This is a genomic window from Schaalia meyeri, assembly GCF_900105015.1.
GTDB lineage: Bacteria > Actinomycetota > Actinomycetes > Actinomycetales > Actinomycetaceae > Pauljensenia > Pauljensenia meyeri.
Genome location: NZ_FNLK01000014.1, coordinates 1 through 112446 on the forward strand (window position 1 = coordinate 1; position 112446 = coordinate 112446).

A 112446-nucleotide genomic window follows, 5' to 3' on the forward strand; every position below is an offset into this window, starting at 1 on the left:
ACGCCCTGGATCAAATCTCCAAATACACGGGAAGCGACGAGCCCTCACTGACGAAGATGGGCGGGGCCGACTGGGCGAAAGCCAAGGCCCGCGCGAAGAAGGCCGTGGGCGAAGTCGCCAAAGAGCTCATTCGACTGTACGCCGTGCGCCAACAAACCAAGGGGCACGCCTTTGGCCCGGACACGCCCTGGCAACGCGAACTCGAGGACGCCTTCCCCTACGTCGAAACCCCCGACCAGCTGGTCACCATCGACGAGGTCAAAGCCGACATGGAAAAGCCCGTCCCCATGGACCGCCTGCTCACCGGCGACGTCGGATATGGCAAGACGGAAATCGCCGTGCGCGCAGCGTTCAAAGCCATCCAGGATGGCTACCAGGCCGCCGTCCTCGTCCCCACGACCCTGCTCGTCACCCAGCACGCTGAAACATTCGCGGAACGCTACGCCGGATTCCCCGTTCGTATCGGGACCCTCTCTCGCTTTTCGACCCGTCAGGAAACCGAGGAGGTGAAAGCGGGGCTGGCCTCGGGCGAGGTCGACCTCGTCATCGGCACGCACTCCCTGCTGACCGGAACCGTCTCCTTTAAGAAACTCGGCCTGGTCATCATCGATGAGGAACAGCGATTCGGCGTCGAGCACAAGGAAACCCTGAAGGCCCTGCGCACCGACGTGGACGTCCTTTCCATGTCGGCCACCCCGATCCCGCGCACGCTCGAGATGGCCATCTCCGGCATCCGCGAAATGTCCATCCTGCAAACACCGCCCGAGGAACGCCAGCCGGTCCTGACCTTCGTCGGCGCCTACACCGACGCGCAGGTCAGCGCCGCTATCCGGCGCGAGCTGCTGCGCGACGGCCAGGTCTTTTACGTGCACAACCGCGTCGACTCCATCGCCTCAATCGCCGCGGGCATCGGTGAGCTGGTCCCCGAGGCCCGTGTGCGCACCGCCCACGGCAGGATGAATGAGCACCAGCTTGAGGCCGTCATTCAGGACTTTTGGAATCACGAGTTCGACGTCCTCGTGTGCACGACCATCGTCGAAACCGGGCTGGACATCTCCAACGCGAATACGCTCATCGTCGACCGTGCCGATACCTATGGCCTGTCCCAGCTTCACCAGTTGCGCGGGCGCGTCGGGCGAGGCCGCGAGCGAGCCTACGCGTACTTCTTTTACCCTGGCGACAAGGCGCTGACCGAAACCGCACACGAGCGGCTCAAGACCATCGCGGCAAACACCGAACTGGGAGCTGGACTGGCGGTTGCCCAGCGCGACCTGGAGATCCGTGGCGCAGGCAACCTGTTGGGAGGCGCCCAGTCCGGGCACGTTGAGGGTGTTGGCTTCGACCTGTACGTGCGAATGGTCTCCGACGCGGTGGCGGCCTACAGGGGCGAGGCGCCCGCCGAAAAGACCGACGTGCGCATGGACCTCCAGGTTGACGCCCACATCCCCGAGGACTACGTGCAAGGGGAGCGATTGCGTCTGGAGGTCTACGCCAAGATCGCGGCCATCACCACCCTCGAGCAGGAGGCGGATGTGCGGGAGGAACTGATCGATCGCTATGGCCCCATCCCCGCCCAGGTTGACCTGCTCTTTTCCCTCGCCCGGCTGCGCGAGGTCGTGCGCCGCGCCGGGATCACCGAGGTGGTCACCCAGGGGAAGTACCTGCGCGTCTCTCCCGTCCAGCTGCGTGATTCCCAGGTCATGCGCCTCAAGCGACTGCACCCGGGCACCGTCATCAAGGCGGCTCTCCGCCAGGTGCTGGTGCCCCTCCCGCTCACCTCGCGCGTGGGCGGGAGCCCGCTCACCGACGGCCCGCTCCTGGAGTGGGTGGAGACGCTGGTGACGAAGATTCTCGTACCTTTTGGCGAGTAGCGCCTGTGGTGGAATACACTGGAGTCATTGCGTCGCAACACATCTGAGGAAGGAATACTCGTGCGCTACACACGTCAGCTGGTTGCCGCCGTCGTTCTCGCGGCCGCAGCACTGGGCATGGGGGCTTGCTCCGCTCACCCCGGCGCCGCTGTCGTCACCTCCACGGCGTCCTACAGCAACGAAGAGGTCGCCGAGGCGGTCCGGCAGTTGAGTGTCCTGGCGGGCGCACAGTCGCAGATCACCGGCGAACAGATCCGTGCCCAGCTCATCAACGAGCCGATCCTGGAGGCCGCGGGCGCGTCGGTGGGAACCGTCGTCACCGACGAACAGATCGATCAGATCAACGAGCGCGTGGCACAGAGCCAGGGGATCACCCCCCTCACGCTCGGCCCCGCGACGCGCGCGACCGTCAAGTCGATCCTCCTCACTCAGGCGCTGAATCAGCTGGCTAAGTCGGATCCGTCGGTCGTTGAGCGCCTCAACCAGACCATGACCGAGGCCCGTGAGGCTGCCAACGTGCGCGTCAATCCGCGCTTCGCGCAGCCCTCGCAAGGGGGCGCGCAGGCGGCCTCGACCCCCCTGTTCGGCGACGCGGTCGCGGGTAACAAACAGGGCGGCCAGGCCCCGCTGCAGGGAGGAACGACCAGGGGCGGTGCGCACTAACTCGTGTGAGCATTCACTCACAGCTTGCGTGACAGGGACCAATGTCGCTTGTCTCGCCCGTCTCGGGGGGATCATTCACCCCCAATGACGAAACCACTCCCGCATCGGGGGTGACCACACACGGCGGTCCGTATTACCGTTGTACTGACCGCTTCCACGCAACAAATCGATTGGAGAATGACGTGGCAGTTATTGAAGGCATTGGTGCACGCGAGATCCTCGACTCGCGCGGTAACCCGACCGTCGAGGTCGAGGTCGTCCTCGAGGATGGCACCGCTGCGCGCGCGTCCGTCCCCTCCGGCGCGTCCACCGGCGCGTTCGAGGCCGTCGAGCGTCGCGATGGCGACAAGGGGCGCTACCTCGGTAAGGGCGTCCAGGACGCCGTCGACGCCGTCGTCGAGCAGATCGCACCTGAGCTCATCGGTGAGGAAGCCGACGACCAGCGTTACATTGACCAGGCCATGCTGGACCTGGACGGCACCCCCAACAAGGGGAAGCTCGGCGCGAACGCCATCCTCGGCGTGTCGCTGGCCGTCGCGAAGGCCGCTGCGAAGTACGCGGACCTGCCCCTGTACAAGTACCTGGGTGGCCCCAACGCGCACGTCCTGCCCGTCCCCATGATGAACATCCTCAACGGCGGATCCCACGCGGACTCCAACGTTGACATCCAGGAGTTCATGATCGCCCCCATCGGCGCGCCCTCCTTCCGTGAGGCCCTGCGCTGGGGCGCCGAGGTCTACCACACGCTCAAGGGCGTCGTGAAGGAGCGCGGCCTGTCCACCGGCCTGGGTGACGAGGGAGGCTTCGCTCCCAACCTTGACTCCAACGCCGAGGCCCTGGACCTGATCGTCTCCGCCATCGAGAAGGCCGGCCTCAAGCCCGGCGAGGACGTCGCGCTGGCCCTCGACGTTGCCTCCACCGAGTTCTTCAAGGACGGCCTGTACCAGTTCGAGGGCGAAGGCCGCTCGACCGACTACATGGTTGACTACTACGAGAAGCTCATCACGAACTACCCGCTGGTCTCCATTGAGGATCCGCTGTCCGAGGATGAGTGGGACGCCTGGAAGGCTCTGACCTCGAAGATCGGCGGCCGCGTCCAGCTGGTTGGCGACGACCTGTTCGTCACCAACCCCGCCCGCCTGAAGAAGGGCATTGAGCTGGGCGCCGCGAACGCGCTGCTGGTCAAGGTGAACCAGATCGGTTCGCTGACCGAGACCCTCGACGCCGTCGAGGAAGCGCACCGCAACGGCTACCGTTCGATGACCTCACACCGTTCCGGCGAGACCGAGGACACCACGATCGCCGACCTGGCTGTCGCCACGAACTCCGGCCAGATCAAGACCGGTGCCCCTGCTCGCTCCGAGCGCGTCGCCAAGTACAACCAGCTCCTGCGCATCGAGGAGCAGCTGGGCGAGGCCGCCGTGTACGCCGGCCGCTCGGCCTTCCCTCGCTTCGCCAAGTGAGCATCGGCGACTAACGCATCGCTCCGCGCGGATCCGTCAGGGTCCGCGCGGAGTCTTTTCGGCGTGGGGATGAGCCAAACGACCAGACTTAGGGCACGATAGAGGAATGAATGGCCGTCGCTCTTCCTCCCGCCCTTCACCACGTCGCCGTTCCTCTTCGGAGGCGGCGCGTACGACGCGCGAGATCAACGCGGAGAAGTCGCGTCAGCGCAGGGCGGCCGCACAGGCTTCGAAGCGCGCGACGGGGGAGGGCTCCTCGGCGCGAGGCTCGCGTGACGCGACGTCGGCTGATCGGAAGAAACGGGGGGCAAGGCGCGGGGCGCTGCGTGCCGAGAAGCGTGTTGGGGGTGAGAGCGCCTCCGTTTTGTCGATCGGTGGGCTGGACATTTCGACGCGCCTGGTCGTGGTGCTGACAGTTGCCGCCATCCTCGCCGTCATGCTGGTTCCCAGCGTCTACCAGTGGTGGCAGCAGGAACGCGAACTGGCGCAGATCAAAACACAGGTTGCCGAGCAGCAGGAAAAGAACGCTCAGATGCAGCGCCAGCTGGACCTGTGGAATGATCCCGACTACATCTCTACGCAGGCGCGCGAGCGCCTCGGATACGTGCGGCCCGGTGAGACGCAATACACGGTGGTGGATCCGGGGTCGCAATACCAGGACTCCGCGATGGCGTCCGCGGCGACGCCGACTGGACCGGCGCGCCCCTGGGTGCAGCAGCTCGCTATCCTAGTGGGGAAGGCGGATCAGCCGCCCAACTCGACGCCCGTCCCGTCGGCTGAGAACAGTCAGTCGGGCCAAGCGAACACCACCGGCCAAGAAAGCGGAGAATGAGCCTCTCACACATCACCGACGCCAGTGAAGAGGATCTGGAGGTCCTGCGCGCCCAGCTGGGTCGCGTGCCCCGAGGAGTCGTCGGTATTGCCGCGCGCTGCGTGTGCGGTCGGCCAACGGTGGTTGCCACCGCGCCGCGCCTGCCCGACGGTACGCCGTTCCCGACGACGTTTTATTTGACTCACCCGGCCGCCGTCAAGGGCGCGTCGACCCTGGAAGCCGAGCACGTCATGGACAGGTTCAACGAGGAGCTTGCCAACGATGCGGAGCTGCGTGCCGCCTATGAGGGCGCCCACCAGGCCTACATCAAGGCGCGCCTGACGCTGGGCGACGTCCCTGAGATATCCGGGGTGAGCGCGGGGGGAATGCCCGCGCGCGTCAAGTGCCTGCACGCGCTGGTCGGCCACTCGTTGGCCGCCGGAATCGGAGTCAACCCCATCGGTGATCGTGTTCTCGCGATGCTGGACGAGCGTGGCCTGTTCTCGCAGGGTCGCTGCTCCTGCTGAGTGCGCCCACCTGAGCCAGCCCCGGCCTGGTCCGGGACAAAACCCACCAGAAACGAAGCGATGACACGCGTAGCTGCAATTGACTGTGGAACAAATTCGATCCGATTGTTGGTCGCCGACGGCAGCGTCGGCGAGGACGGAGCCGTCCGCCTCAGCGACCTCACCCGCCAGATGCGCATCGTGCGCCTGGGGCAGGGGGTGGACGCGCACGGGTACCTGGATCCCGCGGCGATCGAGCGTACCGTTGAGGCGACCGTCGAATATCAGCGGATGATCGAGGCGCTGGGTGCGACCCACACCCGCTTCGTGGCGACTTCCGCGACACGCGACGCCTCGAATAGCGCCGAGTTCGTGCGCCAGATTCGGGCGGTCATTGGTGTCGAACCCGAGGTGGTGGTCGGGACGGAAGAGGCGTCCCTGTCCTTTAATGGCGCGATTTCTGGGCTGGGCGAGTCCGTTTCCGCCCCCATGCTGGTCGTCGACATAGGGGGTGGATCGACCGAGCTGGTGCTGGGGTCCGCGCGCGTTGAGCAGGCGGTTTCGATCGACATGGGTGCGGTGCGGGTGACAGAGAAGTTCTTTAGCGGCATCGATCCGACCGTCGGTGTTGACGCTGCTAAACAGGAACGCGCTGTCACGTGGATTGATGAGCAGCTGGACGCGGCCGAAAAGTCGGTCGATCTGGCGCGCGTGCGATCCCTCGTGGGGGTCGCCGGAACGGTGACCACGCTGACGGCGCAGGCCCTGGGCTTGGCCTCTTACCAGCCCGAGCTCATTCACGGCGCCCGACTGAGCGCGGCCCAGATCGACGATGCGGTGCGCTTCATGGTCGACCAGCCCACCTCGGTGAAGGCCTCCCTGGGGTTCATGCCGCAGGGACGCGAAGACGTGATCGCCGCGGGCGCACTCATCTGGGGTCGCATCGTGCGGCGCGTGCTGGATCGGGCAGCCAGCGTGGGGCATCCCATCGATCAGGTGGTCACCTCCGAGCACGACATTTTGGACGGTATCGCGCTGGCGATGGTCTCGGACGCAGCTTGAGCTGCGCGCCCGCCTCCCGTAGGCTGGATGTGCGCGGTGCGCCCCCGTGGCCCAATTGGCAGAGGCAACCGACTTAAAATCGGTGTGTTGTGGGTTCGAGTCCCACCGGGGGTACTGATCCACGCTCTCATCAACGAGTCCGGGGACGCGTCCGCTTTCGTTGCGCGCCCCGGGTGGATTGTCCTTTCAGCCGCGCGCATAACACTACGTTTCCTACACGGGGTTGCCTCGTGCGACACTAGAGATAGCACATCACTGATCAAGGAGGAAAAATGGCCAACCCGGTGATGAACTCGATCGTGAAGGACTGGTCGACCCAGTCCACGACTCCCGCCGGCTATCCGACGATGCCCGGGTATCAGCCCGCGTCCCAGCAGGCTCAGAATCCTTACGGTGGTGCGGCAAACCCCTACGGGACAGAGCAGGCAGGATACGCGGGCGCAGATCGCGGACCCGTCTACGGGGTGCCGCAGGGAGCTCCCGCGGGCTATCCCGCACCGGCCGGGTACGACGATTCGATGGCCTCGTACGAGGCGATGATGAACGCCCCCGCCGCCGACTCCGTGGACCGCGGGATCATGACCTACGACGATGTCGTGGTCAAGTCGCTCATCTGCTTCACCCTGCTCCTCGTTGGCGCGACCGTCGGTTGGGCAACCGGCACGATTGCGCTGGGCGCGGCCATGCTCATCATGTTCGCCTCGCTCGTGGTGACCCTGGGCCTCGCCCTCTTTATCCAGTTCTCGAAGAAGGTACGTCCCGGCCTGATCGTCGTCTACTCGCTTCTGGAGGGTTTCGTCCTCGGCGTGGTGTCCTTCGCTTTCGAGTCGTTGTATCCCGGTATCGTCGTGACCGCGGTCATCGCGACCCTCGTCGTCATCGGCGTGACCCTGCTGGCATTCACCATGGGATTCGTGCGAAACTCCCCAACCCTGGCCCGCATCGCAGGCATCGGTTCCCTCGCGTTCTTCATCTACTACGCCGTCACCTTCGCGCTGTCGCTGACCGGTGTGGTTAACATGGTGGCCGTCAACAACACCAAGATCTGGGGTATCCCGTTGGGCGTCATCATCGGCGTGGTCGCGGTGTTCATCGGCGTGGTGTGCCTGGTGCGCGACTTCGATGCTGTCAAGGTCGGCGTCTCCTACGGCGTGCCCGCACGCTTCTCCTGGCTGTGCACGTTCGCGATCATGACCGACGTGATCTGGATCTACCTGGAGATCCTCAAGATCCTGTCCTACTTTATGCGTCGCGACTGACGCTCTGTGTCACCGTTCACTCACACCGCAAAGGAGAGATCCATGGACAACATCACGGTCACCGGCGAATTTGGACGCAAGCCCGCCCTCGCTTTCGATGGCACCCCCTCCGATGAGCTTGTCGTTGAGGTTCTGCGTGCGGGCGACGGTCAGGAGGTTGAGGCCGGCGACACGATCACCTGCCATTACTTGGGCGCTGTGTTCGGGTCAGGCGCCGACTTCGATAACTCCTTTGATCGAGGCGGGGCCCTGTCCTTCCAGATCGGGGTTGGCATGGTCATCCCCGGATGGGACGAGGGCCTGGTGGGCAAGCGCGTGGGCGACCGCGTCCTGCTGTCCATCCCCGCATCGCTGGGCTACGGCGAACGAGGCGTTCCCCAGGCCGGCATTCCCGGCGGTGCGACCCTCGTCTTCGTCACCGACATCCTTGGAGTCTCCTGACACCGGCGGGTGCGACGATGGCTGGGCGCCGCGCGGTTTCCGCGCGGCGCCCAGCCATCTTTCGTCTCATTTGAGCAGCAAAGTCGCACCCAGAACGCGAGAGCGGCCACTGCAACGTCAGGGATCATAGTCGTGGACTGATTTTTCGCCCCACGCGTTAGGGCTGCTACTCGCGCGGCAGCGCCGGGCAGGCAATCCCCGTGCGCGCGTGGCACTCGTAGCCACCCGGGTTCTTGAACAGGTACTGCTGGTGATAGTCCTCGGCGTACCAGAAGCGCGCGGCTGCCTCGGGGTCGGGGGCAGGGGAGATGCCCGTTAGGATCGGCCCGAAACCGCGAGCCGTCAGCGCCTCCTGATAGACGTCGCGCAGGGCGGTGGCGTCGCGCAGCTGGTCGGGCGTGGTCGTCCAGATCTGTGACCTGTACTGGTCGCCGATGTCGTTGCCCTGGCCGCCCGCCTGCGTGGGATCGTGGATTTCGAAGAACAGGCGAACCAGGTTCGCGGCGCTGGTGACGGTCGTGTCGAAGACGACGCGGACCGCCTCGGCGTGCCCCGTGCCGTGGAAACACACCTGCTCGTAGGTCGGGTGGGGCGTATCCCCGCCCATGTATCCCACCGCCGTTGAGACGACGCCCGGGGTGTTCCACATGGCCTTCTCGACACCCCAAAAGCATCCGGCCGCCAGGAAGATGACCTCCTGGCCGGCCCCCGCCTCGTCCATCATCGACGAGCCGAGAACTGCGTGCGTAGAATTGCGGACTCCGACATGTGCCAGCGAAAATATGGATCTCATACCCCTCATTTCACCACCGCATGCGCCCTGTGCGCTCTTCCAGTGCGCGCAGGGCTGAAAACCGTGATCATGCGAGTACTCTTGGGAGGGAAACAAAGGAGGGCCCGTGGCCGACACACACGAACAAACGCGCTGGAAGCTGTCCGACCTCGTGGGGCGGCTCACCGCCGCCCTGCCCGCGAAGAACGCCGAACAGCCGGCAGCGGCGCCCGTCGTCGTGTCCGAGCGCGAGGAACCCCAGGGCGAAGGGGACGTCGCTGCCGCAGTCCCGCGCACCCTCCGGGTTGCCGCCGCGATATCGTGGCGTACCCTCGTCGTCGTCGGATTGGTCGGTATCGTCCTATGGGGGATCGCCAGGCTGACGATCGTCATCATGCCCGTAGCGATCGCGTTGACGGTCGCCGTGCTGCTGGAACCCCTGGTGTCGTGGATGCGTCGCAAGCTGCATTTCCCGCCCTCGCTGGCCGCCGCGGTGGGCCTGCTTCTCCTATTCTTCGTGGTCGCGGGAACGCTGAGCCAGGCAGCCGCAGAGCTGATCCAGCAAGTGCCGCTGCTGGCGATGCAGGCAGCAGATGGCTTCCGCGCGCTGCTCGACGCGATTACCCACAACGAGTTCTTGAAAAACGGGCCGTTCAAGATCGACACCACCGCCCTCAACCACTGGGTCGATCAGCTGCGCACGGAGCTCGTCAACTGGCTCAATACGAATAAGGAAACGCTGGCCACGGGCGCCCTGAACATCACCACATCGGTGGGCACGCTGGCGACCTCGGGCCTGACTATGCTGTTCTGCCTGTTCTTCTTCCTGAAGGAGGGGCGCTCGATCTGGCTGTGGTGCGTGCGCCTGCTTCCGGCGCGCACCCGCGTCCTGGTACACGAGAGCGCGATTCGCGGCTGGGCGACTTTCGGCTCCTACGTGCGCACGCAGATCCAGGTCGCCGCCATTGACGCGATCGGTATCGCTTTGGGTGCGTTCTTCCTGGGTGTTCCACTGGCCATCCCGATTGGCGTCATCACGTTCTTTGCGGCGTTCGTCCCGATTCTGGGCGCCCTGACCTCCGGCGTGATCGCCGTCCTGGTGGCGGCCGTCAACGGGGGCCTGACCAAGGCGATCATCATGCTTGTCATAATCCTGGTCGTCCAGCAGATCGAGTCGAACATCCTGCAGCCGTTCATGATGTCGAACGCGGTGTCCCTGCACCCCGTGGCCGTCATGCTGGTCATCACCGCGGGTTCCGCTATCGCGGGCATCGCGGGCGCGATCTTTTCGGTTCCGATCGCAGCGTTCATCAATGCGACGATCATGTACCTGCACGGGTACGACCCGATGCCCGAGCTGGCCACCGCGCAGGACCGGCCGGGCGGGCCGCCGGGAATCCTCGAACGAGAGATTGCCGCCTCCTACGCGGGCAAACCCGACACCCGGCAGTGCGTTGTGTGCGCGGATGAAACTACGGACGAGCCCGTTGCCTCGGCCTCCGCGGACGATCCCGACAAGCAAGCGGAAGCCGAGTTAGGCGCCTCAGCGGGCGGTTCCTCAGCGGGCGAGGGGAAATCCGCGGCAGAGGTCCCGGCGTCTCCCACGCGGCCTTGAGCGGCTTGCGGATATAGCGTGCGGGTCCCGCCAATTGGCGGGACCCGCACGCGTTGGCGCAGCTTGGTGATCAGCCCTCGAAGGGCGTGGCGTCAAGGATCTCGACGTCGATCATGCGTCCGGTAGGGGCCTCGAAGGAGAGTTTGTCTCCGGCCTTGTGGCCGATGACGGCGGCGCCCAGGGGAGCCTGCGCGGAGAAGACCTGGATACCCAGGTCGCCGCCCGCATCGCGGGAGCCGAGCAGGAACTTCTGCTCGCGACCCGCCACCAGGGCGGTGACGACCATGCCGGGTTCGACGATTCCGTCGTCGGCGGGGGTCTGGCCGACCTCGGCGTGCTCCAGCATCTCCTGGAGGGCCTGGATTCGCGTCTCGTTCATGGACTGTTCGTTACGTGCGGCGTGGTATCCGCCGTTTTCTCGCAGGTCGCCCTCCTGGCGGGCGGCGTCGATCAGACGCGCGATTTCGACGCGCTTGACTTCGACGCGTTCCTTTAGCTCGTTCGCCAGCAGGTCGTACTGCGCCTGCGTCAGCCACTGTGTGTCAGCCATGGTTCCTCCAATGACGTGTCAGTAGTCGAGCGCCGACACACGGGTGCCGGCGCGCATGGTGTTGAGTGTAGCAACATTGCGCGCGGCAACGTCGATAGCGCGGCGCAGGGGTGTCTCAGGCGCCAAGCACCGCCAGGTACACGCCGACGCAGTGGCACGCCCACGCGGCGACGGTGAAGGCGTGGAATATCTCGTGGAAGCCGAACCAGGTGGGGGAGGGGTCGGGTTTCTTGGCGCCGTAAACGAGGGCGCCGAGCGTGTAGAGGATGCCGCCGGCGATGATCAGCCAGACCACGACGGGGCCGCCGCCGGACCACAGCTGCGGCAGGTACCAGATGGCGACCCAGCCGAGCGCGACGTAGATGAGGGTTTTGAGCCAGCGCGGCGCATTGGGCCAAAAGAGGTTGAGAATGATGCCGAAGAGCGCGCCTGCCCACACAACGGAGAGGAGGACGGTGGCGTCTGAGCGGTTCAGCAGGGCGATCGTCAGCGGGGTGTAGGTGCCGGCGATGAGCAGAAAGATGTTGGAGTGGTCCAACCGGTTCCACATGGTTTCCCAGCGCGGGGCCCAGTAGAAGCGGTGGTAGGTGGCGGACACGCTAAAGAGCACGAGGGAACAGGCCAGGTAGACGGCGGATCCCCACTTGGTTGCCACGGTGGGTGCCAGGCACACGAGGACAATGGACGCCGCGAGCGACAGGGGGGTGGCAGCCAGGTGGAGCCACCCGCGCAGCTTAGGTTTGATCTGAACGAGCTGTCCTGTAAACCACTGTTTGGGTTCGAGCGATGCGATCTTCATCCGGTTCTCTCTGTCGATGCTTCCTACGATCCCGTAGGTTACTACGCCGTAGGTTTGAGTGGGCAGCCGATTCTCGCCTTCCGAGAATGCTTCTGTTTCCCTGCGACCGGCGGCGCGATACCCTTAACGGGATAAGCGTACGCCGCGCCGGAAGGCGCGACACCATCAGGAGGGACGTCATGGCCCAGTGGAACATGCTCTACGACATGTACGAGCGTCGCCTCAAAGCGGAGCTATCCGAGGCGTCCGTGCCCGCGCACATCGGCGTCATCCTGGACGGCAATCGACGCTGGGCAAAATCCCTGGGGGCGACGGCCTCGCAGGGGCATCGCGCGGGCGCAGGCAAGATCTCCGAGTTCCTGCAGTGGGCCGACGACGCGGGCGTTTCCATCGTCACTTTGTGGCTCTTGTCCACCGACAATCTCTCGCGCGACGCGGGGGAGTTGGGCGAGCTGCTGCGAATTATCTGCGAGGCCGTGTCTCTCCTGGCTGACCAGGGGCGCTGGAAGCTGGCGGTCGTCGGCGACCTGTCCCTGCTGCCCCAGCGGGTGGCCGACGACCTGCGTTCCTCCGTTGCCGACACGGCGGGCACGGTGGGGATGACGGTCAATATCGCGGTCGGCTACGGGGGCAGGCACGAAATCACCGAGGCCGTTCGCTCCATGATGCGCGAGGCGTTAGCCGAGGGGCGCAGCCTTGCGGAGCTGGCGGATTCCTTCACCGACGCTGACATCGCCGCCCACCTGTACACGAAGGATCAACCCGACCCCGACCTGGTGATCCGCACGTCGGGGGAGCAGCGCCTCTCCGGCTTCATGCTGTGGCAGTCCGTGCACTCCGAATACTACTTCTGCGAGGTGTACTGGCCCGACTTCCGTCGCGTCGACTTCCTGCGCGCCCTGCGCTCCTACGCGCAGCGCGAACGCCGCATGGGCAAGTAACGCCCGCTCACGCGCGCGAGTGCGAGTGCAAACCCGCAAAGGCGTCGGCCTCGTCTGCCCGCCTTGGCGTCAGGACAGCTCGTGCGCCCAGGGCGGGTTCGCGCCCTTGCGCGACACGGTTACGTCCGACGCGGCGCTCGCCCGGTTGATGATGACCCGCAGCCGGTCTTCGCTGAGCGTGCGCAGCTTCTCGCGCGAGTGGGCGCCGCGCAGACCCATGCCCCACAGGGCATCGATCATGCCGCCCATGAACGAGTCGCCCGCGCCAACCGTGTCGACGACCACCACATCCGCGGGGGTCTTCGTGAAACGCAGGCCCGAGGAGGTGACGACCAGGCAACCATGGTTGCCGCGGGTGACGACGATGATCGATGGCCCCAGGGAAAGCCACCGCCGGGTGACCTGGTCGATGTCCGCGCCGCCCGTGAGCCATTCGATGTCCTCGTTAGACACCTTCACGATGTCCGAGAGCGCGACGAAACGCTCAACGGAAGCCAACGCCCGATCGGGGTCGCCCATGATCGACGGGCGCGCGTTCGGGTCGAAGCAGACGAGCGCGTGGTCGCGACCCCGCTTGATCGCATCCAGGACGGCTGAAGCGCCGGGCTCGATAATCGCGGAAATGGACCCGGCCATCAGGATCTGTGCGGTGTCGGGGACATCGATCGGGGGAGTGGGCGCCCACTCCAGGTCGAAGGTGTAGGACGCGGCTCCCGCGGCATCCAGGCGGGCCTGCGCGGTTGACGTGTGCGACGCGCCGCGCGATGCCTCGGTGATCGTCACCCCTGAGTCCGCGAGCTGGAACTCGATGAGCCGTCCGCGCTCATCCGTGCCGATCCACGTCGCCAACGCCACCGGGCGTCCCAGACGCCCCAGCGCCAGGGCCACGTTAGCGGGGGAGCCACCGGGAATCTCATGCGGGAAATCAGGCTGGTCATGAGTAATCACGACGTCAATCAGAGCCTCGCCGATTGCGAGCACGTGGGGTCGGGACAGCAGTGTCATGGCTTTCTCCTCGCCGATCCGTTGGTGACGGTGTCTGTGGACAACACTAGCGCGCGTCAGGGTCCTGCTGCCCGGCCTTTTCCGCCAGACGGGACTGCGCTCCGTCGAGGATCTGTGAGCAGCGCGCCGCCAGGGCTTCGCCGCGCTCCCACAGGATCAGCGTGTCCTCTAACGGGGCCTGACCTCCCTCAAGGGTCTGGACGATTTGCACCAATTCGTCTCGCGCGGCCTCGTATCCCAGGGAATAGGGGTCGGGCAGCTGCTCGTTCTCGGTCATTGTGTTTTTCCTTACGTTGTTTATCCTGTGGGACGAGGCCTGGGCTGGGCTGTGGATCAGGGGCTGCCCGGCGGTGCGGGGGCGGTCGCGCCCACGACCTGGGCGACCATGCGGCCCGACGCGAGGATCCCCTCGATGAGGTCTCCCTTTTTGACCTGTCCCGAGGAGGTGATGAGCGCGCCCGACGGTGTTTTCAGGAGCGAGTATCCCCGATCCAGGGTCGCCTGCGGTGACAGCGCGGTCAGCGTCGCGCGAGAGCGGGTCAGCTCCTGGCGCTCCGATGCGAGTCGGCGTTCGATGGTGGCGCGAAGAGCGCTCACGTGCTGTGCCAACGTGGCGCGGTGCCCGTCGAGGATCGCCTCCGGCCCTCGCAGGACCGGGCGCGACGCCACGAGCGCCAGGTTTGTTCGCTCCATGGACAGGCGGGCGGCGAGGGCCCCGCGCATGCGGCTTTGCGCCTGCGCCAACCCGTCGCGCTCGCGGGCGTGGTCCGGGACGATGCGGCGCGCCGCGTCCGTTGGCGTCGAGGCGCGATAGTCGGCGATGAGGTCCAGGAGGGGTGAGTCTCCTTCGTGACCGATGGCCGACACGATGGGGGTGCGGGCGGCGGCCACGGCGCGCACCAGGCGTTCGTCGGAAAAGGGCAGCAGGTCCTCGACTGCGCCGCCTCCGCGCGCGATGACGATGACGTCCACGCCGTCGATCGCATCCAGCTCACCCAGGGCCGCACCCACTTCCGCCACGCAGTGGTCGCCCTGGACGGCGACCTCGCGGATTTCAAAACGCGCGAGAGGCCAACGCTCCGAGGCGTTGACCACCACGTCCTCCTTCGCCTTGGCGCCTCGACCGCAGATCAGTCCGATTGTGCGGGGCGCGAAGGGCAGGGGTTTCTTGCGCGCGTCCGCGAAAAGGCCCTCGGCCGCCAGGCGGGCGCGCAGCGCTTCGATTTGTGCCAACAGGTCGCCCACGCCCTGCAGGTGAATCTCCGCTGCCTGCAGGTTCAGCCGCCCCGAACGCTCCCAGAAGACGGGCTTGACGCGCGTCACCACGCGCGCGCCCTCCGCCAGGGGAGTGCCTTCCATGATGTTCGCCCACGCCGTCACCGTCATCGACGTATCCGTCTCCAGGTCGCGCAGCGTCAAAAAGTGCATCTTAGCGCCCGGGCGCACCTTGTATTCGACGACCTGGCCCGTAACCCACAGGGGGCTCATACGGTCCACGTACACCTTGATGTTCTCCGTCAGCCTGCGCAGCGGCCACGGGTTATCCCTCGTCGTGTCAGCCGCTTTCGCTGCGGGCGGGCGCGGCGCTAAAGGGCCGCCTGGCGTGGGGGAAGCATGGGGATGGGGCGAAGTCACGGACCCAGCATGCCACACGCTGGGCCAGCCCGCGTCCTCCCAGCACAGGGCGTGGGGAACACGGTCCGGGATTCAAGACGGCCCCGCCCGTGCGGGGAGCGTGATCGGCTGGTTCCCGCGCGCCCACCGCCCTTGGGGATGCGGGTAGTGCCGAATGAGGAACAGGGCTCGCCCCCGCGCACGCCCACCGCCCCGGGCGATAGGGTTGGATGCATGAGCGAAAACGTCGACCTGCGCGCCAGCGCCGAAGCCCCCTTGCCCCAATCACATGGCGAGGGAAACGGGCGCATCCTGCTGGCCGCCCCCCGCGGATACTGCGCCGGGGTGGATCGCGCGGTCGACGTCGTCGAGAAGGCGCTCGAACTGTACGGGGCGCCCGTCTACGTGCGCAAGGAGATCGTCCACAACAAGTTCGTCGTCGAATCGTTAACCAAGCGGGGCGCGATCTTCGTGCAGGAAACCGACGAGGTGCCCGAGGGGGCCCGCGTCGTCTTTTCGGCGCACGGCGTCTCCCCGGCCATTCACGCGTCTGCGGCGACCCGGAACCTGGCGACGATCGACGCGACCTGCCCGCTCGTGACGAAGGTTCACCGCGAGGCAGTGCGATTCGCCAAGGATGACTACGACATTATTCTCGTGGGCCACCAGGGGCACGAGGAGGTTGAGGGCACCTTCGGTGAGGCCCCCGAACACATTCAGGTGGTTGGGGGGCCCGACGAGGTGGATAGCGTCGTCGTGCGCGACCCCTCCCGCGTCGTGTGGATCTCACAGACCACGCTCTCCGTGGACGAAACACGAGAGACCGTGGACCGGCTGCGCCAGCGATTCCCACAGCTGATCGACCCGCCCTCGGACGATATCTGCTACGCCACACAGAACCGCCAGGGGGCCGTTAAGCACATCGCCCCACAGGTGGATGTCATGATCGTCGTTGGCAGCGCGAACTCGTCGAACTCTGTGCGCCTCGTCGAGGTGGCCCTTGAGGCCGGTGCGGGCGCCGCGTATCGCGTCGATAAGGCCGAGGAGTTGGACGCATCCTGGTTCGAGGGCGCCCGCACCGTCGGGCTTACCTCGGGCGCGTCCGTGCCCGAGATCCTCGTGCGCGACGTCATCGAATGGTTGCAGGCGCGTGGATTCCCCGCCGTCGAGGTGGCGCGCACCGAAACGGAGTCCACGACCTTTGCGCTGCCTCGCGACCTGCGTGCCGACCTGAAGAAGGCCGGCATGGCCCCCACGCGCCCCCATGCGCCCCGCGTGGCCGGGCCAAACCACACGAGGTAGGGCAACGCCCGCGGGTCCGCTCCGATAGGATGAGGATGTGTCTCTCACTATCGGTATCGCCGGACTGCCCAACGTCGGCAAGTCCACCCTGTTTAACGCCCTGACCCGCGCGAGTGTGCTCGCCGCGAACTATCCCTTTGCGACCATCGAGCCCAACGTCGGCGTGGTCCCCCTGCCGGACCCGCGCCTGGATAAGCTCGCGGAGATCTTTGGCTCCCAGCGCATCCTCCCGGCCACCGTGTCCTTCGTGGACATCGCCGGCATCGTGCGCGGCGCCTCCGAGGGCGAGGGCTTGGGCAACCAGTTCCTGGCAAATATCCGCGAGGCCGACGCGATCTGTCAGGTCACGCGCGCCTTCAACGACCCCGACGTGGTGCACGTGGACGGCAAGGTGGACCCGGCTTCGGACATCGAGACCATCAAGGCTGAGCTGATCCTGGCCGACATGCAGACCATCGAGAAACAGATCCCGCGCCTGGAGAAGGAGGTGCGCGGTAAGAAAACCGAGCCGGTCGTGCTGGAGACCGCGCGTGCGGCCATGGAGCTGCTGGAGCGCGGCGAGCTGCTGTCCGGCCCCGAGGGCGCCAAGCTGGACCAGGACGCGCTGCGGTCCTTCCAGCTGATGACCTCCAAGCCCTTTATTTTCGTGTTCAACATGGACGCCGCCGAGATGGATGACCAGGAGAAGCAGGACGAGCTGCGCGCCCTGGTGGCCCCCGCCGAGGCGATCTTCCTGGACGCCCAGTTCGAGGCCGAGCTGGTCGAGCTGGACGAGGCGGACGCCCGCGAGATGCTGGCCGAGTCCGGGCAGGCCGAGTCCGGCCTGGACAAGCTGGCGCGAGTCGGCTTTGACACGCTGGGCCTGCAGACCTACCTCACCGCCGGCGAGAAGGAGGCGCGCGCCTGGACGATCCACAAGGGCGACACCGCCCCCAAGGCCGCCGGCGTCATCCACACGGACTTCGAGAAGGGTTTCATCAAGGCCGAGATCGTCTCCTACGACGACCTGGTCTCCCTGGGCTCCATCGCCGAGGCGCGCGCCCACGGCCGGGTCCGCATGGAGGGCAAGGACTACGTCATGCAGGACGGGGACGTGGTGGAGTTCCGGTCGGGGCTCGAGTCCGGGGGGAAGAAGTGAGCGCGGCTGTGGCAGGGCAGCGTAAGGATGATGTGCATCCCATCCTCAACGAGGATGGGAAGTACATCTGCCTCACCGATGGAACGCTCTTGCCCTCTACACCGGAAGAAACCGTCCGGCAGGGGTTCATCGCGGTTTTGATAAACGAGTATGGGTATCCAGCCAACCGCATTCGTCGCGAGGTCCCGATTTACCATGGCAGCAGCGAGATTAGAGACAGAGCGGGCAAGCCAGTTCGAGCAGACATTGTTGTTTACGCAAGTTCCACGGCTGCCGCTCGACGCGACCAAGGCCAGATCAAGTTTGTCGTTGAGTGTAAGAAGCCCGATGCTAAGTCTGGATATGAGCAACTCGTAAGCTACATATTCTCGACCAATGCGCCTGGTGGTGTCTGGACGAACGGTGTTGACGGGGATGAGTCTGACACGAAATTCTATCGAGTTGATAGGGAGCTCGCACAACTCCTTCCCGTTACTGAACTTCCGCGAGTGGATGAAAAATGGGGGTCGATCAATCGACGAAAGAAAACGGACCTTGAGAAGCCTCATGATGTTCGTCGTCTGTTCCGCCTATGTAACAGTAAGCTCTACGGTCGTGGCATGGAGAACTTCGATTACGACATCACCATGGATATGGTGAGGATTCTCCTTGCGAAAATTGAGGATGAGTCAGCTCCTGGTGATTATCCTGCCTTCTATATCTCACAGGATGAGTATGAAAATCCGGAGGGTCGGGAGGCTGCTGCCCAACGCGTCCGTTCTCTTTTCGAGGCTTTTGCTGAGCGACATCGAGAAGTGTTTCCGGAAGGGGAGAGGATTGAGGTCCCCGATTCAGCCATTGTTGAAGCGGTCACGGTTCTCCAACCCTGGTCGCTCGTTGTCGGTTATCAGGATGCAGATGAATGGGATGTCATGGGTGCTGCCTATGAGCAGTACACTCATCAAAACCTGAAGCGTCAACGCGGGCAGTTCTTCACTAACCGTCTAATTGTCTCGGCAATGGTCCAGATGGCTGATCCGCAGGTAGGGGAAAAAGTTCTCGATCCAGCCGGTGGGTCCGGGGGGTTCGTAACTTCGGCTTTTCGGTATATGCGGCAATCGATCCTTGCGACAACTGCTCCGGGTAGTCCGCAGCGTGAACGTCAACTCGATCAGGCGAAGAATGACATTTTTCTATCGGAAATTAGTCCGAGGCTTGTCAAGCTTGCGAAGACTGCGATGCTGTTGAACGGCGACGGACACGCGGGAATGACAAAGGCGAACTCGCTTGGTCCATACGAGAAGTTGGACCCGTGGATTCAGTCGCGCTGCGCTCGGGGTGTCCCGAAGGTGATCCTGTCGAATCCGCCGTTTGCAGGGCAGGGCGAATCGCGTATCGCTGATCCGCAGATTCTCGCGGACTACGAGACTGCTTATCGTACGGTGGTATCTAAGGCGACGGGAGAGCTCGTACAGGAGTTGATGCAGCAGCAAAGTCCTGAACTGCTGTTCTTTGAGCGGTGTCTCGATTGGCTAGCCGAGGGTGGTCGCATGGGTATCGTGTTACCAAAGGCTTTCTTGGATACCGCGCAGGCTCACCGCGCTCGGGAGATGCTCTTCGAACGGGCGTACCTTGACGGCGTCGTCACCTTACATAAGGATTCCTTTCAGCCAGATACAGGGGTGCGTACCTGTATGGTATTTCTTACCAAAAAGACGGAGCGGCAGAGGCAGCTTCCAGAGGGTGATTACGATATCTTCATGGCAGTGTCTCAGAAGGTCGGGCAAACGTCGGAGGGGGAGCCGATCTTTGTGGTAGGCGATGACGGGCGACCTACTGCTGAAATCGACCATGATCTCGACGAGATAGTTCATGACTTCAAAGCGCTGCGGTCTGGCAGTCTAGTTGCTTCACAGTTCCGCTATGCGGTCAAGCGAAGTGATATCGACAACCGGCTTAATATCAACCCGCAGTTTTACTCACCTCATCTGAACGAGTCGATAGCCACGGTGCGTCGATTCGACGAACTTGACGGTTGGTCGGTTACCACTCTTGGTCAGCTCGAAAAGGGGATTGCGGTCTTCAAAGGCCCCCGTCTTAAGACCGAGAATGTGATTGTTTCAGACTTGTCGTCCGGCACTGATGTTGTTGGCTACTTCACGCCCTCTGCCATGCTTCAGGATAAACGAGATTCGGCAAAGTTGATTGATCTTGCGAAGGCGACCAACAAACAGTTGCGCGACTTTGAAATCGTCACTGTTCGCGAGGGGGATTTGCTTCTTACGCGTTCAGGTTCAATCGGTCGACTTGCTTATGTCTCTAGCGTGATGGAGGGGCAGATCGTTTCGGATGATATGATTCGTGTAAGGGTTCCATCCGAGGAGATTCGGGCGTATGTCGCCGCTTTCTTGTTGTCTGAGAACGCGATGGCGCAGATGTTGATGAATGAGTATGGATCGGTTCAACAACACCTCGAACCGGGCCATGTGCGAGATCTTCTTATCCCTGTACCGCGGAACTGGTTGGATGCGGCTAAGTTAATTGCGAGTGGTAAGGAGTTTATAGAATCGAAGGAAGCTTCGGATCGTGCTATGCAGGCGCTCCGTACCCGCGGATTCGATCGGGGCATGACTGAGCTGCTCGGGTGAAAGGGGTGATCGGTCCGCAGTGAACTGCTGGGACCTCGTGGTCCGATTTGCCTGGACTTGTCGCCCTTCCGAACGTCTGTTGAAGACTGCTCTCTCGGGCCGCTCCTCGAGATTTTCGTGTGTCATCTGCGCGAAGAGTGGATATCCTGGTGAGATGAATCGACAGAAGGTATTATTCCTCGAGGAAAGATATACCGTGGGTGTGCAGGAAGGTCGCTCTTTGTTTCGGCAGTTAAGGCACGCGAACGTTTGACGTGTGAAACCCGGGTTACTATTGGCACAGGATTGTGTAAGGAGTATGTGACTGGTGCTAGCATTCGCGAGATTGGGTGTTAGCCCGGGTACTCCATTGCGTGTGTTCGCAGTCTTCTAAATGGTGCGGGGACGGGGTTTTGAGAGCCAGGTAAACACTCAGGGAGGGTGAGTTCTTGACTCTCATGTGTAAGATGCCCTCCGTCGAATTCAGGTTCAACGTCTGATCGTTCTTGAACGCGGCGGCGGCCGGGTCGCGCGAGGGCGTGGCCCGGCTTTCCTGTTGGGAGTGTAGCTCGCGAAGCGGAGTCGCATCACAATGCGAATCAAATGATGGTGCTGGTGATGTTATGCTGGTGGTGGAGGTAAACATGAGAACGACTGTGACACTCGATGATGACCTGCTCGCCCGCGCTGAGGAGCTCACTGGGATCAGAGAGCGCTCCGTTTTGATCAGAGACGCGGTTGAGCTCCTCGTCCGTATCGAGAGCGGCCGTCAGTTAGCTGCGCTCGGCGGTAGTGATCCAGGAGCGGAGGCTGCGCCGCGGAGCCGGGCGCGCGCATGAGAATCCTCGTTGACACGAACGTGTGGATCGACCACCTGCGCACAACCGAGCCAGTCCTGGTCGATCTGCTCGAACGTGATCAGGTGTGCGTGCACCAGAGCGTCATCACTGAGCTGGCATTGGGCAACCTGAAAGACCGGTCGATCTTCCTGAAGGCGTTAGAACGCTTGATGATAGTGCGTAACGTGGATGATCAGGGGGTGCGCTATTTTATCCAGGAGCGGCGGCTGTGGGGTAGGGGGCTGAGTGCTGTCGATGCGGCAATTCTGGCGAGCGTTGTTGTAACCCCTGGCATGTCACTGTGGACACGCGACAAGCGCCTGCGTCAGGCCGCGCGCGACGCGGGTGTGCTCGCGGACCTCGACTAAGGGGCGTGGAGGCCGGGTCGTGAGAAGTCGCGCCCCCTCCTTGCCGCTGGTGTTGGGATGGTGGAAGCTTCGAGCAAGTGCACCCTGGGTGTGTGACTGGTCGCCCGGGTGTAGGGTGTGGCCATGACGACGGATAGCCAGTACTCATGGACCAGCTTTTACATGGAGTTCGCCGACAAACTGCTCGCCTTCAAGGACGACAGGCAGGCGTTGATCGCGGCGCTGCAGAAGGTGTACGAGGACATCGGTATGACGCTGCCGACGCTCGATGCCTCCGGCACGCCGACGGACATCGACCCCTTCACCGTCTTCGGCCTCTTCAACCGAGGCCTCGCCGAGCGCAAACGCCGAGCAATCGCAACGGGCATCGGCACCGCCCTCGGCGTCAACTCGCCCCTGACGGATGACTTCGCCGGCGTCCCGGTTCTCCTCAACATCAACGCGACCTTCTACGACCAGGCCAGCCGCGACGAAGCAGACATAGAGCGACTGTGGAACGTCTTCAGTGCCGCGCTGGCATACGCGGACCAGCCGACCGCCCCCGCCCGCGCGGCCTTCGCATCCGCCTACGACACGGTCCTGCGCCAGCGCCGCGTCGGTTGGAACATCACGATGGGCCTCTTCTGGATCCGCCCCCTCACCTACCTCAACCTGTGCTCGCGCGACCGCTGGTGCCTCGCCCTACCCAACACGATGCCCAGCGACATTCGGGCCACCGTCGAATCCCTCCGAGACGCCCCGCCGGCCGCCGATTACCTGCAGCTGCGCGACCGCGTCCGCTCAGCCATGGACAGCGGCGACTACGAATACAAGACCTTCGCGGACCTTTCCGCGTACGCGTGGCGGGTCTCCGAAGAGGTCAACCAACGGAACAAACGGACAGACAAAGAGAAAGAGACAGCAGTGCAGTCCGCCGCCCTCGGTGACGCGGACGTCCAGACCACGCGCTACTGGCTCTACGCGCCCGGCGAGGGCGCGCGCATGTGGGAGGATTTCTACGAGCGCGGCGTCATGGGCCTGGGCTGGGCCGAGCTGGGCGACTTGAGCGCCTACGCCTCCAAGGAGGACATGCGCCAGCGCCTGCTCGAGATCCGCACCGACAACACGTCCCAGACCAACTCGGCCCGCGCCGTCTGGCAGTTCGCCAACGAGATTAAACCCGGCGACGTTATCTTCGTGAAGAAGGGACGCTCCGAGATCCTCGGGCGCGGCGTCGTCACGGGCGACTACGTTTACGACCCGAACGGCGGGCACTACCCGCACATCCGCGAGGTTCGCTGGACCCACGCGGGACACTGGAGCCTCGACAAGCCCCTCGCCATGAAGACGCTCACCGAGGTCACCGACTACCCGGAGTTCGTGGCCACAGTCGAGGCATTCTTCGAGGACGCCGAGGAGGAGGCCTCAGGCACCGAGGAACCCGCAGTTTCCTACCCCGAGTACACGAAGGAGGACTTCCTCGACGAGGTCTACATGGACGAAGCGCAATACGACGCCCTCGTGGGAGTGCTGCGCGCCAAGAAGAACATTATCTTGCAGGGCGCGCCCGGCGTGGGCAAGACCTACGCCGCCAAGCGCCTCGCCTACTCGATGATGGGCGTCAAGGATGCCTCGCGCGTCATGATGGTCCAGTTCCACCAGAGCTACTCCTATGAGGACTTCATCGAGGGCTACCGGCCCTGCACCACAGGCTTCGAGCTGGTCAGGGGCGCCTTCTACTCGTTTTGCAAGAAGGCGTCCGAGGACGAGGATAACGACTATTTCTTCATCATCGACGAGATCAACCGCGGCAACCTTTCCACGATCTTCGGTGAGCTCTTCATGCTCATCGAAAGCGATAAGCGGGGGAGCAAGCTGCAGCTCCTCTACTCCCGCGAGCTGTTCCACGTGCCCTCCAACGTCTTTCTCGTCGGCATGATGAACACCGCCGACCGGAGCCTCGCGATGCTCGACTACGCGCTGCGGCGCCGCTTCGCCTTCGTTGAGTTGCGCCCGGCCTTCGACTCGGAGAGATTTGCCGAGTACCGCGCCTCGCTGGAGGACCCGCGCTTCGACGTGCTGGTGCGCGCGGTCGCGCGCCTCAACGAGGCCATCGCCGCCGACGATTCCCTCGGCGAGGGCTTTCGCATCGGTCACAGCTACTTCTGCAACATGGACGCCGACGAGTGCGACCACGCGGCGCTCTCCTCGATCGTGGAGTACGAGCTGGTCCCGATGCTCAGGGAATACTGGTTCGACGAGCCCGCCAAGGTCGAGGAGTGGGCGCGGAAGTTGCGCGGGGCGCTGCGGTGATCCGCGTCCGAAACCTCTACCACATGCTCGCCTACGCCTTCTCGGTGCTGACCGAGCAGGGCTACCGCGCCGTGGCCACCGAAGACTTCGACAACGCCGCAGAGCTGTGCGCCGCCATCCTTGAGCGGGGCGTCTCGCTCCAGCTCAAACGAGGCCTCGGGCAAGAGTACGTGGGCCGCACCGAGGCCCGATCCTCCCTGCGCGGGAAAGTAGAGGTCACCGAGTCCGTGAAGTCCCAGGCTCTCTTGCGTCGCCAGATGGTGTGTTCCTACGACGAGTTCTCGGCAGACACGACAATGAACCGCATCATCAAAGCGACGGTCGCCCTGCTCGTGCGCGCGGACATCTCCACGGCCCGCAAGAAGAGCCTGAAGAAGCTGATGATCTTCTTCGCCAACGTGGGTGAGATCGACCTGCACACGGTCGACTGGAACATGCGCTTCGACCGCAACAACCGCACGTACCGCATGCTCATGGCGGTATGCTGGCTCGTCGTCAAGGGACTGCTGCAAACCCAGAGTGATGGACGCGTACGTATGATGGACTTCTTCGACGAGCAGCGCATGTGCCGCTTGTACGAGAAGTTCATTCTCGAATACTACCGCAAGGAACACCCTCGCCTCCGCGCCAGCGCATCCTTCATCGACTGGGCGCTGGACGATGGGGCCTCGGACGGCCTGCCCGCCATGCGCAGCGACGTGACGCTCACGCGGGGCGGCCGGGTGCTGATCATCGATGCAAAGTACTACGAGCGTGCGATGCAACAGAACTTCGACAAGAGGACCGTGCATTCGGGGAACCTGTACCAGATCTTCGCCTACGTGAAGAACAAACAAGCCGAGCTGGAGCGCGCGGGGGAGAGCGCCGAGGTCTCGGGCGTGCTCCTCTACGCCGCCACCGACCAGGAGATTCAACCCGACTTCGCCTACCGCATGAGCGGCAACCGCGTCAGTGCGATGACCCTCGACCTGGACCAGCCCTTCGCGGCGATCCGCGCCCGGCTCGACGCGATTGTCGAGGAGTATCTTCCGGCATGAGGCCGCCGCTCGGCCGGAGGGGCCTTCTACCGCTGATACCGCTGAGAAGAGGCGGGGGAGGCGTGCGCAACTTCTGTCGTGTTAACGCCTGGCGTCAATAACGCGCCTCGTCATATCACGTGGGTACGATTCAATCGTTTGGTGATCGTCAGACTGAGCGGTTGTTTGCAAGGGAGGCCGCGGCCTCCCTTCGACCCGCGCATCGCGCGCGTTGCACTGCGCGCTGTTCACCGTGCGAGTGAGTGAGTTTGCGGGGGCTTGGGCGTCGTACGGCGCGAGCCAGCGAATCTGAACGTCGGATGCCGCCTCTACGCCACCACCATCGCCACAGTGCCTGCGCATATGACGGCCAGGCCGACCAGGTAGCGCCGCGTGAAACGCTCGTGAAACGCCAGCGCCGAAAAACCGACGGTCACCAGGATCGATAGCTTGTCGATGGGAACGACGATGGACGCGGGCCCACCCTTCAGCGCGTGATAGTACACCAGCCACGACGCGCAGGTCGCCGCGCCCGACGCGATGATGAAAGCCAGCTCCCGTGTTGGAATCAATCGCACCTCGGACGTGCGTCCCTGGGCGGCCACGATGCCCCACGCCATCGCCAGCACCACGAGCGTCCGCACGGCCGTCCCCAATGTCGGATCCACTCCGGAAACGCCGACCTTCCCCAGGATGGATGTCAGCGCCGCAAAGAATGCCGAGGCGAGGGCATAGATCAGCCAGCTCCCGCCCTGACGCAGCGCGCGCGGTAGCCCAGACAGGTCGGTCGGCTCGACCATCAGGAGAGTTCCTGCCGTGATTGCGATGATCCCGAGCATGCCCCACGCGCTCACCGCTTCACCCAAGAGGACCAGGGCCAGGAGGATAGTCAGGACCGTCGAGAGCTTGTCGATGGGTGCCACCCGGGAAACGTCGCCCCGGGACAGTGCCGCGAAGTAACACAGCCACGACGCCCCTGTCGCCAGCCCAGACAGGAGGAGGAAGAGCAGCGAGCGCGCGTCGATAGCGAAAACGTCGGTCGCCGAACCGGCCAGAGCAGCCATGCCCCACGCCCCTGCGGCCACGACGACCGTGCGCAGGGCCGTCGCCACTGACGAGGCCGTGGTCGCGACCCCGGCCTTTGCCAGGACGGACGTTACCCCCGCGAAAAGAGCTGATAGACAGGCGAAGAGGATCCACATCCTTCCAGGCTAGATGGGTATCTGGTCCAGGTACATTGCAGTGAGATGAATGTGGGTCACATGCGGCACCGAACGCCAGCGGATGGACGATAGTTATCGCGTATTTGATGTGAGTCGTCCGCTGACGTTGCGGAATGAAGAGAGACGCGATGACAGACAATGCCGAAAGCCCCGACGCTGGGGAAGAGCTGGTTGACGACAGCCGAGATATCGCGCTCGATACGAGCGACGAAACGGAACTGACGGAAACTCCCTCGCAGGGAGTTTCAGAACTCCGCGAGACGATGGCTCAGCAGGACTCTGAGGCTGAAAAGTATGCGATCGAATTCCTCAAGAAAGTTATTCGCATCCGAGGTGTGGAAGCAATCGGTCAGCGGGGCGACCCCAGAAGAAACAGACCCGGGGATCCTTCAGGGGGCTCAACAGGCTATCAAGGGGACGACCAAGGTTGTCTCCGATAGCGCGATGAGCGCTGCCTCTGGGGCCGCGGACAGTATCAAGGGATTCTTCGGCCGCGGCAAATAGCCGCTCGATGGACGATGCCCGCCGATGGACGAGGCGCGGGCCGGGGCGGCACACTGTCGGCGGCGGGCTCGGCCCCAGCCTCGTCACGTGCGGAGGCGGCAAGCGATACCCAGGCCGCGCAGGTAATCCGTTTCCGAGTCTATGAGTGTGGAGAGCTCGCTCCACGGGAGCGCATCGCCTCCGTGCCATGCGATCTCGGCGACCACGAGTAGGCGTGGGAGGAGATGGTAGAACAGGGCGTCTGGCGTGGTGAGGAATTCGCTCCACGCCGCGGCTTGGACGCCGACGAGCCCGCTGCCGGTGAGGGCGCCGGGCAGCTCCTCGAAGATACGCTGCGGGGTGATGATGCCGTCCATCCCCGTGGGTTCGCTCGAGACCGGACCGGATAATCGGTTGAGGTAGAGGAGGTCCGCGTCGCACTGGACCCAGTGCCGTCCGCTCGCGCGCGCCTGTCGCGTTCCGACACCTGCTTCGCGCCACGCCATAATGAGGGCATCTGCGGGCAGGTCCGCGCCCTCAATGTCGACGATCTCGTCCCACCCGCCGACGGTGCGCCCCCGCTCGGCCAAGACGGAGGTGCAGTGGGAGAGGAAGAGTCGCTGAATGTCTGCGCCGCTGGCCACCCCTTGCGGACGCAGTCGCTCGATCAGGGAGGGATCGGCCTCCCACTCGTCCCACCGACACTCGTCTCCGCCCACGTGAATCACGGGCGAATCGAAGAGTTCGCACACGCGCGTTAAGGCCGCCTCTACGAAACGGAAGCTCGACTCTGACGGCCACAGCATGTCGTTGCGCCACTGTCGCGTGCGCGGCAGCTGCCCCGCGAGGCGAGGATTGCCCAACTGGGGGTACGCGTAGATCGCGGCCCCCATGTGCCCGGGGATATCGACCTCGGGGACGATGCGCACGCCACGCTCGCGCGCGTAGGAGGCGAGGCTCCGTATCTCCTGATCGCTGTAGAAACCGTGCGTGGAGGATGGTGGCGCGTCGCGCCACGTGGCGCGCCTGCGGGTGGCATCGACGTTGTCGTACCAGTCGTAGGGCTCGCGCTCGATGGACGCGCCGACCGTGGTGAGCGCAGGATAGCCGGGCACGGGGAAACGCCACCCCGCGTCGTCGGTCAGGTGCCAGTGCAGGGTATTGAGACCGTAGCGCGACATGAGCGTGATGATCGTGCGCATGGTGTCGACGCTCCAGAAGGTGCGCGCGGAGTCGATGAGCAGCCCGCGCCACGCGTGTGCGGGCGCTGCGCTTCGGTCGTGCGGTATGGGCGCCCCGTGCGAAGAAAGGGCTTCGGGATGGGAAGATGAACTGATGATGGCCACGTTGCCTCCGATTCAGCATAGTATTCTGTTACGTAGAGTAACAGAATTTTGTGAGAGGTTGTGATGAAGGGAAATAATCGCCGACGCGTCATCGCCGAGCTCGTGGAGCGTGGTCCCATGCATCGGGCCGAGCTGGCGCGAGCCCTGTCCGTCACCAGGACGACGACCACCAACGTGGTCTCCGATGGGGTCGCCTCGGGTGTGCTCTGCAGTGCGGAGGGGCTAAAGGCCGACGTTGGGATCGGGGAGGCCCCCGGCTGTCTCCTGTCCGTCATCTTCCAAGCCACCTCGACCCTCGTGCTGCTCACGCGAGCCGATCGCACGGTTGTGCACTCCTCCCGACACGACCTTGACCCGGCGACTGCGGGCGAGCGGCGAATGGAGGAAGCGCTGGGGCGCGTCACCGCTGTGCTTAGCGAGCTGCGCGCGAGTGTGTCGGCCGCTTATGTTGCCGTCAATGCGCAGATCGACAGTGCGACGGGCGACGTCATGGCCTCTGCCGCCTCCCGCCTGTGGGGAGGTACGAATCCAAAGGCCTACTTCGAGAGGGCGCTGGGGTGCATCGTCGTCGTCGATAACGAGGTTCGCACCACCGGTTACGCCCAGTACGAGGCGGGGGACAGAAAGGTGCAATCCCAGCTGTATATCCACATCGCCTACGGGCTGGGGTGTGCGCAGATCGTCGACGGGGTCAGCGTGCGCGGGGCTCGCGGAGGCGCAGGCGAAATTGGGCACGTGAGCATCGATCCGCGCGGAAGGCCGTGCGAGTGCGGCTCTCGCGGGTGCCTGATGCAGTATGTTGGCACTCACGTCGTGGACGAGCGTGCGCGCGTCGTGTGGGGGGCGGATGCGAGCACCGCAACCCTGGTGGAGCGCGCCGGGCAAGGGGATCGGGTCGCCGTCGCGATCGTCCAGAGCGTCGCGGACGAGCTGAGCGAAGCCCTCGTGTCGGCCCTGCACCTGCTCAACCCTGAGGAAGTGGTGATTGGTGGTATCGTCGCGGGGTTCGACGCGATCCTGGCGGGGCCGGTCGAGCGGGCCCTCAAGGCCCGCGCTCTGCCCTTGAGCGTTCGCGGTCTGAGCGTGCGGGCCGCTCTCCCCACGGACATTGCCCGCGCCGGCCTGGGAGTGCTGCTATCGATGGAGGATGTGCGCGCCTCGCTCATCAATCGGTGCGAACAAATCTGGAATAAGTGTCACGCAAGTTGACACATGCTTGTGGGTGTGAGACCCTTGTCACCACTACGCAGTGTCGCGTACCCACCCGAGAGGAAAAACTTATGTCTCACTCACTCCTGGCGAAAATGGCAGCGATGGGGCTCGCGGGGGCCTGTGCCCTCACCCTAAGCGGTTGCGGCTCCGGCTCGTCGTCGGCCACCGGACAAAACGTGCGCGTCTGGTTCATGGAGGGATCCATACCGGACGACGCTGTCAAATACCTCCAAGACACCTTCGCCGCCAACAACCCCGGCAACACGCTCACGGTCGAAATCCAACCCTGGGACGGCATCGTCAACAAGCTTCAGACGTCTCTCGCCTCGTCCGCCGAGAGTCCCGACCTGGTGGAGACGGGCAACACCCAGACGGCCCTGTTCGCCTCCGTCGGGGCGTTCGCTCCTCTCGATGATCAATACGAGTCGCTGGGGGGATCGGCGTTGATCCCCAGTTTCGTGGAGGCCGGCACCTGGGAGGGACACAAGTACGCCCTGCCGCTTTATGCAGGCGCCCGCGGCGTCTACTACCGTAAGGATATGCTCCAGAAGGCTGGCATCGACGTGCCGACCACCCTCGATGAGCTTGCGCAGGCGGCCATCGACATCGGACAGGCGAATCCCGACGGCGTCGACGGCTTCTCCGGAATGTACCTGGCGGCGGTCGACATTCACGGCGTCGAATCCCTCATGTTCGCAGGCGGCGGCGACTACGCCAAGCAGGAAGGCGGGCGCTGGAGCTCGCTCATCGATAACGAGGCCTCCGTCGCCTCGCTCACGCGAATCCAGAAGATCTTCAAGGAAGGCACCAACTACGCGCTCGCCGACCAGGCCTCTCAAAAGAGCTTCGAAAAGTTCTTCAACGAGAACAAGGTCGCCTTCATGGTCGGAACCGGAAACATTGGAGAAAAGATCGACAAATCGCTCTGGGACGCTGACGCGGTCGGCGTGATGCCCATTCCGGGTACGACCAGCGGCTCCGTCGGACAGACGTTCGCGGGAGGCTCCTCCGTCTCGATGGCGGCCAAGGCGCACAACCCGGAACTGGCCGCCAAGGCACTCGAGCTCATCTATTCGAAGGACTTCCAAGAGTCGGTCGCCAAGGCCGGATGGACGCCGGGCAACTCCACGTACGCAAGCGCTCAGACGGGAGCTTTCGCGAAGATCGCGCCCACTATCGTCGCCAACTCCAAGCTCACTCCCAACACTCCGCAGTGGGGAACCTCCGCGGGCGACAGCGACCTGCGCGACTTCTTCATGGCGATCGCACAGGGGTCCGACGTGCGTGGGACCGCAAGCGACTTCGCCCAAAAACTCACTGAAGCCTTGAACACCGAGCAACGATGACCACCTCAGTGAAGACGCCTGCGCGCCCGGCGAAAGGATGCCGGGCGCGCAGGCGGGGCATCCCGTATCTGCTGCTGACCCCGGCAACGGCAGTCGTGCTCGTCGTCCTCGGTTACCCGATGCTGCGCCAATTCATCATGTCATTCCAAAAGTTTGGCCTGAAGCAGCAGTTCGGCGCCCCACCGGAGTGGGTGGGCCTGGACAATTACACCAGCATCCTCACCGACAGCTACTTTTGGACCGTGACGGCCAAGTCGTTGCTTTTCTGCCTGTGGACCGCCGGATGGACCATGGCGCTGGCAATCGCCTTCGCCCTCATGATGAAAGCTGCCTCCGCTCCGATTCGCACGCTCATGAACGCGGTTCTGGTCATCGTGTGGGCGATGCCCCTGCTTGCGACTCTGACGGTGTGGCAGTGGCTCGTGAATAAGAACTTCGGGTTGCTGAACTACGTGCTCGCGGTGCTGGGCTTCGAACAGGCTTCACAGACCGCGTGGCTCGCGCAAAGCTACTGGACCTTCTTCCTGATCGCTTCCGCGATCATCGTATGGGCGTCGATGCCGCTGGCCACGATCTCCATCTATGCGGCCATGACGCAGATTGACGGCGCCCTCATCGAAGCCGCACAGATCGACGGAGCCTCCTACTGGCAGCGGCTGCGCTACGTCGTGTTCCCCTCCGTGTCGCCCGTGATCGCTCTGATCGGCGTCCTCCAGGTCATCTGGGACCTGAGGGTGTTCACGCAGATCTATGTGCTTCAACAGTCGGGTTCTATATCGGATGAAACGAATCTGCTCGGCACATACATCTACAAGGTCGGCATCTCGCAAGGAAACTACGGCGTGGCATCCGCGCTGGCAACCATCGTCCTCCTCATCACATTGGTAATCACGTCGCGCTACATTCACATGCTCTTCACGAAGGGAGATCGACTATGAGCGTTATGGGTAGAATCTCGCCAAAACGCGCCGCGTTGACGAGGCGGCGACCCCTGCGCACGCGCATCGGTGTCGCAGTCGTGAACATCGTCCTCCTCCTGTGCGCCTTGCTGTGGTTGCTGCCGGTCTATTGGATGGTGAACTCATCGCTTCAGACGGACCGCAACCTGCTTGCCTCGCCTCCGAAACTGTGGCCCGCGCCGGCCACCTTCGAGCATTTTCACTCGGTGCTCGTTTCCCCCGTCTTTCACCGGGCTCTCGGCATGTCGCTCCTGACCGCGCTCATCACGGTGCTCGCGACGACGACCCTGTCGCTGCTCGCCGCGCTGGCCCTGACACGTTTCCAATTTCGAGGAAAACGGAGCTTCATCGTCGCGGTCCTCGTCGTCCAGATGATCCCCGCCGAAGCGCTGTTCATCTCCCAATACCGAATGCTGGACGCGTGGAGCCTTTTGAACTCGGTGGCGGGCCTGTCGTTGCTGTACGTCGGGGGCGTGCTCCCCTTCGTCACGTGGATGATGAGAGGCTACGTGGAGGCGGTGCCCGAGGAACTCGAACAGGCCGCGATGATCGACGGATGCTCGCGGATGGGGGCGTTTATGCGGGTGACGCTGCCGCTGCTGGCGCCGGGCCTCGTCGCGACCAGCGTGTTTTCCTTCCTCCACTCGTGGAACGAATACACGCTGGCCCTCATCGTGCTGTCGCGCGATAGCGCGGTGACTCTCCCGCTGTGGCTCCAATCGTTCCAACAGGGACTGCGCGGAAGCGACTGGGGAGGGGTGATGGCCGCATCCACGATCATCACGATCCCCGTCCTCATCCTGTTCATGATCGTGCAGAACCGGATGAGCGCCGGCTTAGTGTCCGGAGCGGTCAAAGGGTAGGGACGCGGGGCCGTGAGCGCGAAACACCAGGCGCTTCGCTGGCTGTCTACCGCGCCACGCTTCGCCCCTCCCGTTTCCCTTCGGCGGTTCCAACCTGCCACCATACTCGGGTGAGTGAGACAAAGAACCCAGCCCTGGCTTCGTTAGAGCGCGAGGCGGGACCCATGATCCTGCAGGCCTTTGCGTGGGACATGAAGGCGGACGCAAGCCACTGGCGCTACCTCGCGCACCACGCGCGCGAGATCGCCGATCTGGGCGTCAGCGTCGTCTGGCTGCCGCCCGCCTACAAGGGCAAAATGGGGATCAACGACGTCGGATACGGCGTCTACGACCTGTACGACCTGGGCGAGTTCGACCAGAAGGGTTCCGTTCCCACGAAGTACGGGACGAAGGACGAATACTTGGCGGCCATCAATGCGCTGCACGAGGAGGGGGTGGCAGTTGCCGCCGACATCGTCCTCAACCACCGCATGGGTGCCGACGCCTGTGAGACGGTGCTCGCCACGCCAATCGATCCGAACGATCGGCGCAAGGTCGTGGGGGAACCCGAGACAATCGAGGCGCGTACGCGCTTTACGTTCCCCGGGCGCGCGGGCGCCTACTCGGACTTCACGTGGGACTGGACGTGCTTCCACGGGGTCGACTGGGACGTGGCCACGGAGCGCAAGGGCCTGTGGCTCTTCGAAGGAAAACAGTGGAACGATAACGTCGCAGGCGAGCTGGGCAACTACGACTACTTGATGGGCTCTGACGTGGACGTTACGGCCCCGGCTGTGAGCGCCGAGCTCGACCGGTGGGGTCGGTGGTATGTGGAGACAACTGGCGTGGACGCGTTGCGCTTAGACGCCGTGAAACACATCGGCTCCGACTTCTACGCGCGTTGGATCGCCAACCTGCGCGCGGCCACAGGGCGGACGCTGCCCGCCGTCGGTGAGTATTGGAGCGGGGACGTGAGGGAGCTCGAACGCTATCTTGAGGCCGTGCCCGACATCATGCTCTTCGATGTTCCCCTGCACTTCCGCCTCCACGCCGCCTCCACCTCGGATGGGAACGCCGACCTGTCGCGCCTGTGGGAGGGGACGCTCACCAGTTCGTACCCGGACCGCTCCGTCACCTTCGTCGAGAACCACGACACGCAGCCCGGCCAGTCGCTGGCGTCCACGGTCGCGCCCTGGTTTAAGGCGTCCGCGTACGCGCTGATCCTGCTGGGCGAGGCCGGGGTGCCCTGCGTGTTTTGGGGCGATCTCTTTGGGACTCCCGAGACCGGCGATCTGACGGCGGTGCCTGAGCTGCCCATCCTCATGTCGATCCGTTCGCGCGCGGCCATCGGCGTCCAACATGACGCCTTCGACGACCCCGACGTGGTCGGTTTTGCCCGCGAGGGCAAAGCGGACGTGGACGGATCGGGTTGCGCGGTCATCGTTTCCGACCGCTACGCCGCCGAAAAGAGACTCTACGTGGGGGAGCGCCACGCGGGTCAGGAGTGGGAGTGCATCATCGGCTCGCACCCGTGCGTGCGCGTCGGCGATGACGGTACCCTCACGGGGTTTGTCAAAGACGGTGGGCTGAGCGTCTACGTTCCGTGCGCGGGCGCCTAGGAAACCCCGGCCTCGTGCCCAGGCCGGTGCCCCTCCCGCTCGGCGCGTTACTCCTGCGTGCCGCCCAGCGCGGGAATGCGTTCAATCTGCTCCTTGAAGAAGGCCTCGGCCGCAGAAATGAAACGGTCGATGTTCATCCCGACCTGCGTGTCAGTGAGGCCGTAGCGCGCGGTCACAAACTGTTCGGCGCACACGCGCTGGGTTCCATCGTCCAGCGCCGCAACGTAGACCTTGGGCCACCTGGTGGACGCGTTCCAGTCGTTGCACGCCTGGATCAGGCGCGGGCGCAACTCCATCGACACGTCCTCGCGGATCGCGCCCCACATGCTCAGGTCCGCAGAGTCCTCAACGACAGAGAACATGTAATAGCCCTGGGAGAATCCCGTGCGCAGGCGCTTGTCCTCAACGTCGTACTTGTAATCGTTGCGATCAAAGAAATCGGTGATCGCCTTCATGTCGAGGGGACGCACGACCGTGCGTAGTTCGAGGGCGCGCTTGCATTCGGCGATGATCTGCGGAGCGTCCTCGTTGGTCGGATCCATAGCGAGGCATTGCTCAAGGTAGGTCAGCGCGTTCTCTTCCTCGTCCTGCCAGTACAGGGCGGTACCGATCCGGTAGTACCACAGCGGGTCGGACATGCCTTCCGCCTCAACGCCGCGCAGCAGCTCGACAGCGTGCTTGATGTGCTCCCGGAAGGAATCCATGTAGGGTTGCGCGTAGTTGATGTATGCGCGGGCCAGCAGGCTGGTGAGCTCGTAGTCCAACACGGACGGGGGCTGGCCTTCAATGAGGGCAATGATCTTTTGATGTTCCTTCTCATCGTGCAGGGTATTGATCTGCGCGATGAGCGATGAACGCGAATCCACGGAAGCTCCTTTATAGCAAGGGGACATGCGAGTACCTGGTCACAAGCATATCAGGGGTTGCCAGGAGGCTGAGCGTTGGGTGGGCGTCTCGCTCACCGTGTCGGGCGGCGAGGTGAGCGACATCGTTGCGAAGACGGCCAAGCACGATTGACGGCCTGCGTGCCGCCGGGTGGCCGGGGCGCCCGCACAGGCGTCACCGTTGCCGCAAATACCGTCGGTGCTGGGAAGAGCGCCGGGCTGATGCGGATCTCCCGGATCAGCTTCTAGAGTTCCAGTTCTGCCAGTCGTTCCAGTCATCGTCTTGCGCGTCGATGGCGATGATCGGTACGCGGTCGGACGGCGTCTGTTCGTCGACTTCAGGCGTGGCGGGTGCGGGTTCTTCCCGCTGCTTCCGGCGCCTGCCCCAGCCCCAGCGCTTGCGGCGCTTCGACTCGCCTTCCTGCTCCTGGCGAGCCTCTTCGTTCCACGAGAACTCCGCGTTCCAGTCCTCCTGAACTGACGGTGGCACCGCCGGTGCCTGCGGGGCGGCCGGTGCCTGCGGAGTGGCCATGGGACCAGGCTGTGAGGGAAGCGGTGGCGCCGAGCTCTGGGGGGCCGGCGTGCTCTCGCGCGCCGGCGGAGGCGCGAGCGGGGGAGTGTCCACGAACGCGTGTTCCCGTCGCGGCGGCTCGGGGGCGGGCGTAGCCGAGGCCGGCGTCGACCAGTCAAAGGAACTGGTGCTTCGAATCCGAGGCAATCGAGCGGTGGGCAGCTCCGCTTCGTCGTCAACAGGCATCAACGAGGCCGGGGCGGGCTCGGGTTCGGGCGCAAAGACCGGTTCTGGTTCCGGCGTGGCATCCGGTGTGTACGGGGGTGCGATGGCCGGTTCCGGTTTGGGCGCGAGCGGCGGCGTGATCGCCGGTTCCGGCTCGGGCGCGACGACCGGCTCCGGCTCGGGCGCGGGCGGTGGCGTGATGGCCGGTTCCGGCTCCGGCTTGGGTTCGGGCGCAAAGACCGGCTCCGGCTCGGGCGTGGGGTCCGGTGTGTACGGGGGTGCGATGGCCGGTTCCGGTTTGGGCGCGGGCGGTGGCGTGATGGCCGGTTCCGGCTCCGGCTTGGGTTCGGGCGCAAAGACCGGCTCTGGTTCCGGCGTGGGGTCCGGTGTGTACGGGGGTGCGATGGCCGGTTCCGGTTCGGGTGCGAAGACTGGCTCCGGGTCCGGCGTGGGCGCGACGGGTGCGGGCGGAGGCGCGAGGATCGGCTCTGGTTCGGGAACCGCGACGGATTCCGCAGCGGGCATCGGAATGACGGCTCGCTGAATCCTGGGAAGCAGCAGAGTATCGGTCGCCTCGTCGGGGTTTTCGGCCGCCTCGTCGAGGCTGGCGGGAGGAGGGGGGACGGGCGCTGCAAAATGCGCGGGAGCCTCTTCCGCGCGAGCGGGCGCGTTCGCCTCGGGTTGGGGCACGGCGCGTGCCTGCACCTGTTTGCCCGGCTGTGCGAACGATGCCGCAGAGGAATCCTCAATGGGCGCTCGTTCGGATGCGACGTGGGTCTCGCGATCCCACACGGAAGCGCTCCGGCGGGAACCTTGGCTGCCTTCGATCGACGGTGGGGCGGCAGGAATCGGCGCAACCGGGGTGTTCGCACCCCGCTGTGGCGAGGCCGCGTCCGGGACGCTCGGTTCCTGGGTTGAACCCGCGGAGGAGGGGGGCTGCGGGAACGGCTGCGCGGGACGCTCAGGGAAGACCGCGGGGCGGTGACCGCTGCGTGAATGCCTCCTCTTCGGTGTCATCGGCACCCGCGCGGATGCATCAGCACTGGTCTGTGCGGCGTGAGCGGGGCGTGACTTATCCCCCCGGGCGAAACTTGTGTCGCTTGGGGTTGACTGGGGAGGAGTGGAGGTGCTCGCCTGCGTAGGCTCGGGCGCGGGCACCGACTCGGGCGCAGGTACTCGCTTGGACACAGGCACCCGCTTGGGTTCGGACGCGGGTGGTGTCGCGGGTGCGGGCATCGGCTTGGGTGCCGGCGCGGGTGCCGGTTTGGGTGCAGGTGCCGGCGCCGGCGGGGGAATGGGCGGGGTAGGACGCCGGGAGGAATCGGGATCCACCGATTCCCGACGCGCCTGGACCGGCGGGGGAACGGCGGCCGCGGAAGGCCGGGATGGCGGCGCGAAAGCCACGGGCGCCGTGGAAGCACGAGGCCCCCCGGCCTCGTTGATCCGTGATGCGGAGGGACGCCGGACGTGCGACGGATGCGCGGGGCGCTTCGCTCCCCTCGACGACTCCTCGGATTTCCTCGCGCGCAACACGTAGAAGATGATGACGGCCACGAGCACCAGGACAATGAGACTAACGATCAAAGCGATAAGCAGGCCGATCGAGGGATCCGAGGACGAGGCCGCGGCCGCAGCCTCGGGAGAGGCACCGTTTCCGGGGATGGGAGTGACCCCCCACGGATTCTTCAGGCCGTTCGCGCCGCCCCCCGTCGAGAGGTTGCCGCCAGCGTTAAGCGAACCGTTGACCGTGATCACCTGGGGAACTGGGGTGGTCCAAGTGGACACGGACAGGGACCTGCCCTCGTAGATTGTCGCAGAGGTTGATGCCCCGGAAGTTGACGACTTCACTTCTCCTTCGACGCTCAGGAACACCGACGCCAGGGACAGCGACGAACCAAAAATCTTGCGGTACTCGGATAACGTCTGATCCGTGCGGGCCGTCAACACAAACTCGCCCGAGTCCTGGACCGCGAACTCAGGATCGTCCTGGAGGCGGCTGTACATGAGCTGCATGTGGCAAACGGATGCGTCATCGCGCGTCATGAACTCGACGTGGTGGTCCGTGGAATTGCCCACATAGGGGTTGCAGATGGACTCGCTCATCGTGCGCGAGGGATCCGTGACAGTCAACGTGTCGACGACCTGACCGTCCTTGGTCACAACGTATGCCTCCGACAGGGTCGGTGCGTTGGCAGCGTGAGTGGCCGACGGTAGCGTGAGCGCGATGAACAGTGCCCCGAGCGTGGCGCACAGGGCGCGAGAGAGTCGCATGCAGTCCTCCTGATATGAGTCACTCGATTATCGTCCGTTCGTGGATACAAAGCAACGAGGGGACCTCAATGCGAGATTAACTGACCGGCTGTAAAGGGAAAGGGGGGCGACTGTCAAAAAGAAACGCACCCTCTTGGTAAGGTCAGATGGTATTGTGTCGCGTACTATGACAGGAGTCTACCTGCAGTCAGGATTTCAATGAAGAAGGACGTTGTTGCCAGCTGTCACGAAGGAAGTGTCCCATGAAGTGCCGACACGCCACGCGCGAAGACATCCCCGCGATCACACGAATTGTCACCGAGGGATTTCTGGACTACCCGCTGCACATCATGCTGAAGCCGTACCTCTACCAGCCGGAGCATTACCCGCAGTGCCTGACCGCGATGAATCGCATGCTCGCCCGAGCCTATCAGCGGTCACGGAAAGCCCTCGTCGTCGAGCAAGACGGGCGTGTTATCGCAACGGCCCTCATGCACGACCGCAAGGTGGGCCTGATGCGCAATGTCACGAGCGGGGGGTATGACCTCTTTCGATATGCCTCCCCCCGACTCATCGCCGACTTTGCTGACGTCACCGACCGTGCCGACCAGATTGCCATCGACAACGGGCATTTTGACTGGTACCTCGAGATCCTCTCGGTGGACAAAAGCATGCGCGGCCACGGAGTCGGTCGTTGGCTCGTCTCCAAGGTGCTGCCCGACTTCGTGGCGAAGCGAGGCGGGTATGGGTACGGATTTGTGACGTCAACGGAATCGAATGCTCGTTTCTACATCAACGGCGGCTGCGAGCTCGTTGGACGCGTGGATGTGTCGATGAGGGAACAGACGTGCCCGATTTGGGCCTTTCAGAGGCGGGCGGAGAGGCTGTGACGGGAAGGGGAATCCGGCAGGCTGCGAGGTGGCGTACCGAGCATCCTGAGGGGGCCGCGTTGTGCGCGGTTTGCGCAGGTCGCAGGGCGTGATACACGTCCCGCAGTTCCGCTTGACTTCAAGGGCTTGAGGTCTTTTAGGGTGAAGCCATGGCAGGAACAGGCTCCGGGCGCACGTACTCCATCAAGGAGGTGTCGGCGCTCGTCGGCTTGCCCGCATCCACGTTGCGTTACTACGAGGACGTGAGTGTCATTCCTGCCATCGCGCGCGACCCCTCCAGCGGTCACCGCATCTACATGGAAGAAGACCTCGAACTGCTGACGTGGGTCGCCTGCCTGTCCGCCTCGGGCATGTCCATCGCCGACATGCGCGAATACGTGCGGTCGGGATTGGGCGGAGAACGCGACATTTCCGAGTTCGTCGCCCTGCTGGAGCATCAGGATGAGCGATTGCGGGAAGAAGCGCAGATCATCGAGCTGCGCCGCGAGTTTTTGCGCACGAAGGTCGCCTACTGGCGCGCGGTCAAGCGTGAGGACACGCCGGAAGCCGCGCGTTTGGACGCCGCTGCACGCGCGCTTGCGGAGCGGTTGAAGGCGTGGTCGTTGCGCTAGTTAAAGCCTAGTGGGGCGGGTTTCAAGCCTGCTCCGAACCTCGCCCCGCTAGGGGGCACGGGGCCGCGCACCTGGCTCGGGTGCGCGGCCCTCATTTACGCGCGCTGGGGGAAGGAGGGAAACACGCGCCCCAGGTAAGCCGTGTCGCGTTCGATGAGGGCGGACAGATGTTCCCAGGCAAGCCCCTCATCCTCGTGCCAGGAGATTTCTGCGACAACGAGGAGGCGGGGAAACAGGTCGCACGCACGGTGCAAGGCCGCTTCAACGAAGTTCAGAGAGGAGGCGAGCGGCCAGAGGGGCGTGTTAGCGGCACAAACGTCGCCGTGGGTGACCAGGCGTGGGTTTCCCATGTGCGGGTACGAACGGATGGATGCGCCGGCGTGGGAGGGGACGGAGATCTCCGGGACGATGGCGAAAAACGTTGCGCTGGCGCGTGATGCGAGAGCTTTTGTTCGGTGTCAAAGTGTGTCACAATCGTGTGAACCTAATCATGCTCAATGAGGAGTGATCTATGCTGTCGACCGACACTATTTCCCTCAGTCCCAACCCCCTCGTCCAGGCGCTCGGAAAGCCTGCGAAGGAGTTTACGAAGTCCGACATCATCGGCTATATCGAGGACAACAACATCCCGATGCTGAACCTGCGCTACGTCGGAGGCGACGGGCGTCTCAAGACACTTAACTTTGCGGTCCAATCCAAGGCGCACTTGGACCGCGTCCTCACGCTCGGCGAGCGCGTCGACGGGTCTTCGCTCTTTACTTTTGTCGATGCGACCTCCTCGGACCTGTACGTCGTGCCGCGCTTGTCGACGGCCTTTCTGAACCCATTCACGCCGATCAAGGCGCTCGATATCCTGTGCGGTTTCTATGACGTGGACGGAGTACCCTTGGCCTCGGCGCCCCAGGAGATCTTGCGCAAGGCACAAAACGCCCTGAGGCAGGAAACCGGCTGCGAGCTTCAGGCGCTGGGAGAATTGGAATACTACCTGTTCTCCGACCGGGAGGAGCTCTTCCCCGTCGAACCCCAGCGGGGCTACCACGAGTCCGGCCCCTTCTCGAAGTGGGAGAACGTGCGCACGCAGACCCTGCTTCACCTGGTCACAATGGGATGTGCGGTGAAGTACGCGCATTCGGAGGTGGGCAACTTCGTGGCGGACGGGCGCCAAATGATCCAGCAGGAAATCGAGTTCCTCCCCGTCGATGTGGTTGATGCTGCCGACCAGATGGTGCTGGCCAAGTGGGTGCTGCGCGAGGTTGCGCACGCCCATGGCATTGAGGTGTCATTCGCGCCGAAGATCGCGGTCGGGCAAGCCGGATCCGGCATGCACTTCCACACCCGTCTGGTGAAGGACGGCGTTAACCGGTTCTCGACAGGATCGGGCCTGACCAAGGACGCGCTCAAGGTCATCGGCGGGTATCTTTCGCATGCCGCGTCGCTCACCGCTTTCGGCAATACCGCGCCCACATCCTTCCTGCGCCTGGTTCCCCACCAGGAGGCGCCAACAGCGATCTGTTGGGGCGATCGCAACCGTTCCGTTCTGGTGCGCGTTCCGCTGGGATGGCAAAACATCGATGATTCGATGTTCCGCGACGCAAACCCCGCCGAAACGCAGCTGATCGACCTGCCCAACGATTCCCAGACGATCGAGCTGCGCAGCCCCGACGGATCCGCGGACATCCACCTGCTGCTGGCGGGCATCACGGTCGCCGCGCGCCTTGGGCTGACGGAGCCGGGCATGGCTAAATACGCGCGCCAGCGCAAAGTCGATGGCGATGCCTCGCAGACGCCCGGCCTCGAGCAGCTGCCCGCCTCGTGCTTCGAGGCCGCCGGTCGACTCCTTGCTCAGCGAAAGGACTACGAGGCGCGCGGCGTATTCCCCTGCGGCCTCATAGATTCGTGGGTGTCGCACCTGGTCGACCTGGGCGACGAGCACCTACGGGACGACCTGGCAGAATCCAGGGTCTCAGTCGAGGAACTCGTCACACGCTACTTTCATGTCGGCTGACGAAAAAGCGGTCCCAACCGGCGTGAATGGGCAGCGGTGCGGTTTTCCGCGCGGCGGGCTACGGACGCCCCGGAGGGGAGAATCGATCGGAATCCTGGACGTCCGCTCCGCCTTGGTCAGGCGCTGGCGTCTCGGGGGTACGTGCGGAGCGGCTGAGTCCCCGAGGCGTCGCAGCGTCGCCCGCGAAGGCGCGCCGCTGCGCGGCGCGCTCCGACGCGTCGCGGTCGAATCGCGCGTCGGCGGCCCTGCGGCGCGCCCCCGTCACGAAGCGTACGGCCGCGCCGGCGATGGCGAGCCCGAGCACGGCGGCAGTGAGGCCGATGATCGGGGCCAGCAGGCGCCACGAGGATTCGTGTTCTCCTCTGTTAGTAGTCGCGGACGCGGCCAAGGAGGGCGAAGGCGTCGCGGATGGAGTGCTGGTGCCGGTTGCATCAACCGTGCCCGCCGCGCTCACATCCTCGGTGACGTTCTCCCACGTGACGGTGCTGGCGTCCGTCTTCGTGGACCCCGCGTGCGAGGACACGGACCCGCCGGCGGAGGCCTCCTCAACTTGGGAAGCGTGAGCGACCAGGGTGACGCGCGCGATCGTGGCTGTTGCCTCGGGTGAGGAGTAGCCCTCGAGAAGCCTCGCGGACACCGAGTGGAAGCGGAAGATCCCACCGTCTTCGATCGAAACGACCTCGGCACCGGCGTCCTCGAGCACCCACGTGAAGCGGCAGCCCGCGACCCCGTCGACATCCACCAGCACCGACGACGTCGCCTTGGCTGCGGTCCCCATCGACTGGCACTGCTCGCCAATCAACGGGTGGTCCGTGGACAGGGTCACCTCGTGGGTCGCGTTCACCCCCGGCGTGATCTCATAGACCTCAATGAGACGGATCGGGGTTGGCTCATCCGCCAACGCAACCCCACCGAACGCCGTCAGAGCCAGAGTGGCTGCGGCGCTGCACAATACCCGCGCGAGCCTCATGCGTCCTCATCCTCGGTGCGCAGGCGAGGAACCGACGTGTATTCCGGGCGCGCGCCGACCTTATCCGCGTAAAACGCGCGGATCACGTCCATGTCGGCCCGCACGTCGCCCGTCAGACGGTAAGACGGCCCCCACCCGAAGGTGTGAGTGGCGCTGTCCACGAACCCCAGCTGAATCGGCACATCCGCCTGCATCGCGATGCGGTAGAAACCGGACTTCCAAAAGTCGCGCGGTGACCGAGTGCCCTTCGGGGTGAGGCACAGCGTGAAACTCTGTGACTCCCTGATCCGGGTGGCCACCTGCTCCACGAGCCCGTGCGCGGCGCCGCGCTTCACCGGGATCCCGCCAATCTTTTTGACGAACCACCCCAGGAGCGGGGCCTTCACCACGGAGTCCTTGACCAGGAAGGAGAAGCTACGGCCCTGCTTCCACATGGCGACCGTCATGAACACTCCGTCCCAATTCGACGTGTGCGGGGCGCCGATCACGATGACCTTGTCCGGCAGGGGCTGCGTCGACAACTTCCAGCGGGAGACGCCAAGGTAGGCGGACGCGAGTGCGCGAGTGAGAGCCATGGTGGCCTTTCTGTTCGTAGCTGGAGCCAATCCTACTCGGGTCTCGCTCGCTCAAGCGTTTCCGTCGCTGGGGTCTGTGTCATGCGCGTGCGCGCTATCCGAGATGGTGCGGGAGGAGAGCCTATGAACCTTGGAAGGCTTCGCCCGGCGGGGGCGGCAGGGATGCGCGCCGAGAGGGGGCGTGACTCGACCCTCGGGGATGTCGGCGCCGAGCGCGGCGATGTTTGTCATAGTCCTCAGTTAACGGCATGTGAGGTTGTCCGGCAAATAGACCGGTTGGTTTGATCCATTGTTGTCGTGACGTGGTGGAAGTCGCAGGGTGGGGTCCGCATCGGCCATCCGTAAGCCGATATTCTTGGGAAGCGTGTGTCTGGAATCGGTCAGGTGGCCGAACAACATCGGGCCGTTTGTGCCCCATCACACGCGGTAACAGGTATCCATATTCGAGGAGTCCACATATGTCCATGCGTCCCGACCTGCGAAACGTCGCGATCGTCGCCCACGTCGATCACGGGAAGACCACGCTGGTTGACGCAATGCTCTGGCAGTCCGGAGCTTTCTTAGAGCACGACACGGTGGAAAAGACCGGTGAGCGTGTCATGGACTCCGGCGACCTTGAGCGGGAAAAGGGCATTACCATCCTGGCCAAGAACACGGCCGTCCACTATCGGGGACCCGCCGCCCAGGCCCTGGGACTCACGGACGGCGTGACGGTCAACGTCATTGACACCCCCGGACACGCCGACTTCGGCGGCGAGGTCGAGCGCGGCCTGTCCATGGTCGACGGCGTGGTTCTCATGGTCGACGCCTCCGAAGGGCCCCTGCCCCAGACCCGTTTCGTCCTGCGCAAGGCCCTCCAGGCGCACCTGCCCGTCATTGTCGTGGTCAATAAGGTTGATCGACCCGACTCCCGCATTGAGGAGGTCGTCTCCGAGACCACCGACCTGCTGCTTTCCCTGGGCGAGGACCTCATGAACGAGGGCATCGACATTGACGTGGACTCCCTGATGGACGTGCCCGTCGTCTATGCCTCCGCCAAGGCCGGAAAGTGCTCCCTGGAAAACCCCGGGGACGCTCAGCTGCCGACCGAGGACCTCGAGCCCCTGTTCGAGACCATCCTGAGCCGGATCCCCGGCCCCACTTACGACGACGATGCGCCGCTGCAGGCGCACGTGACCAACCTGGACGCGTCTGCCTTCCTGGGGCGCCTCGCGCTGCTACGCATCCACAACGGAACCCTGAAGAAGGGTGCGGACGTGGGTCTAGCGCGCCACGACGGATCAATCCAACGCGTCCACATCTCGGAGCTTCTGGCCACGGAAGGTCTCGAGCGCGTCTCGACCGACTCGGCGGCTCCCGGCGAGATCGTCGCCGTCGCAGGAATCGAGGACATCATGATCGGCGAATCTTTGGTTGACCTTGAAGACCCGCGTCCGCTGCCGCTCATCACGGTCGACGATCCGGCCATCTCCATGACCATCGGCATCAACACGTCGCCCATGGCCGGTCGCGTCAAGGGCGCGAAGGTCACGGCCCGTCAGGTCAAGGACCGCTTGGACCGCGAGCTCATCGGCAACGTGTCCCTCAAGGTTTTGCCCACTGAGCGCCCCGACGCCTGGGAGGTCCAGGGACGAGGCGAACTCGCCCTGGCGGTCCTCGTCGAGCAGATGCGACGCGAGGGCTTCGAGCTGACCGTCGGAAAACCACAGGTCGTCACCAAGGAGATCGACGGCACCCTGAGCGAACCGATGGAACGCATGACGATCGACATCCCGGAGGAATACCTGGGGGCCGTCACGCAGCTGATGGCAGGCCGCAAGGGCCGCATGGAGACCATGGCCAACCACGGATCCGGCTGGATTCGCCTCCAGTTCGTCGTTCCCGCCCGCGGCCTCATCGGCTTCCGCACGCGCTTCCTGACCGAAACGCGCGGCACGGGCATCGCCTCGTCCATCTCCGAGGGCTACGCCCCCTGGCAGGGTCCCATCGAGCAGCGCCTCACGGGCTCCCTCGTCGCGGACCGCGCCGGGCAGGCCACCCCCTACGCGATGACGAACCTGCAGGAGCGCGGTACCTTTATTGTCGAGCCCTCCTCCGAGGTCTACGAAGGCCAGGTCGTGGGCGAGAACCCGCGCGGCGAGGACATGGACGTAAACATCTGTCGCGAGAAGAAACAGACGAACACGCGATCGGCTACCGCAGACGTGTACGAATCGCTCACCCCCTCGCGCAAGCTCACGCTCGAGGAATCGCTCGAGTTCGCGGCCAACGACGAGTGCGTCGAGGTTACCCCCGAGGCCGTGCGCGTGCGCAAGGTCGTCCTGGATGCTCAGGAGCGCTTCAAGATCGCCGCGCGCGAGCGCCGCGCGAGCCGCTGACGGTCTGGTCGTTCCCCGCTACAGCGTCGGCGGGGGAGGGACGCGCTTGCCCGTCACCATCGTTCGCGCGTCGACACGGACCACGCCGCGCCTGGTCGCAACGCTCACGTGGGTGGGGGCAACCTCAACGGCCTCACCCAGTGCGTCGTGCAGACCGTCGGCCAGGCGATAGCGGATCACGATCCGCTCACCAACCTCGAACTGCATCCACGGCAACACGGGAATTGCGCCAGGGGTACGTGCAGAAATTTCCTCACGCGCCCCCAATGGCTTCTTCGCGTGATTTGGCGGAATAGTGCCGCTGGGAACGTCGTCGTGGATGCCGGGTGACTCGGGACTGCTCATACGTGAATAATAGAATCAACGAGCCTATGGAACTGACTAGGAGGAACGTCTCATGACCTACGTCATCGCGCAGCCGTGCGTGGACGTTAAGGATCGCGCGTGCGTGGACGAGTGCCCCGTCGATTGCATCTACGAGGGCGAGCGCACGCTCTACATCCACCCGGAGGAGTGCGTCGACTGCGGGGCGTGCGAACCCGTCTGCCCCACCGAGGCCATCTTCTACGAGGACGACCTGCCCGATGAATGGTCCGACTACCTGCGCGCGAACGCCGACTTCTTCAACCAGCTGGGCAGCCCGGGCGGCGCCCAGAAGACCGGCGCCCAGGATTATGACGATCCGATGATTACCGCGCTGCCGCCCCAGAATGAGGACTGGAAAGCCGAGAACATGTAAAGGTCAGATAGGGTGGGGGGATGACGTTTCCCCTTCCCCGCGCCCTCGACCTGCCCGAGTTCCCCTGGGATCAGCTGGCCCCCGCCAAAACGCGGGCAGCCGACTACCCCGGGGGGCTCTGTGATTTAAGCGTCGGAACGCCCGTTGACGACACCCCGGCGTTCATCCGCGCCGCCCTCGCCGACGCCGCGAACGCGCACGGCTATCCCACGGTCGCGGGGACCCGGGAGGTGCGCGATGCGATCCTGGCGTGGGGCGCTCGCCGAGGCATGGTCGACGTGGGCCGCTCCGGCGTGACTCCCACGATCGGATCCAAGGAAGCCGTCGCCTGGATCCCCGCGCTGCTCGGTGTGCGGGCGGGGGACGCCGTTTTGGTTCCCGAGGTCGCTTACCCCACCTACGACGTGGGAGCCCGACTGGCGGGCGCCACCCCCATCCCCGTTGACCCGACTCGCCCCGGCTCCTGGCCCGACGCGCCCCTGGTTTACCTGAATTCGCCCGGAAACCCCGACGGTCACGTGATGAACAAGGAACAGCTGCGCGGTGCCGTCGCCTGGGCACGCGCTCGCGGGGCTGTGATCGTCTCGGACGAATGCTACGCGGCCCTGCCGTGGTCCGAGCCGTACGTGAGCGAGGGGGTTCCGTCGCTGCTCGACGCGCACGTCTGTGGTGGGGATCCTTCCGGCCTGCTAGTCCTGTATTCGCTGTCCAAGCAGTCGAATCTCGCCGGCTACCGCGCGGCCCTCATGTACGGCGATCCCGCGCTGGTTCAGGCAATCGTGACGGTGCGCAGGCACTCCGGCCTGATGGTTCCTTCCCCCGTGCAGCACGCCATGGCCCTGACCCTGGCCGACACGGAGCACGTCGCTGCCCAGAGGAGCGTGTACGAGGCTCGGCGTGCCCTGCTGCTGCACGCCCTCGCCTGTGCCGGACTCGAGGTTGACCCGGCCAGCGCGGCGGGCCTGTACCTGTGGGTCGCAGACCCGACGGCAGGGGCAGATTCGTGGGCGCTCGTCAACCGCTTTGCGGAGCTGGGCATTCTCGTCGCTCCCGGCGACTTCTACGGCACCGCCGCCCGCGGCCGTGTTCGCGTGGCGCTCACGGCCACGGACGAGCGCATGAAGGCCGCTGCAAGCCGCATCGCTTCGCGGTGGCGATAGCCAATGTCTTCACCGGCAAACGCCGGGTGCAGCGTGAGGGAGCCCGGCCTCGTCGCGGAGGCGGTCAGTTCGATGCGTGCAGCGCGTCGTTGAGTTCGATGCCCACCACGCCGGCGCGGGCGATGGCCTCAATACGCCCGGTCTGCGAGTTGCGGCGGAATAGGATGTTGGAAGCGCCGGACAGTTCGCGCGCCGCCACCGTGCGTGGCTCGGCCTCGCCGGAGGGGTCGATCAGCGTGACCTTCGCGCCGGCGGTGACGTACAGGCCCGCTTCGACGACGCAGTCATCGCCCAGGGCGATGCCCAGGCCGGAGTTTGCGCCCAGCAGGCATCGCGCGCCCAAGCGCACGCGCTGATTGCCGCCGCCCGACAGGGTGCCCATCGTGGAGGCGCCGCCGCCCACGTCCGATCCGTCGCCGATGACGACGCCCTGCGAGACGCGGCCCTCGACCATGGAGCGGCCCAGCGTTCCAGCGTTGAAATTCACGAAACCGGCGTGCATGACGGTGGTGCCCTCTGAGAGGTAGGCGCCCAGGCGCACGCGCGCGCCGTCGCCGATACGCACACCGGAGGGAAGAACGTAATTCACCATCGGGGGGAACTTGTCGATGCCCAGGACCGTGACGGGACGGCCGTCGCGGGCCAGCAGGCGCATGCGGGTGGCCTCGAAGTTCGTCACGGCGCACGCTCCGGCGTCCGTCCACACGACGTTGGGCAGCACCGCGAAGATGCCGTCCAGGTTGATCGTGTTCGGCTTGACCAGGCGGTGGGAGAGCAGGTGCAGGCGCAGGTACGCGTCCGCGGTCGTTTCCGGAGCCTCCTCCAACTTGATTGCCGTCACCTGGACGGCCGTGCGCACGCGGCGCGCGTCGTCGAGACGCTCCAGCGCGGATAGCGAGGCCGCCAGCTCCTCGTCGGTTCCGGGTTCGCCCAGGTGCGGGGCGGGGTACCAGGTGTCCAGCGTGGTTCCGTCCAGGGTGATCGTTGCGAGGCCGACGCCCCATGCAGTGCTGTTTTCCATGTGTCCTACACTACGGGGCGCAACCCGCTCGATTGGCCGCGAAACTCAGGGGCGCGGCGTATCCCACAGGTCGGGCCAGAAGAGGCCCAGCTCGGTCGCCATCGAACGCAGCAACGGCAGTGAAATGCCGACCACTAAGTGGTAGTCGCCGGTGACGCCCTCAATGAAGGGGCCGCCCAGCCCGTCCACCGTGAAAGAGCCGGCGACCTGCAGGGGCTCTCCTGTGGCCACGTAGGCGTCGATTTCCTGGTCCGAGATGTCGCCGAAATGGACCTGGGTGGACGCGCAGCGGGTGAGTTGGGCCTTAATGGTCCGCGCGCTGGGCTTCGTTCCCGGCGCGGACGAGGCAGGGGAGAGGAGGGCGACCGAGTGGCCGGTCCACAGGGTGGCGGTCATGCGCCGCATAGCTCGAATGCGTTCGCGGGCGACATCGGGGGTGTGCGGCTTTCCCTGCATCTGGCCGTTAATCTCGAGCATGGAATCGCAGCCGATGACCAGGGCGGCTTCGCTATCGGGCAGCGCCGCCTCGGAGCCCGGCGCGCGTAGGGCCTCGCTGACGTTTGCGCACTTGGCCGCGGCCAGTGCCCCAACTTCGTCCCCGGGGGTCGTGTGGCCCCCCGAAAACGCGCGTCCGCCCGGAAGTTTGGCGAGGACGGATTCCTCGTTGACTGTTGACACCTTGACGATGGGGGTGATCCCCGCTGCGACGAGTGTTGCGCGGCGGGCGGGCGAGGCGGAGGCGAGTATGAGGCGCATAGGAACATTGTGGACCATCGGGGCGCAAACGTGCAGGCGGGCTGACAATTGGTGCACAAATCTGGATTATTGCAGGTAAACGCGCAAATCCCTGGTGAAAGGGATATGGGACCACTACAATAAATAGTGTGAGAGGTCGCATTTTCGGTGTGACTTTTGAAAAATGATCCGATAACCGTCTACCCGCTGATGTGGTGTTGAGTCAGCCCAACGAGGAGTGATGTGCGATGGATGAGCCCATGGCGTCGTCCCAGGCGGCTCCTGACGACCTGACCGCAACAAGCTATGTTCCTCAGCTGCTCGGCGGTCACCTGACATATTCCGCCCGGGACATTTCTCAGGCCACGAATACGCCGATCGAGCGCGTCTTCCAGTTCTGGATCGCCCTGGGTTTCCAGGCTCCCGGCGCCGACGATCCTGTCTTTTCTCAGCGTGACCTTGACGTGTTCAATCGGTGGCACGACCTCGTTGAGTCCGGCGATATTGACACCGCGACGTCCCGTTCGCTCCTGCGCGCGAGCTCCCACCTGGCCGACAGGCTGGCCCTGTGGCAGTACGAGGCCCTGGTCGAGGATTCGATGCGCCGATTGATGCTGGACGACACGACCGCCCGCATGTACGTGCTGGACCACATGCGCGAGTACGTCGACGTCTTCCAAGAGATGTTCACCTATTCGTGGCGACGCCAGCTTGAGGCAACCCTGTCACGCTTCGATCGAGAGGTCTCTCAGCGAGGCCACGAGGAGCGGCATGACCGCTTCCCGCTGAATCGATGCCTCGGCTTTGTCGACATGGTTTCCTACACGTCCTCATCGACGATCCTCGGCGACGCGCTGGTCGGGCTTATCGGGCGCTTCGAAGAGGAGAGCCGAACCGCCGTGATCGAGGAGGGCGGGCGCGTCGTAAAGATGATCGGGGACGCCGTGCTGTACATCGCGGATGACCTGTCGACCGGGCTGCGCGTCGTCACCGCACTCATCGAACGCCTGAATGCCGACGACGAGATGCTGCCCGTGCGCGCTTCCTTCGTGCGCGGGGACGTTTTTTCACGCTCGGGCGACGTGTTCGGGCCGACCGTCAACCTCGCGTCTCGCCTCGTGGACATCGCGCCGGTCGGGAAAATCCTCACCGATCCGGCGACCGCCGCCGCTATCGCCGCAGGCAAGGGGGGAGACGGCTACGAACTCGAGGAATTCCCCACCGCGGACTTGCGCGGTTTTGGTCCGGTTTCCCCCTACCTGCTGTCTAGCGTCGTGGACTAGACGCCTCTCACGCCGCCGAACCGGCGCCCGACCGGCCGCAACGGCGGGTCAAGAAAGGTGAAAGTTTTGGTTCGGGATTGCTAAGATGCTCAGGTGACTACAGTTCTCCTCGTTGAAGACGACCCGGCCATCTCTGAGCCCCTCGCCCGCGCACTGGGCAGGGAAGGCTATGACGTGCGCGCGCACGCGAGCGGCGGCGAAGCCCTGGCCGACGTTCGCGGCGTTGACCTGGTTGTTCTGGACCTCGGCCTGCCCGACATGGACGGCCTGGACGTCGCGCGAGAAATTCGCGCCTGCGGAAACCGGGTCCCGATCCTGATCCTCACCGCGCGCACGGATGAGGTCGACATGGTCGTTGGCCTCGATGCGGGCGCGGACGACTACGTGACGAAGCCCTTCCGTCTGGCGGAGCTGCTGGCCCGCGTGCGCGCGCTCCTGCGCCGCCAGGCCTCCGAGCCCTCCGAGGGCGAGCTGCGCGCCCAGGACATCCGCATGGACGTCGCCGCGCACCGCGCGTTCGTCGGCGACGTGGAACTGAGCCTGACGGCCAAGGAATTCGACCTGCTGCGCGTGCTCCTGCGCGAGGCCGGATCCGTCGTCGCGCGAGATGCCCTCATGCGCGAGGTGTGGGGTTCGGATCCGACCAGCTCGACCAAGACTCTCGACATGCACGTGTCCTGGCTGCGGCGCAAGCTCGGCGACGACGCAACCGACCCGCACTACATCACGACCGTGCGCGGGATGGGTTTCCGCTTCGAGAACGCGCGCTGAGCGCGACGCCAAGGGAGGCCCGCCATGCGCGCACGCGCGGTGAGGATGATCGTTAGCGTCGTCGCCGTCGTGTGCATGCTGATGGGCCTTCCAGGCGCGTTTTTTGCCTCCGCGTCCGTCTGGGCGTCCGAGCAGCGCAGCCTGGAGGTCCAGTCGCAGCTGATCCTGCGCAGCATCGAACGCAGACGCGCCGCGGGAGAAAACAACGATGCCGCGACGCTGGCCTCGTTGGTCGCCGATCAGGCGAAGAGCCGAGGCGGTGAGCTGGCCTACCGGATCAAGATCCCGGACGCGAACCTGGTGACCAACGGGAAGAACATCCCGGGGCACACAATGTCGGCGGTCGCCTCCTCGCCCAGCGGCGTCTCCGTGCAGCTGACCTCCTCCGCGTCGGGCGCACTGAGTCGCATCGCGTGGGTGTGTGCGCTGTTCGGGAGCGGCATGGCGATCTCCATGCTGATCGGCTGGCTGATGGCGCGCTCGCTATCGCGCGACCTGTCGGCCCCCCTCATCTACCTGGCGGCGCAGGCCGAGCAGATCGGATCGGGCGGCGTTCGCGCACGCGTGGAGCGTTCGGGTATCGAAGAGATCGACCTGGTCTCAGAGGAACTGGCCCGCACGGGCGAGCGCATGGCCGGGCGCCTGGCCGCCGAACGACAGGCCGCAGCGGACGCCTCCCACCAGCTGCGCACCCCGATCACGGCGCTATCGATGCGGTTGGAGGAGATCGAATTGATCTCCTCGGAGGAAGACGTGCGCGCCGAGGCCCGCACCTGCCTCGAACAGGTCGAACGCATGACGAACGTCGTCACGGAGCTCCTGGACGTCTCCAAGCGAGAGAGCGGGCAGACCGAGGCGATCCACATCCTGGAGGTCTTTAACACGGCCCGCGAAGAGTGGGAGGACCAATTCGAGGCGGCGGGCAGGTCCCTGGTGTTCCTAGACGAAGCCGAGCGCCCGATCCTGGCGGATGCGGGAAAGCTCGGGCAGGTGCTCGCGACCCTCATCGAAAACTCGCTGCGATACGGCGACGGGACGACTCGTGTCTGGGCGCACGCGGGTTCCTCCAAGCGTGGCGTCGTCATCGAAGTGAGCGACGAAGGGGAGGGAATCGAAGAAAGTCTCGCCCCGGACATCTTCGAAAAGGGCGTGTCCGGGCACGGGTCGACGGGTATTGGTCTGGCCCTCGCACACGACCTGGCACAGGCGATGGGGGGACGGCTCGAACTGAAAAACAATAAACCCCCGGTCTTTACGGTCTCCGTGGCCGCCATTCCAGCGTCCCTGGACCCCGATCGCGTCATGCCAGAGGGGCCCCTCATGTCGATGGGACGCAGGTCGCGTCGCTTCTAGCCCAGCGGTGGATTGATCCCCATGGAGCACGCGATCGAGGCCCCCGACCGTCGCCGTCATCGGCGGGCAGCTGATGCATGAGAGCGCGACCGCGCTCGGCATCGACCTGCGGGCAGTGGTGGAGCCGACGGTGGCTCCACCGCAGAGGATCGTCGGCCGGTTGGCGCCTGACGCGCCCGTCGATTCACGCGGTTCCTGCGGGTAGCAGCCGGTAGCGTGCGCGGCGTATCCTGAAGGCATGAGTATTCTCGTTTGTGGTGGCGCCGGCTACATCGGCGCACATGTTGTCCGCCTCCTGCGTCAGCGCGGGGATCGCGTCGTTGTCGTTGATGACCTCTCCAGTGGTAAGGCCTCGCGTATCGGCGACGCCACGCTCGTCCGCCTCGACGTGACCAGCGACGAAGCGCGCTCCGTGCTGTCTACCCTCATGGCGGACGAAGACGTCACGGCCGTCATCCACTTTTCGGCTCGCAAACAGGTCGGTGAATCCGTGCAGCGCCCCGCGTGGTACTACCAGCAGAACGTCGGCGGGATGGCCAACGTGCTCCTGGCGATGGAGGACGCAGGCGTCGACCAGATGATCTTCTCCTCCTCCGCGGCCGTCTACGGAATGCCGGATGTTCCGGTGGTCACCGAGGACATGGGTGGCCATCCCATCAACCCATACGGCGAAACGAAGCTGATCGGCGAATGGATGATGGCGGACTGTGAGCTCGCGTGGGACCTGAAGTGGATCGGTTTGCGCTACTTTAACGTCGCGGGTGCCGGATGGCCCGACCTGGCCGACGACGCCATCATGAACCTGATCCCGATGGTGCTTGACCGCGTTGAGCGTGGCGACAGCGCCAAGATCTTTGGCGCCGACTACGATACCCCGGACGGCACGTGCGTGCGCGACTACATCCACGTCCTGGATCTGGCGGAGGCCCACGTCGCCGCCCTCGACGTGCTGGCCGAAGGACGCCAGCCCGAGCATCACACGTACAACGTGGGCACCGGGCTGGGCACGTCCGTTCGCGAGATCATCGACGGCCTGCGTCGCGTGATGGGATGGGACTTTCCGGTCGAGGTGCTGGACCGCCGCGCCGGGGATCCGCCGAAGCTCATCGGCGACCCCCTCTCCATCGGCGTCGATCTTGGTTGGAAGGCAAACAACGGGGTCGATGAGATCCTCGCCTCCGCGTGGGAAGGCTGGCAGGCGGGGCCGCGCCCCATTACTGTGCCCGGCACCTGAGGGCCATCTTCGCATCTCAAGACGTCCCGGCCCCGTTCCTGATAAGAAGGAAACGGGGCCGGGGCTTTGTCGAGCAGCCGGAGGCGAGCGGATCTCCTAGAGGCCGTCGACCTGGTTCAGGTCGGAGGACACCAGGGTTCCCGATCGGAGCTTGGCAAAGAAATCGTCCGCGGTGGTGTCGCGCAGAAGCACGGCCGAACCGCCCGCGCTGGTCGTGTAGTTGAGCGATTCGATGGGCGGTACCCCCATCAGCTGGTGGGAGGAGGCGCTGCGCAGGGCCATCACCAGGGCGGCGACGGTGAACACGGAGGAGTCCTCGTCGACCGTGAAAGACTTCGATCCCGCGCGCTCCACGCGCAGGGTCTTCGCCGGATTAACTAGGGTCGAGGGGGACACGGCGGCAGAAATGACCTTGGAAATCACCTGGCGCTGGCGCTTCGTGCGGCCGATATCCCCCTCGGGATCCTGGTAACGCATGCGCGAGAACTGCAGCGCGGTCTTCCCATCCACGCTGTGGCAGCCAGCCGTCCAGGTGAGCCCCGAATACGCGTCGTCGGCGTCGTTGTCGTAGCAGAGCGTGACGCCGCCGACCGCGTCCACCATGCCGGGGACCGCGGCCATGCCGATCTGAACGAAATGATCGACGGTCAGGCCCGTCAGCTTCTCCACCGTTTCCACCAGCAGCTGCGGGCCGCCGTACGCGTAGGAGGCGTTGATCTTGTCCCAGCCCACCCCCGGAATCTGCGCGTAGGTGTCCCGGGGGATCGACAGAGCGACGGCCTGGCCGTTCGGGGCGACATTCACCAGCATGATCGAGTCGGCGCGCTCGGATTCGTCGAAGCCGTCCTGGACGGCCCCGTCCGCGCGCGAGTCGGACCCGGCCAACAGGTACGTGGTTCCCGGCGTGTTGGTGCCGCCGGACAGAGCGCTGACGCGCCCCATGTTCGTGTTCGCGTCCCACAGCAGGAAAGCGCCCCACGCGAGGAGAAGAACCAGGAGGAAACACAGGGTCTTGAGGATCGGGTGACGGCGCTTGCGGCGTGGCGTCGCGGCGGGAACGGGGGGTGCCGCAGGGGGGAGGGGGGAGACGGGCGCCGATTGAGGAGGGCGCGCTTGTGCCTGGTTCTGTCCGCTCCCCGACGGTGTGTAGGACGGGGGAATCGAGGCCGAAGATGGCCGGAACGAAGGGGGCGCCTGCTCGGGAGTCGAACGGCGCGGCCCTCGCGGCGTGGGCCTCCTCTTTGGCTGATCCAGCGTGCGCGGCATCAGCGGGTGGGAAGCGTCGGCCTCCTCCTCGTTGATCCTCCACATGCGAGGCGCCAGGGCCTCCGGCGGGGGAGCGGGCGCGCCCCCGCGCACCTCTTCACCGACGACGTGAACGTCATCAGATCCGGGGCGGCGCCGCGCGGGGTCGGGCCTGAACGAGGGAGGAGTGCTCATTTGTCCTTCGGCGGGCAAGAAGCTACGGTCTGTTGGGCCGCGGCCTCGTTGGCGGCGTTATTGTCGACGGACACGGACTGCTCGGTGTTGTCCGTGCTCCCCTCGCCGCTGCCCGGCGTGGAGGGATTCGTGTCCTGGCCGGAGGAGTCACCCGAACTCTGGGCAGAGTCCGCGTTCGGGTCGGGCACCACCAGCTGGGCGCCGTTCCCGTCGGTGTAGGTGGTACCCACAGGAAGGGCCTGGTCGTTTTTCAGCGCGTTCCACACGTTGCGAGCCATCGGCTCGGACGCGATGCGGCGGTTCGGGTCCCAGGAGGGTTCCTTGACCGGCATGGTGACGAACTGGATGTTCGCGCGGTTGACCTTCGACAAGACGTTGACGAGCAGGGTAGCGTCGGAGCTGGCGTCACCCAGGTTGGAGGACACCTTGACTGCCTTGATCGCGGCCTGCAGGAAACTAATGAGTGCGCCCGGATCGGTGACGTAGTTCTTGGACTGCAGCTCGCGCACCATCGCAGAAATCAGCTGCTGCTGGCGGCCGATGCGGGAGATATCGGAGCCGTCCCCCTGGCCCTTGCGCGAACGCATATAGGCCAGCGAGTTGGTTCCGTCGAGCTTGTAACAGCCAGCATCGACGTACAGCTGCGCTTCCTCGTCCTCAACGCGGTGAGGGATGTTGAACCAGATGCCGCCCAGCGCATCGATCATGTCGATAAAGCCAGCGAAGTTGACGACCATGAATGCGTCGACCGTCATGCCGGACATGTTTTCGACGGTCGACTTAACGCAGGCGATACCGGGAACGATGTCTTCTTCCGAGTTGCCGCCGTCGGCGCCATAGAACATGGCGTTGTTGAACATCTCGTTACTCAGGGGGGCGCTGCTGGAGCCGTCGCGGTGCTTACACGCGGGGATGTCAACCAGGGTATCGCGCGGGATGGAAACAATCTGCACGCGCGAGCGGTCGGCGCTGATGTGGATGACCATCGTCGAATCGTTGCGCACGCCCGGGACGTCGTCCTGGTCGCCGGCACCCACGTCGCCGCTGGCCCCGCTGCGGGAGTCCGTGCCGACCACAAGGATGTTGACGGCCCGCCCATCGAAGGAATCGGGGGTCGCCTTGTTCTGCTCGTCGGTCGTGTAGGCGTTGATGTCGACAACGCGTTCGGCGAACTGCGAGCTGAGCTTGGCGTAGACGAAGCCAGCCGTGGAGACGACGAAGAGCACGCCGGTCATCAAGATGGCAAGCGCGCTGCGCACGAGGCCGAAGCGTCCGTAGTTGATGGCCGAGTGCTGGATCGGCCGCAGATTCACGTTACTCATTACTTGTAACCATATCGTTATCGGACGTATTTGTCGGGGAAGCGGGGCCGGAAGCGGCGCGTTCCACTTCTGGCGGATGGGGGGCAGAGGAGTCAGAAGGGGCGGGCAAAGCCCCGGGATCCTCGGGCGGAAGCACGTGCGCGAGGGCCAGCGCGCGGGCGAGCGACGCCATGCGTGCCTCCGCGCGCGCCTCGCGCCGATAGGCCGTCACCATCTGAGCGATCGAAGCGACAACCAGACCGTAGACGATCAGGTTCACGCCCCGTTCGACACCTATCGCGTGGGCGAGCGTGTTCGCCAGCGACGGCACGAGGATGGCGACGGTGGCGCCCGCAACCAACACGCCGATGCCAAGTCGGCGCAGGGCCAGCGAGGCCGCTGACGACACCGGGCGGACGAGCCACCAAATGATCGCGGCCAGGGCGATGAGAAGGAGGATACGAATGATTGGGTAGGTACTCATTGCCCCCCCAGCGCCAGGTCCACGACGATGTTGATCGAGTTCAGCAGGGGCTGTCCCTTGGAGCGCGAATAGTCCGTGTAGGAGATGGTGACGGGATGCTCGCAGCCGGTAAGGCCGCTCGCGGCCAACTGCGAGACGATCTGGGACGCGTGTGCCATCCGCGTGTGTGTCAGGTGAACGTGGGCAAGCGCGTCGGAGCGAATCACCCGCAGGCCGTTGTGCGTGTCGGTGAGCGCCATGCCCGTGCGTGCTCGGGCCGCGGCCGCTCCGAAGCGCAGCAGGGTTCGCCTCAGCCTCCCCGGGCGAGCGTGTCCACCCGCCAGGAAACGGGAACCGAGCACGAAGGCCAGGTCCTCGTCGCGCGCGCGGTCGACCATCGTCGCGGCGTCGGCGGGATCATGCTGACCGTCGGCATCGAAGGTGACGACGTATTGGGCGCCGCGCGCGAGGGCGGCGTCAAAGCCCGTCTGTAAGGCGGCGCCCTGGCCCAGGTTCAGCGGGTGCGAGGCCACGAAGGCGCCGACCCGTCTGGCGAGGATCGCGGTGTCGTCGGTCGAGGCGTCATCCACGACGAGAACATGAGAGAAAAGAGCGCGCACGCCCGCAACGACGCCCCCGATGACGGGCGCCTCGTTGAACGCGGGGATAACAACCCACGTGTCTGAGCGCTGCTGCATTCGTCCAGTGTCGCACATTGGGGTGTCGGCGCGCCTATAGTGTGGGTATCTGGCGGGCATCCCGTCCGCCGGGGGCGCGCCTGAGCTCACACGAAACCCGAGGGAGATACTGTGATCGATCCCAATGCCGATGTCGCGGCCAGCGCGCGGATCGCGGCCAGCGCGCGCGTGTGGCACCTGGCCCAGATTCGCGAAGACGCCGAGGTCGGGGAAGAAACGATCGTTGGCCGCGGCGCCTACATCGGCGAGGGGGTACGAGTCGGCGCGCGCTGCAAGATCCAAAATTACGCGCTCATCTACGAACCCGCGTCTCTCGCGGAGGGAGTGTTTGTCGGCCCGGCCGCCGTTTTCACGAACGATCACTGCCCCCGTGCAATCAATCCGGACGGCGGCCTCAAGGGCACCCAGGATTGGAACAAAGTCGGGGTCATCGTCGAGCGGGGAGCATCGATCGGTGCGCGCGCCGTGTGCGTCGCCCCGGTGCGCGTCGGAGCGTGGGCGTCCATCGGTGCCGGAGCCGTCGTCACTCGCGACGTGGCCCCCTACGCTCTGGTCGTGGGGGTTCCCGCGCGTCGCGTCGGATGGGTCGGCGAGGCCGGCGTGCCCCTCGTCCGCGACACCGCCGAAAGCGCCGGAGAATCGCTCGATGAGGCCCTAGAAGAGGCCTGGGTATGCCCGGCTACCGGCGCGCGCTACGTCGAGCGTGGGGGAAGGCTCACGGCTGAGGCCCCCCGGGCCTGGTCGCCGACGCACGCCCGGCCAGACGAAACCCGCGGGGAGGAACGGTGAAGCACCCCTTTATCCCGTCCGCCCGTCCCCTCATCGGGGAGGAGGAGATCAACGCGGTCGCGGACGTCATGCGCACGGGCATGATCGCCCAGGGGCCCCAGGTCGGGGCCTTCGAGGAGGAGTTCGCGCGCCAGCTGGTGCCCGGAACGCAGGCGGTCGCGGTGAACTCCGGTACGTCTGCCCTGCACCTGGGGCTTCTGGCCGCCGGGATCGGGCCGGGCGACGAGGTCATCGTTCCATCCTTCACCTTCGCGGCCACCGCTAACTCCGTTGCCATCACGGGGGCCACACCGGTCTTCGCGGACATCGACCCGCTCACCTTTACTCTATCGCCCGCCTCAGCGTCCCAAGCGATCACCCCCCGCACCCGCGCCATCATGCCCGTCCACCTCTATGGCCACCCCGCGTCAATGGATGCGCTCCAGGCCATCGCCGACGAACGAGGATTGGCGATCTTCGAGGACGCCGCCCAGGCTCACGGCGCGACCCTGCACGGCCGCCCGGTCGGCTCCTTCGGTGCCTTCGCGGCCTTCTCCTTCTATCCGACCAAGAACATGACCAGCGGCGAGGGCGGTATGGTCACCAGCTTCGACCCGGAGCTGATCTGGTGGGTACGCCTCGTGCGCAACCAGGGCATGGAGAAGCGCTACGCAAACGAGATCATCGGGCTCAATAACCGCATGACGGACATTCACGCCGCCATCGGCCGCGTCCAATTGACCAAGGTCGGCGGTTGGACGGCCCAGCGCCAGGCCAACGCCGCCTACCTGAGCGCCCACCTGCGAGGCGTCGTCACCCCGCACGTGGCCCCGGGCGCCACCCACGTCTACCACCAGTACACGATCCGAGTGGAAGAGGACCGCGACGGATTCGCACGCGCCCTGGGCGAAGAACACGGTATTGGCTCGGGCGTCTACTACCCGATCCCGAACCACGAGCTGCCCTCTCTGGCGTGCTTCGCCCCCGCAACCGATCTTCCAGCCACGCGCGCCGCCGCCGCCCAGGTCCTCTCCCTGCCCGTCTATCCGTCGCTCACGCGAAGCAACCTGGACCGCATCGTTGAGGCAGTGAACGCGCTCGCGGAAGCCGGTGCCTGAAATGGGGAACATTCGTCTGGGGATCCTGGGGATCGGATCAATGGGACGCCACCACGTGCGCAACGCGCGCGCCACTGCGGGTATCGACCTGGTGGCCGTGGCAGACCCGGGTGGCGACCGCTTCGCGGTGGCGGGAGATCTGCCCGTCCTGGGGGGCGTCCGAGAGCTCATTGAGGCCGGGATCGACGCCGCGATCATCGCCGCCCCGACCGCCCACCACGAGCAGGCCGCGCTGGCCCTGGCAGAGGCCGGGGTGCACACCCTCGTCGAAAAGCCCCTCGCAGCGAGCGTGGAGGCGGGCACGCGCATCCGTGACGCCTTCGCGGCGGCGGGCCTGGTGGGTGCCGTCGGCTACGTGGAGCGCTGTAACCCGGCGCTGATCGATATGCGTGCCAGGATCGCTTCCGGTCAGCTGGGCCAGATCGAACAGATCGCGACCCGCAGGCAGTCGCCCTTTCCCGCGCGTATCAGCGACGTGGGCGTCGTCAAAGACCTGGCCACGCACGACGTCGATCTCGCCGCCTGGGTGGCGGGCGCCCCCTACCAGAGCATTTACGCGCGCACGTCGGCGCGATCGGGTCGCCCCCACGAGGACATGATGGTCGCCTCGGGCGTGCTTGCCGGGGGGATCCTCGTCAATCACCTGGTCAACTGGCTGAGCCCCTACAAGGACCGCACGACGATCGTGACGGGCGAGAGGGGCGCCCTCGTGGCGGACACGGCGATGGGGGACCTGACCTTCTATGAGAACGGACACGCGCCCCTGCAGTGGGATGCGATCGCCGCCTTCCGGGGCGTCAGCGAGGGGCAGGTCGTGCGCTACGCCCTGACCAAACGCGAGCCCCTCGCGCTTGAGCACGAGCGTTTCCGCGACGCGATCCGCGATGGCGGCGCTGAGCACGTGACCATGGACGAGGCCGTGGATAACCTGCGCGTTGTCGAGGCGATCCTGGCCTCCGCCAGCTGCGGGCGGGCCATCGATCTGTGAGGAAGTGGCGCGGCTAGGGCGTCACCTCATCGTAGACGGCGCGCAGCTGGTCGATGGAGGCGCGCAGCGAGCGGTGTTCCTGGACCCACTCCCGGCACGCCCGCCCGTGGTCCGCGCGCTCTGAGTCGGACCACGCCAACGCCCGCTCCAGCGCGCGCGCGAGCGCATCCGGCGTGCGCGCCTGCGTGAGCGTCGATGCGCCCGGCGCGACCATTTCCGGCGTCCCGCCCGTGGCATAGGCGATCACGGGAACCCCGCACGCCTGAGCTTCGAGCAGCACCAAACCGGCCGCTTCCTCCCGGCCCTGCGTCGGTTTTGTCGGCAGCGCGAGCACGCGGGAAAGCCGCATCCAGCCGCGCACGCCGTTTCGGTCGAGCGGCCCGGTGAGTGTCACGTGCTCAGGGGCGGTTGCGCGCAGGCCCGAGGCGAGCGGCCCGTCACCCACGAGAACCAGCGCGTGGGGGTGGGTAGCGTGCAGCCTGGTTGATGCCTCCACCAGGTCGGTGACCCCCTTGAGGGTGCTGAGCGCCCCAACGAAAAGAACCACGGGCACCTCCCCGGTGGGGGAATGCTGGGGGCCTTGAGGCATCGGCGTCCACCAGGAGGTGTCCACCCCCTGATAGTGCACGCTCAGGCGCTCCCCGCTCGCCCCCGCGCCCAGCGCGACGTCCGCCAGGTACCGCGAGACCGCGAGGAGACGGTTCGCGCCGCGGAAGGCGGCGGCGCGGTTGTATGCGTTCCACGCGGCGCCCGGGGGCCGCCCGAGCCGGCGGTAGGCGTCTCCTCCGTGCAGCGTGACCACCAGGGGCGCGCCCGTGTCGCGTGCCGCGCCCAGAGCGGGCAGGGACCACGTGGCCTGGTGCTGGTGAATGACGTCGGGCTTCCACGCCCCGACCGCCCGGCGCATCGCGCCCATGCCCCGCGCCTGTGAGACGACGCGCGACGGGAGGGCGCCGCGCAGCGCCCCCGGTGCCGACTCGTGGACGGGGACCGCAACGGTCGGGTCCTGGACGCGGGCCGCCAGCGTGAAGGCCTGCCACGTGAGCTCCGGCATCGCACCCGCGTGCGTGAGAGCGAAGTAGGTCGGGGGAACCAGCAGAGTTCCCTTTGTCAGGGCGACCCTCACGGGAGCCGCCCGAGGCTCAGGCGCAACAGCGTGAACGGGTGAGCGGGCATGAACCCATCCTAGGGGCTTAGCCGGGCGGGCAGGTGATTAAATGAGGGCATGACGAACGCTCCTTGTGCCCCCGACGCGCGCCCCGGCGTCCTGCGACAGGTGCTCACGCTTCTTGGCGGGACTCTCCTCGCGCAGCTCATCGCGTTCGTCGCGCAGGTCGGCGTCGCCCGCCTCTACACTGACGCCGACCTGGGTTACCTGGGTATCTTCACCTCGGCGGCAACCCTGGGGGCAGCTGTGGCCGGGGCACGCTTCGATCTGAGCGTCGTCCTGCCCGCACCGGGAGACGAGGCTACCGCCCGTTCCCTGACCCGATTGGCCTCCCGGTGTCTTCTGGTGGCCTCCGGGCTTGCCACGCTCGTGGCCGCGCTCGCCCGACCGTGGGTGGAGGCGCGCTACGGGGCGGCGCTCGCGGGATGGATGCTGGCCGTGGGGGCCTCCATCCTGTTCCTGGCGCAGGGGCAGGTGTGCTCCTACTGGCTGACCCGCCACCGGCGTTTTCGCGTGATCGCCAGCTCCTCCGTGGTGCGTTCCGTCGCGATTGCGGCACTGCAGCTGCTGTGCGGGTTCCTGGCCTCCGGGGGGCTGGGCGCCGCCATCGGCGCGACTGTGGCGGGGCAGTGCATCGCCGTGGCCTACCTGTCGTGGCGCGCCCGGGACGCGCGCCGCCACCCGGGCGATCCGACGCTCGCTCGGGTGGCCGCGCGCTACCGGAAGATGGCCCTCGTGGGAGTCCCGAACGTCGTCGTCGACGCCGTGCGTACCAGCGTCATCCCGCTGCTGATCGCCGGTTACTCGGTGGCGTCCCTGGGGCAATTTAACCTGGCGTGGATCGCCCTGCAGGCTCCCGTCGCCCTGATCGCCGGGGCGCTGTCCCAGGTGTACTTGCCGCGCCTGTCCGACACGAGCGCCGGCCAGATGACTCCGCTCGTGCGCAGGGTCGGCGGGGTCGCCCTGGCCTGTTCGATCCCCGTGTTCGCGCTGCTCGCGTGGGCGAGTCCCGCGCTGTTCCCACTCGTCTTTGGGCCACGGTGGGAGGCGGCAGGCTACTTCGCGCGCGCCCTGGCGCCGTGGCTCGCGCTGACCGTCGCGACCTCCCCGCTGTCCAACGTTTTCGTGGCCACCTACCACCAGCGCCGCATGTTGGCCTTCGCGTGCGTGTACTGCGCCGCGCCCCTCACGTGGCTCGCCGTGAGCCCATACGGCATCGAGGCCACGGTCGCCGTCATGGGCATCGGCATGGCCGTGCTGCTGGCGGGGATGGTCGTCATGGCTTACCTGACTGCCCGGGAATACGACCGTGGGGCGGCGGGTGACGATGCGGGGCAACGATCTTGCGCACAGCGAGGGTAAAACCCGCGTGAAACGGTCCGTTTAGCGGCGCTCGCCCCCTCCCCGCTTGGCCGCGAGAGCCCCTTCGTAGGCCTCGCGCAGGCGGGTGGCGCCCTCTTCCCACGCGGGGATGCGCGGTGCAGCGAAGGCCTCGATATCCGCACGAGTGATGCGCTCCAGCGCCGTGGCCAGGTCGCGCGCCGGGTCCTTGAGCACCCAGCGCGCCGCCTGGTCCCCCAGGTAACGGCGCGCCTCGGCCAGGGGAGAACACAGGACCGGGATGCCCGCCGCGAAGGCCTCCATCATCTTGTTGGGCGTGGACATGCGGTGCGAGAGGCACCCCGATTCGATGAGACACAGCGCCACGTCGGCGCCGCGCGTCAGAGCCAGGACCCGATCCGGCTCCACGGGCGGCATGTAGTGGATATTCGGGTGTGCCGCTGCCGACCTCTTTACCTCGTCGGCGAAGGCCCCCGAGCCGACGAATACGACGTGCGCCCCCGCAGCGTGTTCGAAGGCGCGCAGGATCGCGTCGATGTTGCGCCCGGGCGCGAGATAACCGGAATGCAGGTACAGCAGCGACCCTTGCGGGATACCCAGCTGGGTGCGCAGGTCAATAACCCCATCCACGCCCGTCGGCGCATTTGTGACGACGACGGGATCCACGCCCGGATAGGCGTCGTGGTACCACCGGGCGATCGATTCGTTGACCACGGACACCACGTCCGCGCGCGCGATGTAACGACGCTCAATCACCCGTTGCAGGCGCTGGCGAAGCCCCGTTGACCCCACCGTCTCGGTCTCCAACTCGTGCGCGTTGTACACCAGCACCGCGCCGGTGCGCCGCGCCAGCGCGTGGGCCAGGGGAAGGAGGAAGAGGTTCTGCGCCGAAACGGCGGCCACGTCCTCGCGCGCGAACCGCCGATACACGCGCGCCCCCCACGCGCCCACGACCCGCACGCCGCCCAGGGGCGCCCCCACCGACGCACCCCGAATCCGCTCCAGGGACACGGAAGGGGTCACGGCCTGGTTCGTGGGGAGCGCGCCGCGGTCAATGCCGACGATGCGCGTGTGGGAAAAAAGGGGGGACAAAGAGTGCGCGATCTTCACGAGCCGCCCGGGGGATGCCAGGTCCGACGGATACAGCAGGAGGTTGAGAGCGCGTTCCACACCCCCATTGTAGGTGGCGTGGGGCACTACACTGGGAGAGGAAGAACGAGGCCGGAGACGGAAAAGGGGAGGCGCATGCGCATCGCGGTCGTCGGGTTGGGCAAGATCGGTTTGCCGCTGGCGGTGCACTACGCGCGCGGGGGGCACGCGGTCGTCGGCGTGGATGTCAACCCGCGGACGGTGGCCCTGGTCAACCGCGGGGAGCCGCCCTTTCCGGGCGAGGCCCACCTGGCCGACTACCTGCCTGCCCTCACAGCATCCGCCTCCCTGCGCGCCACGACGGACTACGCCGATGCGATCCCGGGAGCCGACGCCGTCATCGTGGTCGTCCCCCTCGTCGTGGATTCCCAGAGCCGTCCCGATTTCGCCAGCATGGACGCGGCCACCCGCTCCATCGCCGCCCACCTGACACCCGGCACGCTCGTCTCCTACGAGACGACCCTGCCCGTTGGGACCACGCGCGGGCGCTACAAGCCGCTCATCGAGCGGCATTCCGGCCTGGTGGAGGGGCGCGACTTCGACGTGGTGTTCTCCCCCGAGCGGGTCCTCACGGGCCGCGTGTTCGCCGACCTGGCCCGCTATCCGAAGCTGGTGGGCGGCCTGAGCGAGGCGGGCGAGGAACGGGGCGTTCGCTTCTACCGGTCAGTCCTTTCCTTTCATGAACGCGACGACCTGCCGCGGCCCAACGGCGTGTGGCCCATGGGAGGGGCCGAAGCCGCCGAAATGGCCAAGCTCGCCGAAACCACCTATCGAGACGTCAACATCGGTTTGGCGAACCAGTTTGCCCGGTACGCGGATCGAATCGGCATCGACGTCGCGCGCGTCATCGAGGCCTGCAACTCCCAGCCCTACTCCCACATCCACCGGCCAGGCATCGCGGTCGGCGGCCACTGCATCCCCGTCTATCCGCGCCTGTACCTGGCCGGAGACCCCGACGCGACCATCGTGTCCACCGCCAGGGCAGCGAACGCGGCCATGCCCGCTTACGCGGTCCACCGGGCGGCCTCGATGCTGGGATCCCTGGAGGGCCTGCGCGTCGCCGTTCTGGGGGCCGCCTACCGTGGTGGTGTCAAGGAAACGGCCTTCTCCGGTGTCGTCGGGGTCGTTGACGCCCTGCGAGCGGCGGGCGCCCGACCGCTGGTTCACGATCCCCTCTACGCGGACGCGGAACTCGTCGCCTTCGGGTGGGAGCCCTACCACCTGGGTGAACAGGTTGACGTCGCCATCGTCCAAGCCGACCACGCCGCCTACGCGGCCCTACGCCCCGGCGATCTGCCCGGCGTGCGCCTCCTCGTCGACGGCCGCGCCATCACGGATCCGCTCTTGTGGGTCGGGACCCCACGCATCACCATCGGCGGGGGAGGGGCGGCGCAATGCTAGTCACCCTCGCGACCCGCACTTTTACGCCCGAGCCGACGGCCGCCGCACTGCGCCTCGGGGCGCTCGCCCGAGCACTCGCCGCCGGAGGCGACCGGGTCCGGGTCCTCACCGCGCGCCTTGCCCCCGGTGTCGCTCGCGACACCGCTCGCGGCGAGGGGGGCGCTGCCGCGAGCGGCATCCTCGGCCCGGTCGAGGTGCGGCGCGCCCCGGTCCTGCGGGACCGGACGGGTGCCGTGCGCGGATACGTGTCCTACCTGTCCTTCGACCTGCCTCTCGTGGCGCGCCTGCTTGCGGGGCCCCGGCCGGGCGTGGTCGTCTGTGAGCCGCCCCCGACGACGGGGGCGGCCGTGCGTGTGGCGTGTGCGCTGCGCCGCGTGCCCTACGTGTATTACTGCGCGGATATCGTCTCGGACGCCGCCACGCTCGCCGGCGTCCCGGGCGTCGTCGTGCGCGCGGTGGCCGGCCTCGAATCCTTTGCGCTGAAGGGAGCGGGTCGCGTCATCGCCGTGTCGGAGGGGGTCGCCCGCCGCGCCCGTGCCCTCGGGGCGACCCGCGTGGAGGTCGTGCCCAACGGCGTGGCTGTCCCGGAGGAGATCGCGGGCGGGTCTCCCGACTCTTTCCCGCGTTGCACGGGACCCGTCTTCGTGTACGCGGGCACCGTCGCCCAATGGTTGGCGCCCGAAATCTTCGTCGATGCTTTTGAACGTGCGCGTGGCCGGCTGGGGGACGCACGATTGGTGTTCGTCGGGCAGGGCAGCGGCTGGGAGGCCCTCGCCCGACGCGCTCGCGGGGTCGGCGGCGTGGAACTCATCCCCGCGGTGAGCGCCGCCGAGGCCGACCGGTGGATGGCTCGCGCCACCGCGACTCTGGCATCGCTGCGTCCCGGTGGCTACGACTACGCCTATCCCACGAAGATTCTCGCGTCGCTGGCACAGGGGACGCCGGTGATCTATGCGGGTCCGGGGCAAGCTGCCCGTGACGTCGAAGAGGGGGGCCTGGGCGTGGCGTGTGGGTTTGACGCCGACGAGATCGCCGAGGCCATGGCCGTCTTCGCCGCGGAGGAGGTCGCGTGGGCGGGGGCACAGGGGGTGCGTGCCTGGGTGCGTGGGCGTCGCTCCATCGAGGCGTCATCGACCGCGGCGGCTGCGGTGGTGCGTTCGGCCATCTAAGGGTGTGCGCGGTTCGTTCCCCATCGGGCGTTGCGCACGGGCGTGATACGCGGGCCGGGCCCTCTCGGATGCGACGATGCGATCGACCCTGGTCGCATCGGTTCGCAGATGTAACTATTTTCATGTTTACAGTTACAAAATAAGCACATAAAATCACGTTTGTCCCATTAACAACTTGAAGGATGACTATGCGCTCCCCGTGGAGGACACTTGTAGCCGGGCTGACCCTGGCACTCGGCGCCACTGTCGCCGCCATTGTTCCATCGGCCCACGCGGCCGGCATCACCATCGCCATCGACCCCGGACACGGAGGTTCCGACCCCGGCGCAATCGCGAACGGCCTGAAAGAAAAGGACCTGACCCTGGCGACCTCCCTGGCTCTCAAGGAGGAACTCGAGAGCTACGACGGCGTGCGCGTCGTCCTGACCCGCACGACGGATACCAGGCCGTCTGAAAACACGAGCGCCGACCTATCTGCGCGCGTGCAGATGGCCGCCAGGGCCAATGCCGACGCGCTCGTGTCGATTCACTTCAACTCCGGCCCGCCCGCGGCCAGGGGCGCGGAGACCTGGTATCCGAACGCCTCCTCCTACAACTACTCCGCCCACACGCAGGGGCGGGCACTATCCAGCGCCATTCAGAGGCAACTGACGGGCCTGGGTCTGGCTGACCGCGGAATCAAGACGCGCGACAACCCGTACTACGACTACCCGGACGGCTCCACGGGCGACTACTACGCGATCAGCCGCCAGGCCCGCGAGAAAGGGATCCCCGGCATCATCGTCGAGCACGCGTTCCTCACCTCCTCCTCGGACGCGGCGCTCCTGCGCGATCCCGCCTTCGTGCGTTCCCTCGGCGTCGCAGACGCGACGGGCATCGCCCAAACCTACGGCCTGAGCAAGGGCAGGTGGGAAAAGTCCGGCGACAGCTGGCGTTTCCTCAGTAACGGCGTAGCCAAGACCGGCTGGTTCTCGGTGGGTGGACGCTGGTACTGGGCTGGCTCCGACGGGCGCACGATCCGCGGCTGGGCGACATTGGGCGGGCGCAGCTACTTCTTCGACGACAGCACCGCGATGGTGACGGGCTGGATGCGAGAAGATGGCAAGTGGTACTACCTGCGCTCGGGTGGCGACATGGCGACCGGATGGGTGAATCTGGGCGGTACCTGGTACTACCTGGACTCCAACGGCGTGATGGCCACCGGATGGCTCAACGACAAGGAACACTGGTACTGGCTGGGCGCATCCGGCGGCGCGGCCACGGGCTGGACGAAGGTTAACGGCTCGTGGTACCTGTTCGAAGACGATGCCCGCATGCTCACCGGCTGGCAGCTGACCGAGGACGACAACCAGTGGTACTACATGCACCCGAATGGGATCATGGCCACCGGATGGCTTAAGGACAAGGAACACTGGTACTGGCTGGACACGGACACGGGCGCGATGAAGAAGGGGTGGGTCAAGGTCGGCGGCACCTGGTACCACATGCAGCCCTCCGGCGCGATGAGCACCGGATGGCTGCTGGATGGGGCTACCTGGTACTGGCTGGACCCGAACTCGGGCGCGATGGCGACCGGCACCGTGACCGTCGAGGGACGCGCGTCGAACTTCTCGCCCTCGGGCGCCTGGCTGGGCTACGCGGCCGCCGGGTCCGACGCGTCGGCCCGCAGCGGACCCGGGCTGAATGCCGCGGGTCAGCGCCTCATTATGAGCGCGCCCACGGCCGCGCGCTCCGAGGTGATTGACGCCATGGTGAGCGCGTGGGAGGGCGCGGGTTACCCATACCCGAGCGCCCTGTCCTCCGGCGGTGCGGCATCGATCCGGGACTTCGCGGGTATCGTCTACGATGAGGCCGTGGCCGAGGGCGTGTCCCCCGAGCTCGTGTTCGTCCAGGCCATGAAGGAAACAGGCTGGCTGCGCTTCGGCGGCGACGTGAGTATCGACCAGTTCAACTTCTCCGGCATCGGGGCGGTCGGCGGCGGCGCGCAGGGGGCGAGCTTCCCGGACGTGCGCACGGGCATCCGCGCCCAGGTTCAGCACCTGCGCGCCTACGCGGACCCGACCGTGACCCCGTCGTCGCTCGCAAACCCGGTGGTGGACCCGCGCTTTTCCTACGTGCGTAAGGGCGTGGCCCCCGTGGTCGAGCACCTGGGTATCCAGGAAAATCCCGCCCGCGCCGGCTGGGCCGCTGCGCGAGGGTACGGGAACGATCTGGTGTCGATGATGAAGGCGTACTTCTAGGAGCTCGCTATTCTTCGACGAGGCCGGGGCTGGCCGTGCGGTTGTGCGGTCGGCCTCGGCCTTCTGGGCTTTGAGTGCGAGAGGGCTATGGTCAGGAGCTCAGTCGCGCAGCGAGTTGACGTAATCCTCGATGAGCCGCGAAGAATCGGAGGGGGTGAAGCCGATGGCCTCGATCTTCCTCAGGTCTAAGACGGAGGACAGGGGGCGGGGAGCGGCGTCGCGGCCCGCGAAGTACTCCTTAGTGGTCACGGGCGTCACATCGCCCGAGTCGCGGCCACACAGTTCGAAGACGCGCGCAGCGATTTGCGCCCAGCTCATCACCGGGCCCTCACCCGACAGGTTGTACGTACCGAAGGGCGCGTCGTGCGTAAGCAGATGAATGATGCCCGCCGCAAGATCCGACGTGAACGTGAGGCGCCCCACCTGATCCGACACTACCGACGGAGACACCCCCTGATCCGCCAGGGACGCCATGGTCTTGATGAAGTTCTTGCCGTCGCCCACGACCCAGGACGTGCGCACGATGTAGTGCTTCGGGGTCGACGCGACGGCCGCATCGCCGCCGGCCTTCGACTGGCCGTAGGCACCCAGGGGAGAGGGAGCCTCGTCCTCGACGTGCACCTTTTCGGTCCCATCGAAAACGTACTCCGTGGAAATATGCACCATCGTCACTCCGTGCGCGGTCGCCTCGCGTGCCAAGATCGCAGGCCCGGTCGAGTTGGCCTGCCATGTCGCGCGACGCCCCTCAAGCCTCTCCGCTCCGTCCACGTTCGTCCACGCCGCGGCGTTAATGACCACGTCGATGTCCTCCCACGGCAGGGCGGCGACCTGCTCGGCGTCCGAAATGGACACCTCGGGCAAATCCACGCCCACCGCCATAAAACCGGCGTCCGGCAGTGCGCGCATCAGCTCGCGGCCCAGTTGGCCGTTCGCGCCCGTCACCAGCGCGCGGCGACCCGCAGGAGCTGGGGCGGGGAAGGGCGTCACGTCAGCGAGGCGAGGGTGGGCCTTATCCTTGTCCGACAGGATCGCCCGCTCCAGCGGAATCGGCCAATCCACGGCCACGGTCTCGTCCGCCACGTTCAAGAAAGTGTAGAGCGCGTCCGGCGACCAGTGATCATTGACCAGGTACGTGTAGGCCGTGTTCGGCTCTAGCGTCTGATACGCGTTACCCACGCCCTTGGGGACGAACACCGCGACGCCCGGATCGATGACGGTCGTGTAGACGGTGCCGAACGAGGGGCCCTCGCGCAGATCCACCCACGCGCCGAAGACGCGGCCCGTCGCAACCGACACGAACTTATCCCACGGCTCCGCGTGAATGCCGCGCGTCACCCCGGCCTCGTCGTTGAAGGAAATGTTGTTTTGCACGGGGTGGAAGTCCGGCAGGCCCAGCGCGACCATTTTTTCGCGCTGCCAATTCTCCTTAAACCAGCCTCGATTATCGCCGTGAACACTCAGATCGATGCGCAAAAAGCCGGGGATCGGCGTGGTCGTGATCCCCAGGGGCTTAGCGGTGGGCGCCATGGTTCTTCCTTTACGTGCGGTGTTCTCGCGCGAACGCGACATTCCCTATAAATGTTAGCCGATCTGTACACCAGCGGCGGCGCGCTTCGTCCCATCCGCGCACGGGAGCATCAAGTTGTGGAAAAATACCGTGGTGTAGGGATAATTGTCAGCGATGCGCGACCCGCACGAGGTCGCGCCGGGAAGCGGAGGCATCATGAAAGGCATCATCCTGGCGGGCGGGTCAGGCACCCGACTCAACCCGATCACCCTGGGGACATCGAAGCAGCTGGTCCCCGTCTACGACAAGCCGATGATTTACTACCCCCTGTCGACCCTCATGCTGGCCGGCATTTCCGAGGTACTCGTCATCACTACGCCGCACGACGCGCCCTCCTTCCATCGCCTGCTCGGCGACGGAAGCCAACTGGGCGTCAGCATCTCCTACGCCGTCCAGCACGAGCCCAACGGCCTGGCCCAGGCCTTCGTGCTCGGCGCCGACCACGTCGGCAACGATGGCGCGGCCCTGGTCCTGGGCGACAACATTTTCTATGGCCCCGGCATGGGCACCCAGCTGCGTCGCCACGTCGACCCCGACGGCGGCGCCGTCTTCGCCTACCACGTCTCCAACCCGCGCGAGTACGGCGTCGTCGAGTTCGACGAGGAGTTCAACGCGCTGTCGATTGAGGAAAAGCCGGAGCATCCCAAGTCGAACTACGCCGTGCCCGGCCTGTATTTCTACGACAACGACGTGGTGGATATCGCCCGCAACCTCAGGCCCAGCGCGCGCGGTGAATACGAGATCACCGACGTGAATCGTGCCTACCTGGAGGCGGGCAAGCTCAAGGTCGAGGTCCTACCGCGAGGCACCGCCTGGCTGGACACCGGCACTTTCGATTCCTTGGCCGACGCCACCTCCTTTGTGCGCACGGTCGAGGCTCGCCAGGGCATGAAGATCGGCGCCCCCGAAGAGGTCGCGTGGCGCATGGGTTTCATCGACGACGAGGGCCTGCGCCAGCGAGCGGAGCCCCTGGTTAAGTCCGGTTACGGATCCTATCTGCTCGAGCTCCTTGAGCGAGAGGGCCGCTGAGTGAGGCGTCCCAGCAATGATTCGCGCCTGCTGATCGTCATCCCCGCGTGGAACGAGGAGGCGGTACTCGGAGACGTCCTCGAAGTGGTCAAGGTCGAGAAGCCTTCCTTCGCGGACATCCTCGTGGTATCCGACGGGTCAACGGACGCGACCGCCTCCATTGCGCGCGCCGCTAGCGTGGCCGTCCTCGACCTGCCGCTCAACCTGGGGGTCGGCGGCGCCATGCGTGCCGGTTTCCAGTACGCGCGGCGCGAGGGCTACGAGTATGCGTGTCAGCTCGACGCGGACGGACAGCACGATCCGAGGGAAATTGAGACCCTCATCAAGGTGGCGTCGCGCGAGCACGCGGATGTTGTCATCGGTTCGCGCTTCGCGGGAAAGGGCAACTATGAGGCGCGCGGGCCGCGCAAGTGGGCGATGAACCTGTTTTCGTTCATCCTCTCGCGCGTGTGTCACACGCGCCTGACCGACACCACCAGCGGTTTCAAGCTCTACGGCCCCAGGGCTTTGTCCCTCTTTGCGTGCAACTATCCGGCGGAGTACCTGGGCGACACGATCGGCGCGCTCGTCATCGCGGCGCGCTCGCGCCTGGTCGTTCGCGAAGTCGGCGTGCAGATGCATCCGCGCGCGGGCGGAGAGCCCTCTCACAACCCGATCAAGTCGGCGCTCTTCCTGGTGCGGGCGACCCTCGCCCTCGCGGTGTCCCTGTCGCGCCCCGGCGAGCAGATCGTTTCGGATACGGAGGTGGGAGCATGAGTCCCTCCTACGTGCTCGGGCTGGTTTTCGCGCTGGTCATCCTGGTGACGGTGTTCGTGAAGATGCGCAATTCGGGTCTCAAGGAGCGCTACGGCCTGTGGTGGTACGTCATCGCGTTCTTCACGCTGATACTGTCTGTCTTTCCCAGCATCTTGCGGTGGACGGCACTGCGCACGGGGGTCGTCGTCCCGTTGAACCTCGGCTTCTTCGTCGCCGGCGTCGTCCTCCTGCTTTTGTCCCTGCGCTTCTCCGTCGACCTGTCGCGCTCGGATGAGGATCGTCGGCGCCTGACCGAAGAGGCCGCGATCCTGCGCCTCCAAGTCGAGGAGTTGCAGCGGCGCGTCGATTCTCTTGAAGCGCGTGGCCACGCAGCACAGCAGGGGGACACCGACACCCGCTGAGGGACAAGGCGCATTCCGGCCGCGCCCGCTCCACGCACGGGGCCACGGCTCGTCGGGCATTGAAGCCGACGGACACCGGATCCGTGCGGAGGCCCCGCGGGCCGAATCGCGGCGTGCCGCCCTGCGTGAGCTACTGGATGAGCGTTCCGTCCGGCCCGAGCCGCAGGCGTTCGGTCGGTGCGGCCGGGTCTGCCTCGCCTCGGGCCAGCTTGCGGGACAGGGCCGACGCGGGGTGCGATACGGGGGGAGGCGTGTCGCTGACCTGCTTAGCCCCGTGAGGCGTGAGCCGAGCGGCGTCATCTGTACGCACGGGCGCGCTGCGGGAGGAGGCCTCGTTGGCGGCGGCGCGAGACCCCATGGATGAGGCGTGGGAGGGAAGCAGGGGCTCCCCGTCCAAGTCTGCGGCAAGGTCGGCGATCATGGAGTGAGCCTCGTCGATGATGGAGGAGTCTTCGGCGTGAATCCCGTGGACCAGCCAGCGGACCAGCGCGATTTCGCTCATGAGCTGGGCGCGCGTGAAGATGTGCAGGTCGGTGGCGCGGCGCTCGTGCCCGTAGGCCTCGCGAAAACGTTCGAGGAACCGGTCGGACGCGGTGGCCTGGATCCAGGAGAGGTCCAGGGCGGGGTCGCCCACGTGCGCGCTGGTCCACCCGCCAATCGCCAGGACGGAGCCGCGCCGCACGGACAAACAGCGCTCCTGGACGTCGCCGTGGATGGGCGCGGAGGGGAAACGCCACAGGGATACGTCTTCGAGGGCCGCTTCCCACCGGCTCCACACGGAGACGGGGATGGTGACTTCGCGGGCGGCTTCGTCGAGGAGGGCCAGGGTGCGGTCGCGACACTCAATGGCTGTGTACGTGGGCAACCCGATCGAGGAAAACACGGTTTCGGGGAGGTTGTGTAGGGCCGCGAGGGCACGCCCGAGTGAGGCGGGCAGGAGCGGGTCGGTGTCAAGGTCCGCGGGGGTCGGTTCGCGGCCACCCGGGTCCCGGTGAACATAGACGAAACCGCCCCCGGGGAGCCGGGCCTGTCCGGCCAGCCGGGGCACGTCGAAGGGAATGTAATCGTGGTCGTACGCCGCGCCGAGGCGTTCGAGAATGCCCGAAGTGATCTCCAGTGCGGGCCCTGAGACCTCCTCGTGGGGGCAGGTGACGATCCAGCGGTTTCCGGCGGCGTCCTCGATGCCGGTCACGGAGGAGAGCTCGTCGCTGTAGGAGGGTGGGCGCAGCGCGGTGACGCGCATGCCGGGCATGGCGGAGGTGGCCAGTGCGGCCAGTTCGAGGGGGCTCTTCGCGGTGCTCATTTCTTTAACGTATCGCGGGATGGTCGCGGGCGTGGGGCCCCGCGCGGGCGTCGGTCCGATTGCGTGTTTGTCGGGTTTGCTACTTGCCGAAAAGCCTGTTACTTTCAACACAGCGGATTGGTCTGCAGCGAGGAGGCGCAGCGATGGAAGCCGTGACGCGCGCGTTGGCCGCGCAGGTTCGTGAGGGATTGGCCATGGGTGGCATCGACGCCACGCGCAACCCCAGGTCCGTGCGCGCCCTGATCGAGCGCGCCATCGACCAGCACGCCTCCGACTTGCTTCCCTCCGCGCGCGAGCGTGTGGAAGCGGACCTGATGGACGACATCTGCGGCCTCGGACCCTTGCAGGTCCTCATGGACGATCCCGGGGTCGAGGAAATCTGGATCAATTCCGCCTCGCGCGTGTTCGTGGCGCGCTCGGGGATCGCGGAGCTAACCAGCCTGATATTAACGGACGAGGACGTTCGCGCCCTGGTGGAACGGATGTTGCATCATTCGGGTCGCAGGCTTGACCTGTCCAGCCCGTTTGTGGACGCGATGCTCGCCGGGGGAGAACGCCTGCACGTGGTGATTCCGCCGGTGACCGGCTCGTCGTGGAGCGTCAACATCCGCAAGCACATCCAGCGGGCGCGTACCCTTGAGGACCTCGTGGCAGCCGACATGATTGCCCCGCCGATGAGGGACTTCTTGGCGGCTGCCGTGTGCTGCGGGCTGTCCGTGCTGGTGTCGGGCGGCACGCAGGCGGGTAAGACGACGCTGCTGCGCGCGCTCGCGGGGGAGCTCCCGCGCTCTCGGCGCGTCATCTCGTGCGAGGAGGTTTTCGAGCTGGGACTGGCGAACTGGGATCACGTCGCCATGCAGACCAGGCCTGCGGGGGCCGAGGGAACGGGCGAAGTGACCCTGCGGGATCTGGTGCGCGAATCCTTGCGCATGAGGCCCGAGTATCTGATCGTCGGAGAGGTGCGCGGGCCCGAGGCGCTGGATCTGCTGGTCGCCCTGAACGCGGGCGTGCCGGGCATGGCGACAGTGCACGCGAACTCGGCGCGCGAAGCCCTGGACAAGCTTTCCATTCTGCCCCTCCTGGCCGGTGAGAACGTGACGACAGGGTTCGTTACGCCCACGCTGGCCTCTTCGATTGACCTCGTGTGTCACGTCGAACGAGGCGCGGGCGGGCACCGCTACCTGAGCGAGATCCTTGCCGTGCCGGGGCGCGTCGAAGGAAACCGGATCGAGACGGCCACGCTGTTCACCTTCGACGGGGAGCGCTGCGAGCGCGCCTCGGGGGGCCTGGATATGCACGAGCGCTTCGAGGCGGCGGGCTTCGATCTGGCTTCCCTGCTGGAATGGGGTGCGTTGTGATTGCCATCGTGTGCGGCCTGGTGTGTGGCCTCGGACTCGTGTTGGCCGCCTCCCCTTGGTTCACGCCCGCCCCCGTGCGCGCGCCCTGGGGGCCGTGGAGGCGCCTGACCGAAGACGTCGGACGCGCGCGGGTCCCCGGGCTGACCGCCGTACGCCTGGTCATCCTCAGCCTGGCCGCCGGGCTGGCGTCCGCCGCGTCGGCGCTCGCGGTGACGGGGGCGTGGCCGGTCGCACTGATCGTCTCGCTCGGCGTGGCGTTCCTGCCGTACGCGTGGGTCGTGTCCCGGGTGGGCGCGCACGCCAAGACCGTGCGCGCCGCCTGGCCCGAGGTCATCGACGCGATGGTGTCGGGAGTGCGAGCGGGCACGTCGCTGCCGCAGGTTCTGTGCGACCTGGCCGATGAGGGGCCCGTGCCCCTTCGCTTCGCCTTCGAGGCGTTTTCGCGTGACTACAGTGCAAACGGGCGTTTCGCCTCGGCGCTGGATCGGATGAAGGAAGAAATAGCGGACCCCGTTGCGGACCGCATCGTTGAGGCCTTGCGCATAGCCCGCTCCGTCGGCGGCGCTGACCTGACCAGACTCCTCCAGGATCTGGCCTTGCTCCTGCGCGAAGACGCGCGAGTGCGCGGCGAGCTGGAAGCCAGGCAATCGTGGACCGTGGGGGCTGCGCGCCTCGGGCTTGCGGCTCCGTGGGTGGTGCTCCTGCTGCTCTCGGGCGGAGGGGGCAGCGCGGCCGTGTGGAACTCTCCGGGAGGAATCGCTGTTTTGTGTAGCGGCGCGGGCATCTGCGTGATCGCCTACCTGACGATGAAGGCGCTCAGCAGGCTCAGCGTGGACCCGAGAAACCTCGGAGGCAAGCGATGAACCCCTGGACCGTTCGAGCGCTCGACACCCTCGTTGCTGTCCTCGCCGCCTCCGGCCTCGTGTGCATCCTGGCGGCATGGCTGTCCCATCGCCCGTCTTTCGTGGCGCGGGTCGCGCAGGGCAGGGTGACCGAGACGCCACCGTCCGTCCTGACGGCGTGGGTTCGTCGCGCCGCTGCCACAACCCTGGAATCGCTGGGGTCGACCAGCGAGTCGGTGGCGCGCAGGCTGACCCTGGCCGGTCTCCCCGCGGAGGTGTCGGTTTTTCGGCTGCGTCAGGCGCTCGCGGGCATCGCCGGATTGATCCTGTCGTGTTTCGCCCTCACGCTGCGACCGGCGTCCTCGTTTCGTTCCTCCATCCTGCCCCTGTGCGCGTGCGCCATTATCGGTTCCCTGCTCGGCGTCACCGCGGCGGACCGTGCCCTGTCGCTGCGGTCGCGCAGCCGACAGAGGGCGATCGAGGCGGCCGTCCCGGATTGCGCGGAGCTGCTGGCGCTCGCGGTCGCGGCGGGTGAGTCGATTCCCGCGGCCATCGAGCGGGTCGCCGGGTGTGCGGGAGGCCCGCTCGGCACCGAGCTGGCCCTCACTGCGGGGCATATCCGTAACGGAACGCCGTCGGTGCGTGCGCTGGCCGAGCTGGTCCAGCGCACGGATTCTCCTGCCCTGACCCGGCTGGGGCGCACGCTGACGACCGCTATCGAGCGGGGGTCGCCCCTGGCTTCCGTTCTGCACGACCAGGCTCGCGATCAGCGTGAGCGCTCCCTTGCCGCGCTCATGGAGGAGGGCGGGCGGCGCGAGATCGCGATGTTGCTCCCGGTCGTGTTTCTGATCCTTCCTGTCACGGTCATGTTCGCGCTCTATCCGGGTCTCATCGCCTTGGATTTCACCCCCTAAAGAAAGGAAGTCAACATGAAGAAGCTGCTGTTGAGGGGTCGTTTGGCACTGAGTGAACGCGGCGACGTACCCGGGTGGGTGCTGATCACGCTCATGACGGCTGCCCTCGTTGTTCTCATCTGGGGCGTGGCCTCGGAGCGCCTGGTGGAGATCTTCAATCGTGCGATGGATTCCATTTCGAGGATCTGATCGGGGCTTCGAGCGCGGCTCGGAGGTGGTGTCTACCGTTCTCGTCCAGGGCCTCGCGGTCGTTGTGATCCTTTTGCTCGCTCAGGTGGCCTTCGCCTCGTACGTACGCACGATGAGCGTGAGTGCCGCGTCGGAGGGCGCACGCCGGGGCGGCCTGCTCGGGGGAAACGAGGAAGAGGCGAGGGCGCGCACGGGGGAGCTCCTCGACTCCCTCGTGGGCGCTGCCAGGGATCGGCAGATCGACGTTGGACGCGAAAGCGAGGGTGGAGTCGACATTCTCGTCGTGACGGTGCGCACGCGCCTGCCGCTCGTGGGCGGCTTGGGCCCCAGGTGGCTGACCGTGAGGGGCCGCAGCCTCGTGGAGGGACCGTGAGCGAGCGCGGGGACGCGACCGTGGAGTTTTTGGGGATGCTGGTTGTGTTGGTGATCCCGCTGCTGTACGTCGTTTTGGCGGTCGGCGCCGTCAGTGCCGGTGCGATGGCGGTGGACGCCGGTGCGCGCGAGGCGGCTCGTATTTTGGCGGAGGACCGAACGCGCGAGGACGATGCGCGGCGTGCTGTTTCCCTGATTGTTGAAGACTTCGGGGTGGATGCCGACGCGGAAGTGTTTGCCGCGTGCGCGGAATGCGACGGCGAGAAGGGGGTGGTCGATGTGCGCGTTTTCGTGCGCGTGCCACTGCCTTTCTTGCCCGAGTGGTTCGGCCGTGTTGGTGTGGGTGTCTCCTCAAGCGCCCGGGCGCCCGTCCGGGAGGTGGTTCCCGGTGGGTGAGGAAGGGCGTGTCGGCCTCCTCGTGGCTGCCGGGTGCGCGTTCGTGTGCCTGCTCATGTGCACGACGATAGTGCTCACGGAGATAGCGATGCAGGACCGGCGGTTGGTGTCGTGCGCCGACGCCTTGGCCGGTGCCGGGGCGGGCGGCGCGTCTGCCTCACCCCTTTATTCGGGCGGGAGAGTGGGGGTTGACGAGACCGTCGCGCGTTCGCGGGTTGACTTAGCGCACGAGGAGTTGTCCGCCTCGATCTGCCGGGTGGGCGACGGGGTTTCCGTCGCGTGGGTGAGCGTGGATAGTTCCGAGGTGGAGGTGGCTGTGCGGGCTCATCCGCGCGTGTCGCTGCTTCCGCCCGTGCTTCGCGGGGCGGTGATTCCCGAGCTGGCGAGGACGTCGAGCGCGCGCGTTCGTGGGGCGTCACAGGCCCCCTAAAGGTGTGCTGTGCGACGGTCACATTGTGGGATGAGGCGAGATCTCACAGTAAACAATCCGTAAACTTCGGGTCATGAGTAGCTTTGATACATCTCGACTTTCTCCTGCACTGTCCTCGGTATTCGAGTCCGTCCAGCGACGCGACCCCTCCCAGCCAGAGTTTCACCAGGCTGTCTACGAGGTCCTCTTAACGATTGCTCCCCTCGTGCAGCGCCACCCCGAGTACGCCGACCTGGCGATCATCGACCGCGTCGTCGAACCCGAGCGCCAGATCCTCTTTAGCGTCCCCTGGGCCGACGATCTCGGTGCCGTCCACGTCAACCGCGGCTATCGTGTCGAGTACAACTCCGCCCTGGGCCCCTACAAGGGTGGCCTGCGCTTCCACCCCTCGGTGAACCTGTCGATCATCAAGTTCCTAGGTTTCGAGCAGATCTTTAAGAATGCACTGACCGGCCTGCCCATGGGCGGCGGCAAAGGGGGCTCGGATTTTGATCCCAAGGGCAAGTCTGACGCCGAGGTGATGCGTTTTTGCCAGTCCTTCATGATCGAGCTGTCCCGCCACATCGGCCCTGACACGGACGTTCCCGCGGGGGACATCGGCGTGGGTGGCCGCGAGATCGGCTACCTGTTCGGCCAATATAAGCGCTTGAAGAACCGTTTCGATGCCGGCGTGCTCACGGGCAAGGGACTGACCTGGGGCGGATCCTTCGTGCGCACCGAGGCCACCGGCTACGGCTTGGTGTACTTCGCCGCCGAGATGCTGGCCACGAAGGGCACGAGCTTCGATGGCAAGCGCGTCGTCGTCTCGGGCTCGGGTAACGTCGCGACCTATGCAACTGAGAAGGCCCAGCAGCTGGGCGCCACGGTCGTGGCCGTCTCCGACTCGTCGGGTTATGTCCTGGACGAGGCCGGAATCGACGTTGCGCTGCTCAAGGACGTCAAGGAGGTGCGCCGCGGGCGCGTGTCCGACTATGCGGCCGAGCGCCCCGGTGCGATCTTCGTCCCCGGTGCCGCGGTCTGGGACGTCCCCTGTGACGTCGCCCTGCCGTGCGCCACCCAGAACGAGCTCCCCCTGTCTGGCGCACAGTCGCTCATCAAGAACGGCGTGCAGCTGGTCGCCGAGGGCGCGAACATGCCCACGACCCCCGAGGCGATCGAGGCGCTGCAGGGGGCGGGCGTGGCCTACGCCCCCGGCAAGGCCTCCAACGCCGGCGGCGTGGCCACCTCCGGCCTGGAGATGCAGCAGAACTCCGGGCGCACCCAGTGGCCTTTTGCCGAAACCGACGCGAAGCTTCACCAGATCATGGTCGGCATTCACGCCCACACCGTCGCCACGGCCGAGGAATACGGCGTGCCCGGCGACTATGTGGCGGGAGCAAACCTGGCCGGTTTCCAAAAGGTGGCCGACGCGATGGTTGCGATGGGCCTCATCTGAGTGCCCTGCCCGTGGGGCAGCGGCGGCCTGCCTCCCCGGGGAACCGTCCTCTGGGTGATGGTGGGGGAGTAAGGGCCGCCACCCGCGCGGCTCACGGCCCTCGTCGGCCCGCTGATCGGTTACCCTGGGTGTGTGGCCATTGAATTTTCTGAAGAGATCCCGTCCCTGCGCACCACGATGGAGAACATCATCGCGGTCGTCCAGCCGGACAAGCTGCGTGAGCAGATCGCCGAGCTGAACGAAAAGGCCGCTGCACCCGACCTGTGGGACGACCCCAGCGCCGCCCAAAAGGTCACCAGCGCCCTGAGCCACTGCCAGAGCGAGCTGGATCGCGTCACGCAGATGAGCGAGCGCATTGACGACCTTGAGGCCATGGTGGAGATGGCCGCCGAGGATCCCGACGAGGGGGTCGACATCCTGGCCGAGGCCGAGGCCGACCTGGCAAGCCTCCGCGAGGACCTGGGCAACCTGGAGATCCGGACGCTCCTGGACGGCGAGTACGATGAGCGCAACGCGGTCATCACGATCCGAAGCGGTGCCGGCGGTGTGGATGCCGCGGACTTTGCGGAAATCCTCCTGCGCATGTACCTGCGTTGGGCGGAACGACACGGGTATGCGACGAAGGTGATGGACACATCGTACGCGGAGGAGGCGGGCTTAAAGTCAGCGACCTTCGAGGTCCAGGCCCCCTACGCCTACGGCACGCTGTCGGTCGAGGCTGGTACGCACCGCCTCGTGCGCATCAGCCCCTTCGATAACCAGGGACGTCGCCAGACGTCGTTTGCGGCCGTTGAGGTCATTCCTCTGATCGAGACCACTGATCACATTGAGATTCCCGAGTCTGAACTGAAAGTGGATGTGTTCCGTTCCTCGGGCCCCGGTGGGCAGTCCGTGAATACGACGGATTCCGCGGTGCGTATGACCCACATTCCCACGGGTATCGTCGTGTCCATGCAGGATGAGAAGTCGCAGATCCAAAACCGCGCGGCCGCCCTGCGGGTCTTGCAGTCGCGCCTGCTCATCCTGCGCCACGAGGAAGAGGAAGCGAAGAAGAAGGAACTCGCCGGCGACGTCAAGGCGTCGTGGGGTGACCAGATGCGGTCCTACGTGCTCCAGCCCTATCAGATGGTCAAGGATCTGCGCACCGAGTTCGAGTCCGGCAACCCGCAGTCCGTGTTTGACGGGGACATTGACGGCTTCATTAACGCAGGCATCCGTTGGCGCAAGAACGAGCAGAACACCGCTGGGGACTGAGTGCGTCCGCTGGCGGGTTGAGTGCCACACCGTGGGTTTTCCGCGTGTCGCACCCGGGGCGTGACATGATTGTTACCTAAGCTATACGGGACTGTTGACCCCGATCGGATGGTCCCATGATTCGTTTTGATGATGTCACCATGGTGTACACGCCAGGTGCCCAGCCCGCGCTGGACCACGTCTCGCTGGAGGTGGAACGCGAGGAGTTTGTGTTCCTCGTTGGCAAGTCGGGTTCCGGCAAGTCCACGTTCCTGCAGCTCGTCATGCGCGAAATGAAGGCGACCAGCGGCAAGGTGTGGGTGCTCGGCAAGGACGTGTCCAAGCTGTCCACGTGGGCGGTCCCGAAGCTGCGCCGCCAGATCGGTACGGTGTTCCAGGACTTCCGCCTGCTGCCCTCCAAGACCGTGTACGAGAACGTGGCCCTGGCGATGCAGGTCATCGGGAAGCCCCGCCACGCGATCGAAACGGCCGTCCCCGACGCCCTGGAACTGGTGGGCCTGTCCGGCAAGGAATCGCGGTTGCCCCACGAGTTGTCCGGCGGCGAGGAACAGCGCGTCGCGATCGCGCGCGCCATGGTGAATCGTCCCGAGCTCCTCCTCGCGGACGAGCCGACGGGCAACCTGGACCCCGAAACTTCTCTGGGCATCATGCGTCTCTTGGATCGAATCAACCGCACGGGGACCACGGTAGTGATGGCCACCCACGACGCCGACATTGTTAACCAGATGCGCAAGCGCGTCATCGAACTCGAGGCCGGCGACGTTGTGCGCGATCAGTTCCGCGGCGTCTACGGGGCCGGGAGGTAGAGGCAGTGAAACTTCGTTTTATTCTCTCCGAGGTCGGCAAGGGCTTGTCGCGTAACCGCGCGATGAGCGTGGCCGTCATTCTCGTGACCTTCGTATCCCTGTTGTTCGTCGGTATCGCCGGACTGACGCAGATGCAGGTGTCCAAGATGAAGTCGGAGTGGTACGACAAGATCGAGGTCACGATCTATATGTGCGCGAGCAACGACGCGGCGGCGAACTGTAACGCGACCGAGGCGACCGACGCGCAGATCGACGCCGTGCGCAAGAAGCTGGCTTCCTCGGAGATGACGCCCTACGTCGCGCACGTGTACGAGGAGACGAAGGAAGAGGCGTACGAGAACTTCCAACGCCTCAACGGCAATAATGCCCTGACCCAGTGGACCACGCCGGACATGCTCCAGTTCGCGTTCCGCATCAAGCTGGTTAACCCGGAGCAGTACTCGGTGGTCAAGGAAGAGTTCTCCGGGACCGCGGGTGTGTCGGAGGTGCGCGATCAGCGCGAGGTCGTTGAGCCTTTGTTCCGCGTGCTCGGCGCGGCGCGCACGGCCGCTCTCGGCTTGGGCGCGATCATGGTTGTCGCGGCGATCCTGCTGATCTCGACGACGATTCGCCTGAGCGCAATGAGCCGCGAACAGGAGACACAGATCATGCGCTACGTGGGCGCGTCGAACCTGTTCATTCAGGCGCCCTTCATGATTGAGGGAGCGCTGGCCGCGCTGGTCGGCGCGGTGTTCGCGATTGGCACCCTGTTCGCGGGAGTGCACGTCGTCGTCCAGGGGTGGATGGCTCCCTCCTTCAGGTGGACGAACTTTATCGGCTTGGGTGAGGTGGCGATTATGACGCCGATCCTGGTCCTGGCCGCGGTGGCGTTGGCGGTTATCGCCTCGGCGTTCTCTCTGGCGAAGTACACGAAGGCGTGATTCGAATGTTCCATTCACTGCTACCTCCCGCACGTCGCGCGCTGCGCGTTAGCGCGATGGCCCTGGCGGTCGCGTCCTTTGTGGCGATGAGCCAGGCCCTGCCCGCCCGCGCGAGTGAGGAGCGCGATGCCGCCGCGAACGCAGCAGCCGAGGCGCAGGCCACGGTGAACGCTCTCCAGTCCCAGCTGGAGGGTATTGATGCGTCCCTGGCTCAGGCTTTCATTGACCTGCAGGCCCTGAACGGGCAGATTCCGGTGGCACAGGCCGCCTACGACGCGGCAACCTCGACCTTCGATGCGAAGGCGCGCGAGCACGCAACGCTGCTCGGCGAGCTGAACGCCGCTCAGGGCGAGCAGGACCGGATTGATCAGTCTTTGACGCGGGCGAACACGCAGGCCACCGACGCGCAGCGTGCGATTGCCGACCTGGTGCGCCGAAAGTACCGCGAGGGCAACGTGGATCCGGTCGCCGTTGCGCTCACCGCCGGTGGGACGCAGTCGATTACGGATCGCGCGGCCGCAGCCGATATGGCGCTGCGCACGGAGAGCCAGACCATGACGGCTGCGCTGGACGTGTCCTCGTCGCGGCGCACGCAGGCCACGCGCCAGAATGCGATCACGGACCGCATCGCGGAGCTGGAGGCAAAGGCCGCGCAGGCGGAAGCGGACGCACAGGCCGCTAAGGACGAGGCAGACGCGAAGCTGTCTGAACTGAACTCCCTGAAGGAGCAGGCTACGGCCAAGCAAGCCGAGTGGGACGCTCAGAAGAGCCAGGTGGAGGCGTCACTGAGCCAGGCGGAAGCTGATTACCAGGCGCGCAGCTCTGAGCTGGCCGCCATTGATGCGGCGAACAGGGCATCCGGCGCGTCCTACGCGTCGTCCTCGGGCTTCCGTAATCCCCTGGACATCCCGATCGTCGTGACCAGCCCGTTCGGCATGCGCTACCACCCGGTCTTGGGCGTCATGAAAGGGCATTCGGGAACGGACATGGCCGCGGGCTGTGGAACGGTCATCCGCGCGGTCGCGTCAGGCTATGTCAATGCCGTGTCCTCGGACGTGTCGGCTGGTAACTACGTGGACGTCAACCACGGTATCGTGGGCGGCAACTCGGTCATCACGGAGTACCTGCACATGCAGGCCCAGTACGTGTCCTCCGGGCAGTACGTGAACGCGGGCGACGCGCTGGGTGAGGTCGGCTCCACGGGGTATGCGACGGGCTGCCACCTGCATTTTGGTGTTCGTCAGAACGGAAGCTACGTTGACCCCATGGGTTACTTGTAATCCGCGTTAGGATTAACCCTCGTAGCGTTGTCGCTGCGGAGGTCTTTCCTTGTAGCTGCGCGAGAGTCGTCGTCGGAGGGAGGCATGCATGCCGAAGGAATGGAAGAAGCCTAAGCCCACGGAGGGGCAGCGTGCGAAGGCCGCATCTGACGCAAAGAAGACGATCGCCCGCAACAAGAAGGCCCGTCACGACTACGCCATCGAGGATACCTGGGAGGCCGGGCTGGCCCTCATGGGAACCGAGGTGAAGGCCCTGCGGATGGGGCGTGCCTCGCTGGTGGACGCGTGGGTGGAGATCAACGGGGGAGAGGCGTGGCTGTACGGCGCGAATATCCCCCTGTATTCGCAGGGGTCGTGGACGAATCACGCCCCGACTCGCAAGCGTAAGCTCCTGCTGCACCGCGCCGAAATTGATCGCATGGCTGACCGCGTGGCCGCGAAGGGGTACACGATCGTACCGCTTGAGCTGTATTTCATCGGTGGGCGCGTGAAGGTCGAGGTGGCCCTGGCCAAGGGCAAACAGGAGTGGGATAAGCGCCAGGCGCTGCGCGAGAAGCAGGACCAGCGTGAGGCTGAGCGCGCGATGCGCCGCTATGTCAAGCAGGCCCGCGGGTAAGAGAAAGAAGGCGATTGCGTGCGGGGTTGCGCGTGCGTTTCCGTGGTCTCCTTCGTGCGGTCGAGGCACTCCCTCCTTCTCCTTCACCCTTGACGGGCGCGACGTGCGGGCATATACTGATGTGTCCGACGGCCTGCGGCTTTGCGGGGCGTCGGGAGTTGAAAACTCAAGAGGGGATGATCGGTTTCGACAGTGGTCGTCGATCGAAGTGAAGCGAGCCGAGGATGTGCGCTCAACTCGTTAACGATGCGTGCAAACCAATAGGTGCCGAACAGAATCGCACCGACTACGTTCTCGCTGCCTGATATCGCAGCCTGAACCTTTAGTCCGTCAGCCCGGGAGCTGCTTCCGGCCCGGTGTCTGGCGTCGTCTAGGGAGCCACTGGGTGCCGCCCATGTTGGTGGGGCGGCTCCGACACTTAATCAACTGAGCCTATCCGGCAGTGAGTCTACGCGGATGCCGGGGGCCGAGAAATAAAACCGTAGACTGCGCTCGGAGAAGAATTCGGGGCCGGCTATTGGACGGGGGTTCGATTCCCCCCATCTCCACCCTACACCCCGGAATCTCGTTGAGATTCCGGGGTTTTCATTGTCATTTAGCAGGTTTTACCCCCTCGTGCGCACAGCGCGCACGTATCAGGAAATATCAGGATGTACCACCCTGAGTGGCGCAGGTGTGGCGCAGACAGTGGAAAAAGATGCTGCGCCACTCGACGTGGAGGAGTGCTCATGAACACCCGCCGATCGTTCGGCTCAATCCGCAAAAACCGCGCAGGCAGGTATGAGGCCCGCTACACCGGACCCGACGGCGGCAAATACACTGCCGGCGACAGCTTCACCCGTAAGGGCGACGCCAGCTCCTTCCTGGCCCGCGTCGAGGCTGAGATCAGCACCGGACGCTGGATCAGCCCCAAGTATGCCCGCGAGCGCGCCGAGGCGCGAATGCTCTCGCTCGACGCTGTGCTGTGGCCGTCCGCTGATCAGGTTTTCGAAGATAATTCCAACCAGACCGATCAGGGCGCCGACGACGACATTATCGAGTTGGACCCACGGCACCGCCGCGCTCACCTTCACTCACTTTCGTAGCTAACGCGTTAGCGGCGACACATATGAAAGGGTCGACACCATCAAGGAAACGGTGACGGAACTGGACTTGGGGGTGCTCGTCTAGGTTGACTGCCAAGCGACAGACACGTGACCTGAACAGGCAAAGACATCCAGGGTCTCAGCCAGCTCATCCACGCGGCGAGTGAATATCCCCGCCGGGTGGTAAGTCAGCCATCACCGTGATCATGGCCGCCTCGGAGCAATCACGGCGCTGGCCAAACCTCTGAGGGAAGTAGCAGCCAGAGTACAGCTTGGAGAAAGCAACACAGATCGCGCCATCCCCGCTATCCAACGCCCAATGCTGGAACCCGTTACGCATGAGTCATGCGATCAGGGGAGTGCTATCCCACTCAGCCTCCCCCACATGCTGCCCCAGCATCAGCCAACAACAACACGGTCATTGCGCTGTGTGGCAGCGAACGCATCAAATCCGGGGACGCCTCAACCATAGCCTCGTCCGGCAAACCAGCAGGAGCGATCAACTTGAGGCGAGGTCGTCGTAGTGCCTCCAAGCGCTTCGAGTCGCAAGCAAAGAGCATTCCCGAAGACTCGCAGAGACCATACCCACATTCGCAAGGCCGACCAATACGCGCTCACGCCACCACGCGGAACACTACTCCAACCCTGCGGGGCTCGTGATTGGCGCGGGTGAAACCGCCGCCGCCCCTGCTGCCCGTAAAACCGCGTTTTCAGCTGGTTCTGGTCTCGCTGGGGAGGTCTTGGTTTCATGTCCTCCCCGGTGAGATGGTGCCGGGGTGATGTGGGTTTCAGGTTTGCTCTGCAGTTGGTGGGTGGATACTCGTGGTGTAACCCTTTGTCGCCCCTGCGCCGACACCTCGGAGCGTTGGCCTCACGTGACAACGTGCGGGCGCAGGTCGAGGATTGTTTCGTGATGAGTTGTTGGTGATGTCCGTGACGGGTGGGCGCGGAATTGCTGTTGCCATTATATACCCCCGGGGGTATTATCGGGAGTGTTGCAGCAGACACCACTTCATTCAGAGACAGAAAGTGAGCGACATATGCGAGTAGTAGTCGTCGGAGGCGTCGCGGGCGGCATGAGCGCGGCGGCGCGCCTGCGTCGCCGTGACGAGACTGCGCAGATCATCGTCCTGGAACGGGGCAGCTACGTTTCGTTCGCAAACTGTGGCCTTCCGTACTACGTCAGCGGTGAGATCGCCGATCCCGCCAAGCTGCTCCTGCACACTCCGCAATCCCTGAAGGCAGCCCTCAACCTGGATGTGCGGATCAACTCCGAGGTCACCGGGATCGACTCCGGCGAACACTGCGTCAAGGTCGCCAGCACAGACACCGGCGAAACCTACACGCTCTCCTACGATCATCTGATCCTTTCCCCCGGGGCATTCGCCAACCGTCCCCCGATCGAGGGTCTGGACTCCCCGCGCGTACGTACCCTCCGCACGGTCGATGACGCGCTCGCGCTTCGACAGGCTCCGGGCGCTCGCGCTGTCGTCTTGGGTGCCGGTTTCGTTGGCGTCGAAGCCGCCGAGGCGCTCGCGTGCCGTGGTCTTGAGACGCACCTCGTCGAGTTCGCTGACCACGTCTTACCGCCGCTTGAGGTCGAGATGGCAACGCTGGTAACGGAGGAGCTCCGTAACCTCGGCATTCAGGTCCACGCCGGCGTCGCCGCCCGGACCATTGCGCGCGGCGAGGAATGCGATTCCGTGACACTTTCCGACGGTACCGTGCTGCACGCCGACGTCATCGTCCTATCGACGGGCGTGCGCCCAGATACGGCGTTCGTCGAGGCTGCAGGTATCGAAACCAGCCGCGGCTATATCCTCATCGATCGCCAGGGGCACACCAGCGCTGACAACATCTACGCCATCGGAGACGGAACTATCGGCCCAGATGAGGAACGCCCAGTCACGCTGGCGGGCCCAGCGAACCGTGGCGGCCGCCTAATCGCAGACGCGATAGCCGACCGAGAACACGGCACCGATACTGCCCGTCGCATTCCGAAGCCGCAGGGCACGGCGATTGTTCGGGTCGGCACGCGGACTGCTGCCATGACCGGTGCTAACCGCGCGACCCTGGATGCGGCGGGCATCGAATACTTCACGGTGCACACGCACGCGAACCAGCACGCGGGCTATTTCCCGGGCGCGCAGCCGGTACACATTCTCATGCACGTGGGCGTCGATGGCGAGATTCTTGGCGCGCAAGCTGTGGGCGTTGACGGCGTGGACCGGCGTATTGACGTCATCGCGACCGCGATGCGAGCTCGCCTGAAAGCCGCGGACCTGATTGATCTGGATCTGGCGTACTCACCACCATACGGCCAAGCCAAAGACCCGGTGAACCAGACCGGTATGGTTGCCCACAACGTGTTGACCGGGGAGCTGGCACTGACCAGCCCGAGCGAGCTAACCGAGGATACGCCGGTACTGGACGTACGCTCGGCAGCCGAATATGCGGCCGGCCACATGAGAAAATCGTTGAACATTCCACATACTGAGCTGCGCGACCGCCTCGACGAGGTGCGAGCCTGGGTCGACGAAGAAGTTGGTGACCGGCCATTCGTCGTCATGTGCGCTGCCGGCGTGCGTTCATGGATTGGCTACCGCATTGTGCGTGCGGCAGGCTTCAACGTAACCATGCTGTCGGGGGGCATCCAGTCGCTGCGAGCATGGCTCGGTGACCGTTCGGGCGCCGTGCTGGTCAAGGGGTAGGACAGCGCATGGCAACGCACGCACAGATCGTGAATCGTCTCAAACGTGCTCGCGGGCAACTCGATGGCCTCATCGCACAACTAGAGAGCGGGGATGCGAACTGCCGGGATGTGCTGACTCAGTTCGCAGCAGTTAATTCCGCGGTGCGCCGTGCCAGCTACCTCGCGGTCGCGACGGTCATGTCGCAGTGCGCACTCGAGATCGCCGACTCAGAAGACGAAGGCGCCCGCGCGGCTGCGAAGCCGGAGCCGATTGTGAAAACGGACAAGATAACGATCAAAGAACTCGAGCAACTGTTCCTCAGCCTGGCCTGAGGCCAACACGAATCCGCTTCGAAAACAGATTCTTCCAACAACACGCAACGAATCCACAGCGGATCCGAGGCGCAACATCATAAGGAGAAAACAATGTGTCGACCAACTGTCTGCGAGGTGTGTGGCAAGACCACGTGGAAAGGATGCGGTCAGCATATCGACAAGGTGAAGGCGACAGTTCCCGCAGACCAGTGGTGCAACGGACAACACACCGACGAGGAACGCTCCGCTGTCCGCGGGAAACGCGGCCTGTTCGGATGCTTCTTCCGCTGAGCGGCCGACCCGCCTCCGCGCGGTGGGTGACCTGAAACCCAGTGGGAAGCAGGTGCTTGACGCAGTCGTAGACGAGTGGGACATCCCTGTGGCTGCGGGCCATGGGATATCCGGGGTGAATCTCATCAAGTTCGCACCTGACGGGTCCGACACCGCCGTCAGGCGGTGTCGGACAGAGTCGCGGCGATCGCCTTAGCTAGGCCGGTGCGCGTGTCAGTGACACTCACGAGATCATTGCGCTACGCCGCGAGGCGGGAACCCACTCATCGCTCTTGTTGGGTGGGGGTGCCACAGTGCCAGGCCCTATTCTTCTCTGCAAGACGGACGTATCATTGAGTCATGAGGTGGGCGACAAGATCAACGTGGGCTCGCATCGGCGTGCTGTTCAGCATCTACCTGCTGATTCCGGCACTCTGGTCTGGCTTCTCGAGCGGCTCGGAAGTAACTGAGGTCGTGAAAGGCCTCGCGTTCCTGATCCTGCTCGTCATCTTGCCGCTGGTTGCTATTGGAATAGGTGCCTGGGATGGCGTGAAGGAAGGCTTCAGCCTCCTGTGGGTGCTTGCGCCATTCCTGTGTTTTCTGGCGCCGATGTTTCTGTTCTTCAACGAAAGCGCCCTCATCTATGGGGCGGCCTACAGCGTCCTCGGTGTCGCAGCTCATGCCCTCGGCGCGTTTGTCTATTCGCGTCGCCGTGGGCGGGTGTGATGGTCGTAGGTCGCTGCGGATAGGAAACGGCCTCGTGGATAGGTTATGGGCATCTGGATAGCTTATTTTCCTATCCACGTGGCTATAACCTATCCGCAAGAAGACAACCTATCCGCGAGTAGCGCTCGTGGGTGTCGTTGACCGCGTTCTCGTACCCAGCTCGGCGAGGGGGTGGGGCGCGTGCGCTTCCTCGATAGCCGCCACGGGTGGTCGCGGCTCCATCTGGCTGTGGCGGGGACTTGACGCAGCTCATGGCCTCGCCTGTCAAACCGTTGCTCCCCAATATGTTCCCGGAGAAATGGGTAGCATTGATGCGAACGGAGGTACCGACATGGCCTTTGATTTCAAAAAGGAATATAAGGAACTCTATGCGCCCAAGAAGGGGCCGAGCATCGTCGAGGTGCCGCGCATGACGTACGTGGCTGTGCGCGGCAGCGGCGACCCCAACGAGCAGGGTGGGGCCTACCAGCGGGCGATCGCCACCCTGTACGGGGTCTCCTACGCGATCAAGATGAGCAAGAAAGGGGCGCGCGAGATCGACGGCTACTTCGACTTTGTCGTGCCGCCGCTCGAAGGGTTTTGGTGGCAGGACAATGTCAGGGGAGTCGACTACGCCCACAAGGAGACCTTCAACTGGATCTCGGTCATCCGCCTCCCCGACTTCGTGACCCGCGAGGACTTCTGCTGGGCCGTAGAGGAAGCGACCAAGAAAAAGAAGATGGACTTTTCCGCAGCCGAGTATCTGACGATCGACGAGGGGCTGTGCGTGCAATGCATGCACGTCGGAAGCTACGACGATGAACCCGCCACTGTCGAGGCCATGCACGCCTACGTGGAAGAGAACGGATACGCGCTCGACCTGACGGATGATCGCCTGCATCATGAAATCTACCTGGGGGATGCTCGCAAGGTTGCCCCCGAGAAACTCAGGACGGTCATTCGTCACCCGGTGAAGCGGGTGAATGCCACCCTCTGAGGGCGGTTGGGCGGTCGCCCCTCTCGCGGGTGAGTCTTTCCGGGCCTTATCGGCGGCGGTGAACCTGCTGGCTTGGAAACCATTTCCCGGGTACTGTTGGCCTGTTGACCCCTACATGAAGGAGCAGAAGATGCTAGTTGTCACGACCCCAACTGTCGAAGGCATGCCGATTAAGCAGTACATCGGGATGGTGTCGGGCGAGACTTTCGCCGGCGTCAACATGTTCAAGGACTTTGGTGCTGGCCTGTCCAACATGTTCGGCGGGCGTGCCTCCCAGTACGAGGAGGAAATCGGAAACGCGTCCGCGACCGCCGTCAACGAGATGTGCACCCGCGCCCAAGCCATGGGAGCGAACGCCGTCGTCGGGGTGAAGGTCGACTACTTCACGGCCGGAACCAACAACGGCATGCTCGCCGCAATCGCGACCGGTACGGCGGTCATTCTCTGATTGGCCGTTGTTGGCGATAGCCCGAAACTTCGCGGTGGATTGGTTAGTTGTGTGGGTGGGCCCGCGTCCCTGGAGTTTTCTGGGGGCGCGGGTTTTTGTGTGTGGGTGATGGTGGGTGGGGTTTGGTTTGGTTGATCCTGTGGGTGTGGGTGTGGGTGTGGGTGTGGGTGTGGGTGTGTGGTGTGTTGGTTAAAGTCTCAGTGTTTTTTCAGGCTGTATTGTCGTTGTGGCAAGGTTGGTTTTTTATGGTTGGTGTTGTCACAAGGGAATACGGCACGGGCCGCTGGGGTCCGGGGTATGCCGACGAGATATTTTTGAGGAGCCTTCTGGGAGTACTTGCACTGTGTTGATGGGATATGCTGTGGGGCCGACCGAGAGGTCGGCCCCACAGCATATCTGCGCTTTGTTCCAGTCGTGGAAGGAAGGATCGTTGGAGATGGGAAGCGCGCCTCTGCGCTGCACCGCTCGAAGCAGACGAATGCGCCGGTCGCGGCCTGTTTCACGGTCGCGATGAGCTGAACGATTGGGAAGTTTGGGTGACGTGTGGCACATAATGTGGGATTTTGAGATCAAAATGGGTGGCATTTTCGTGAAATCCGCGAAATTTGGCACTAAAGTCGGCGAAATGGCCGGAGATTTCGTAGTGTGTGTTTCGAGGCCACGACAGTGGTAACCAAGAACGAACAGGAATGAGGTTTCTCAATGTCCGTGAACCGTACCGAGCTTGTCGCTCAGATTGCCGAACGCGCCGACCTGACCAAGGCGAAGGCCGACGAGGCCCTGGCTGCCTTCCAGGCCGTCCTCGTTGAGTCCCTGGCTAAGGGCGAGGCCGTCAAGGTGACCGGCCTGCTCTCGGTCGAGCGTGTCGAGCGCGCTGCTCGCACCGGCCGCAACCCCCGCACCGGCGAAGAGATCAAGATTCCCGCCGGCTATGGCGTTAAGCTTTCCGCTGGCTCCACGCTGAAGAAGGCCGTCTCCAAGTGAGACGCTGACCCAGGCGAATCGCTGTGGGGCACGACCACGTGGTCGTGCCCCACTCGCTTTGTCACCTTGTCTGTCCGTCCCGACACGGAGCCCGCACGGTGGCGTCCCCCCGGCCCGAAAACTTCGGGCCGGGGGGACGCGATTTGGAGTTCGCCATGAACGACTGTGTTATACACCCACCTCTTCTCTCTTGCGGAGTTGCAGCAGCGGATGGTGGCAGGCCACACGGTGAGTCTCGTCCGACAGGGTGGGCTGAACCTTGCATTCTTCCCCGGCGAAGGGACAACGCGGGCGGAAGCGACATCCCTCGGGTGGGTTGATGGCGCTGGGGGGCTCCCCGGTGAGCTTGATGGCACTCTCGTCGTGGACGAATTCGGGATCTGGCACGGGGATGGAGTCGATGAGCGCCTTCGTGTACGGGTGCTTCGGTTTCTCGACGACCTCCTTCGCGGGTCCTTCCTCGACGATGCGCCCCAGGTACATGACGCCGATCCGGTCGGCCATGTATTGGACGACGGCCAGGTCGTGACTGATGAACAGATAGGACAGGCCCAGTTCCTCCTGCAGATCCTTCATCAGGTTGAGAACCTGCGCTTGGACGGAAACGTCCAGGGCCGAGACGGGCTCGTCCGCGACGATGAGATCGGGCGCCAGGGTAAGCGAGCGAGCGAAGCCGATGCGCTGGAGTTGTCCGCCCGAGAATTCGTGCGGGTAGCGGTCCAGGATCTCTTCGGTGAGGCCCACCTGCTCGAGGATTTCCATGATGCGCTCGGCGATCTGCCTCGCGTTGCCGGTCTTTTGGATGCTCATTGGTTCGGCCAGGATCTGGTCGATGCGCATGCGCGGATCCATGGCGGCGTAGGAGTCCTGGAACATCATCTGGACATCCTGGTGAATCTTGACGGCGTCGCGGCCCTTGAGCGTGGCCAGGTCGCGCCCGTCCAGCTCGATCGCGCCCCCCGACGGCGGTTCCAGGCCGGCGATGAGGCGCCCCACGGTGGACTTCCCGCAGCCGGACTCGCCAACCAGGCCGTAGGTCTCTCCCTTCTTGACCGCAATCGAGACGCGGTCGACAGCGGAGACGACGCCCTTGTTGCGCTTGAAGAAGCCCGATCCGGCCGACTCGTACTCGCGGGAAGCCTCTTTCACGTTCAACAGGGTGTCGTGCGAGATGGGCGCTGACGACGAGGCCGTCGCCTCACGCGCGTCCGCCCCGCCCTCGTTCGAACTGCGGTCGGTGGCGAGCTTAGCCTGAAGGACCGCGGGGGACTCGTCGTCTTCTCGGACGGGGTGGAAACACGCGTAGGTGTGGCACTCGTCGCCGCCCAGAGCCGGGTAGCCCGCGCGACACTGATCGTTTGCCCACAGGCAGCGCGCGGCGAAGCGACAGCCGGTAGGCAGGTTTGTCAGCGATGGGGGCGCGCCGGGGATCGAGAAGAGCTTCGTTCCTGCGGCGAGTGCCCGCTCGGGCAGGGCCGCCATGAGGGAACTCGTGTAGCGGTGCCGCGGCTCGGTGAAGAGTGTTTTCGTGGGGGCTGTCTCGACGATGCGCCCCGCGTACATGACGGAAACACGGTCGGTGTGACCGGCGACGACACCCAGGTCGTGGGTGATGAGGATGACCCCCATCTTGTACTCGTCGCGCAGCTCGTCAATGAGGTCGAGGATCTGCATCTGCGTCGTCACGTCGAGGGCCGTGGTCGGCTCATCAGCGATGAGGATGCGAGGCTGGCACACGAGCGCCATGGCGATCATGACGCGCTGGCGCATGCCGCCCGAGAGCTGGTGCGGGTAGTTGTTGATGACGACCTCGGGGCGGGGCATGCCGACCCGCTTGAGGATCTCGACGGAGCGTTCGAGTGCCTCTTTCTTGGCCATCTTTTCGTGCACGCGCAGCGGCTCACACACCTGAAGCCCAATCTTCATGGTCGGGTTCAGGCTCGTGAGTGGGTCCTGGAAGATCATGCCGACCTTCGTGCCGCGCAGCTTGCGAACATCCTTGAGGGGAAGCGCGGTGAGGTCCTGTTCGTCCAGGATGATGGAACCGGAGGAAACCTTGCCGCCCTGGGGCAGCAGCCCCATGAGGGACAGCGCGGTCATGGTCTTGCCGGATCCTGACTCGCCGACGATCCCGAGTGTTTCTCCGGCGTTCACGTGCAGGTCGACGCCGGACAGAGCCCGCACCACGCCGGAACGGATCTCGATGTCGGTGTGGAGGTCCTTGATTTGAAGGAGTGGAGTATTCATGGTTCTAGCTCACCTCTTGCGCAGTCGAACTTCGAAGGCGTCACGCAGGCCGTCGCCGATGAAGTTGAACGACAAGACCAGAAGGATGATGAGGACGCCTGGCGGGTAGAGCAGCCACCAGTTGCCCGAATACACGTGTGACTGGCTGTTGGAGAGCATTGCTCCCCAGTCGGTGGCGGGGGGCTGTGCGCCCAGGCCGAGGAACGACAGGTAAGCGACGTAGAGAACGGCGTCGGCGACCTGGAAAGTCGCGTTGACGATGACGGTTCCGATCGTGTTACGCACGATGTGCGTGCGGATGGCGCGCGGCATCGACCCTCCCATGCCGCGCATTGCGATGACGTATTCACGCGTGCGCAGGGACAGCGCTTCGCCTCGGATCAGGCGGGACGTGCCCAGCCAGGACAGGGCCGACATGATGATGATGAGGACGGGAACCGTCGGGGGAATCATCGTGGCGATCAGCATGAAGAGGAAGAGGACAGGCACGGACATGAGCGCGTCGACGATGCGCATCATGATCGCGTCGACCCACCCTCCGACGAAGCCCGCGATGGCACCGTACAGGGTGCCGATAGTGGTCGCGAAGATGCCGGCGAACAGACCGACAATGATCGAGGTCTGGCCGCCCTTCATGAGGCGTCCCAGCTGGTCGTAGCCGACCATATCGGTGCCGAGTGGGTGTTCGGAGGAGGGGGCCAACGCTGAGTTCGCCAGATCGGTGTGAATCTGGTCGGTCACATAGAACATGGGGCCGATGAACGAGAAAGCCATCAAAATGAGGATCAGGCCCACGCCGAAGACGGCGAGCCGGTTTTCCATGAATACCTGCAGGCCCTGCAGCTTGGTGGACTTGCGGGCGGTGCGCGCCTGTGCGGGCACGGCGGGGGTCGCGGCTAATGTGGTCATTTGGATCGTCCTGCCAGTCGGATTCGCGGATCGGCGACGGCGTAGAGCAGGTCGGCCAGGAGTGCGCCGACGACGGTCGCGAAGGAGATGATGAGGGCGACGCCCAGAAGGATCGGGTAGTCGCGCCTGCCGGTTGCCTGGAAGTACAGGTAGCCCATGCCGTTGAAGTTAAAGAGCGTTTCGATGACGAGGGCTCCAGAGAACATGGCGGGTATGTACAGGCCGATCATGGTGATCACGGGGAACATGGCGTTGCGCAGCGTGTGGACGAAAACCACGCGGAACTCCGACAGACCCTTCGCACGGGCGGTGCGCACGTACTGTTCGTTGAGGTTATCCACCATCGAGGAACGCACGTAGCGTGCGTAGGCGGCGATCGTGGCGATCGAGAGGGCACATACGGGCAGGATCAGGTGGTCCCACTGCTCCCACATGACGGAGAGGTCTTCGCCCTGCGGGGCGTCGTTGGGCAGGATTGGCCACACCTGAGAGAACAGGACGATCAGGAGCAGGCCCGCGAAGAAGATGGGCGTTGAATAGGCCAGGAGACACGCAATTGTTACGACGTAGTCGGGTGCTTTGTTTCTCTTGACTGCCTGCCACACGCCCAGGGGGATGGCGATGATGAGAGCCAGGATGGTGGACAGCAGTGAGAGGAAGATGGTGCGCGGCAGGCGTGCGGCCAGCAGGTCATTGACGGACTGGTTGTGCTGGTAGGAGTATCCGAAGTCGCCGTGCGCAATTTTGTTGAGATAGTTGACGTACTGCTCGGGTATGGGCCGGTCGTAGCCGTTTTCGTGATCGAAAGCCGCGAGCTGTTCTTTCGTCGCGTCCTTGCCCAGCGCGGCTCGGGCTGCACCGCCCGGCTGAGACTGGAGCAGGATGAAGGTGATGATAGTGACCAGGAAAACAACGATGACTGCCTGGCCGAGGCGTTTGAGGATGAATTGAATCATTGCGAACTCCACAGTTAGGGGGCAGGCGCCCGCATGTGCGGGTGCGGGCGCCTGCCCCGTGAGGCGCTAGAGCAGGGTTACTTGCCTTCGCCGGTCTGCCACGACCAGTCTTCGGGCCAGGTGCCGCCGGTCGCGTCAACGTCGCCCACGTCGAGCGCCTTCTTCACTGCGGTGATCTGGTAGTACGGGTTTGGCATCCACAAAACGGGGAGATCCTCTGCGAGGTAGTCGTTGTACGACTTCAGCGCGTCGGGTGCGGAGGAGCGGGTGGACTCTTCGATGAGCTTGTCGGCCTCGGGGTTGGAGTACTGGCCGAGGTTGACGGGGGCGTCACTGGCGAAGAGTCGCTCGCCGGAGGCATAGATCGGGAAGCCCCACGAGGTCTGGGATCCGAAGAAGGACAGGTCCCACGTGCAGGGAGTTTCGTCGTCGCATGCCTGGGAGGCGCCCACGGAGTCGGGGACCTCGTTCATGTCGATCTTGATGCCGACCTTGCCGAACTGGGAGATGATCTCCTCGAACATCTGGTGCGTAGAGACGAAGCCCGACTGGGAGATGAGCTTGAAGGTCAGTCCGTCGCCGGCCTCAATGCCCTCACCGCACTGGTCGGGCCCGGTGCCCGGGTTCTGGCAGGTGGAGGTGCCGTCGGGAACGATCTTCCAACCGTGGTCCTCGAGGAGCTTCTTGGCGGCGTCCGGGTTGAAAGGGTAGACGCAGCCGTCAAGGGTGCCGACCTTCTCGGGTTCCATGGGGACGGGACCACACGTGGGGGAGGCTGTGCCGGACCAGATCTTCTCGGAGAGGGTCTTTTGATCGATCAGCTGCTGCATCGCCTGGCGGATGTACTTCTGGTTGGTGAACTTGGCTCCGGGTGCCTTGGGGTAGAAGTTCATGGCCAGGTAGGTGATGGAGTTACCGGGCCAGAGGAAGACGTTGTAGCCCTTACCCTCGACCATCTTGCGCTGGTTGTACTGGGCGGCGGGGATGTATCCGAAGTCGATGCTGCCCGAGCGAACAGAGTTAAACTCCGCGTCGTCACCGGTGAATGCCTTGTAGATCAACTTGTCGATCTTGGGTTTGTCCTCGCCCCAGTAGTTTTCGTTGGGGACCAACTCCAGGCCCTGGTCGGGCGTGAAGGAAGAGACCTTCCAGGGGCCGTTCACGGTCTGCCACAGGGGGTTGGTGGCGTAGGTCGAGAGGTTTTTGGCCTCGCTCTGCAGATAGGAGAAGACCTTCTGTGCGCCCTCAGGGGTGCGATCCAGGTCGGAGACCTCCTCGTCGGCGCTGGACTTGTCCCAGGCGTGCTGGGGCAGGAGCGCGACCTTGTTGATCTGGTTGTCGATGAACCAGGCGGGGGCAAACTTGTCGTCGGTCGTGATGGAGAAGGTGCGCGCGTCCTTGATGTTCAGTGATGCGCCGTCGGGGAAGAATCCCTTCTTGTAAGAGGCCCACTCGTCCTTGTTGTTGGTAACGAGGTTCCACCAGAACTCCACGTCGCGGGTGGAGACGGGCGTGCCGTCGCTCCACTTGGCGTCTTCGCGCAGGGTGATGGTGAAGGTCTTGCCGTCCTCGGACACCTCGGGCACGGTGCCCAGGGACTTGGGGAGGTGGATCTTGTAGGGGGTTTCGGATGTGGACTTGTAGGCGAAGAGGGGGCGGTACATCGCTTGGATGAAGTTACCGTTCTCGCCCTGGGTGTAGCCCTTTGCTGAGATCGGGAAGATCCAGTTCGGGATGCGCGAGGCCATGGTGACCTCGTTCTTTCCGGTCTCTGAGGTGGCGGCACGGTTGTTGCCGCCGCAGGCGGACAGGCCCAGAGTGGCGGCCATTGCGAGAGCCGCTCCAGTGGCGATCCACCGCATTTTTCTGAGGTTCATGACTGCTCCAAATCAACGTTGATCGGGGACTCTGACGGGATCGGATCCTGCCAGACGGCATATATCATATGACAGTTTGATGTCCAATGTTGCCGGAATGGTAAAAATCGTGAATGTTACGAAAAAATAACAATGATTTTTGGTGAAAGAAGTGCCATACTTTCTTCGGTGATGCATAATTGGTGCTGTTCTCAACGGCGAGCGCCGTGTTACGTTGCGGTTACCACATGCCTACTCAACAGGAGGTGTCATGGCCACGCATGACGTTGACGAGACTGTCCTGACCCTGATCGGGTCCGGGCAGGCTGACACGCGCCCCGCAATCGTCAAGCAGACTGGCCTCGCACCGTCAACAGTTTCGGCCGCAGTGTCTCGCCTCGTCGAGGCGGGGGTGATCACGGAAGCGGACCAGTCCGTATCGACGGGCGGCAGGCGGGCGCGCCGCCTCGTCACCTCCGATGGGATCGGCGCCCTCGCGCTGGTCGAGCTGGGAGCCCATCACGGATTGGTAGCCCTGACGGATCCGACGCGCGGGATAGGGGAGGCGACCAGCCTCCTTATCGATATCGCGAGTGGCCCCAAAGCTGTGCTGAGCGTCGTCATGAGGGAAATCGCGCGCCAGGAGAAAGCCGCCGGCGTGCGGGTCGGTGGCCTCGTCCTGGCGGTGCCGGGCCCCGTTGACGAGGAGGGTTCCCGCGTTATCCGCCCGTCCCGAATGCCCGGGTGGGATGGGATTAACGTTGCCGAGGCCGTGACCCGGCAATGCGGGCTGGCCGCCCTCATCGAGAACGACGCGCGCGCCGGCGCCATCGGCGAATCCATCTATCGGCGTCGCCTGCAAGGTGTTGCCCCCATTGACACCCTCATCTACATCAAGGCGGGGTCCGCCATCGGCGGCGCCTACCTGGTTGATGGAGTCCCCCTCGTCGGGCAGGGCGGCCTCGCGGGCGACGTCTCCCACATCCCCGTCGACGCGGCAGCGGGACGCCCCTGCAAGTGCGGTAACGTCGGCTGCCTGGAAACCGTCGCTTCCGCCGACTCTATCCGCGCGGACCTGGCCGCTGTCGGCCTCGTCTACGAAAACAACGCCCAGCTGCTGGCGGCCGCGCGTGACGGCATCCCCGAGGTTGCAACGGCCATCCGCCAGGCCGGCACCCTCCTGGGTCACAGCCTGGCCCATCTCGTGTCCTTCCTGGCACCCCAGGGCGTCATCGTCGGGGGAGCGCTCTCCGCCGTCGACGCCTTCAGTGCGGGCGTGCGCGCCGCGCTTCACCAATCCTGCCTACCCCCGATCATGGAACACCTCGTGATCGAGTCATCCCGCTCAGGGCGCGAAGCCGCGCTCTGGGGACTGTCGACACTCACCCCCCAGAAGATCTCAAAGGAGAATCGCTCATGACCAAGCCCCGCATTGCGGTCGCTGGAATCCACATTGAATCCTCGACCTTCACACCCTATATCTCGACCGCTAACGACTTCATCGTCACGCGCGGCGCTCAGCTCATGGAGCGCTTTTACTGGCGGGACGAGGACTGGGCTCGCCAGATCGAGTGGATCCCCGTCCTGCACGCCCGCGCCCTGCCCGGCGGGGTCGTTGAGCGCGGCGCATACGAGTCCTGGAAGGCTGAGATCCTTCAGGGACTGGCGGCGGCGGGCCCCCTCGACGGGTTCTTCTTCGACATTCACGGCGCCATGAGCGTTCAGGGCATGGACGATGCCGAAGGCGATCTCATCAGCGCCATTCGCGGCGTCATCGGCCCCGACCCCATGGTGAGCGCCTCCATGGACCTGCACGGCAATGTCTCCCAGGATCTCTTCGACGGCTGCGACCTGCTCACCTGCTACCGCCTGGCCCCCCACGAGGACGAGCTGGAATCGCGCCGCCGAGCCGCCTACAACCTGGGCAAGCGCCTGCTGGAGGGGGCCCCCAAGCCCGTCAAGGCCCTCGTGCACGTGCCCGTCCTGCTGCCCGGGGAGAAGACCTCCACCCGCATCGAGCCCGCCAAGTCTCTGTACAAGATGATCGACCCTATCGAAGCAATGGACGGCATCGTCGACGCCGCCATCTGGATCGGCTTCGCCTGGGCGGACCAGCCTCGCTGCAAGGGGGCGGTCGTCGTCACCGGCGACGACGCCGTCCTCGTGAAAGAACAAGCAGAGCGCATCGGCGGCTACTTCTGGGACGTGCGCGAGCGCTTCGAGTTCGTCGCCCCGGTCGCCACCATGGAGGAGTGCCTGGCGGCCGCCGAGGCCGGGCCCAAGCCCTTCTTCATCTCCGACTCCGGCGATAATCCGGGCGCGGGGGGAGCCGACGACGTGACCGTCGCGCTCGCGGCCCTCCTGGCGTGGAAGCCCGTGCGGGAGGAGACCCTGGACGTGGTCTACGCCTCGATCATCGACCCCGACGCGGCAGCGACCGCCTGGCGGGCCGGAGTCGGGGCGCAGATCGAGACCCAGGTGGGAGGCCACATCGACACCCGCGACCCCGGCCCCATCCGCGTCCACGCCACCGTCGAGGCGCTCGCCGACGACCCCATAGGCGGGCGAACGGCCCTGCTGCGCACCGGCGGCCTGCGCCTCATCGTCACGACGAACCGCAACCAGTACACGATGTTCAGCCAGTTCGAGCTGCTGGGCGTTGACATCGCCGCGGCGGACGTCGTGGTCGTCAAGATCGGCTACCTGGAGCCCGACCTGTACAACACGCAGAAGGGCTGGCTCATGGCCCTGACCCCCGGCGGCGTCGACCAGGATCTGATTCGGCTGGGGCATGACCAGATCGACCGCCCGATGTATCCCTTCGACCCGGACATGGCCGACCCCGAACTGCGAGCGCAGGTCGTGGTGCCATGAGCGCCATCAAGGACTCGCCCGGCCCGGTGTTTGCCGGCATCGACATCGGAGGCACGTCCATCAAGTGGATGATCGTGGACGAGGCCGGCTCCATCCTCACCGACGGGAACGAACCCACGAATCGGCAATCCGTTGCCGCCCAGGTCGGTGCCATCGGCCAGCGTCTGGCCCACAGCCACCCGGGACTGGTCGGGTGCGGCCTGATTTGCCCCGGCCTCGTGGACGAGGGGAGCGGAACCATCGTGTACGCCGCAAACCTCGAGCTTCAGGGAGTCCAGCTGGCGCGCGCGGTTGAGGAAGCCACGGGCGTGCCCGCCGCCCTCATGCACGATGGGCGTGCCGCCGGCCTGGCCGAGGGCCTTCTCGGAGCCGGCCGCGGTGCCTCCTCCTTCCTCATGATGCCGATCGGCACGGGCATATCCGTGGCGCTTATGCTCGGCGATAACCTGTGGAGTGGGGCGACCTTCAGCGCCGGCGAGGTCGGGCACGCTCCCGTGTTCCCCGGCGGGGAATCCTGCCGTTGCGGATCCCGCGGCTGCCTGGAGGTCTACGCATCGGCCAAGGGGATCGCGCGTCGCTACGCGCAGGCGACCGGCAACGATATCGGCGCGAAGGCCGTAGAAGACGGGATCGGTTCCGATCCGGTGGCGACTGAGGTATGGGGGACCGCCGTGCGCGCGCTGGCGCTCTCCCTCACGCACATGACGCTGACCGTTGACGTTGAACGCATCATCATCGGCGGCGGACTGTCTCACGCAGGCGAGCACCTGCTGGCGCCCCTACGTCGAGAATTCGCGTCGATGCTGACCTTCCGCGATGCCCCCCAGATCGTCCGTGCCTCCCTGGGGGGATCCGGTGGGCGCTGGGGTGCGGCGATCCTGGCCGCCCAGGTGGGTGGGTCGACCTGCTACGAGGGGTGGCAGCCGTGACGGTCGTGGAGATATGCGTTGAGGATGCCACGGGCACGCACCGGGCCCGCGATGGAGGGGCCGACCGCATCGAGATCTGCCAGGACCTGTCCTGCGGGGGGCTGACCCCCGCGTTCGATGAGGTTGCCGCCGCCCTAGAGGTGGCTCCCACCGGTGGCGTTCAGGTGCTGGTTCGCCCGCGTCCCGGCGACTTCGTGCACACGCGCCAGGAGGTGGACAAGGTCGCCTCCGACATCGCCCGGCTCGCCGAGGCGGGCAGGGGAGCCTCGGTTCCCCTGGGTTTCGTCATCGGAGTCCTGGCCCCCGGAGGGGTGGTCAACGAGGACGCCTCGATGCGCCTGCGCGACGCCGCCGGAGACGCCCCGCTGACCTTCCACCGCGCCTTCGATCAGGTCGAGGATCAGGATCGCGGCCTCGACGTCCTGATGGAGTTAGGGTATGACCGCGTCCTGACGACGGGCGGAGATCCTGCCATCGCCCGGCCCCGGTCCCTGGCGCGCCTGGTGGCCCGGGGCGGAGACGACATCATCATCCTGGCGTCGGGTGGGCTTCGAGCCCACAATGTCGCCGAAGTCGTGGCCGCCTCAGGTGCGCGTGAGGTCCACATGCGAGCGCCCGGAGACTGCGGCACCGATCAGGGTGAGGTCGAGCGCATTATCGCTGCGCTGCACCGACGGAGCGGCGGAGAGCAAGAGAAAACGCTGCGCTGATTCGTCTGACAAATCAGCGCCTATGGTGTAAGGTTAACCACATGAGAATTGGAATTTTCAACGACGAAGATCAGATCGCGTCGCTGGCGGCGGACCGCATCGTTCAGGTGTACCGCGCCAAGCCGAACTTCGTGCTCGGCCTGGCCACCGGGTCGTCGCCTCTCAAGCTCTACGCTGAGCTCGTGCGCCGCTACCAGGCCGGTCAGATCTCCTTTGCACAGGTCCGCTCCTACAACCTCGACGAGTACGTGGGATTGCCCCGCGACCACTACGAGGGCTACGCGAACTTCATCCACCGCAACCTCGTCGACCTCGTCGACATGCCCGAGGGGGCGGCCCACGGCCCCGACGGCTGGTGCGATGACCTCGAGGCCGGCGCGGCCGCCTATGATGCGGCCATCAAGGCCGACGGCGGCATCGACATCCAGGTCCTCGGAATCGGCAGTGACGGCCACATCGGCTTTAACGAACCGGGTGGGACGCTCGCGTCGCGGACCCACGTGGGCGTCCTGACCGAGCAGACGCGTCGCGACAACGCCCGCTTTTTCGACGGCGACATGGGCGCGGTGCCCACCCACTGCGTCACCCAGGGCCTGGGGACCATCATGGATTCGCGTGCCCATGTCTTCATCGCCACCGGCGAGGGCAAGGCCGACGCCGTCAAGGCTATGATCGAGGGGGGCGTCACCCAGCGCTGGCCCGCCTCCATCCTGCAGCACCACCCGGACGTGACGGTTCTCCTTGACGAGGCCGCCGCCTCCAAGCTTGAGCTCGCCGACTTCTACAAGGAAGTGTGGGCCAAAGAGCACTTGTGAGATAGGTTCCCGCATCACCTGGCCCAGCCTCCTTTGACAGGCCGAGGCCAGGTGATGCGCGTTTTTGCTCCCGGCGCACGGACACCACCCCCTTAGCGATGGCGCCGGGACGTACAATGAGCCCATGCGTAATGCCCTCGACGAACCCACCGGCCCCGCCGCGCCCTCCGGCCCTTCCACCGCGTCCTCGACCGGCCTGCTCGAGCGGGCCGAGACCCGAGAAGAACGCACCGGAGGCGACGGTGATCGATTTGCCCACTTCGTGCGCAAGGACAAGGCCAATTCCTCGATGGTGACGGGACAGCCAGTTGTCGCGCTGTGCGGCAAGGTGTGGATTCCCACCCGCGACGCATCCCAGTATCCGGTGTGCCCCACCTGCAGGGAACTGCGCGACTCAATGGGCAAGAACGGGCGCAACTGGCCCTTCTCCGACGGAGGAAAGGGTTCCGACAAGTGAGCGAGATGACCCGGCGCGCACCCGTTGGTCGGCTGCGCGCCTGGCAGGGCGCTGCCCTGGACCGCTACATGAACGCTTCGCCGCGCGACTTCCTGGCGGTCGCGACGCCGGGCGCCGGGAAAACTACGTTTGCGCTCACCCTCGCGACGGAGATGCTCGCCCGCGGTATCGTCGACAAGCTCACCGTCGTGTGCCCCACGGAGCACCTCAAGGGACAGTGGGCCTTCAACGCCGCACGTTTCGGCATTCACATCGACCCCGATTTTACGAACTCCCAGGGCGCGGCCGGCTCCCACTTCGACGGAGTCGCTATCACCTACGCGCAGGTCGGCTCCAACCCGGCCCTCCACGCGGCGCGCACCCGCGCCTACCGCACCCTCGTGATCCTCGATGAGATTCATCATGCCGGCGACTCCCTCTCGTGGGGCGACGGGATTCGTGAGGCCTTTACCGACGCCACACGCCGACTGGCCCTGACCGGAACGCCCTTCCGCTCCGACACCTCGCCGATCCCCTTCGTCACCTACGAGGAGGACTCCGAGGGCATCCGCCGCTCGCGCGCCGACTACACCTACGGCTATAGTGACGCCCTCCGGGATGGCGTCGTGCGCCCCGTCCTGTTCATGTCCTACTCGGGGCAGATGGCCTGGCGCACGAACGCCGGCGACGAGGTCAGCGCGCGCCTGGGTGAACCTCTCACGAAAGACATGATGAAGCAGGCCTGGCGCACCGCGCTGGACCCACAGGGAGAGTGGATTCCCGCGGTCCTGCGCGCGGCGGACTTGCGCCTGGAGGAGGTGCGCCGCGCCGTTCCCGACGCGGGAGGACTGGTCATCGCGTCCAACCAGGAACAGGCGCGCGCCTACGCGCGCCACCTGCGCCTCATCACCGGCCGGGCCCCAACGACCGTCCTGTCCGATGATGCGGACGCCTCCGACCGAATCTCAGAGTTCTCCGACTCGACCGACAAGTGGATGGTCGCTGTGCGCATGGTGTCCGAGGGCGTCGACGTTCCCCGGCTCGCGGTCGGCGTGTACGCCACGAATGCATCGACGCCGCTGTTCTTTGCCCAGGCCATCGGGCGCTTTGTGCGCGCCCGCAAGCGCGGTGAGACCGCCACGGTCTTTATCCCTTCCGTCATCCCCCTGCTCACCCTGGCCGGCGACATGGAGGTCGAACGCGACCATGCGCTGGATCGCCCCAAGCGAGAGGAACCCAGCGAGCAAGACGTGTGGAATCCCGAGGAAGCGATGGTCGCGGCCGCAAACCGCGAAGAGAAGGCCTCCGCGGACCTGCTGTCGCAGTTCGAAGTCCTGGGGGCCGACGCCGAGTTCGACGGCGTCCTCTTCGACGGAGCCGCGTGGGGGGCAGGAGCCGAGGTCGGCTCGCAGGAGGAACAGGAGTACCTGGGGATCCCGGGCCTCCTTGACGCCGACCAGGTGACGACGCTGCTGCGCGCACGCCAGGCCGACCAGGTCGCCGCGCAACGGAGGAGCCGCAGCGCCCAGAAGATGCGCGAGGACAATGCGGGAATCCCCGCTCACAAGCTGCGGGCAGCCAAGCGCAAGGAGCTCCAGCACCTGGTCTCCACGTGGTCGCGCCGCTCAGGAGAAACCCACGCGACCATCCACTCGCGCCTGCGCTCACGCTGCGGCGGGCCCGAGGTCGCTCAGGCAACGACCGAGCAGATCGAGGCGCGCATCGCCCTGCTGCGCGAGTGGTTCGTCGGTCGGCACTGAACCGACGCGCGCGGCGCCCGGTCGCGCCCCACGCACAGCGAACCCCGGCCCGCTCGATACTCCGGGACCAGGAAGGCCACCGGGATGGGCGAGGCTGGGGCATCCTCACGTCGCGTCGGGCTCAGGCGATCTGTTCGTAACGGGTGGGGATCGCAACGTCGCCCTCGGAGAGACGCCACCCCTGGTAGGGCAACTCGTTGCGGGCGCGCAGGTGGCGCTCCTGGGCGCGGGCCAGGGCTTCCCCGCTCCAGGCCGCGGAATCGATTACGCCGCCGCGCACGAGCGGGACCTGCAGGGGGCGGGCACCGCGCTCGGCCAGCAGCGCCTGACCCTCCTCAATGGAGGTTCCAACGAGCAGGAGCTCCTCGGTGGCGTAGCCGTCCTCGCCCATGACGCGTCCGGCAACCTTGCGGCCACCGACCGTGGACTTCGACTCCGACTTCTTGGCGACGGGCACGATCGCCCCGGAAGCGTCCTCGCGCTGAACGACCTTGTAGACCAGCGCGGCCGTCGGCACGCCCGAGCCCGTCACCAGCTTGGTGCCCACACCGTAGGAATCGACGGGTGCCGCCCCCAGGGCAGCGATCGCGTACTCGTCCAGGTCTGAGGTCACGGTGATCTTCGTGGAGGTCGCGCCCATCGCGTCGAGCTGGCCGCGTACCTTGAACGCCTGGGCGACGAGGTCACCGGAATCCAGGCGAACCGCGCCCAACTCGCCGCCAGCAGCGCGCGCGGCCTCGACGGCGTTGATGACGCCCTGAGCGATGTCGTAGGTGTCGACCAGGAGCGTTGTGCCTGCTCCCAACAAGGTCACCTGAGAATCGAAAGCGTCCCGCTCGCAGTCGTGCAGGAGCGTGAACGCGTGGGCGGCCGTGCCGATTACGCGGATCCCGTAGCGCTTTGCGGCCTCCAGGTCGGAGGTGCCCTGGAAGCCGCCGATGACGGCGGCGCGCGCGGCGGACACCGCCGCCCGCTCGTGAGCCCGGCGCGCCCCCATATCCATGCAGGGACGGCCGTGAGCGGCGATCGTCATACGCGATGCCGCCGAGGCAACAGCACAGTCGTGGTTGAGGATCGACAGCAGGAGCGTCTCCAGCAGCGTGCAGTCAGCGAAGCTGCCCTCAACGGTCAGCAGCGGGGAACCAGGGAAATAGCACTCGCCCTCTGCGTAACCCCAGATGTCCCCCGTGAAACGCCACGAAGCCAGGAAGGCAGCGGCTTTTGCAGAAATGATCCCCCGGTCGGTCAACCAGCCGATCTGTTCGGCGTCGAACTGGAAACGTTCCAGCGCCTCGAGGATTCTGCCCGTTCCCGCCACGACACCGAAGCGGCGGGTGGCGGGCAGGCGTCGCCCGAACAGCTCGAAGGTGCAGCTGCGATGCGCAGTACCGTCCTTCAGGGCGGCGTCGAGCATCGTGAGTTCGTACATGTCGGTCAGCAATGATGTGGATAAAGATGCAGGCATACTGTGAGCCTACCGTGAGAAGCGTGTCACCGGGGTACGAATTGGCTTCCATGGACGCGCAATTCAACCTAGGGTTGGCGTATGGCAACGACCCTGCAACCAGCACCCCGCGCGCACGAAGCGACCACCGCCGTGCCGCGCTGGCGCGCTGTCGTGTGGGACGATCCCGTCAATCTCATGAGCTACGTGAGCGCCGTCTTTCGCGAGTACTTCGGATACTCGGCCGCGCGCGCGAACGAACTCATGATGAGGGTTCACACCCGCGGGCGCGCCACCGTTTCCACGGGCGTGCGCGAACGCATCGAGGCCGACGTCATGGCGATGCACTCCTACGGGCTGCGCGCCACCATCGAAGAAGACGGGGACTGAACGCATGGAGGGCTTCGCTCCTCGGGACGGCGGGTACGCCTCGTCGATGAGCAGCGGCGAGGCGCTCCTCCTGCGCCAGCTGGCCAGCGAGGTCCTGGTGGTTCTCGACGACCCGGGAGAGTTTGCCGCGACATCGTCCATGGTCAATGCGCTCACGGAGACCGAACAGCGCAGGGAAGCGCCGCGCGAGCGCAGCCTCGGGATGCTGCTGCCGCCCATGAGCCTGGACAGCGATGACGCCGCACGCATGCGCGCGCTGACGGAGGATTCGCTGCGCACCGACAAGTCGGTTCGCTTAAGGTCCATTATCAGCGATCTTGACCACATCGCTCACGGGGACGAGGACACGCTGGTCGTCAGCCCCGAGGCCGTGTGGTCGTGGCTCGGCGCACTGAACGATATCCGCTTGGGTTTGGCCGGCGAACTGGAGCTATCCGACCAGGCGGATGCGCAACGTATCGAAGCACTGGCCTTGAGCGAGCCGACGGGGGAACGCTCGCAGGTCGTCGCCGCGATCTACATGCTCGTCACATGGTGGCAAGACTCACTCCTACAAGCTGTGAATAATTCTCACTAAGGCATAAGGTCGAACCATGAACAACGCCCCGATTGGCATCTTCGACTCGGGTCTGGGTGGGCTCACGGTCGCGCGCGCGGTCATCGATAAGCTGCCCGATGAAGAGATCATCTACCTAGGGGATACCGAGCACACGCCCTACGGTCCGCGTGCGATCGCGCAGGTGCGCTCGCTAACCCTGTCCGCGCTGGACGAGTTGGCCTCGCGCGGAGTGAAGGCCCTCGTAATTGCCTGCAATACAGCCACGGCCGCGGCGCTCGCGGATGCCCGTGAACGATACTGGATCGATGCCGGCATCCCCGTCATTGAAGTCATCACGCCGGCCGCGCGCCAGAGCGTGATCGCGACCCGTAACCGTCGCGTCGGCGTGATCGGCACGAAGGCGACGATCCAGTCCGAGGCCTACCTGCGTGCCCTCGCCGCCGTCCCGGGGCTGACGGTCTGCCAGCAGGCGTGCCCGGCGTTCGTGGACTTCGTCGAGGCGGGCATGACAACGGGGGACGAGATCGAAGCAATCGCACGGGAATACCTGGGTTCGCTGAAGGAAGCGGGGGTCGACACGCTGATTCTGGGGTGTACCCACTATCCGCTGTTGACCGGTGTGATCAGTCGCGTCATGGGCGAGGGGGTCGCGCTCGTGACCTCGTCGGAGGCGACAGCCAACGTGACGTATAACGAACTGGTGGATCGGGGCCTCTTACACGACCCGTGGTCCGTGGGTAGCGGGCCGGAGCATCAATTCCTGGCCACGGGCGCATCAGACGCGTTCTCGCTCTTGGCCCGCCGCTTCCTGGGGCCCGAGGTGGGCTCGGTGGCGCGCGTGAACACCGGCGGGGGTATCGCGTGAAGCTGACTGTTATTGGCGCGACCGGCTCGATGTCGGGTCCGGATTCGCCCGCTTCGTCCTACCTGGTCCAGGCCCGTGGCGTGGACGCCGCAACGGGGGAGGAGCGAACGTTCTCGCTTGTGTGCGACTTGGGACCCGGTGCTTTTGGTGCGCTGTGGACGCGCGTGTGTCCGCTGGAGCTGGATGCGCTGGCACTGTCGCACTGTCATGCGGACCATATGGGCGACATCATTTCCCTGCAGGTGTACCGCAAGTGGGGCCCGGGTGCATCCAGCGCGCCGCTGCCGCTGCTGGGTCCCGGCGAGACGCTGCATCGGGTCCGGCAGATGGCGGGGGGCCCTCCGGGCGAAGCATACGAGTCTGAGTTTAGCTTCACGCGGCTTCAGCTCGGCTGCGCCTACGAGGTGGGGCCGCTAACGATACGCCCGTTTCGCGCGCTGCATCCCGTCGAGGCCTTTGGTTTTCGCATGGAGGGGCCGTCGGAGGAGGACCCCAAGCGTCGCGTGAGCCTCTTCTACACGGGCGACACGGATCGGTGCGACTCGATTATCGAGGGCGCGCGCGGCGTCGATCTGCTGCTCAGCGAGGTCGGTTTTACCTCCGACGATTCTGAACCCGATATGCACATGGATGGTTTCCGGGCGGGGGAAGTCGCGACTCTGGCTGGCGCCAAGCGTATGATCGCCACCCACATCCAGCCGTGGAACTCTAGCGAGCGGGTCGCCGCTGAGATTCGGCAGACGTGGGACGGTCCCCTTCAGTTTGCGGCAGCGGGCTTGCAGGTCTCGCTCTGAGAGCGTCCCTGGGCACGGAGCCGTGGCTTTTTATCGCGTCTTAGTCGGCCTGGGTGGAGTAGGCGTTGTGTCGCTGCCACTCGACTAGGTAGGTGCTCACGCGGGCTGGTCCGCCCGCTTCGGACCAGCCGTGATTCTTATGCCGCAGCAGGATCTTGCGGGTGCCAAGGGATGGCAGCGGGGTGACGCGCATGCCGACCGTGTGTGCGCCGGCGAGCGCCATGGCGGGCAGGATCGTCGATCCGGTGCGGGCGCGCACGAGGGATCGGGCGGCCTCGTACGTGGTGTACAGGTGAGGTGCCCATTTCGTGGCGGGGAATGCCTTGGTGATACGGCGCATGACGTGGTCGCCGCTGCTTCCGGGACTGACGCGCAGCCAGGTCAGGTCCGCGAGATCCTGGGTGGAGCCGATGGGAGGGGCGGAGTCGGGGGTGACCAGGACCCACGGTTCGTCGATGAAAGGAGCGTCCGTGTAGCCGTGCGGCGCGAGGCCGGGGTTTTCGTCCCGCTCGATGACGAGAATGTCGAAGCGGCCGGTGCGCAGGGAAGCCATGCCGGGTGTTTCTTCTGTCTCCTCGATGCGCAGGTCGATCCCGGGCAGGGCTTCGGCCAGATCTGGTAGCGCGGGGATCAGGGTGGAGCGGCAGATCGTGAGAAATGCTCCCAGTGTGACGGTGCCGGTCACCTGCCCGGTGAGGGGACGGAGGGCTTTGAGAGCCTCGGCGATATCAGCGTTGATGCGTTCGCCGGCGTCGGCGACGATCGCCCCTGCGGGGGTGAGAATCGCGCCGGACGTGGTGCGCTCCACCAGCTTGAGCCCGACCTCCTCCTCTAGCTTTTGGATCTGCTGGGAGACCGCCGAGGGGGAGACCATGAGGATATCGGCGGCGGCAACGATGCCTCCTTCTCGCGCGACGGACAGGAGGAACGGCAGGCGGCGGGGGTCGATGTCCATGAAAGCTCCTCGATTAAGTGAACCTGTAGGGTAACTATAGAACTATTCAATTGTGCTTGATCAGCGGAAGGTGCATCATACATGTCATGACCATCTTCCCTTCCGCAATCACTTTCCTCGGATGGACTGGCGCGGCCGCCTCCATCATCGCCTACTATCTGGTTTCCTCCAAGCGTTTCGCTCCGGACTCGCTGCGCTACCACTGCCTCAACGTCGCGAGTTGCGCGTTCCTGGCGGTTGCCTGCGCGTTCAGCGGGGCGTGGCCCTCCTGCCTGACGAACGCAATCTTCATCAGCGTTGGGTGCGTCATGATTTGGCGCGTGCGCCTCCGCCTGGCGCGCCGCATCATGCAGGTTGTCCGCTTCTGTGATGTGCGCCGTTTCCTTCCTGGCCGCGTGCGTCCGGTTCGGACTCGCTGACTCTCCCATCGATTCAGGGGGTGCCGGTTTTATCCCCTTTACCCATCAGCCAGCTAAATTAAGGTAATCGGCAGCGAATGGTCAAAGGTTTATCAAGATATGCCAAGGGAAAGTCTGTAAGTGCGGCTTCAGTGAAAAATAAGCCAACATCGATGGAAATGTGGGCGAAAAACACTCATCATAGAGGTACGATGCGTTGACAGATCCATCGCACGTACTCAAAGAGGAGCACACCATGTCCCGTTTCGTCGCATCAATACTTCGCCGCCTCACCCATCAGCGTAGGAAGCGCCAACAGCGTAACCTCCTGCAGTTCTCGATGAACCGTCCCATCATCGGCAACCTCGTCGCCCGCTGATGGCGCGCCTGCGGGCGCAAAAGAGTGCCGGACACCTTTTGGTGCCCGGCACAACTTTTCCTCTGATCCGCGGGTGGGGTCAGCTTCGCAGATACTCCACGATGCGGGGCATGAGCGCGCCAAAAGCGATGCCGCGATGGCTGATCGCGTTCTTTTCCTCCGCGCTCATCTGCGCGATCGTCACCCGGTAGCCGTCGGGGATAAAGATGGGGTCGTACCCGAAACCGCCCTGGCCGCGAGGAGAACGCGCGAGCGTCCCGCGGACCTCGCCGCGTTGGATGAACTCGCGACCGTCGGGGGTCACCAGGACTGCCGCGGAGACGAAGGCCGCGCCGCGGTGCCGGTCGGGAACATCGCTGAGCTGGTTGAGGAGCAGATTCAGGTTGGCCTCATCATCGCCGTGACGACCGGACCAGCGCGCGGAGAAAACGCCAGGTGCGCCGCCCAACACGTCCACCGCAATGCCGGAATCGTCGGCGATCGCGGCCGTTCCGGTGGCCCGTGCCAGGGCGCGGGCCTTGATGAGCGAGTTTTCTTCGAAGGTCACCCCATCCTCGACGGGAGAGGGGACGGAAAAATCGCTCATGCGCGCGACGCAACCGGGCGTGAAACCGTGCCACGCTGGGGCCAGGATCGCCTCGAGCTCGGACAGTTTATGTTCGTTGGAAGTCGCGAAGACCAGCCGCGCGTTCACGGGGTCACCTCAACTCGTTCCATGAGGGGAGCAGCAAGAGAGAGCTTCTGTGCGCGCGCCAGGACAGCGTTGCCCGCCGTGGCCAGATCCAGCAGATCGCCCAGCTCCTCGCGGCTGAAGGGGGCGTGCTCGGCGGTCCCCTGCACCTCGATGAAGCGTCCGTCGCCGGTCTGGACGACGTTCATGTCGGTGTGCGCGCGCACGTCCTCGACGTAGGGCAGGTCCAGCATGGGAGTGCCATCAATAACACCCACGGAGACCGCGGAGACGGAGTCGGTGAGGACCTTGGCCGAGGAAGAGAGGATCGTCC

The 112446-nt window shown here is 65.3% G+C and carries 111 protein-coding genes, 1 tRNA gene and 1 other RNA gene (1 of these 113 only partly in view); 81 read left to right on the top strand and 32 right to left on the bottom strand.

Annotated features, from left to right (window positions below):
- The 9 genes from mfd to BLT68_RS07410 form a co-directional block, all read left to right on the top strand.
- A partial coding sequence (gene mfd / locus BLT68_RS07370) for a transcription-repair coupling factor (RefSeq protein WP_074633485.1) occupies positions 1-1871 on the top strand: 1871 nt, incomplete at its 5' end.
- A 60-nt stretch (positions 1872-1931) separates the two neighbouring features.
- Positions 1932-2534 carry a hypothetical protein gene (locus BLT68_RS07375; RefSeq protein ID WP_173546179.1) on the top strand — a complete coding sequence of 201 codons (603 nt, stop codon included), beginning with the start codon at positions 1932-1934 and terminating at the stop codon, positions 2532-2534.
- A 182-nt stretch (positions 2535-2716) separates the two neighbouring features.
- On the top strand, positions 2717-3997 hold the full coding sequence (gene eno, locus BLT68_RS07380) for a phosphopyruvate hydratase (RefSeq protein ID WP_165603245.1): 1281 nt from the start codon (positions 2717-2719) through the stop codon (positions 3995-3997).
- 106 nt (positions 3998-4103) lie between these two features.
- A complete protein-coding gene (locus BLT68_RS07385; protein WP_050694408.1) occupies positions 4104-4829 on the top strand; it encodes an FtsB family cell division protein in 726 nt (241 codons plus the stop codon).
- Complete coding sequence (locus tag BLT68_RS07390) at positions 4826-5335, top strand: DUF501 domain-containing protein (protein ID WP_074633486.1); 510 nt, start codon at positions 4826-4828, stop codon at positions 5333-5335. The genes BLT68_RS07385 and BLT68_RS07390 overlap by 4 nt, the downstream gene beginning before the upstream one ends.
- Before the next feature lie 60 nt (positions 5336-5395).
- On the top strand, positions 5396-6376 hold the full coding sequence (locus BLT68_RS07395) for a Ppx/GppA phosphatase family protein (RefSeq protein WP_070778286.1): 981 nt from the start codon (positions 5396-5398) through the stop codon (positions 6374-6376).
- Positions 6377-6416: 40 nt separating this feature from the next.
- Positions 6417-6490: transfer RNA gene (locus BLT68_RS07400), tRNA-Leu, on the top strand.
- Positions 6491-6648: 158 nt separating this feature from the next.
- Complete coding sequence (locus BLT68_RS07405; RefSeq protein WP_070778285.1) at positions 6649-7635, top strand: Bax inhibitor-1/YccA family protein; 987 nt, start codon at positions 6649-6651, stop codon at positions 7633-7635.
- A 42-nt stretch (positions 7636-7677) separates the two neighbouring features.
- The gene (locus BLT68_RS07410) at positions 7678-8076 is read left to right on the top strand and encodes an FKBP-type peptidyl-prolyl cis-trans isomerase (RefSeq protein ID WP_050694412.1); all 399 of its coding nucleotides are present in this window, start codon (positions 7678-7680) and stop codon (positions 8074-8076) included.
- Positions 8077-8242: 166 nt separating this feature from the next.
- On the opposite strand, the gene msrA is transcribed toward BLT68_RS07410, so the two are convergent.
- Complete coding sequence (gene msrA / locus BLT68_RS07415) at positions 8243-8869, bottom strand: peptide-methionine (S)-S-oxide reductase MsrA (RefSeq protein ID WP_074633488.1); 627 nt, start codon at positions 8867-8869, stop codon at positions 8243-8245.
- A gap of 106 nt (positions 8870-8975) precedes the next feature.
- Between msrA and BLT68_RS07420 the strand changes: the two genes are divergently transcribed.
- On the top strand, positions 8976-10463 hold the full coding sequence (locus tag BLT68_RS07420; protein WP_074633489.1) for an AI-2E family transporter: 1488 nt from the start codon (positions 8976-8978) through the stop codon (positions 10461-10463).
- Positions 10464-10533: 70 nt separating this feature from the next.
- Here BLT68_RS07420 and greA read toward each other — a convergent pair whose 3' ends face one another.
- Both greA and trhA read right to left on the bottom strand, forming a co-directional pair.
- Complete coding sequence (greA, locus tag BLT68_RS07425; protein WP_074633491.1) at positions 10534-11013, bottom strand: transcription elongation factor GreA; 480 nt, start codon at positions 11011-11013, stop codon at positions 10534-10536.
- A gap of 115 nt (positions 11014-11128) precedes the next feature.
- Positions 11129-11812 (bottom strand): PAQR family membrane homeostasis protein TrhA, encoded by a 684-nt coding sequence (gene trhA / locus BLT68_RS07430; protein WP_074633492.1) that lies wholly within the window; start codon positions 11810-11812, stop codon positions 11129-11131.
- Between the two features lie 179 nt (positions 11813-11991).
- Here trhA and BLT68_RS07435 point away from each other — a divergent pair, with 179 nt between their 5' ends.
- The gene (locus BLT68_RS07435) at positions 11992-12753 is read left to right on the top strand and encodes an isoprenyl transferase (RefSeq protein ID WP_050694417.1); all 762 of its coding nucleotides are present in this window, start codon (positions 11992-11994) and stop codon (positions 12751-12753) included.
- A 69-nt stretch (positions 12754-12822) separates the two neighbouring features.
- Here the strand turns inward: BLT68_RS07435 and BLT68_RS07440 are convergent, their stop codons facing one another.
- Genes BLT68_RS07440 through xseA form a run of 3 tightly spaced genes read right to left on the bottom strand, consistent with a single transcriptional unit; the run spans position 12823 to position 15393 of the window.
- A complete protein-coding gene (locus tag BLT68_RS07440) occupies positions 12823-13758 on the bottom strand; it encodes a carbohydrate kinase family protein (protein ID WP_074633494.1) in 936 nt (311 codons plus the stop codon).
- A gap of 46 nt (positions 13759-13804) precedes the next feature.
- The gene (locus BLT68_RS07445; protein ID WP_074633496.1) at positions 13805-14035 is read right to left on the bottom strand and encodes an exodeoxyribonuclease VII small subunit; all 231 of its coding nucleotides are present in this window, start codon (positions 14033-14035) and stop codon (positions 13805-13807) included.
- A gap of 56 nt (positions 14036-14091) precedes the next feature.
- Entirely contained in the window at positions 14092-15393 is a 1302-nt protein-coding gene (gene xseA, locus BLT68_RS07450; protein WP_074633497.1) for an exodeoxyribonuclease VII large subunit, read from the bottom strand.
- A 213-nt stretch (positions 15394-15606) separates the two neighbouring features.
- Between xseA and BLT68_RS07455 the strand changes: the two genes are divergently transcribed.
- The 7 genes from BLT68_RS07455 (at position 15607) to mcrC (ending at position 24954) form a co-directional block, all read left to right on the top strand.
- Entirely contained in the window at positions 15607-16674 is a 1068-nt protein-coding gene (locus BLT68_RS07455) for a 4-hydroxy-3-methylbut-2-enyl diphosphate reductase (RefSeq protein WP_050694420.1), read from the top strand.
- Between the two features lie 37 nt (positions 16675-16711).
- Positions 16712-17812: a redox-regulated ATPase YchF gene (gene ychF / locus BLT68_RS07460; protein WP_074633499.1), complete on the top strand. Its 1101-nt coding sequence runs from the start codon at positions 16712-16714 to the stop codon at positions 17810-17812.
- 8 nt (positions 17813-17820) lie between these two features.
- A complete protein-coding gene (locus BLT68_RS07465; protein WP_165603246.1) occupies positions 17821-20439 on the top strand; it encodes an N-6 DNA methylase in 2619 nt (872 codons plus the stop codon).
- Between the two features lie 623 nt (positions 20440-21062).
- The gene (locus BLT68_RS07470) at positions 21063-21257 is read left to right on the top strand and encodes a type II toxin-antitoxin system VapB family antitoxin (protein ID WP_050695718.1); all 195 of its coding nucleotides are present in this window, start codon (positions 21063-21065) and stop codon (positions 21255-21257) included.
- Positions 21254-21625, top strand: coding sequence for a type II toxin-antitoxin system VapC family toxin (locus BLT68_RS07475; protein ID WP_050694425.1), 372 nt, complete (start codon positions 21254-21256; stop codon positions 21623-21625). The genes BLT68_RS07470 and BLT68_RS07475 overlap by 4 nt, the downstream gene beginning before the upstream one ends.
- 123 nt (positions 21626-21748) lie before the next feature.
- Positions 21749-23917, top strand: a complete 2169-nt coding sequence (locus BLT68_RS07480) for an AAA family ATPase (RefSeq protein ID WP_074633502.1) — start codon at positions 21749-21751, stop codon at positions 23915-23917.
- Positions 23914-24954, top strand: a complete 1041-nt coding sequence (gene mcrC / locus BLT68_RS07485) for a 5-methylcytosine-specific restriction endonuclease system specificity protein McrC (protein WP_074633601.1) — start codon at positions 23914-23916, stop codon at positions 24952-24954. The genes BLT68_RS07480 and mcrC overlap by 4 nt, the downstream gene beginning before the upstream one ends.
- Before the next feature lie 308 nt (positions 24955-25262).
- On the opposite strand, the gene BLT68_RS07490 is transcribed toward mcrC, so the two are convergent.
- Positions 25263-26135, bottom strand: a complete 873-nt coding sequence (locus BLT68_RS07490; protein WP_074633504.1) for an EamA family transporter — start codon at positions 26133-26135, stop codon at positions 25263-25265.
- 149 nt (positions 26136-26284) lie between these two features.
- Between BLT68_RS07490 and BLT68_RS07495 the strand changes: the two genes are divergently transcribed.
- Positions 26285-26596, top strand: a complete 312-nt coding sequence (locus BLT68_RS07495) for a hypothetical protein (protein ID WP_070778934.1) — start codon at positions 26285-26287, stop codon at positions 26594-26596.
- Positions 26597-26743: 147 nt separating this feature from the next.
- Here the strand turns inward: BLT68_RS07495 and BLT68_RS07500 are convergent, their stop codons facing one another.
- The gene (locus BLT68_RS07500; RefSeq protein WP_232618702.1) at positions 26744-27985 is read right to left on the bottom strand and encodes a family 20 glycosylhydrolase; all 1242 of its coding nucleotides are present in this window, start codon (positions 27983-27985) and stop codon (positions 26744-26746) included.
- 63 nt (positions 27986-28048) lie between these two features.
- Here BLT68_RS07500 and BLT68_RS07505 point away from each other — a divergent pair, with 63 nt between their 5' ends.
- The 5 genes from BLT68_RS07505 (at position 28049) to BLT68_RS07525 (ending at position 33963) form a co-directional block, all read left to right on the top strand.
- A complete protein-coding gene (locus tag BLT68_RS07505) occupies positions 28049-29194 on the top strand; it encodes an ROK family protein (RefSeq protein WP_074633506.1) in 1146 nt (381 codons plus the stop codon).
- A 71-nt stretch (positions 29195-29265) separates the two neighbouring features.
- The gene (locus BLT68_RS07510) at positions 29266-30543 is read left to right on the top strand and encodes an extracellular solute-binding protein (protein ID WP_232618701.1); all 1278 of its coding nucleotides are present in this window, start codon (positions 29266-29268) and stop codon (positions 30541-30543) included.
- Positions 30540-31481: a carbohydrate ABC transporter permease gene (locus BLT68_RS07515; protein WP_074633507.1), complete on the top strand. Its 942-nt coding sequence runs from the start codon at positions 30540-30542 to the stop codon at positions 31479-31481. Before BLT68_RS07510 ends, BLT68_RS07515 begins: the two co-directional genes overlap by 4 nt.
- Positions 31478-32365 (top strand): carbohydrate ABC transporter permease, encoded by an 888-nt coding sequence (locus tag BLT68_RS07520; protein WP_165603247.1) that lies wholly within the window; start codon positions 31478-31480, stop codon positions 32363-32365. Before BLT68_RS07515 ends, BLT68_RS07520 begins: the two co-directional genes overlap by 4 nt.
- A gap of 110 nt (positions 32366-32475) precedes the next feature.
- Positions 32476-33963, top strand: a complete 1488-nt coding sequence (locus tag BLT68_RS07525) for an alpha-amylase (protein WP_408641280.1) — start codon at positions 32476-32478, stop codon at positions 33961-33963.
- Positions 33964-34010: 47 nt separating this feature from the next.
- On the opposite strand, the gene BLT68_RS07530 is transcribed toward BLT68_RS07525, so the two are convergent.
- Both BLT68_RS07530 and BLT68_RS09440 read right to left on the bottom strand, forming a co-directional pair.
- On the bottom strand, positions 34011-34829 hold the full coding sequence (locus BLT68_RS07530) for a YbjN domain-containing protein (RefSeq protein WP_074633512.1): 819 nt from the start codon (positions 34827-34829) through the stop codon (positions 34011-34013).
- Positions 34830-35085: 256 nt separating this feature from the next.
- Positions 35086-35337: a hypothetical protein gene (locus tag BLT68_RS09440; RefSeq protein ID WP_070778924.1), complete on the bottom strand. Its 252-nt coding sequence runs from the start codon at positions 35335-35337 to the stop codon at positions 35086-35088.
- A 40-nt stretch (positions 35338-35377) separates the two neighbouring features.
- Here BLT68_RS09440 and BLT68_RS09445 point away from each other — a divergent pair, with 40 nt between their 5' ends.
- The 4 genes from BLT68_RS09445 (at position 35378) to BLT68_RS07545 (ending at position 39334) form a co-directional block, all read left to right on the top strand.
- Positions 35378-36127 carry a hypothetical protein gene (locus tag BLT68_RS09445; RefSeq protein WP_131800096.1) on the top strand — a complete coding sequence of 250 codons (750 nt, stop codon included), beginning with the start codon at positions 35378-35380 and terminating at the stop codon, positions 36125-36127.
- A gap of 582 nt (positions 36128-36709) precedes the next feature.
- A complete protein-coding gene (locus BLT68_RS09450; RefSeq protein ID WP_131800097.1) occupies positions 36710-37120 on the top strand; it encodes a hypothetical protein in 411 nt (136 codons plus the stop codon).
- A 976-nt stretch (positions 37121-38096) separates the two neighbouring features.
- Positions 38097-38723 carry a GNAT family N-acetyltransferase gene (locus BLT68_RS07540; protein ID WP_050694434.1) on the top strand — a complete coding sequence of 209 codons (627 nt, stop codon included), beginning with the start codon at positions 38097-38099 and terminating at the stop codon, positions 38721-38723.
- A 149-nt stretch (positions 38724-38872) separates the two neighbouring features.
- The gene (locus tag BLT68_RS07545; protein WP_050694435.1) at positions 38873-39334 is read left to right on the top strand and encodes a MerR family transcriptional regulator; all 462 of its coding nucleotides are present in this window, start codon (positions 38873-38875) and stop codon (positions 39332-39334) included.
- Between the two features lie 95 nt (positions 39335-39429).
- Here the strand turns inward: BLT68_RS07545 and BLT68_RS09320 are convergent, their stop codons facing one another.
- Positions 39430-39684 (bottom strand): hypothetical protein, encoded by a 255-nt coding sequence (locus BLT68_RS09320; RefSeq protein WP_074633515.1) that lies wholly within the window; start codon positions 39682-39684, stop codon positions 39430-39432.
- Positions 39685-39845: 161 nt separating this feature from the next.
- On the opposite strand from BLT68_RS09320, the gene BLT68_RS07555 reads away from it, so the two are divergent.
- The gene (locus tag BLT68_RS07555; protein WP_074633516.1) at positions 39846-41339 is read left to right on the top strand and encodes a glutamine synthetase family protein; all 1494 of its coding nucleotides are present in this window, start codon (positions 39846-39848) and stop codon (positions 41337-41339) included.
- A gap of 58 nt (positions 41340-41397) precedes the next feature.
- Here the strand turns inward: BLT68_RS07555 and BLT68_RS07560 are convergent, their stop codons facing one another.
- On the bottom strand, positions 41398-42309 hold the full coding sequence (locus BLT68_RS07560; protein ID WP_074633518.1) for a hypothetical protein: 912 nt from the start codon (positions 42307-42309) through the stop codon (positions 41398-41400).
- Positions 42306-42884, bottom strand: coding sequence for a 1-acyl-sn-glycerol-3-phosphate acyltransferase (locus tag BLT68_RS07565; protein WP_070778912.1), 579 nt, complete (start codon positions 42882-42884; stop codon positions 42306-42308). Before BLT68_RS07565 ends, BLT68_RS07560 begins: the two co-directional genes overlap by 4 nt.
- A 458-nt stretch (positions 42885-43342) precedes the next feature.
- Here BLT68_RS07565 and typA point away from each other — a divergent pair, with 458 nt between their 5' ends.
- On the top strand, positions 43343-45262 hold the full coding sequence (typA, locus tag BLT68_RS07570; RefSeq protein WP_050694440.1) for a translational GTPase TypA: 1920 nt from the start codon (positions 43343-43345) through the stop codon (positions 45260-45262).
- A gap of 18 nt (positions 45263-45280) precedes the next feature.
- Here typA and BLT68_RS07575 read toward each other — a convergent pair whose 3' ends face one another.
- Complete coding sequence (locus BLT68_RS07575) at positions 45281-45607, bottom strand: putative acetyltransferase (RefSeq protein WP_074633519.1); 327 nt, start codon at positions 45605-45607, stop codon at positions 45281-45283.
- Between the two features lie 52 nt (positions 45608-45659).
- On the opposite strand from BLT68_RS07575, the gene fdxA reads away from it, so the two are divergent.
- Positions 45660-46001, top strand: a complete 342-nt coding sequence (gene fdxA, locus BLT68_RS07580) for a ferredoxin (RefSeq protein WP_050694442.1) — start codon at positions 45660-45662, stop codon at positions 45999-46001.
- A gap of 20 nt (positions 46002-46021) precedes the next feature.
- On the top strand, positions 46022-47161 hold the full coding sequence (gene dapC, locus BLT68_RS07585) for a succinyldiaminopimelate transaminase (RefSeq protein ID WP_074633521.1): 1140 nt from the start codon (positions 46022-46024) through the stop codon (positions 47159-47161).
- 64 nt (positions 47162-47225) lie between these two features.
- Here dapC and dapD read toward each other — a convergent pair whose 3' ends face one another.
- Both dapD and BLT68_RS07595 read right to left on the bottom strand, forming a co-directional pair.
- Positions 47226-48182, bottom strand: a complete 957-nt coding sequence (gene dapD / locus BLT68_RS07590; protein WP_074633523.1) for a 2,3,4,5-tetrahydropyridine-2,6-dicarboxylate N-succinyltransferase — start codon at positions 48180-48182, stop codon at positions 47226-47228.
- A gap of 45 nt (positions 48183-48227) precedes the next feature.
- Positions 48228-48938 (bottom strand): Maf family protein, encoded by a 711-nt coding sequence (locus BLT68_RS07595; RefSeq protein WP_050694445.1) that lies wholly within the window; start codon positions 48936-48938, stop codon positions 48228-48230.
- 227 nt (positions 48939-49165) lie between these two features.
- Between BLT68_RS07595 and BLT68_RS07600 the strand changes: the two genes are divergently transcribed.
- The 4 genes from BLT68_RS07600 to galE all read left to right on the top strand — a co-directional run bounded on the left by BLT68_RS07600 (position 49166) and on the right by galE (position 53558).
- Positions 49166-50200, top strand: coding sequence for an adenylate/guanylate cyclase domain-containing protein (locus tag BLT68_RS07600; RefSeq protein WP_050694446.1), 1035 nt, complete (start codon positions 49166-49168; stop codon positions 50198-50200).
- A gap of 93 nt (positions 50201-50293) precedes the next feature.
- Complete coding sequence (locus BLT68_RS07605) at positions 50294-50971, top strand: response regulator transcription factor (RefSeq protein ID WP_050694447.1); 678 nt, start codon at positions 50294-50296, stop codon at positions 50969-50971.
- 24 nt (positions 50972-50995) lie between these two features.
- The gene (locus BLT68_RS07610) at positions 50996-52324 is read left to right on the top strand and encodes a sensor histidine kinase (protein ID WP_050694448.1); all 1329 of its coding nucleotides are present in this window, start codon (positions 50996-50998) and stop codon (positions 52322-52324) included.
- 238 nt (positions 52325-52562) lie between these two features.
- On the top strand, positions 52563-53558 hold the full coding sequence (gene galE / locus BLT68_RS07615) for a UDP-glucose 4-epimerase GalE (protein WP_050694449.1): 996 nt from the start codon (positions 52563-52565) through the stop codon (positions 53556-53558).
- A 96-nt stretch (positions 53559-53654) separates the two neighbouring features.
- Here galE and BLT68_RS07620 read toward each other — a convergent pair whose 3' ends face one another.
- Genes BLT68_RS07620 through BLT68_RS07635 form a run of 4 tightly spaced genes read right to left on the bottom strand, consistent with a single transcriptional unit; the run spans position 53655 to position 57460 of the window.
- Positions 53655-54998, bottom strand: coding sequence for an LCP family protein (locus BLT68_RS07620; protein WP_050694450.1), 1344 nt, complete (start codon positions 54996-54998; stop codon positions 53655-53657).
- Positions 54995-56320, bottom strand: a complete 1326-nt coding sequence (locus tag BLT68_RS07625; RefSeq protein ID WP_070778898.1) for an LCP family protein — start codon at positions 56318-56320, stop codon at positions 54995-54997. The genes BLT68_RS07620 and BLT68_RS07625 overlap by 4 nt, the downstream gene beginning before the upstream one ends.
- The gene (locus BLT68_RS07630) at positions 56313-56783 is read right to left on the bottom strand and encodes a DUF2304 domain-containing protein (protein WP_074633524.1); all 471 of its coding nucleotides are present in this window, start codon (positions 56781-56783) and stop codon (positions 56313-56315) included. The genes BLT68_RS07625 and BLT68_RS07630 overlap by 8 nt, the downstream gene beginning before the upstream one ends.
- Positions 56780-57460, bottom strand: coding sequence for a glycosyltransferase family 2 protein (locus BLT68_RS07635; RefSeq protein WP_050694453.1), 681 nt, complete (start codon positions 57458-57460; stop codon positions 56780-56782). Before BLT68_RS07635 ends, BLT68_RS07630 begins: the two co-directional genes overlap by 4 nt.
- A gap of 111 nt (positions 57461-57571) precedes the next feature.
- Here BLT68_RS07635 and BLT68_RS07640 point away from each other — a divergent pair, with 111 nt between their 5' ends.
- The 3 genes from BLT68_RS07640 to BLT68_RS07650 are packed head-to-tail and all read left to right on the top strand — an operon-like array spanning position 57572 to position 60334.
- Complete coding sequence (locus tag BLT68_RS07640) at positions 57572-58249, top strand: acyltransferase (RefSeq protein ID WP_074633528.1); 678 nt, start codon at positions 57572-57574, stop codon at positions 58247-58249.
- A complete protein-coding gene (locus BLT68_RS07645; protein ID WP_074633530.1) occupies positions 58246-59346 on the top strand; it encodes a DegT/DnrJ/EryC1/StrS family aminotransferase in 1101 nt (366 codons plus the stop codon). Before BLT68_RS07640 ends, BLT68_RS07645 begins: the two co-directional genes overlap by 4 nt.
- A 1-nt stretch (position 59347) precedes the next feature.
- The gene (locus tag BLT68_RS07650) at positions 59348-60334 is read left to right on the top strand and encodes a Gfo/Idh/MocA family protein (protein ID WP_070778889.1); all 987 of its coding nucleotides are present in this window, start codon (positions 59348-59350) and stop codon (positions 60332-60334) included.
- 13 nt (positions 60335-60347) lie between these two features.
- On the opposite strand, the gene BLT68_RS07655 is transcribed toward BLT68_RS07650, so the two are convergent.
- Positions 60348-61460 (bottom strand): glycosyltransferase, encoded by a 1113-nt coding sequence (locus BLT68_RS07655; protein ID WP_074633531.1) that lies wholly within the window; start codon positions 61458-61460, stop codon positions 60348-60350.
- 99 nt (positions 61461-61559) lie between these two features.
- Between BLT68_RS07655 and BLT68_RS07660 the strand changes: the two genes are divergently transcribed.
- A complete protein-coding gene (locus tag BLT68_RS07660; protein WP_074633533.1) occupies positions 61560-62864 on the top strand; it encodes a lipopolysaccharide biosynthesis protein in 1305 nt (434 codons plus the stop codon).
- A gap of 21 nt (positions 62865-62885) precedes the next feature.
- Here the strand turns inward: BLT68_RS07660 and BLT68_RS07665 are convergent, their stop codons facing one another.
- The gene (locus tag BLT68_RS07665) at positions 62886-64013 is read right to left on the bottom strand and encodes a glycosyltransferase (protein ID WP_165603248.1); all 1128 of its coding nucleotides are present in this window, start codon (positions 64011-64013) and stop codon (positions 62886-62888) included.
- A 75-nt stretch (positions 64014-64088) separates the two neighbouring features.
- Here BLT68_RS07665 and BLT68_RS07670 point away from each other — a divergent pair, with 75 nt between their 5' ends.
- The 3 genes from BLT68_RS07670 (at position 64089) to BLT68_RS07680 (ending at position 68802) form a co-directional block, all read left to right on the top strand.
- Positions 64089-65393 (top strand): nucleotide sugar dehydrogenase, encoded by a 1305-nt coding sequence (locus BLT68_RS07670; protein ID WP_074633536.1) that lies wholly within the window; start codon positions 64089-64091, stop codon positions 65391-65393.
- Positions 65387-66562, top strand: coding sequence for a glycosyltransferase (locus BLT68_RS07675; RefSeq protein ID WP_074633538.1), 1176 nt, complete (start codon positions 65387-65389; stop codon positions 66560-66562). The genes BLT68_RS07670 and BLT68_RS07675 overlap by 7 nt, the downstream gene beginning before the upstream one ends.
- 188 nt (positions 66563-66750) lie before the next feature.
- Positions 66751-68802, top strand: a complete 2052-nt coding sequence (locus tag BLT68_RS07680) for an N-acetylmuramoyl-L-alanine amidase (protein ID WP_074633539.1) — start codon at positions 66751-66753, stop codon at positions 68800-68802.
- A 99-nt stretch (positions 68803-68901) separates the two neighbouring features.
- On the opposite strand, the gene BLT68_RS07685 is transcribed toward BLT68_RS07680, so the two are convergent.
- Positions 68902-70329 carry a sugar nucleotide-binding protein gene (locus BLT68_RS07685; RefSeq protein WP_074633541.1) on the bottom strand — a complete coding sequence of 476 codons (1428 nt, stop codon included), beginning with the start codon at positions 70327-70329 and terminating at the stop codon, positions 68902-68904.
- A gap of 196 nt (positions 70330-70525) precedes the next feature.
- Here BLT68_RS07685 and rfbA point away from each other — a divergent pair, with 196 nt between their 5' ends.
- Genes rfbA through BLT68_RS07700 form a run of 3 tightly spaced genes read left to right on the top strand, consistent with a single transcriptional unit; the run spans position 70526 to position 72555 of the window.
- The gene (gene rfbA / locus BLT68_RS07690; protein ID WP_050695723.1) at positions 70526-71398 is read left to right on the top strand and encodes a glucose-1-phosphate thymidylyltransferase RfbA; all 873 of its coding nucleotides are present in this window, start codon (positions 70526-70528) and stop codon (positions 71396-71398) included.
- Complete coding sequence (locus BLT68_RS07695; protein WP_070778883.1) at positions 71399-72154, top strand: glycosyltransferase family 2 protein; 756 nt, start codon at positions 71399-71401, stop codon at positions 72152-72154. It begins immediately after the preceding gene.
- Positions 72151-72555, top strand: a complete 405-nt coding sequence (locus BLT68_RS07700) for a DUF2304 domain-containing protein (protein WP_050694464.1) — start codon at positions 72151-72153, stop codon at positions 72553-72555. Before BLT68_RS07695 ends, BLT68_RS07700 begins: the two co-directional genes overlap by 4 nt.
- Positions 72556-72685: 130 nt before the next feature.
- Here the strand turns inward: BLT68_RS07700 and BLT68_RS07705 are convergent, their stop codons facing one another.
- Positions 72686-73858 carry a phosphotransferase gene (locus BLT68_RS07705; protein ID WP_070778881.1) on the bottom strand — a complete coding sequence of 391 codons (1173 nt, stop codon included), beginning with the start codon at positions 73856-73858 and terminating at the stop codon, positions 72686-72688.
- Between the two features lie 143 nt (positions 73859-74001).
- On the opposite strand from BLT68_RS07705, the gene BLT68_RS07710 reads away from it, so the two are divergent.
- The 22 genes from BLT68_RS07710 to BLT68_RS07810 all read left to right on the top strand — a co-directional run bounded on the left by BLT68_RS07710 (position 74002) and on the right by BLT68_RS07810 (position 92166).
- Positions 74002-75216, top strand: coding sequence for a TadA family conjugal transfer-associated ATPase (locus BLT68_RS07710; protein ID WP_074633542.1), 1215 nt, complete (start codon positions 74002-74004; stop codon positions 75214-75216).
- Positions 75213-76079, top strand: coding sequence for a type II secretion system F family protein (locus BLT68_RS07715; protein ID WP_408641279.1), 867 nt, complete (start codon positions 75213-75215; stop codon positions 76077-76079). The genes BLT68_RS07710 and BLT68_RS07715 overlap by 4 nt, the downstream gene beginning before the upstream one ends.
- Entirely contained in the window at positions 76076-76972 is an 897-nt protein-coding gene (locus BLT68_RS07720; protein ID WP_074633544.1) for a type II secretion system F family protein, read from the top strand. The genes BLT68_RS07715 and BLT68_RS07720 overlap by 4 nt, the downstream gene beginning before the upstream one ends.
- Before the next feature lie 15 nt (positions 76973-76987).
- Positions 76988-77161 (top strand): hypothetical protein, encoded by a 174-nt coding sequence (locus BLT68_RS09255; RefSeq protein WP_165603249.1) that lies wholly within the window; start codon positions 76988-76990, stop codon positions 77159-77161.
- A 25-nt stretch (positions 77162-77186) separates the two neighbouring features.
- Positions 77187-77534 carry an ABC transporter gene (locus BLT68_RS07725; protein WP_198482613.1) on the top strand — a complete coding sequence of 116 codons (348 nt, stop codon included), beginning with the start codon at positions 77187-77189 and terminating at the stop codon, positions 77532-77534.
- The gene (locus tag BLT68_RS07730) at positions 77531-77929 is read left to right on the top strand and encodes a hypothetical protein (protein ID WP_050694469.1); all 399 of its coding nucleotides are present in this window, start codon (positions 77531-77533) and stop codon (positions 77927-77929) included. Before BLT68_RS07725 ends, BLT68_RS07730 begins: the two co-directional genes overlap by 4 nt.
- Positions 77922-78359: a hypothetical protein gene (locus BLT68_RS07735; RefSeq protein WP_074633547.1), complete on the top strand. Its 438-nt coding sequence runs from the start codon at positions 77922-77924 to the stop codon at positions 78357-78359. Before BLT68_RS07730 ends, BLT68_RS07735 begins: the two co-directional genes overlap by 8 nt.
- Positions 78360-78432: 73 nt before the next feature.
- Positions 78433-79794, top strand: coding sequence for an NADP-specific glutamate dehydrogenase (gdhA, locus tag BLT68_RS07740; protein WP_074633549.1), 1362 nt, complete (start codon positions 78433-78435; stop codon positions 79792-79794).
- Positions 79795-79926: 132 nt separating this feature from the next.
- Positions 79927-81048: a peptide chain release factor 2 gene (prfB, locus tag BLT68_RS07745; RefSeq protein WP_074633550.1), complete on the top strand. Its 1122-nt coding sequence runs from the start codon at positions 79927-79929 to the stop codon at positions 81046-81048.
- Between the two features lie 116 nt (positions 81049-81164).
- Positions 81165-81854, top strand: a complete 690-nt coding sequence (ftsE, locus tag BLT68_RS07750) for a cell division ATP-binding protein FtsE (RefSeq protein WP_050694473.1) — start codon at positions 81165-81167, stop codon at positions 81852-81854.
- Between the two features lie 5 nt (positions 81855-81859).
- A complete protein-coding gene (gene ftsX, locus BLT68_RS07755) occupies positions 81860-82774 on the top strand; it encodes a permease-like cell division protein FtsX (protein ID WP_050694474.1) in 915 nt (304 codons plus the stop codon).
- 5 nt (positions 82775-82779) lie between these two features.
- On the top strand, positions 82780-84054 hold the full coding sequence (locus BLT68_RS07760; RefSeq protein ID WP_074633552.1) for a peptidoglycan DD-metalloendopeptidase family protein: 1275 nt from the start codon (positions 82780-82782) through the stop codon (positions 84052-84054).
- An 88-nt stretch (positions 84055-84142) separates the two neighbouring features.
- Positions 84143-84670, top strand: coding sequence for an SsrA-binding protein SmpB (gene smpB, locus BLT68_RS07765; protein WP_050694476.1), 528 nt, complete (start codon positions 84143-84145; stop codon positions 84668-84670).
- A gap of 172 nt (positions 84671-84842) precedes the next feature.
- Positions 84843-85221: a transfer-messenger RNA gene (gene ssrA, locus BLT68_RS07770) on the top strand.
- Between the two features lie 177 nt (positions 85222-85398).
- Positions 85399-85755 carry a hypothetical protein gene (locus tag BLT68_RS07775; protein ID WP_050694477.1) on the top strand — a complete coding sequence of 119 codons (357 nt, stop codon included), beginning with the start codon at positions 85399-85401 and terminating at the stop codon, positions 85753-85755.
- Positions 85756-86795: 1040 nt separating this feature from the next.
- Positions 86796-88466: an FAD-dependent oxidoreductase gene (locus BLT68_RS07780; protein ID WP_050694478.1), complete on the top strand. Its 1671-nt coding sequence runs from the start codon at positions 86796-86798 to the stop codon at positions 88464-88466.
- Between the two features lie 8 nt (positions 88467-88474).
- Positions 88475-88780 (top strand): metal-sensitive transcriptional regulator, encoded by a 306-nt coding sequence (locus BLT68_RS07785; protein ID WP_050694479.1) that lies wholly within the window; start codon positions 88475-88477, stop codon positions 88778-88780.
- A gap of 93 nt (positions 88781-88873) precedes the next feature.
- Positions 88874-89053: a hypothetical protein gene (locus tag BLT68_RS07790; protein ID WP_050694480.1), complete on the top strand. Its 180-nt coding sequence runs from the start codon at positions 88874-88876 to the stop codon at positions 89051-89053.
- A gap of 339 nt (positions 89054-89392) precedes the next feature.
- Positions 89393-89758: a hypothetical protein gene (locus BLT68_RS07795; RefSeq protein WP_050694481.1), complete on the top strand. Its 366-nt coding sequence runs from the start codon at positions 89393-89395 to the stop codon at positions 89756-89758.
- Between the two features lie 331 nt (positions 89759-90089).
- Complete coding sequence (locus tag BLT68_RS07800; protein WP_050694482.1) at positions 90090-90734, top strand: GyrI-like domain-containing protein; 645 nt, start codon at positions 90090-90092, stop codon at positions 90732-90734.
- 130 nt (positions 90735-90864) lie between these two features.
- Entirely contained in the window at positions 90865-91182 is a 318-nt protein-coding gene (locus BLT68_RS07805; RefSeq protein ID WP_050694483.1) for a heavy metal-binding domain-containing protein, read from the top strand.
- A gap of 702 nt (positions 91183-91884) precedes the next feature.
- Entirely contained in the window at positions 91885-92166 is a 282-nt protein-coding gene (locus BLT68_RS07810; RefSeq protein WP_003790058.1) for an HU family DNA-binding protein, read from the top strand.
- Positions 92167-92334: 168 nt separating this feature from the next.
- On the opposite strand, the gene BLT68_RS07815 is transcribed toward BLT68_RS07810, so the two are convergent.
- The 4 genes from BLT68_RS07815 to BLT68_RS07830 form a co-directional block, all read right to left on the bottom strand.
- Complete coding sequence (locus BLT68_RS07815; protein ID WP_074633553.1) at positions 92335-94413, bottom strand: ABC transporter ATP-binding protein; 2079 nt, start codon at positions 94411-94413, stop codon at positions 92335-92337.
- A gap of 9 nt (positions 94414-94422) precedes the next feature.
- Positions 94423-95322: an ABC transporter permease gene (locus BLT68_RS07820; RefSeq protein WP_050694486.1), complete on the bottom strand. Its 900-nt coding sequence runs from the start codon at positions 95320-95322 to the stop codon at positions 94423-94425.
- Positions 95319-96278, bottom strand: coding sequence for an ABC transporter permease (locus BLT68_RS07825; RefSeq protein WP_050694487.1), 960 nt, complete (start codon positions 96276-96278; stop codon positions 95319-95321). Before BLT68_RS07825 ends, BLT68_RS07820 begins: the two co-directional genes overlap by 4 nt.
- Before the next feature lie 77 nt (positions 96279-96355).
- Entirely contained in the window at positions 96356-98155 is a 1800-nt protein-coding gene (locus BLT68_RS07830) for a peptide ABC transporter substrate-binding protein (RefSeq protein ID WP_050694488.1), read from the bottom strand.
- Positions 98156-98405: 250 nt separating this feature from the next.
- On the opposite strand from BLT68_RS07830, the gene BLT68_RS07835 reads away from it, so the two are divergent.
- The 7 genes from BLT68_RS07835 (at position 98406) to BLT68_RS07865 (ending at position 105658) form a co-directional block, all read left to right on the top strand.
- Positions 98406-99554, top strand: coding sequence for an ROK family transcriptional regulator (locus tag BLT68_RS07835; RefSeq protein ID WP_050694489.1), 1149 nt, complete (start codon positions 98406-98408; stop codon positions 99552-99554).
- Positions 99551-101008 (top strand): M81 family metallopeptidase, encoded by a 1458-nt coding sequence (locus BLT68_RS07840; RefSeq protein ID WP_074633555.1) that lies wholly within the window; start codon positions 99551-99553, stop codon positions 101006-101008. The genes BLT68_RS07835 and BLT68_RS07840 overlap by 4 nt, the downstream gene beginning before the upstream one ends.
- Complete coding sequence (locus tag BLT68_RS07845) at positions 101005-101937, top strand: ROK family protein (RefSeq protein WP_050694491.1); 933 nt, start codon at positions 101005-101007, stop codon at positions 101935-101937. The genes BLT68_RS07840 and BLT68_RS07845 overlap by 4 nt, the downstream gene beginning before the upstream one ends.
- Complete coding sequence (locus BLT68_RS07850) at positions 101934-102647, top strand: copper homeostasis protein CutC (RefSeq protein ID WP_074633605.1); 714 nt, start codon at positions 101934-101936, stop codon at positions 102645-102647. Before BLT68_RS07845 ends, BLT68_RS07850 begins: the two co-directional genes overlap by 4 nt.
- A gap of 41 nt (positions 102648-102688) precedes the next feature.
- Positions 102689-103462: a glucosamine-6-phosphate deaminase gene (nagB, locus tag BLT68_RS07855; protein WP_050694493.1), complete on the top strand. Its 774-nt coding sequence runs from the start codon at positions 102689-102691 to the stop codon at positions 103460-103462.
- Between the two features lie 124 nt (positions 103463-103586).
- Entirely contained in the window at positions 103587-103919 is a 333-nt protein-coding gene (locus tag BLT68_RS07860) for a DUF3039 domain-containing protein (protein WP_050694494.1), read from the top strand.
- Complete coding sequence (locus BLT68_RS07865) at positions 103916-105658, top strand: DEAD/DEAH box helicase (protein WP_050694495.1); 1743 nt, start codon at positions 103916-103918, stop codon at positions 105656-105658. Before BLT68_RS07860 ends, BLT68_RS07865 begins: the two co-directional genes overlap by 4 nt.
- A 121-nt stretch (positions 105659-105779) precedes the next feature.
- Here BLT68_RS07865 and BLT68_RS07870 read toward each other — a convergent pair whose 3' ends face one another.
- Positions 105780-107123: a nicotinate phosphoribosyltransferase gene (locus BLT68_RS07870; protein WP_070778864.1), complete on the bottom strand. Its 1344-nt coding sequence runs from the start codon at positions 107121-107123 to the stop codon at positions 105780-105782.
- 81 nt (positions 107124-107204) lie between these two features.
- On the opposite strand from BLT68_RS07870, the gene clpS reads away from it, so the two are divergent.
- The 4 genes from clpS to BLT68_RS07890 are packed head-to-tail and all read left to right on the top strand — an operon-like array spanning position 107205 to position 109710.
- Positions 107205-107492 carry an ATP-dependent Clp protease adapter ClpS gene (gene clpS, locus BLT68_RS07875; protein ID WP_070778862.1) on the top strand — a complete coding sequence of 96 codons (288 nt, stop codon included), beginning with the start codon at positions 107205-107207 and terminating at the stop codon, positions 107490-107492.
- A 4-nt stretch (positions 107493-107496) separates the two neighbouring features.
- Complete coding sequence (locus BLT68_RS07880; RefSeq protein WP_050694498.1) at positions 107497-108069, top strand: DUF2017 family protein; 573 nt, start codon at positions 107497-107499, stop codon at positions 108067-108069.
- A gap of 16 nt (positions 108070-108085) precedes the next feature.
- Positions 108086-108916 carry a glutamate racemase gene (murI, locus tag BLT68_RS07885; protein ID WP_070778860.1) on the top strand — a complete coding sequence of 277 codons (831 nt, stop codon included), beginning with the start codon at positions 108086-108088 and terminating at the stop codon, positions 108914-108916.
- Positions 108913-109710, top strand: a complete 798-nt coding sequence (locus BLT68_RS07890; RefSeq protein ID WP_070778858.1) for an MBL fold metallo-hydrolase — start codon at positions 108913-108915, stop codon at positions 109708-109710. Before murI ends, BLT68_RS07890 begins: the two co-directional genes overlap by 4 nt.
- A 40-nt stretch (positions 109711-109750) precedes the next feature.
- Here BLT68_RS07890 and BLT68_RS07895 read toward each other — a convergent pair whose 3' ends face one another.
- Positions 109751-110665 carry a LysR family transcriptional regulator gene (locus tag BLT68_RS07895; RefSeq protein ID WP_050694501.1) on the bottom strand — a complete coding sequence of 305 codons (915 nt, stop codon included), beginning with the start codon at positions 110663-110665 and terminating at the stop codon, positions 109751-109753.
- An 86-nt stretch (positions 110666-110751) separates the two neighbouring features.
- Here BLT68_RS07895 and BLT68_RS07900 point away from each other — a divergent pair, with 86 nt between their 5' ends.
- Entirely contained in the window at positions 110752-111084 is a 333-nt protein-coding gene (locus tag BLT68_RS07900; protein ID WP_074633556.1) for a CBU_0592 family membrane protein, read from the top strand.
- A gap of 235 nt (positions 111085-111319) precedes the next feature.
- Positions 111320-111442: a hypothetical protein gene (locus BLT68_RS09485; RefSeq protein ID WP_278246142.1), complete on the top strand. Its 123-nt coding sequence runs from the start codon at positions 111320-111322 to the stop codon at positions 111440-111442.
- Positions 111443-111521: 79 nt separating this feature from the next.
- Here the strand turns inward: BLT68_RS09485 and rdgB are convergent, their stop codons facing one another.
- Positions 111522-112136 carry an RdgB/HAM1 family non-canonical purine NTP pyrophosphatase gene (rdgB, locus tag BLT68_RS07905; RefSeq protein WP_070778856.1) on the bottom strand — a complete coding sequence of 205 codons (615 nt, stop codon included), beginning with the start codon at positions 112134-112136 and terminating at the stop codon, positions 111522-111524.
- A protein-coding gene (gene rph, locus BLT68_RS07910) for a ribonuclease PH (RefSeq protein ID WP_070778854.1) crosses the window boundary here: on the bottom strand, positions 112133-112446 show its 3' portion. The gene runs 454 nt beyond the window's last position; 314 of the gene's 768 nt are visible here — the last part of the coding sequence; its start codon lies off the right edge, out of view; its stop codon occupies positions 112133-112135. The genes rdgB and rph overlap by 4 nt, the downstream gene beginning before the upstream one ends.

What these genes read in the sequence shown, in the direction of transcription:
- galE (WP_050694449.1), top strand. Translation starts at nt 52,563, where the DNA reads ATGAGTATTCTCGTTTGTGGTGGCGCCGGCTACATCGGCGCACATGTT.
- BLT68_RS07490 (WP_074633504.1), bottom strand. Translation starts at nt 26,135, where the DNA reads ATGTGGATCCTCTTCGCCTGTCTATCAGCTCTTTTCGCGGGGGTAACG.
- BLT68_RS07670 (WP_074633536.1), top strand. Translation starts at nt 64,089, where the DNA reads ATGCGCATCGCGGTCGTCGGGTTGGGCAAGATCGGTTTGCCGCTGGCG.
- BLT68_RS07675 (WP_074633538.1), top strand. Translation starts at nt 65,387, where the DNA reads ATGCTAGTCACCCTCGCGACCCGCACTTTTACGCCCGAGCCGACGGCC.
- BLT68_RS07685 (WP_074633541.1), bottom strand. Translation starts at nt 70,329, where the DNA reads ATGGCGCCCACCGCTAAGCCCCTGGGGATCACGACCACGCCGATCCCC.
- BLT68_RS07480 (WP_074633502.1), top strand. Translation starts at nt 21,749, where the DNA reads ATGACGACGGATAGCCAGTACTCATGGACCAGCTTTTACATGGAGTTC.
- BLT68_RS07470 (WP_050695718.1), top strand. Translation starts at nt 21,063, where the DNA reads ATGAGAACGACTGTGACACTCGATGATGACCTGCTCGCCCGCGCTGAG.
- BLT68_RS07495 (WP_070778934.1), top strand. Translation starts at nt 26,285, where the DNA reads ATGACAGACAATGCCGAAAGCCCCGACGCTGGGGAAGAGCTGGTTGAC.
- BLT68_RS07505 (WP_074633506.1), top strand. Translation starts at nt 28,049, where the DNA reads ATGAAGGGAAATAATCGCCGACGCGTCATCGCCGAGCTCGTGGAGCGT.
- BLT68_RS07385 (WP_050694408.1), top strand. Translation starts at nt 4,104, where the DNA reads ATGAATGGCCGTCGCTCTTCCTCCCGCCCTTCACCACGTCGCCGTTCC.
- BLT68_RS07680 (WP_074633539.1), top strand. Translation starts at nt 66,751, where the DNA reads ATGCGCTCCCCGTGGAGGACACTTGTAGCCGGGCTGACCCTGGCACTC.
- BLT68_RS07900 (WP_074633556.1), top strand. Translation starts at nt 110,752, where the DNA reads ATGACCATCTTCCCTTCCGCAATCACTTTCCTCGGATGGACTGGCGCG.
- BLT68_RS07650 (WP_070778889.1), top strand. Translation starts at nt 59,348, where the DNA reads ATGGGGAACATTCGTCTGGGGATCCTGGGGATCGGATCAATGGGACGC.
- BLT68_RS07800 (WP_050694482.1), top strand. Translation starts at nt 90,090, where the DNA reads ATGGCCTTTGATTTCAAAAAGGAATATAAGGAACTCTATGCGCCCAAG.
- gdhA (WP_074633549.1), top strand. Translation starts at nt 78,433, where the DNA reads ATGAGTAGCTTTGATACATCTCGACTTTCTCCTGCACTGTCCTCGGTA.
- BLT68_RS07705 (WP_070778881.1), bottom strand. Translation starts at nt 73,858, where the DNA reads ATGAGCACCGCGAAGAGCCCCCTCGAACTGGCCGCACTGGCCACCTCC.
- BLT68_RS07510 (WP_232618701.1), top strand. Translation starts at nt 29,266, where the DNA reads ATGTCTCACTCACTCCTGGCGAAAATGGCAGCGATGGGGCTCGCGGGG.
- BLT68_RS07815 (WP_074633553.1), bottom strand. Translation starts at nt 94,413, where the DNA reads ATGAATACTCCACTCCTTCAAATCAAGGACCTCCACACCGACATCGAG.
- BLT68_RS07475 (WP_050694425.1), top strand. Translation starts at nt 21,254, where the DNA reads ATGAGAATCCTCGTTGACACGAACGTGTGGATCGACCACCTGCGCACA.
- ftsE (WP_050694473.1), top strand. Translation starts at nt 81,165, where the DNA reads ATGATTCGTTTTGATGATGTCACCATGGTGTACACGCCAGGTGCCCAG.
- BLT68_RS09485 (WP_278246142.1), top strand. Translation starts at nt 111,320, where the DNA reads ATGTCCCGTTTCGTCGCATCAATACTTCGCCGCCTCACCCATCAGCGT.
- BLT68_RS07700 (WP_050694464.1), top strand. Translation starts at nt 72,151, where the DNA reads ATGAGTCCCTCCTACGTGCTCGGGCTGGTTTTCGCGCTGGTCATCCTG.
- smpB (WP_050694476.1), top strand. Translation starts at nt 84,143, where the DNA reads ATGCCGAAGGAATGGAAGAAGCCTAAGCCCACGGAGGGGCAGCGTGCG.
- BLT68_RS07630 (WP_074633524.1), bottom strand. Translation starts at nt 56,783, where the DNA reads ATGAGTACCTACCCAATCATTCGTATCCTCCTTCTCATCGCCCTGGCC.
- BLT68_RS07435 (WP_050694417.1), top strand. Translation starts at nt 11,992, where the DNA reads ATGGCCCAGTGGAACATGCTCTACGACATGTACGAGCGTCGCCTCAAA.
- BLT68_RS09320 (WP_074633515.1), bottom strand. Translation starts at nt 39,684, where the DNA reads ATGGGAAACCCACGCCTGGTCACCCACGGCGACGTTTGTGCCGCTAAC.
- BLT68_RS07880 (WP_050694498.1), top strand. Translation starts at nt 107,497, where the DNA reads ATGGAGGGCTTCGCTCCTCGGGACGGCGGGTACGCCTCGTCGATGAGC.
- BLT68_RS07515 (WP_074633507.1), top strand. Translation starts at nt 30,540, where the DNA reads ATGACCACCTCAGTGAAGACGCCTGCGCGCCCGGCGAAAGGATGCCGG.
- BLT68_RS07455 (WP_050694420.1), top strand. Translation starts at nt 15,607, where the DNA reads ATGAGCGAAAACGTCGACCTGCGCGCCAGCGCCGAAGCCCCCTTGCCC.
- BLT68_RS07795 (WP_050694481.1), top strand. Translation starts at nt 89,393, where the DNA reads ATGAGGTGGGCGACAAGATCAACGTGGGCTCGCATCGGCGTGCTGTTC.
- BLT68_RS07835 (WP_050694489.1), top strand. Translation starts at nt 98,406, where the DNA reads ATGGCCACGCATGACGTTGACGAGACTGTCCTGACCCTGATCGGGTCC.
- BLT68_RS07820 (WP_050694486.1), bottom strand. Translation starts at nt 95,322, where the DNA reads ATGACCACATTAGCCGCGACCCCCGCCGTGCCCGCACAGGCGCGCACC.
- rfbA (WP_050695723.1), top strand. Translation starts at nt 70,526, where the DNA reads ATGAAAGGCATCATCCTGGCGGGCGGGTCAGGCACCCGACTCAACCCG.
- BLT68_RS07780 (WP_050694478.1), top strand. Translation starts at nt 86,796, where the DNA reads ATGCGAGTAGTAGTCGTCGGAGGCGTCGCGGGCGGCATGAGCGCGGCG.
- BLT68_RS07600 (WP_050694446.1), top strand. Translation starts at nt 49,166, where the DNA reads ATGGATGAGCCCATGGCGTCGTCCCAGGCGGCTCCTGACGACCTGACC.
- dapD (WP_074633523.1), bottom strand. Translation starts at nt 48,182, where the DNA reads ATGGAAAACAGCACTGCATGGGGCGTCGGCCTCGCAACGATCACCCTG.
- BLT68_RS07830 (WP_050694488.1), bottom strand. Translation starts at nt 98,155, where the DNA reads ATGAACCTCAGAAAAATGCGGTGGATCGCCACTGGAGCGGCTCTCGCA.
- murI (WP_070778860.1), top strand. Translation starts at nt 108,086, where the DNA reads ATGAACAACGCCCCGATTGGCATCTTCGACTCGGGTCTGGGTGGGCTC.
- BLT68_RS07395 (WP_070778286.1), top strand. Translation starts at nt 5,396, where the DNA reads ATGACACGCGTAGCTGCAATTGACTGTGGAACAAATTCGATCCGATTG.
- BLT68_RS07545 (WP_050694435.1), top strand. Translation starts at nt 38,873, where the DNA reads ATGGCAGGAACAGGCTCCGGGCGCACGTACTCCATCAAGGAGGTGTCG.
- BLT68_RS07520 (WP_165603247.1), top strand. Translation starts at nt 31,478, where the DNA reads ATGAGCGTTATGGGTAGAATCTCGCCAAAACGCGCCGCGTTGACGAGG.
- BLT68_RS07845 (WP_050694491.1), top strand. Translation starts at nt 101,005, where the DNA reads ATGAGCGCCATCAAGGACTCGCCCGGCCCGGTGTTTGCCGGCATCGAC.
- BLT68_RS07635 (WP_050694453.1), bottom strand. Translation starts at nt 57,460, where the DNA reads ATGCAGCAGCGCTCAGACACGTGGGTTGTTATCCCCGCGTTCAACGAG.
- BLT68_RS07575 (WP_074633519.1), bottom strand. Translation starts at nt 45,607, where the DNA reads ATGAGCAGTCCCGAGTCACCCGGCATCCACGACGACGTTCCCAGCGGC.
- BLT68_RS07775 (WP_050694477.1), top strand. Translation starts at nt 85,399, where the DNA reads ATGAACACCCGCCGATCGTTCGGCTCAATCCGCAAAAACCGCGCAGGC.
- BLT68_RS07620 (WP_050694450.1), bottom strand. Translation starts at nt 54,998, where the DNA reads ATGAGCACTCCTCCCTCGTTCAGGCCCGACCCCGCGCGGCGCCGCCCC.
- BLT68_RS07825 (WP_050694487.1), bottom strand. Translation starts at nt 96,278, where the DNA reads ATGATTCAATTCATCCTCAAACGCCTCGGCCAGGCAGTCATCGTTGTT.
- typA (WP_050694440.1), top strand. Translation starts at nt 43,343, where the DNA reads ATGTCCATGCGTCCCGACCTGCGAAACGTCGCGATCGTCGCCCACGTC.
- BLT68_RS07555 (WP_074633516.1), top strand. Translation starts at nt 39,846, where the DNA reads ATGCTGTCGACCGACACTATTTCCCTCAGTCCCAACCCCCTCGTCCAG.
- nagB (WP_050694493.1), top strand. Translation starts at nt 102,689, where the DNA reads ATGAGAATTGGAATTTTCAACGACGAAGATCAGATCGCGTCGCTGGCG.
- BLT68_RS07840 (WP_074633555.1), top strand. Translation starts at nt 99,551, where the DNA reads ATGACCAAGCCCCGCATTGCGGTCGCTGGAATCCACATTGAATCCTCG.
- BLT68_RS07405 (WP_070778285.1), top strand. Translation starts at nt 6,649, where the DNA reads ATGGCCAACCCGGTGATGAACTCGATCGTGAAGGACTGGTCGACCCAG.
- BLT68_RS07445 (WP_074633496.1), bottom strand. Translation starts at nt 14,035, where the DNA reads ATGACCGAGAACGAGCAGCTGCCCGACCCCTATTCCCTGGGATACGAG.
- BLT68_RS07390 (WP_074633486.1), top strand. Translation starts at nt 4,826, where the DNA reads ATGAGCCTCTCACACATCACCGACGCCAGTGAAGAGGATCTGGAGGTC.
- BLT68_RS07870 (WP_070778864.1), bottom strand. Translation starts at nt 107,123, where the DNA reads ATGCCTGCATCTTTATCCACATCATTGCTGACCGACATGTACGAACTC.
- BLT68_RS07440 (WP_074633494.1), bottom strand. Translation starts at nt 13,758, where the DNA reads ATGACACTGCTGTCCCGACCCCACGTGCTCGCAATCGGCGAGGCTCTG.
- BLT68_RS07860 (WP_050694494.1), top strand. Translation starts at nt 103,587, where the DNA reads ATGCGTAATGCCCTCGACGAACCCACCGGCCCCGCCGCGCCCTCCGGC.
- BLT68_RS07760 (WP_074633552.1), top strand. Translation starts at nt 82,780, where the DNA reads ATGTTCCATTCACTGCTACCTCCCGCACGTCGCGCGCTGCGCGTTAGC.
- BLT68_RS09445 (WP_131800096.1), top strand. Translation starts at nt 35,378, where the DNA reads ATGGGACCAGGCTGTGAGGGAAGCGGTGGCGCCGAGCTCTGGGGGGCC.
- BLT68_RS07540 (WP_050694434.1), top strand. Translation starts at nt 38,097, where the DNA reads ATGAAGTGCCGACACGCCACGCGCGAAGACATCCCCGCGATCACACGA.
- BLT68_RS07595 (WP_050694445.1), bottom strand. Translation starts at nt 48,938, where the DNA reads ATGCGCCTCATACTCGCCTCCGCCTCGCCCGCCCGCCGCGCAACACTC.
- BLT68_RS07810 (WP_003790058.1), top strand. Translation starts at nt 91,885, where the DNA reads ATGTCCGTGAACCGTACCGAGCTTGTCGCTCAGATTGCCGAACGCGCC.
- BLT68_RS07710 (WP_074633542.1), top strand. Translation starts at nt 74,002, where the DNA reads ATGGAAGCCGTGACGCGCGCGTTGGCCGCGCAGGTTCGTGAGGGATTG.
- dapC (WP_074633521.1), top strand. Translation starts at nt 46,022, where the DNA reads ATGACGTTTCCCCTTCCCCGCGCCCTCGACCTGCCCGAGTTCCCCTGG.
- BLT68_RS07625 (WP_070778898.1), bottom strand. Translation starts at nt 56,320, where the DNA reads ATGAGTAACGTGAATCTGCGGCCGATCCAGCACTCGGCCATCAACTAC.
- BLT68_RS07785 (WP_050694479.1), top strand. Translation starts at nt 88,475, where the DNA reads ATGGCAACGCACGCACAGATCGTGAATCGTCTCAAACGTGCTCGCGGG.
- BLT68_RS07720 (WP_074633544.1), top strand. Translation starts at nt 76,076, where the DNA reads ATGAACCCCTGGACCGTTCGAGCGCTCGACACCCTCGTTGCTGTCCTC.
- greA (WP_074633491.1), bottom strand. Translation starts at nt 11,013, where the DNA reads ATGGCTGACACACAGTGGCTGACGCAGGCGCAGTACGACCTGCTGGCG.
- BLT68_RS07565 (WP_070778912.1), bottom strand. Translation starts at nt 42,884, where the DNA reads ATGGCTCTCACTCGCGCACTCGCGTCCGCCTACCTTGGCGTCTCCCGC.
- clpS (WP_070778862.1), top strand. Translation starts at nt 107,205, where the DNA reads ATGGCAACGACCCTGCAACCAGCACCCCGCGCGCACGAAGCGACCACC.
- msrA (WP_074633488.1), bottom strand. Translation starts at nt 8,869, where the DNA reads ATGAGATCCATATTTTCGCTGGCACATGTCGGAGTCCGCAATTCTACG.
- BLT68_RS07560 (WP_074633518.1), bottom strand. Translation starts at nt 42,309, where the DNA reads ATGAGGCTCGCGCGGGTATTGTGCAGCGCCGCAGCCACTCTGGCTCTG.
- fdxA (WP_050694442.1), top strand. Translation starts at nt 45,660, where the DNA reads ATGACCTACGTCATCGCGCAGCCGTGCGTGGACGTTAAGGATCGCGCG.
- BLT68_RS07660 (WP_074633533.1), top strand. Translation starts at nt 61,560, where the DNA reads ATGACGAACGCTCCTTGTGCCCCCGACGCGCGCCCCGGCGTCCTGCGA.
- BLT68_RS09255 (WP_165603249.1), top strand. Translation starts at nt 76,988, where the DNA reads ATGAAGAAGCTGCTGTTGAGGGGTCGTTTGGCACTGAGTGAACGCGGC.
- BLT68_RS07895 (WP_050694501.1), bottom strand. Translation starts at nt 110,665, where the DNA reads ATGGACATCGACCCCCGCCGCCTGCCGTTCCTCCTGTCCGTCGCGCGA.
- BLT68_RS07410 (WP_050694412.1), top strand. Translation starts at nt 7,678, where the DNA reads ATGGACAACATCACGGTCACCGGCGAATTTGGACGCAAGCCCGCCCTC.
- BLT68_RS07790 (WP_050694480.1), top strand. Translation starts at nt 88,874, where the DNA reads ATGTGTCGACCAACTGTCTGCGAGGTGTGTGGCAAGACCACGTGGAAA.
- BLT68_RS07610 (WP_050694448.1), top strand. Translation starts at nt 50,996, where the DNA reads ATGCGCGCACGCGCGGTGAGGATGATCGTTAGCGTCGTCGCCGTCGTG.
- BLT68_RS07805 (WP_050694483.1), top strand. Translation starts at nt 90,865, where the DNA reads ATGCTAGTTGTCACGACCCCAACTGTCGAAGGCATGCCGATTAAGCAG.
- trhA (WP_074633492.1), bottom strand. Translation starts at nt 11,812, where the DNA reads ATGAAGATCGCATCGCTCGAACCCAAACAGTGGTTTACAGGACAGCTC.